This is a genomic window from Corticibacter populi (genome assembly GCF_004217315.1).
Lineage (GTDB): Bacteria > Pseudomonadota > Gammaproteobacteria > Burkholderiales > Burkholderiaceae_C > Lampropedia > Lampropedia populi.
The window spans coordinates 686,604-798,332 of the sequence record NZ_SGWR01000001.1; the positions used below are offsets into that span (position 1 = coordinate 686,604).

At 65.3% G+C, this 111,729-nt stretch carries 108 protein-coding genes, 3 tRNA genes and 1 other RNA gene (2 of these 112 running past the window's edge); 39 read left to right on the forward strand and 73 right to left on the reverse strand.

Annotated features, from left to right (window positions below; translation table 11 throughout):
• The 3 genes from EV687_RS03080 to cydX all read left to right on the forward strand — a co-directional run.
• Positions 1 to 501 carry the end of a cytochrome ubiquinol oxidase subunit I gene (locus EV687_RS03080; protein ID WP_122226389.1) on the forward strand. The gene continues 1,092 nt to the left of window position 1, outside the view, so 501 of the gene's 1,593 nt are visible here — the last part of the coding sequence; its start codon lies beyond the left edge, outside the window; the stop codon is at positions 499 to 501.
• Positions 502 to 542: 41 nt separating this feature from the next.
• On the forward strand, positions 543 to 1,700 hold the full coding sequence (gene cydB / locus EV687_RS03085; protein WP_122226390.1) for a cytochrome d ubiquinol oxidase subunit II: 1,158 nt from the start codon (positions 543 to 545) through the stop codon (positions 1,698 to 1,700).
• Positions 1,701 to 1,796: 96 nt separating this feature from the next.
• Positions 1,797 to 1,913, forward strand: a complete 117-nt coding sequence (gene cydX / locus EV687_RS03090) for a cytochrome bd-I oxidase subunit CydX (RefSeq protein ID WP_122226391.1) — start codon at positions 1,797 to 1,799, stop codon at positions 1,911 to 1,913.
• 99 nt (positions 1,914 to 2,012) lie between these two features.
• Here the strand turns inward: cydX and EV687_RS03095 are convergent, their stop codons facing one another.
• The 3 genes from EV687_RS03095 to EV687_RS03105 form a co-directional block, all read right to left on the reverse strand.
• A complete protein-coding gene (locus tag EV687_RS03095) occupies positions 2,013 to 2,657 on the reverse strand; it encodes an NYN domain-containing protein (protein ID WP_122226392.1) in 645 nt (214 codons plus the stop codon).
• Positions 2,658 to 2,924: 267 nt separating this feature from the next.
• Positions 2,925 to 3,926, reverse strand: coding sequence for a tRNA dihydrouridine(20/20a) synthase DusA (gene dusA, locus EV687_RS03100; protein WP_423201060.1), 1,002 nt, complete (start codon positions 3,924 to 3,926; stop codon positions 2,925 to 2,927).
• A 46-nt stretch (positions 3,927 to 3,972) separates the two neighbouring features.
• On the reverse strand, positions 3,973 to 5,496 hold the full coding sequence (locus EV687_RS03105) for a phospholipase D-like domain-containing protein (protein WP_122226394.1): 1,524 nt from the start codon (positions 5,494 to 5,496) through the stop codon (positions 3,973 to 3,975).
• 238 nt (positions 5,497 to 5,734) lie between these two features.
• Here EV687_RS03105 and EV687_RS03110 point away from each other — a divergent pair, with 238 nt between their 5' ends.
• Positions 5,735 to 7,120, forward strand: coding sequence for a TolC family outer membrane protein (locus EV687_RS03110; RefSeq protein ID WP_122226395.1), 1,386 nt, complete (start codon positions 5,735 to 5,737; stop codon positions 7,118 to 7,120).
• A 225-nt stretch (positions 7,121 to 7,345) separates the two neighbouring features.
• The gene (locus EV687_RS03115) at positions 7,346 to 8,308 is read left to right on the forward strand and encodes an aldo/keto reductase (protein WP_122226396.1); all 963 of its coding nucleotides are present in this window, start codon (positions 7,346 to 7,348) and stop codon (positions 8,306 to 8,308) included.
• 69 nt (positions 8,309 to 8,377) lie between these two features.
• Here the strand turns inward: EV687_RS03115 and EV687_RS19125 are convergent, their stop codons facing one another.
• From EV687_RS19125 to EV687_RS03165, 10 genes are all read right to left on the reverse strand, one after another.
• A complete protein-coding gene (locus tag EV687_RS19125; RefSeq protein ID WP_242612441.1) occupies positions 8,378 to 9,100 on the reverse strand; it encodes a hypothetical protein in 723 nt (240 codons plus the stop codon).
• Between the two features lie 6 nt (positions 9,101 to 9,106).
• Complete coding sequence (locus EV687_RS03125; RefSeq protein WP_122226397.1) at positions 9,107 to 9,553, reverse strand: DNA polymerase III subunit chi; 447 nt, start codon at positions 9,551 to 9,553, stop codon at positions 9,107 to 9,109.
• A 66-nt stretch (positions 9,554 to 9,619) separates the two neighbouring features.
• Positions 9,620 to 10,381: a 16S rRNA pseudouridine(516) synthase gene (locus EV687_RS03130; protein WP_122226398.1), complete on the reverse strand. Its 762-nt coding sequence runs from the start codon at positions 10,379 to 10,381 to the stop codon at positions 9,620 to 9,622.
• Positions 10,378 to 11,286, reverse strand: a complete 909-nt coding sequence (locus tag EV687_RS03135; protein ID WP_122226399.1) for an LOG family protein — start codon at positions 11,284 to 11,286, stop codon at positions 10,378 to 10,380. The genes EV687_RS03130 and EV687_RS03135 overlap by 4 nt, the downstream gene beginning before the upstream one ends.
• 79 nt (positions 11,287 to 11,365) lie before the next feature.
• Entirely contained in the window at positions 11,366 to 12,226 is an 861-nt protein-coding gene (gene asd / locus EV687_RS03140) for an archaetidylserine decarboxylase (RefSeq protein WP_122226400.1), read from the reverse strand.
• A gap of 187 nt (positions 12,227 to 12,413) precedes the next feature.
• Positions 12,414 to 13,199, reverse strand: a complete 786-nt coding sequence (locus tag EV687_RS03145) for a peptidylprolyl isomerase (protein ID WP_122226401.1) — start codon at positions 13,197 to 13,199, stop codon at positions 12,414 to 12,416.
• A gap of 75 nt (positions 13,200 to 13,274) precedes the next feature.
• Entirely contained in the window at positions 13,275 to 13,559 is a 285-nt protein-coding gene (locus EV687_RS03150) for a BolA family protein (protein WP_122226402.1), read from the reverse strand.
• Positions 13,556 to 14,137, reverse strand: coding sequence for a septation protein A (locus EV687_RS03155; RefSeq protein ID WP_162846534.1), 582 nt, complete (start codon positions 14,135 to 14,137; stop codon positions 13,556 to 13,558). The genes EV687_RS03150 and EV687_RS03155 overlap by 4 nt, the downstream gene beginning before the upstream one ends.
• 157 nt (positions 14,138 to 14,294) lie before the next feature.
• Positions 14,295 to 14,744, reverse strand: coding sequence for a peptide-methionine (R)-S-oxide reductase MsrB (gene msrB, locus EV687_RS03160; protein WP_122226404.1), 450 nt, complete (start codon positions 14,742 to 14,744; stop codon positions 14,295 to 14,297).
• Positions 14,741 to 16,246 (reverse strand): protein adenylyltransferase SelO, encoded by a 1,506-nt coding sequence (locus EV687_RS03165; RefSeq protein ID WP_122227148.1) that lies wholly within the window; start codon positions 16,244 to 16,246, stop codon positions 14,741 to 14,743. The genes msrB and EV687_RS03165 overlap by 4 nt, the downstream gene beginning before the upstream one ends.
• 314 nt (positions 16,247 to 16,560) lie before the next feature.
• On the opposite strand from EV687_RS03165, the gene EV687_RS03170 reads away from it, so the two are divergent.
• Positions 16,561 to 18,204, forward strand: a complete 1,644-nt coding sequence (locus EV687_RS03170; RefSeq protein ID WP_122226405.1) for a 3-(methylthio)propionyl-CoA ligase — start codon at positions 16,561 to 16,563, stop codon at positions 18,202 to 18,204.
• A 67-nt stretch (positions 18,205 to 18,271) separates the two neighbouring features.
• Here EV687_RS03170 and EV687_RS03175 read toward each other — a convergent pair whose 3' ends face one another.
• From EV687_RS03175 to dnaX, 4 genes are all read right to left on the reverse strand, one after another.
• Positions 18,272 to 19,894: a bifunctional aminoglycoside phosphotransferase/ATP-binding protein gene (locus EV687_RS03175; protein WP_130466432.1), complete on the reverse strand. Its 1,623-nt coding sequence runs from the start codon at positions 19,892 to 19,894 to the stop codon at positions 18,272 to 18,274.
• A gap of 144 nt (positions 19,895 to 20,038) precedes the next feature.
• Positions 20,039 to 20,644 carry a recombination mediator RecR gene (gene recR / locus EV687_RS03180; protein WP_122226407.1) on the reverse strand — a complete coding sequence of 202 codons (606 nt, stop codon included), beginning with the start codon at positions 20,642 to 20,644 and terminating at the stop codon, positions 20,039 to 20,041.
• Positions 20,645 to 20,719: 75 nt separating this feature from the next.
• Entirely contained in the window at positions 20,720 to 21,067 is a 348-nt protein-coding gene (locus EV687_RS03185; protein ID WP_122226408.1) for a YbaB/EbfC family nucleoid-associated protein, read from the reverse strand.
• A 144-nt stretch (positions 21,068 to 21,211) separates the two neighbouring features.
• Positions 21,212 to 23,356 (reverse strand): DNA polymerase III subunit gamma/tau, encoded by a 2,145-nt coding sequence (gene dnaX, locus EV687_RS03190; protein WP_122226409.1) that lies wholly within the window; start codon positions 23,354 to 23,356, stop codon positions 21,212 to 21,214.
• Positions 23,357 to 23,446: 90 nt separating this feature from the next.
• On the opposite strand from dnaX, the gene ffs reads away from it, so the two are divergent.
• The 6 genes from ffs (at position 23,447) to EV687_RS03220 (ending at position 27,615) form a co-directional block, all read left to right on the forward strand.
• Positions 23,447 to 23,542, forward strand: an RNA gene (ffs, locus tag EV687_RS03195) — signal recognition particle sRNA small type.
• Positions 23,543 to 23,569: 27 nt separating this feature from the next.
• Positions 23,570 to 24,550: a uroporphyrinogen-III synthase gene (locus EV687_RS03200; RefSeq protein WP_122226410.1), complete on the forward strand. Its 981-nt coding sequence runs from the start codon at positions 23,570 to 23,572 to the stop codon at positions 24,548 to 24,550.
• 23 nt (positions 24,551 to 24,573) lie between these two features.
• On the forward strand, positions 24,574 to 25,887 hold the full coding sequence (locus tag EV687_RS03205) for a uroporphyrinogen-III C-methyltransferase (protein ID WP_122226411.1): 1,314 nt from the start codon (positions 24,574 to 24,576) through the stop codon (positions 25,885 to 25,887).
• Complete coding sequence (locus EV687_RS03210; protein WP_122226412.1) at positions 25,887 to 26,384, forward strand: heme biosynthesis HemY N-terminal domain-containing protein; 498 nt, start codon at positions 25,887 to 25,889, stop codon at positions 26,382 to 26,384. Before EV687_RS03205 ends, EV687_RS03210 begins: the two co-directional genes overlap by 1 nt.
• 240 nt (positions 26,385 to 26,624) lie before the next feature.
• Complete coding sequence (locus EV687_RS03215; protein WP_130466433.1) at positions 26,625 to 27,083, forward strand: DUF6491 family protein; 459 nt, start codon at positions 26,625 to 26,627, stop codon at positions 27,081 to 27,083.
• A gap of 175 nt (positions 27,084 to 27,258) precedes the next feature.
• Positions 27,259 to 27,615 (forward strand): hypothetical protein, encoded by a 357-nt coding sequence (locus EV687_RS03220; RefSeq protein ID WP_207226369.1) that lies wholly within the window; start codon positions 27,259 to 27,261, stop codon positions 27,613 to 27,615.
• A 69-nt stretch (positions 27,616 to 27,684) separates the two neighbouring features.
• Here EV687_RS03220 and EV687_RS03225 read toward each other — a convergent pair whose 3' ends face one another.
• The 5 genes from EV687_RS03225 to rarD form a co-directional block, all read right to left on the reverse strand.
• Positions 27,685 to 28,860: a YncE family protein gene (locus tag EV687_RS03225; RefSeq protein WP_242612442.1), complete on the reverse strand. Its 1,176-nt coding sequence runs from the start codon at positions 28,858 to 28,860 to the stop codon at positions 27,685 to 27,687.
• A gap of 129 nt (positions 28,861 to 28,989) precedes the next feature.
• Positions 28,990 to 31,440, reverse strand: a complete 2,451-nt coding sequence (locus EV687_RS03230) for a TonB-dependent siderophore receptor (protein ID WP_242612443.1) — start codon at positions 31,438 to 31,440, stop codon at positions 28,990 to 28,992.
• 139 nt (positions 31,441 to 31,579) lie between these two features.
• Positions 31,580 to 32,506 (reverse strand): FecR family protein, encoded by a 927-nt coding sequence (locus tag EV687_RS03235; RefSeq protein WP_165392807.1) that lies wholly within the window; start codon positions 32,504 to 32,506, stop codon positions 31,580 to 31,582.
• A 14-nt stretch (positions 32,507 to 32,520) separates the two neighbouring features.
• Entirely contained in the window at positions 32,521 to 33,084 is a 564-nt protein-coding gene (locus EV687_RS03240; RefSeq protein ID WP_122226416.1) for an RNA polymerase sigma factor, read from the reverse strand.
• A 138-nt stretch (positions 33,085 to 33,222) separates the two neighbouring features.
• Positions 33,223 to 34,146 (reverse strand): EamA family transporter RarD, encoded by a 924-nt coding sequence (rarD, locus tag EV687_RS03245; protein ID WP_122226417.1) that lies wholly within the window; start codon positions 34,144 to 34,146, stop codon positions 33,223 to 33,225.
• A 333-nt stretch (positions 34,147 to 34,479) separates the two neighbouring features.
• Here rarD and EV687_RS03250 point away from each other — a divergent pair, with 333 nt between their 5' ends.
• Positions 34,480 to 37,425 (forward strand): aconitate hydratase, encoded by a 2,946-nt coding sequence (locus EV687_RS03250; RefSeq protein ID WP_122226418.1) that lies wholly within the window; start codon positions 34,480 to 34,482, stop codon positions 37,423 to 37,425.
• Between the two features lie 57 nt (positions 37,426 to 37,482).
• Here the strand turns inward: EV687_RS03250 and EV687_RS03255 are convergent, their stop codons facing one another.
• The 16 genes from EV687_RS03255 to EV687_RS03330 all read right to left on the reverse strand — a co-directional run bounded on the left by EV687_RS03255 (position 37,483) and on the right by EV687_RS03330 (position 54,274).
• Complete coding sequence (locus tag EV687_RS03255; protein ID WP_122226419.1) at positions 37,483 to 38,550, reverse strand: acyltransferase family protein; 1,068 nt, start codon at positions 38,548 to 38,550, stop codon at positions 37,483 to 37,485.
• A 112-nt stretch (positions 38,551 to 38,662) separates the two neighbouring features.
• The gene (locus tag EV687_RS03260) at positions 38,663 to 39,115 is read right to left on the reverse strand and encodes a hypothetical protein (protein ID WP_122226420.1); all 453 of its coding nucleotides are present in this window, start codon (positions 39,113 to 39,115) and stop codon (positions 38,663 to 38,665) included.
• A 167-nt stretch (positions 39,116 to 39,282) separates the two neighbouring features.
• Positions 39,283 to 40,056, reverse strand: a complete 774-nt coding sequence (phbB, locus tag EV687_RS03265) for an acetoacetyl-CoA reductase (RefSeq protein ID WP_122226421.1) — start codon at positions 40,054 to 40,056, stop codon at positions 39,283 to 39,285.
• 95 nt (positions 40,057 to 40,151) lie between these two features.
• Complete coding sequence (locus tag EV687_RS03270) at positions 40,152 to 41,918, reverse strand: PHA/PHB synthase family protein (RefSeq protein ID WP_122226422.1); 1,767 nt, start codon at positions 41,916 to 41,918, stop codon at positions 40,152 to 40,154.
• 323 nt (positions 41,919 to 42,241) lie between these two features.
• On the reverse strand, positions 42,242 to 43,342 hold the full coding sequence (gene nagZ, locus EV687_RS03275) for a beta-N-acetylhexosaminidase (RefSeq protein ID WP_122226423.1): 1,101 nt from the start codon (positions 43,340 to 43,342) through the stop codon (positions 42,242 to 42,244).
• A 29-nt stretch (positions 43,343 to 43,371) separates the two neighbouring features.
• Complete coding sequence (acpS, locus tag EV687_RS03280) at positions 43,372 to 43,782, reverse strand: holo-ACP synthase (RefSeq protein ID WP_122226424.1); 411 nt, start codon at positions 43,780 to 43,782, stop codon at positions 43,372 to 43,374.
• Between the two features lie 60 nt (positions 43,783 to 43,842).
• A complete protein-coding gene (recO, locus tag EV687_RS03285; protein WP_423201061.1) occupies positions 43,843 to 44,616 on the reverse strand; it encodes a DNA repair protein RecO in 774 nt (257 codons plus the stop codon).
• Positions 44,617 to 44,669: 53 nt separating this feature from the next.
• On the reverse strand, positions 44,670 to 45,617 hold the full coding sequence (gene era, locus EV687_RS03290; RefSeq protein WP_122227154.1) for a GTPase Era: 948 nt from the start codon (positions 45,615 to 45,617) through the stop codon (positions 44,670 to 44,672).
• A gap of 122 nt (positions 45,618 to 45,739) precedes the next feature.
• The gene (rnc, locus tag EV687_RS03295; protein WP_242612444.1) at positions 45,740 to 46,432 is read right to left on the reverse strand and encodes a ribonuclease III; all 693 of its coding nucleotides are present in this window, start codon (positions 46,430 to 46,432) and stop codon (positions 45,740 to 45,742) included.
• A gap of 44 nt (positions 46,433 to 46,476) precedes the next feature.
• Positions 46,477 to 46,854, reverse strand: coding sequence for a DUF4845 domain-containing protein (locus EV687_RS03300; RefSeq protein WP_122226425.1), 378 nt, complete (start codon positions 46,852 to 46,854; stop codon positions 46,477 to 46,479).
• Positions 46,855 to 46,903: 49 nt separating this feature from the next.
• Positions 46,904 to 47,878 carry a signal peptidase I gene (gene lepB, locus EV687_RS03305; RefSeq protein ID WP_122226426.1) on the reverse strand — a complete coding sequence of 325 codons (975 nt, stop codon included), beginning with the start codon at positions 47,876 to 47,878 and terminating at the stop codon, positions 46,904 to 46,906.
• A 4-nt stretch (positions 47,879 to 47,882) separates the two neighbouring features.
• Positions 47,883 to 49,691 carry a translation elongation factor 4 gene (gene lepA / locus EV687_RS03310; RefSeq protein ID WP_122226427.1) on the reverse strand — a complete coding sequence of 603 codons (1,809 nt, stop codon included), beginning with the start codon at positions 49,689 to 49,691 and terminating at the stop codon, positions 47,883 to 47,885.
• Between the two features lie 267 nt (positions 49,692 to 49,958).
• Positions 49,959 to 52,241 (reverse strand): RelA/SpoT family protein, encoded by a 2,283-nt coding sequence (locus EV687_RS03315; RefSeq protein WP_162846535.1) that lies wholly within the window; start codon positions 52,239 to 52,241, stop codon positions 49,959 to 49,961.
• A 132-nt stretch (positions 52,242 to 52,373) separates the two neighbouring features.
• Positions 52,374 to 52,577, reverse strand: a complete 204-nt coding sequence (rpoZ, locus tag EV687_RS03320; RefSeq protein WP_122226429.1) for a DNA-directed RNA polymerase subunit omega — start codon at positions 52,575 to 52,577, stop codon at positions 52,374 to 52,376.
• Between the two features lie 96 nt (positions 52,578 to 52,673).
• Positions 52,674 to 53,375: a guanylate kinase gene (gene gmk, locus EV687_RS03325; protein ID WP_242612445.1), complete on the reverse strand. Its 702-nt coding sequence runs from the start codon at positions 53,373 to 53,375 to the stop codon at positions 52,674 to 52,676.
• 11 nt (positions 53,376 to 53,386) lie between these two features.
• Positions 53,387 to 54,274, reverse strand: a complete 888-nt coding sequence (locus EV687_RS03330) for a YicC/YloC family endoribonuclease (protein WP_122226431.1) — start codon at positions 54,272 to 54,274, stop codon at positions 53,387 to 53,389.
• Between the two features lie 101 nt (positions 54,275 to 54,375).
• Between EV687_RS03330 and EV687_RS03335 the strand changes: the two genes are divergently transcribed.
• The 4 genes from EV687_RS03335 (at position 54,376) to rdgB (ending at position 57,792) form a co-directional block, all read left to right on the forward strand.
• On the forward strand, positions 54,376 to 55,398 hold the full coding sequence (locus EV687_RS03335; RefSeq protein WP_122226432.1) for a serine/threonine protein kinase: 1,023 nt from the start codon (positions 54,376 to 54,378) through the stop codon (positions 55,396 to 55,398).
• A 25-nt stretch (positions 55,399 to 55,423) separates the two neighbouring features.
• Positions 55,424 to 56,299 (forward strand): PP2C family protein-serine/threonine phosphatase, encoded by an 876-nt coding sequence (locus tag EV687_RS03340; protein ID WP_122226433.1) that lies wholly within the window; start codon positions 55,424 to 55,426, stop codon positions 56,297 to 56,299.
• Between the two features lie 112 nt (positions 56,300 to 56,411).
• Positions 56,412 to 57,164: a ribonuclease PH gene (rph, locus tag EV687_RS03345; RefSeq protein WP_122226434.1), complete on the forward strand. Its 753-nt coding sequence runs from the start codon at positions 56,412 to 56,414 to the stop codon at positions 57,162 to 57,164.
• A gap of 4 nt (positions 57,165 to 57,168) precedes the next feature.
• Entirely contained in the window at positions 57,169 to 57,792 is a 624-nt protein-coding gene (rdgB, locus tag EV687_RS03350) for an RdgB/HAM1 family non-canonical purine NTP pyrophosphatase (protein WP_122226435.1), read from the forward strand.
• Positions 57,793 to 57,841: 49 nt separating this feature from the next.
• Here rdgB and ptsP read toward each other — a convergent pair whose 3' ends face one another.
• The 7 genes from ptsP to EV687_RS03385 form a co-directional block, all read right to left on the reverse strand.
• Positions 57,842 to 59,632, reverse strand: coding sequence for a phosphoenolpyruvate--protein phosphotransferase (ptsP, locus tag EV687_RS03355; RefSeq protein ID WP_122226436.1), 1,791 nt, complete (start codon positions 59,630 to 59,632; stop codon positions 57,842 to 57,844).
• Positions 59,633 to 59,663: 31 nt separating this feature from the next.
• Positions 59,664 to 59,933, reverse strand: coding sequence for an HPr family phosphocarrier protein (locus EV687_RS03360; protein WP_122226437.1), 270 nt, complete (start codon positions 59,931 to 59,933; stop codon positions 59,664 to 59,666).
• Complete coding sequence (locus EV687_RS03365) at positions 59,902 to 60,375, reverse strand: PTS sugar transporter subunit IIA (protein ID WP_242612446.1); 474 nt, start codon at positions 60,373 to 60,375, stop codon at positions 59,902 to 59,904. Before EV687_RS03365 ends, EV687_RS03360 begins: the two co-directional genes overlap by 32 nt.
• Before the next feature lie 71 nt (positions 60,376 to 60,446).
• The gene (locus EV687_RS03370) at positions 60,447 to 61,739 is read right to left on the reverse strand and encodes an MFS transporter (RefSeq protein ID WP_242612447.1); all 1,293 of its coding nucleotides are present in this window, start codon (positions 61,737 to 61,739) and stop codon (positions 60,447 to 60,449) included.
• Positions 61,736 to 62,353 (reverse strand): hypothetical protein, encoded by a 618-nt coding sequence (locus EV687_RS03375; protein ID WP_130466434.1) that lies wholly within the window; start codon positions 62,351 to 62,353, stop codon positions 61,736 to 61,738. The genes EV687_RS03370 and EV687_RS03375 overlap by 4 nt, the downstream gene beginning before the upstream one ends.
• Positions 62,354 to 62,469: 116 nt before the next feature.
• Positions 62,470 to 63,228 (reverse strand): YggS family pyridoxal phosphate-dependent enzyme, encoded by a 759-nt coding sequence (locus EV687_RS03380; protein ID WP_122226441.1) that lies wholly within the window; start codon positions 63,226 to 63,228, stop codon positions 62,470 to 62,472.
• Positions 63,229 to 63,334: 106 nt separating this feature from the next.
• Positions 63,335 to 63,781, reverse strand: coding sequence for a CBS domain-containing protein (locus EV687_RS03385; RefSeq protein WP_122227158.1), 447 nt, complete (start codon positions 63,779 to 63,781; stop codon positions 63,335 to 63,337).
• 132 nt (positions 63,782 to 63,913) lie between these two features.
• Between EV687_RS03385 and EV687_RS03390 the strand changes: the two genes are divergently transcribed.
• Both EV687_RS03390 and EV687_RS03395 read left to right on the forward strand, forming a co-directional pair.
• Positions 63,914 to 65,227, forward strand: a complete 1,314-nt coding sequence (locus EV687_RS03390) for an O-acetylhomoserine aminocarboxypropyltransferase (protein WP_122226442.1) — start codon at positions 63,914 to 63,916, stop codon at positions 65,225 to 65,227.
• A complete protein-coding gene (locus EV687_RS03395) occupies positions 65,227 to 66,054 on the forward strand; it encodes an alpha/beta fold hydrolase (RefSeq protein ID WP_122226443.1) in 828 nt (275 codons plus the stop codon). Before EV687_RS03390 ends, EV687_RS03395 begins: the two co-directional genes overlap by 1 nt.
• Before the next feature lie 15 nt (positions 66,055 to 66,069).
• Here EV687_RS03395 and dprA read toward each other — a convergent pair whose 3' ends face one another.
• The 3 genes from dprA to EV687_RS18875 all read right to left on the reverse strand — a co-directional run bounded on the left by dprA (position 66,070) and on the right by EV687_RS18875 (position 68,828).
• Positions 66,070 to 67,353 carry a DNA-processing protein DprA gene (gene dprA / locus EV687_RS03400; protein ID WP_122226444.1) on the reverse strand — a complete coding sequence of 428 codons (1,284 nt, stop codon included), beginning with the start codon at positions 67,351 to 67,353 and terminating at the stop codon, positions 66,070 to 66,072.
• A gap of 73 nt (positions 67,354 to 67,426) precedes the next feature.
• A complete protein-coding gene (locus EV687_RS03405; RefSeq protein ID WP_423201069.1) occupies positions 67,427 to 68,611 on the reverse strand; it encodes a LysM peptidoglycan-binding domain-containing protein in 1,185 nt (394 codons plus the stop codon).
• Positions 68,612 to 68,669: 58 nt separating this feature from the next.
• Positions 68,670 to 68,828: a hypothetical protein gene (locus tag EV687_RS18875; protein WP_162846536.1), complete on the reverse strand. Its 159-nt coding sequence runs from the start codon at positions 68,826 to 68,828 to the stop codon at positions 68,670 to 68,672.
• A gap of 55 nt (positions 68,829 to 68,883) precedes the next feature.
• On the opposite strand from EV687_RS18875, the gene def reads away from it, so the two are divergent.
• The 6 genes from def (at position 68,884) to EV687_RS03435 (ending at position 73,610) form a co-directional block, all read left to right on the forward strand.
• Positions 68,884 to 69,384 (forward strand): peptide deformylase, encoded by a 501-nt coding sequence (def, locus tag EV687_RS03410; RefSeq protein WP_122226445.1) that lies wholly within the window; start codon positions 68,884 to 68,886, stop codon positions 69,382 to 69,384.
• 101 nt (positions 69,385 to 69,485) lie between these two features.
• Positions 69,486 to 70,067, forward strand: coding sequence for a hypothetical protein (locus EV687_RS03415; protein ID WP_122226446.1), 582 nt, complete (start codon positions 69,486 to 69,488; stop codon positions 70,065 to 70,067).
• Between the two features lie 74 nt (positions 70,068 to 70,141).
• Positions 70,142 to 71,122, forward strand: a complete 981-nt coding sequence (fmt, locus tag EV687_RS03420) for a methionyl-tRNA formyltransferase (RefSeq protein WP_122226447.1) — start codon at positions 70,142 to 70,144, stop codon at positions 71,120 to 71,122.
• A 7-nt stretch (positions 71,123 to 71,129) separates the two neighbouring features.
• Entirely contained in the window at positions 71,130 to 71,972 is an 843-nt protein-coding gene (locus tag EV687_RS03425; RefSeq protein ID WP_122227162.1) for an AzlC family ABC transporter permease, read from the forward strand.
• Positions 71,962 to 72,297 (forward strand): AzlD domain-containing protein, encoded by a 336-nt coding sequence (locus EV687_RS03430; protein WP_122226448.1) that lies wholly within the window; start codon positions 71,962 to 71,964, stop codon positions 72,295 to 72,297. The genes EV687_RS03425 and EV687_RS03430 overlap by 11 nt, the downstream gene beginning before the upstream one ends.
• Before the next feature lie 116 nt (positions 72,298 to 72,413).
• A complete protein-coding gene (locus EV687_RS03435) occupies positions 72,414 to 73,610 on the forward strand; it encodes a phosphoglycerate kinase (protein ID WP_122226449.1) in 1,197 nt (398 codons plus the stop codon).
• 110 nt (positions 73,611 to 73,720) lie between these two features.
• Here EV687_RS03435 and EV687_RS03440 read toward each other — a convergent pair whose 3' ends face one another.
• Together EV687_RS03440 and EV687_RS19265 are read right to left on the reverse strand one after the other, a co-directional pair.
• On the reverse strand, positions 73,721 to 75,406 hold the full coding sequence (locus EV687_RS03440) for a long-chain-fatty-acid--CoA ligase (protein WP_122226450.1): 1,686 nt from the start codon (positions 75,404 to 75,406) through the stop codon (positions 73,721 to 73,723).
• A gap of 51 nt (positions 75,407 to 75,457) precedes the next feature.
• Complete coding sequence (locus EV687_RS19265) at positions 75,458 to 75,583, reverse strand: hypothetical protein (RefSeq protein WP_278044252.1); 126 nt, start codon at positions 75,581 to 75,583, stop codon at positions 75,458 to 75,460.
• Between EV687_RS19265 and EV687_RS03445 the strand changes: the two genes are divergently transcribed.
• The 4 genes from EV687_RS03445 (at position 75,582) to EV687_RS19370 (ending at position 78,363) form a co-directional block, all read left to right on the forward strand.
• On the forward strand, positions 75,582 to 76,100 hold the full coding sequence (locus EV687_RS03445) for a phosphatidylglycerophosphatase A family protein (protein ID WP_122226451.1): 519 nt from the start codon (positions 75,582 to 75,584) through the stop codon (positions 76,098 to 76,100). The two genes, EV687_RS19265 and EV687_RS03445, sit on opposite strands and share 2 nt — an antisense overlap.
• Before the next feature lie 24 nt (positions 76,101 to 76,124).
• Positions 76,125 to 76,652: a CinA family protein gene (locus tag EV687_RS03450; protein WP_122226452.1), complete on the forward strand. Its 528-nt coding sequence runs from the start codon at positions 76,125 to 76,127 to the stop codon at positions 76,650 to 76,652.
• A 249-nt stretch (positions 76,653 to 76,901) separates the two neighbouring features.
• Entirely contained in the window at positions 76,902 to 77,450 is a 549-nt protein-coding gene (locus EV687_RS03455) for a phasin family protein (RefSeq protein WP_122227164.1), read from the forward strand.
• Between the two features lie 397 nt (positions 77,451 to 77,847).
• The gene (locus tag EV687_RS19370) at positions 77,848 to 78,363 is read left to right on the forward strand and encodes a DUF6228 family protein (protein WP_479723371.1); all 516 of its coding nucleotides are present in this window, start codon (positions 77,848 to 77,850) and stop codon (positions 78,361 to 78,363) included.
• Here EV687_RS19370 and EV687_RS03460 read toward each other — a convergent pair.
• Positions 78,251 to 79,495, reverse strand: coding sequence for an NAD(P)/FAD-dependent oxidoreductase (locus EV687_RS03460; RefSeq protein WP_122226453.1), 1,245 nt, complete (start codon positions 79,493 to 79,495; stop codon positions 78,251 to 78,253). The two genes, EV687_RS19370 and EV687_RS03460, sit on opposite strands and share 113 nt — an antisense overlap.
• A gap of 507 nt (positions 79,496 to 80,002) precedes the next feature.
• Here EV687_RS03460 and EV687_RS03465 point away from each other — a divergent pair.
• The 3 genes from EV687_RS03465 (at position 80,003) to EV687_RS03475 (ending at position 82,928) form a co-directional block, all read left to right on the forward strand.
• Entirely contained in the window at positions 80,003 to 80,479 is a 477-nt protein-coding gene (locus EV687_RS03465; protein ID WP_242612449.1) for a TRAP transporter small permease, read from the forward strand.
• Between the two features lie 13 nt (positions 80,480 to 80,492).
• Positions 80,493 to 81,797 (forward strand): TRAP transporter large permease, encoded by a 1,305-nt coding sequence (locus EV687_RS03470; RefSeq protein ID WP_122226454.1) that lies wholly within the window; start codon positions 80,493 to 80,495, stop codon positions 81,795 to 81,797.
• 99 nt (positions 81,798 to 81,896) lie between these two features.
• Positions 81,897 to 82,928: a DctP family TRAP transporter solute-binding subunit gene (locus EV687_RS03475; protein WP_122226455.1), complete on the forward strand. Its 1,032-nt coding sequence runs from the start codon at positions 81,897 to 81,899 to the stop codon at positions 82,926 to 82,928.
• A 93-nt stretch (positions 82,929 to 83,021) separates the two neighbouring features.
• Here EV687_RS03475 and cls read toward each other — a convergent pair whose 3' ends face one another.
• Both cls and tadA read right to left on the reverse strand, forming a co-directional pair.
• The gene (gene cls, locus EV687_RS03480) at positions 83,022 to 84,461 is read right to left on the reverse strand and encodes a cardiolipin synthase (protein ID WP_122226456.1); all 1,440 of its coding nucleotides are present in this window, start codon (positions 84,459 to 84,461) and stop codon (positions 83,022 to 83,024) included.
• Positions 84,462 to 84,474: 13 nt separating this feature from the next.
• On the reverse strand, positions 84,475 to 85,776 hold the full coding sequence (tadA, locus tag EV687_RS03485) for a tRNA adenosine(34) deaminase TadA (protein WP_122226457.1): 1,302 nt from the start codon (positions 85,774 to 85,776) through the stop codon (positions 84,475 to 84,477).
• Positions 85,777 to 85,976: 200 nt separating this feature from the next.
• On the opposite strand from tadA, the gene EV687_RS03490 reads away from it, so the two are divergent.
• Positions 85,977 to 87,299 (forward strand): mechanosensitive ion channel family protein, encoded by a 1,323-nt coding sequence (locus EV687_RS03490; RefSeq protein ID WP_242612450.1) that lies wholly within the window; start codon positions 85,977 to 85,979, stop codon positions 87,297 to 87,299.
• Between the two features lie 73 nt (positions 87,300 to 87,372).
• Here EV687_RS03490 and EV687_RS03495 read toward each other — a convergent pair whose 3' ends face one another.
• A complete protein-coding gene (locus tag EV687_RS03495; RefSeq protein ID WP_122226459.1) occupies positions 87,373 to 88,617 on the reverse strand; it encodes a branched-chain amino acid ABC transporter substrate-binding protein in 1,245 nt (414 codons plus the stop codon).
• A 185-nt stretch (positions 88,618 to 88,802) separates the two neighbouring features.
• Entirely contained in the window at positions 88,803 to 89,699 is an 897-nt protein-coding gene (locus tag EV687_RS03500) for a DMT family transporter (RefSeq protein WP_122226460.1), read from the reverse strand.
• Positions 89,700 to 89,779: 80 nt separating this feature from the next.
• Here EV687_RS03500 and hemW point away from each other — a divergent pair, with 80 nt between their 5' ends.
• A complete protein-coding gene (gene hemW / locus EV687_RS03505) occupies positions 89,780 to 91,000 on the forward strand; it encodes a radical SAM family heme chaperone HemW (protein ID WP_122227168.1) in 1,221 nt (406 codons plus the stop codon).
• Positions 91,001 to 91,031: 31 nt separating this feature from the next.
• On the opposite strand, the gene EV687_RS03510 is transcribed toward hemW, so the two are convergent.
• The 3 genes from EV687_RS03510 to EV687_RS03520 form a co-directional block, all read right to left on the reverse strand.
• Positions 91,032 to 92,423 carry a TRAP transporter large permease gene (locus tag EV687_RS03510; protein WP_122226461.1) on the reverse strand — a complete coding sequence of 464 codons (1,392 nt, stop codon included), beginning with the start codon at positions 92,421 to 92,423 and terminating at the stop codon, positions 91,032 to 91,034.
• Between the two features lie 5 nt (positions 92,424 to 92,428).
• Positions 92,429 to 92,977 carry a TRAP transporter small permease subunit gene (locus EV687_RS03515; RefSeq protein ID WP_242612452.1) on the reverse strand — a complete coding sequence of 183 codons (549 nt, stop codon included), beginning with the start codon at positions 92,975 to 92,977 and terminating at the stop codon, positions 92,429 to 92,431.
• Positions 92,978 to 93,143: 166 nt separating this feature from the next.
• Positions 93,144 to 94,289: a TRAP transporter substrate-binding protein gene (locus EV687_RS03520; RefSeq protein ID WP_122226463.1), complete on the reverse strand. Its 1,146-nt coding sequence runs from the start codon at positions 94,287 to 94,289 to the stop codon at positions 93,144 to 93,146.
• 245 nt (positions 94,290 to 94,534) lie between these two features.
• Between EV687_RS03520 and EV687_RS03525 the strand changes: the two genes are divergently transcribed.
• Complete coding sequence (locus EV687_RS03525; RefSeq protein WP_122226464.1) at positions 94,535 to 95,509, forward strand: purine nucleoside phosphorylase YfiH/LACC1 family protein; 975 nt, start codon at positions 94,535 to 94,537, stop codon at positions 95,507 to 95,509.
• Positions 95,510 to 95,514: 5 nt separating this feature from the next.
• Here the strand turns inward: EV687_RS03525 and EV687_RS03530 are convergent, their stop codons facing one another.
• Positions 95,515 to 95,799 (reverse strand): hypothetical protein, encoded by a 285-nt coding sequence (locus tag EV687_RS03530; protein WP_130466435.1) that lies wholly within the window; start codon positions 95,797 to 95,799, stop codon positions 95,515 to 95,517.
• A 190-nt stretch (positions 95,800 to 95,989) separates the two neighbouring features.
• Between EV687_RS03530 and EV687_RS03535 the strand changes: the two genes are divergently transcribed.
• Positions 95,990 to 97,819 (forward strand): PHA/PHB synthase family protein, encoded by a 1,830-nt coding sequence (locus EV687_RS03535; RefSeq protein ID WP_122226466.1) that lies wholly within the window; start codon positions 95,990 to 95,992, stop codon positions 97,817 to 97,819.
• A 158-nt stretch (positions 97,820 to 97,977) separates the two neighbouring features.
• Positions 97,978 to 98,715: an acetoacetyl-CoA reductase gene (gene phbB / locus EV687_RS03540; protein ID WP_122226467.1), complete on the forward strand. Its 738-nt coding sequence runs from the start codon at positions 97,978 to 97,980 to the stop codon at positions 98,713 to 98,715.
• 82 nt (positions 98,716 to 98,797) lie between these two features.
• Here phbB (EV687_RS03540) and EV687_RS03545 read toward each other — a convergent pair whose 3' ends face one another.
• The 10 genes from EV687_RS03545 to hisB form a co-directional block, all read right to left on the reverse strand.
• Entirely contained in the window at positions 98,798 to 99,751 is a 954-nt protein-coding gene (locus EV687_RS03545) for a M14 family metallopeptidase (protein WP_122226468.1), read from the reverse strand.
• Between the two features lie 80 nt (positions 99,752 to 99,831).
• Positions 99,832 to 100,818: a Bug family tripartite tricarboxylate transporter substrate binding protein gene (locus EV687_RS03550; RefSeq protein ID WP_122226469.1), complete on the reverse strand. Its 987-nt coding sequence runs from the start codon at positions 100,816 to 100,818 to the stop codon at positions 99,832 to 99,834.
• 171 nt (positions 100,819 to 100,989) lie between these two features.
• Entirely contained in the window at positions 100,990 to 101,925 is a 936-nt protein-coding gene (locus EV687_RS03555) for a LysR family transcriptional regulator (protein ID WP_122226470.1), read from the reverse strand.
• A gap of 110 nt (positions 101,926 to 102,035) precedes the next feature.
• Positions 102,036 to 102,419 carry a phosphoribosyl-ATP diphosphatase gene (locus tag EV687_RS03560; protein ID WP_122226471.1) on the reverse strand — a complete coding sequence of 128 codons (384 nt, stop codon included), beginning with the start codon at positions 102,417 to 102,419 and terminating at the stop codon, positions 102,036 to 102,038.
• A gap of 7 nt (positions 102,420 to 102,426) precedes the next feature.
• Entirely contained in the window at positions 102,427 to 102,846 is a 420-nt protein-coding gene (hisI, locus tag EV687_RS03565; protein ID WP_122226472.1) for a phosphoribosyl-AMP cyclohydrolase, read from the reverse strand.
• Between the two features lie 51 nt (positions 102,847 to 102,897).
• Positions 102,898 to 103,698, reverse strand: coding sequence for an imidazole glycerol phosphate synthase subunit HisF (gene hisF / locus EV687_RS03570; RefSeq protein ID WP_122226473.1), 801 nt, complete (start codon positions 103,696 to 103,698; stop codon positions 102,898 to 102,900).
• Positions 103,699 to 103,734: 36 nt separating this feature from the next.
• Positions 103,735 to 104,571: a D-hexose-6-phosphate mutarotase gene (locus EV687_RS03575; protein WP_122226474.1), complete on the reverse strand. Its 837-nt coding sequence runs from the start codon at positions 104,569 to 104,571 to the stop codon at positions 103,735 to 103,737.
• A gap of 14 nt (positions 104,572 to 104,585) precedes the next feature.
• A complete protein-coding gene (gene hisA, locus EV687_RS03580; protein ID WP_122226475.1) occupies positions 104,586 to 105,332 on the reverse strand; it encodes a 1-(5-phosphoribosyl)-5-[(5-phosphoribosylamino)methylideneamino]imidazole-4-carboxamide isomerase in 747 nt (248 codons plus the stop codon).
• Between the two features lie 62 nt (positions 105,333 to 105,394).
• Positions 105,395 to 106,057 carry an imidazole glycerol phosphate synthase subunit HisH gene (gene hisH, locus EV687_RS03585; protein ID WP_122226476.1) on the reverse strand — a complete coding sequence of 221 codons (663 nt, stop codon included), beginning with the start codon at positions 106,055 to 106,057 and terminating at the stop codon, positions 105,395 to 105,397.
• A gap of 119 nt (positions 106,058 to 106,176) precedes the next feature.
• Positions 106,177 to 106,809 carry an imidazoleglycerol-phosphate dehydratase HisB gene (gene hisB / locus EV687_RS03590; RefSeq protein WP_122226477.1) on the reverse strand — a complete coding sequence of 211 codons (633 nt, stop codon included), beginning with the start codon at positions 106,807 to 106,809 and terminating at the stop codon, positions 106,177 to 106,179.
• Between the two features lie 414 nt (positions 106,810 to 107,223).
• Here hisB and EV687_RS03595 point away from each other — a divergent pair, with 414 nt between their 5' ends.
• Both EV687_RS03595 and EV687_RS03600 read left to right on the forward strand, forming a co-directional pair.
• Positions 107,224 to 109,032 (forward strand): hypothetical protein, encoded by a 1,809-nt coding sequence (locus EV687_RS03595; RefSeq protein ID WP_122226478.1) that lies wholly within the window; start codon positions 107,224 to 107,226, stop codon positions 109,030 to 109,032.
• Between the two features lie 106 nt (positions 109,033 to 109,138).
• A complete protein-coding gene (locus tag EV687_RS03600; RefSeq protein ID WP_122226479.1) occupies positions 109,139 to 110,374 on the forward strand; it encodes a phospholipase A in 1,236 nt (411 codons plus the stop codon).
• A 155-nt stretch (positions 110,375 to 110,529) separates the two neighbouring features.
• Here EV687_RS03600 and EV687_RS03605 read toward each other — a convergent pair.
• The 4 genes from EV687_RS03605 to gltX form a co-directional block, all read right to left on the reverse strand.
• Positions 110,530 to 110,606, reverse strand: a tRNA-Asp gene (locus tag EV687_RS03605).
• Between the two features lie 48 nt (positions 110,607 to 110,654).
• Positions 110,655 to 110,730 (reverse strand) — tRNA-Glu (locus EV687_RS03610).
• A 57-nt stretch (positions 110,731 to 110,787) separates the two neighbouring features.
• A tRNA-Ala gene (locus EV687_RS03615) sits at positions 110,788 to 110,863 on the reverse strand.
• Between the two features lie 84 nt (positions 110,864 to 110,947).
• Positions 110,948 to 111,729 carry the 3' portion of a glutamate--tRNA ligase gene (gene gltX, locus EV687_RS03620; RefSeq protein WP_122226480.1) on the reverse strand. 643 nt of this gene lie beyond the right edge of the window, so the window shows 782 of its 1,425 coding nt (coding positions 644–1,425); its start codon lies beyond the right edge, outside the window; the stop codon is at positions 110,948 to 110,950.

The following is a 111,729-nucleotide window of genomic DNA, read 5'->3' on the forward strand; positions in this document are numbered from 1 at the left end:
GTGGACGATCCGCGCCAGGCCACGGCCGCACAGATCGAGCAGGCAGCCTGGGACACCGTGCCGCAGGTTGCCCCCCTGTTCTGGACCTTCCGCGTGATGGTCGGCCTCGGCTTCTTCTTCATCCTGCTGACCCTGGTGTTCTTCTGGCACACCGCGCGCCATCAAATCGACACCATGCCGCGCTGGCTGCTGCGCGTGGCGGTCTGGAGTATTCCACTACCCTGGATTGCCGCCGAGTGCGGCTGGTTCGTCGCCGAGTTCGGCCGCCAGCCCTGGGCCATCGAGGGCGTGCTGCCGGTGGCCGTGGCGGTCTCCAACCTCAGTGCCACAACGGTGCTGGGCACGCTGCTGGGCTTCGTGGCCATCTACACCGTGCTGCTGATCGTCGAGATGAAACTGATGCTCAAGGCGATCCGCAAGGGTCCGCAGCTCGACGAACAGGACCGCGCCGAGCTGCAGACATCACCGCACGCCCTGCCGCAGCAAAGCGCCGCCTTCTGAGCGGTCCGGTCCAGATTCATCGTATCCAACGGAGAAACACCATGATTCTTCACGAACTCCTCAGTTATGACGTGTTGCGCGTCATCTGGTGGCTGCTGCTGGGCATCCTGCTCGTCGGCTTTGCCTGTACCGATGGCTTCGACCTCGGCGTGGGCACGCTGGGCCCGTTCGTGGCCCGCAGCGACATCGAACGCCGCGTGGTGCTCAACACCACCGGCCCGATCTGGGAAGGCAACCAGGTCTGGCTGATTCTCGGCGGCGGCGCCATCTTCGCCGCCTGGCCGCAGCTTTATGCCGTCTCGTTCTCTGGTTTCTATCTGGCCATGTTCGCCATCCTGTTCGCGCTGATCCTGCGTCCGGTGGGCTTCAAGTACCGCAGCAAGATCGAGGACCCGCGCTGGCGCAGCACCTGGGATTGGTGCCTGTTCATCGGCGGCTTCGTGCCTTCGCTGATCTTCGGCGTGGCCATCGGCAACGTGCTGCAGGGCGTGCCGTTCCGCCTCGAGCCCGACATGCAGATCTACTACGACGGCAGCTTCTTCGGCCTGCTCAACCCCTTTGCCGTGCTGTGCGGGCTGGTCTCGGTGGCCATGCTGGTCGCCCATGGCGCCGCCTGGCTGCAGCTCAAGACCAGCGGCGCGGTGCAGGCGCGCAGCCGCCGCGCGGGTCTGGTTGCCGCCCTCGCCACCCCGCTGCTGTACGTGCTGGCCGGAGTGCTGATGTGGCTCTTCGTCGATGGCTATCGCATCACCAGCGAGGTCATCACCACCGGCCCTTCGAATCCGATGATGAAGACCGCCGAGGGTGGCATCGCGCACATGTGGTTCGCCAACTATGCCGCAGCGCCGGTGCTGTGGCTGGTGCCCGCGATCGGCATCCTCGGCTCGCTGGCGGCCGCCTGGGGTTTTGCACGCCGCCATGAACTCTTCACGCTGCTGGCCAATGGCGTGGCCATTGCCGGCATCATCCTCAGCGTGGGCGTCTCGATGTTCCCGTTCATCCTGCCCTCGTCGATCCAGCCGCAGGCCAGCCTGACGGTCTGGGATGCCTCGTCCAGCCACCTGATCCTCTTCATCATGCTGGTGTGCACCATCATCTTCCTGCCCATCATTCTGGCTTACACCAGCTGGGTGTACTCGGTGATGCGCGGCAAGGTCGATGGCAAGGAGATCGAGGAAGAGCGCGGCCATGCCTACTGATGGCTGACGCGATGCCGTTTAATGTCCCTGTAAACCCCATCGGCGCGCGGCGGGCCCATTCGTCCGCCGGCGTCGCCCAAGCCAAGGAGTTCTGATATGTGGTATTTCGCCTGGATTCTGGGCCTTCCGGTTGCCGCGCTGTTCGCGGTGCTCAATGCCATGTGGTTCGAGATGGTCGAGGAAGACCGCAAGCGCCACAGCCGCCAGCCTTGATGGAAAGCCCTTGAGCCAACGCAAAAAGCCAGTCAGGAACGACTGGCTTTTTGCATGGCTCGGCCACTATCGCCTGGAGGCGGCGTGGCGCCCCTTCTGTCAGCGGAACACGGCGTCGAGCAGGTCCTCGTACTTGTCGTCCACGGCCTTGTCGATGAGGTCGGAGAACGGCAGGCTGTAGGCCGCCTCTTCCAGCAGGCGCTGCGACGTCTTCGCATAGTTGGGCAGATCGAAGGCCGGTACCAGCACGCGCGTGCCCACGCTCTGGAGCTTGCGCACCAGTGGCGAGAAATCGGCCGCGCCGGTGAACAGCACCACCACGTCGAAGCCCTTGTGGACCACCAGGTCGTAGGTCTCCAGCGCCAGGTTGATGTCCACGCCCTTCTCTTCCGGCGGGTTGGCCGCCTCGTTCATGGGCTGGTAGTGGGCCACCACGCCGGCCCACATCAGCACCTGGTCCTGGAAGCGGTCGGTCTCGAGCTGCTTGAGCGGATCGCGCGTGGCCTGCACGGCCTTGAGCGAAAAGCGTCCGCGGAAGAAGTGCGCCTCGGTGATCTGGCACAGCGCCACGCGGCTGTCCGTCTCGATGGCCGCGATGTGGTGGCGCAGGTAGTCGTGCAGTGCGCTGAGGTTGAGATGGCTTTGCTTGTTGTGGGTGAAGCGGTAGTAATTGCTGATGCGCCAGAAGAAGCTGCCGTCATAGATCACGGCGATTCTGAGCAGGTTGTTTCGGTTCGGAGTCATCAATGATGATTGGCAATGAAATGGACGTGGATCTGATCGGAACGCGCACAAGAAGACGGGTGCAACACAGCGATGCAATGCGCCTGTGCATGCCCCCAACAGATTTGCGTGTGGATGAAGTAAGAACCTGCCGACGTTCTTTGTGAAGAATTCGTCAACAGGCCCTGGCGATCATTGTAGAGAAAAACACCGATGCTCACCGCCTGGCAGGCGGGCCGGCATGTAAACCGACCGCAAAGCTGGCGCTCTGCCGCAGGCAGCCGGTGTTCAAGCCTGTGCCAGGGTTTGGGGCACTGAGAGCACCTGGGCCTGGCGATGGATTTCCCTGGGTGGGAAGTGCTTGAGCCGGTGGTCGCTCCAGACCTGGCGCCAGGCCCGCGCGCCCGGCAGGCCGTTGCGCAGGCCCAGCATGTGGCGCGCCATGGCAAAGGTCGGCACGCCCTGCCGGTGCTGTGCCTGCATGTAGTCCACCATGGCCTCCTCGACCGCCTCGCGCGATGCCGGCGCGGCAGCCGGCAGATCACCAAAGAAGCGCGCATCCCACTCGGCCAGCCACCAGGGGTCGTGGTAGGCCTGGCGGCCGATCATCACGCCGTCGAGCCCGTCCAGCAGTTCTTCGGCCTGCGCGCTGTCCTTGATGCCGCCGTTGATGACGAAGCGAAACTGCGGGAAATCCTGCTTGAGCTGGCGCACCACCTCATAGCGCAATGGCGGAATGTCGCGGTTCTCCTTGGGACTGAGCCCCTTGAGCCAGGCATTACGGGCATGCACGATGAAGACACGGCAGCCGGCCTCGGCCACCTGGCCAACGAAATCACGCACCTGGGCATAGCTCTCGTCGCGGTCGAGGCCGATGCGGTGTTTGACCGTCACCTCCACGTTTGCGGCGTCGCGCATCGCCTTGACGCAATCGGCCACCAGCTGCGGCTCTCGCATCAAGCAGGCACCGAAGCTGCCACGCTGCACGCGCTCGCTCGGGCAGCCGCAGTTGAGGTTGACCTCGTCATAGCCCCACTCCTGCGCCAGGCGCGTGCAGCGCGCCAGATCGGCCGGATCGCTGCCGCCGAGTTGCAGTGCCAGCGGGTGTTCGGTGGCGTCGTATTGCAGGAAGCGCGCCGCATCGCCGTGCAGCAGCGCGCCGGTGTGGATCATCTCGGTATAGAGGCGAGCATGGCGGCTGAGCAGCCGGTGCAGGTAGCGGCAATGGCGGTCGGTCCAGTCGAGCATGGGCGCGACGCAGACCCGCCATGATGGGGAAGCGGCAGGCATGGAGGAAAAAAACGAAGATGGCATCCAGTGCCCTTTGAACAGGTGCTTACAGCTCGAAGGCGACGGCACGCACCAAGCCTTCGAGCACGTCGCGGGCAAAGCCAGGCGGCGTGAACTCGTAGCGGGTCGAGGCCGCTTGCAGCTGCCGGGCCCACTGCGTCAGCGAGGCGATCGCCTCGGGGCTGTAGAAGGCGGCCATCATCTCATAGTTGAGGAACATGCTGCGGGTGTCGAGATTGGCAGAGCCGCTCATGGCGATCTGCTCATCGATGATGAAGGCCTTGGCATGCGCCATATGCGCGATCCAGTACACCTCGCCGCCGGCCTGCGCGATCAGCCGCAGCGGGCGCATGCGGGCGATGTCGGCAAGGCGGTGGTTGGAGACCTTCGGGATCAGCAACTGCACCCGCACGCCGCGGCGCGCCGCCAGCGTCAGCGCGGCCGTCAGCGTATCGTCGGGCACGAAATAAGGTGTGACGATGGTGATCGAGTGGCGCGCCTGAAAGAAACCCGTCAGCAGCAGCGTGTAGATCGTGTCATCCTGGTAGTCCGGCCCGCTGGGGATGAGCTGCATGGTCTGTGCCTGCAGGGTCTGCGGTGCCATGTCGCCGGTCTGGGCCGAACCGGGCGTGAGGTAGCCGGGCATGCTGGCCTTGACCAGATCGGCCACGTGATGCCAGGTATCCTGCAGGCGGTAGAAAGCATCGATGGCGCCATGCGCCAGGCTCTGGCCGGTGGCCTTGCTCTGCCCCCACAGCAGCGGCTGCGAAGCCTGTGCCCAGTCGGATTCGAAGATCGCAAGGAACTGCTCGGCGATCGGCCCGGTGGCCTGGAAGCTCATGTCCAGCCAGGCCGGATGCATGGGCTGGTCCAGATAGTACTCGGCGGCCAGATTTCGCCCGCCGGTCCAGACGCGCCGACCATCGACGATGATGCATTTGCGGTGGTTGCGCAGATTGGTGCGGCCCCTGACCGGGTTGCGGAAGATCGGCATGAAGCGACGCAGTTCCACCCCATTGCGCAGCAGCAGCTGCATGCGTGCGCGCCGCAGCGCCAGGCTGCCAATGGCATCGATCAGCAGGCGCACCCGCACGCCGCGGTGCACGGCCACCACCAACGCATCGATGATGCGCGAAGCCACCTCGTCGTTGCCCAGCACGAAGGTGCATACGCACAGCTCATGTTCGGCCGCGTCGATGCAGTCGAGCACCCCCAGCAGCGCGATGCGGCCGTCGGCCTCGAAATGCAGCTCCGGCGCCAGCACCACCGGCGGCGCCTCAACCGCCACCAGCACTTCATGGGCCCAGCGCGGCTCGGCCTGCAGGCCCCTGTCCGGCTTGGGTGCAGACCAGTGCACCTGGTGGACCGGCAGCGCCTTGACGAGCTTGCGCGAACCGAACAGTAGGTAGAGCGGCAACCCCAGGTAGGGAAACGCGACGATCAGCAGCACCCAGGCCACCGCCGAGCCGGGTGGACGGCGCGAATGGTTGATGCGGTTGGTCAGCACATAGGTCAGCAGGCCAATGCAGACCAGGCTGATGTGCCCCAGTGAGAGCGGCAGTGCGTACAAGGGGACTGGTATCGGAAAACGTGAGGGAGAAAACCCCGTTGGGATGAAGAGAAATGACCGGCCGCCCGGGTGGCGGCGCGGTCGCTGTGTGCATTATCCCTGATCCCTCCACCCACCCCTGCCGGCGCATGCACATCACGTACACTTGGCCCTCGACGCCTGTTCATGACCCGTTCATGGGTGGAACAGGCGCTTGGCCATCCGCACCGCACTGTTTTCTTGTACCAACTGGATATCCATGCGTCCGATTCGACACCTCGCTGCCGCCATCGCCCTCGGTTTCGCTTGCTCGGCACAGGCGCAAAGCCTGCTGGAAATGGTGGAAAGCGCCACCGGCTATGACGCCCAGTGGCGCGCCGCCCTGGCCGAGCGCGACGCCGTGGCGCGCCGCAGCGACCAGGCCCGCGCCCCGCTGCTGCCGCAAGTGGGGGTGGGCGCCGAGCTCTCCCGCACGCAGACCCGCGTCAACCCGCAGGGCCTGCCTGCATCGCAGAGCGTGCGCTACACCGGCACCAATCGCACCGTGGCGCTGTCCGCCTCCCAGGCCCTTTACCGGCCCGCCGACCGCCTGCAATGGAGCCAGAGCAAGCTGGCCCTCGAACAGGCCAGTGCAGGCCTGGATGCCGCCGCGCAGGACCTGATCGTGCGCGTGGCGCAGGCCTACTTCGATGTGCTGGCCGCGCAGGACACCTTGATGTTCGTGCAGGCGCAAAAAGCCGCCGTGCAGGAGCAGTTGGCGGCGGCCCAGCGCAATTTCGAGGTCGGCAATGCCACCATCACCGACACCCGCGAGGCCCAGGCCCAGTTCGACCGCATCCGCGCCGAAGAAATCGCCAGCGAGAACGACCTGCTGGTCAAGCGTCTGGCGCTGGACCAGACCGTCGGCCTCATCCAGACCCAACCGTGGACGCTGCGTGTGCCGGCGGCCTTGCCCAGCGCCGAACCCGACAGTGTGCTTGACTGGGTGGCGCAGGCCGAAAGCACGCAGCCGCAAATCCGCCAGGCGCTGCTGGCACTGGACATCGCCAAGCTGGAGACCGACAAGGCCGAGACCGGTCACCTGCCCACGGTGGACCTGACAGCCAGCCTCGCGCATGTGCAGAACCCCGACGGCACGCTCAGCAGCCCGCTGCCGCCCACCCGCAGTAACCAGGGCAGCATCGGCGTGCAGCTCAATGTGCCGCTGTTCGCCGGCTTTGCCGTGCAGAACCGCGTCAGGGAAACCGTGGCGCTGGAAGAGCAGGCCCGCGCCCAGCTCGACGCGGTGCGCCGCCAGGTGACGCAAGCCACCCGCGAGGCCTTCTATGGCCTGCATTCCGGCTTGAGCCAGGTGCAGGCGCTCGAAGCGGCCGAGGCATCCAGCCAGAGCGCGCTCGAAGCCAACCAGCTGGGCTACCAGGTGGGTGTGCGCATCAACATCGACGTGCTCAATGCCCAAAGCCAGCTCTACCAGACCCGCCGTGAACTGGCCCAGGCCCGCTACGACGTGCTGATGACCCATCTGCGGCTGGCCCAGACCAGTGGCACGCTGGGCCTCGATCAAGTACACCGCATCAACAGCCTGCTGCAGGCCCCTGGGGCCGATGAGCCCGCACCGGCCCAGGCCGCGCCTGGCTCCAGTTGAGCCCGCCAGGGCGGCCGGCGAACCGGTGAACCGGCAGGATATGCCGGCTTGAGCCAGCAGATCCTGCCCGGCGCGTCTTCCTGGTAGTGCTGCGCTGACGCAAAACGGCAGTCTCGGCTACCATGGTCGTTCTTTGGTCCGCGCCGCCCCGCGGCGCACCAGCCTGCATGGACCCCGGCCCGCGCGATGGCGCACCGGCCTGGTCATCACTGGAAAGGAGCTTGCATGCCTGAACTCAGAGCATTAGGAAAAACCGGTCTTCAGGTCGCGCCGATCTGCTTTGGCGGCAATGTGTTCGGCTGGACTGCCGACGAGGCCACCTCGTTCGCGCTGCTCGATGCCTTGGTGGACAACGGCTTCAGTTTCATCGACACCGCCGATGTGTATTCCCGCTGGGCCGATGGCCACCAGGGCGGCGAATCCGAACGCATCATCGGCAAGTGGCTGCGTCAGGGCGGCGGCAGCCGGCGCGAACAGGTCGTGCTGGCCACCAAGGTCGGCATGGACATGGGAGATGGCAAAAACGGCCTGCGCCCCGATTACATCCGCGCCGCAGTCGATGCCTCGCTGCAGCGCCTGCAGACCGACTACATCGATCTGTACTACGCCCACCAGGATGATGTCGATACGCCGCTGGACGAGACGCTGGGCGCCTTCGACGCGCTGGTCAAGGCCGGCAAGGTCCGCCATATCGGTGCCTCCAATTACAGTGCGCCACGGCTGGAACAGGCGCTGCAGACCAGCGCACGCCTGGGACTGGCGCGCTACGATGTGCTGCAGCCGCTCTACAACCTGTACGACCGCGCGGACTTCGAGCAGAACCTTCTGCCGCTGGTGCAGGAGCATGAGCTGGCGGTGGCGCCCTACTTCTCGCTGGCCGCCGGTTTTCTGACCGGCAAGTACCGCAAGCCCGAGGATGCCGGCAAGAGCCCGCGCGGCAAGGGCGTGGTCGAAAAGTACCTCAACGACCGTGGGTTGGTGATTCTCAACAAGCTCGACGAAACGGCCGAGCGCTACCACGCCACGCCCTCGCAGGTGGCACTGTCGTGGCTGATACGCCAGCCAGGCGTCACTGCGGCGATTGCCAGCGTCAGCTCGCTCGACCAGCTCGATGAGTTGCTGTTTGCCGCCCGCCTGCGGCTGGACGTGGATGCGCTGGAAGAACTGAGCCTGGCCAGTTCCGGCTGAGCGCCATGAGCGCGCGCAGCCGGTCAGCCATCGCGGCCCGGCTATGCCAGCCCGGCGCCGCTTGGCGAATCAACTGGCGCCAGACCCTGGCGGCGTGGCTTGGTGCATGTCGGCCAGTTCGTCGGCCATGGCTTCGTACACCGTCTTGCGCACGGAAAATTCCAGCTCCTCGCGCAGGCTGGGCACCAGCGAGCGCGTTTGCTGTTCGACCACCACGGCAATCACCTCGGCCACCCGCACGCTCAGCAGTGCATCGACGCGCTGCATGATGCGGTGCACCAGCTGCTCCTCGAAATTCTCGGGCAGCAAGGCCTTGAAGTCGGTGGCCGTTTGCTCCGGCGTGAAGAAAGCGGGCGACGCGCCAGCCACGGCAGCGTGTGATGCCGGAGCAGTCCAGGCGGCGATCTCTTCCTCCGCGAGTCCCAGCGGTGTTTCGGTTCCTGCGGACGTGGTAGCGGCCTCGGATGCTTCTGATACCACCGATGTCGGACCGGCAACGTCTGTCCCCTGCGGCCACTGCAGCGCCTGTGCCAGTGATTCGAGCGGGTCGTTGATCACGGCCGCAAACCGTTCCGTCGGGGCGGGAGGCCGTGCGCCGTCCGCGCCAGTCGGCTGGCTGGCAGCCTCCACCGCCTCCACAGGCTCGGTAAGCACCGGAATCACCGCGGGAGGGAAAGTCGCGGACGCGGCCTGCAATTCGCCGAGCGGTACGGCATCGAGGGCCTCGGTCAGCGTGGGAATCGACTCAGGGGGAAAGGGACCCGCAGCCCGATCGCGTTCATCAGTCATCATGGGCCGTCATAGGGAGGTTTGCGCCAGATCATGCCCTTCGATGCGGTAGCCGCGCTGTTGGTAGTAGCGCCAGCGCTGCCGGCCCATTTGCCGGTCGGCATCGTCAGCGGCAGCCACCATCTCGTAGACCTGCTCGAAATGGCTGAAGCAGGATGGCACCTCGGGCCACAGGCTCAGCAGGGCCTGCGGCTTGGCCACCAGTGGCGCTGCCTCGGGGCTTTCGAGCAGCTGGATGGGGCCGGCTGCCGCCTGCAGGGCGGCATCGGCACGCAGCCAGTCGTGGGCGATGAAGTCGCTGGGAGCCATGTTCCACAGCAGGCCATCGATGTCCTGCAACTGCTCGACCGGAGCGGTGATCACCAGGCCGCTGCCCTGCGTGAAGGCCTTGCGCGCCAGACGGCAGGCGAAATGCAGCTTGCTCGGGACGTTGAAGTAGAAAAGCACATCCGTCATGCCCGCATTATCTGGCAAATCATCCGGCGCTCCCAATGAACCAATCGGCCTCCCCGCCTGATCTGTTCAACGCAGCAGCGCCAGCTCCTCGGGCTGCAGCCAGCGCCACTGCCCCGGCGCAAGGTCGGCCGGCAGCACCAGGCCGCCAATCTGGCTGCGGTGCAGTTGCTCGACACGGTTGCCCACCGCGGCGATCATGCGCTTGACTTGGTGGTACTTGCCCGCGTGCAGCGTCAGCACCAGATGGTGGGGAGACTTCAGCTCACAGGCATCGGCCTTGACCGGCTTGGGATCGTCGTTCAGGACCACACCCGCGAGCAACTGGCGCACCTGCCCGGGAGTCACCGGGTCTGCGGTGCGCGCCTCGTACACCTTGGCGACGCGATGCTTGGGCGAACTCATGCGATGGATGAAGATGCCATCGTCGGAGAGCAGCAGCAAGCCGGTGGTGTCCTGGTCGAGCCGGCCGATGGCCTGCACGCCCGGCTTGCCACCTTTGACGGGGCGCTGGCGCAGTGGCGCCGGCAGCAAGGTGTAGACACTGGGCCAGGCCGAGGGCTTTTGCGAGCATTCGGTGCCGGCCGGCTTGTTCATCATCAGCCAGGCCTTGTCGCGGAACGGCCAGACTTGCCCCTGCACCCGCAGCCACAGGCCCTGCGGCTCGGCCATGAATGCGGCAGGATCAGTCTCGGTGTGCCAGGCCTCTTCATCGGGCAATCCATCCCCGCACACCTGCACCTGAACCTGCACAAGCCCGGCCTGCGCCAGTCCTGCACAGACCCGGCGCGTGCCAAAGCCCTGCGAGAAAAGGATGTCGGCCAGGATCACAGGTCCACCGTATTGGGCTCGACCAGCTCGGCCGCGCGGCTGGGGGTGGCGTAGAAGGCGCGGATCACCTCCCAGGCCTGGCGCGGCTCGTCACAATAATGGAAGAGTTGCAGATCGGTCTCGTTGATGGTGCCCTGCTCGACCAGCGCGTCGAAGTTGAGCATCCTGCGCCAGAACTCGCTGCCGAACAGGACGATCGGTACACGCTTGGCCTTCTTGGTCTGCACCAGCGTCAGCACCTCGAAAAGCTCATCGAGCGTGCCAAAGCCGCCGGGGAAGACCACCAGCGCCTTGGCCCGTATCAGGAAGTGCATCTTGCGCAGCGCGAAATAGTGGAACTTGAAGCTCAGGCCCGGCGTGATGTAGGAGTTGCCGCTTTGCTCGTGCGGCAACGTGATGTTCAGGCCGATGTTGAGCGCGCCAGCCTCGTAGGCGCCGCGATTGGCCGCCTCCATGATGCCAGGCCCCCCGCCGGTGCAAACCACGAAGCGCTTCTCCACCGGCTCGGATTCGCATTCGGTCGCCACCAGATGGGCAAAGGCGCGCGCCTGCTCGTAATAGGCGGCGTTGCGCACGGCGCGCCTGGCCTGGGCGATGGCAGCATCGTCGCCGCTGGCCTCGGCGGCCTTGAGGCGTTCATTGGCGGTCTGCGCATCGACGAAGCGCGCGCTGCCGTAGATCACCACGGTGTTGTGGATGCCACGCGCCTCCTGTTCCAGCTCAGGCTTGAGCAGCTCCAGTTGGAAGCGGATACCGCGCGTCTCGCGGCGCGCCATGAACTCCGGGTCGTCGAAAGCCAGCCGGTACGATTCCGGCTGCAAGGCCTTCGGGTTGATGGCCTCGGCATCGACCTCGTCGATGCTGTGGGTGAGCGTCTGGGTGATTTGCGGCGGAGTCGATTTCATGCGTTGGCGTCGATAACGGGAATGGAATGCGTCGGAAGCGAAGGGTGGGAGGATCGCAGCGGCGAACAGCAGATGGGCATCAGGCCGGGGCCGTTGCAGCCATGGCCTCGCCCATGCGGATCGCGCCACCGGGATGCCAGGCCGGGTTCCATTGCAGCGGAACCCCGTCCGGCATCAGCAGAATGACCGTGGAGCCAAGCTGGAAGCGCCCCATCTCTTCGCCCTGCCGCAGCGTGATGGCGCTTTGACCGGCAGCGCCGTACTGCCAGTGACGGATCGCACCGGTGCGCGGGGGCGTCACCACACCATGCCAGCTGGTGGCGATGCTGCCGACGATGGTGGCCCCCACCAGCACCATGGTAAACGGCCCCTGCGGTCCTTCAAACCAGCAGACCAGCCGCTCATTGCGGGCGAACAGGCGGTCGAGCCCGCGCGCCGTGGCCTGGTTGACCGAATACAGGTCCCCGGGCACATGGCTCATGCGCAGCAGACGCCCGTCGCAAGGCATGTGGATGCGGTGGTAGTCACGCGGGCTCAGGTACAGCGTGGCGAAATGGCCATGGGCGTAAGCGGCAGCCGCCCCGGCATCAGCCAGCAGCTCGGCGGCGGTGTAGTCCCGCCCCTTGGCCTGGATGATGCGTCCGGCCTCGATGCGGCCGAGCTGGCTGACCGCGCCATCGACCGGGCTGATCCAGGCGCTGCCTGCCAGCGGCCGCGCGTCCGGTCGCAGCGCACGGGTGAAGAAGTCGTTGAAGCACGCATAGTCGGCCGGATCGGCATGCAGGGCTTCGCTCATGTCCACCCCATAGCGGCGTATGAACCAACGCATGAAGGGCTGGGCGATCCAGGGCTGGCGGGCCGCAGCCAGACGGCCGGCGGCGCGCGTGAGGGCCAGCCGGGGCGTCAGCTGCTGCAACAAAATGGCCAATCGATCGGACACGGCTTGGGAATTCCTCGCAAAACAGGCGATTCTATGCGGATCGGGCGCAGTGGCGCGGCTTCATCCCTGTGCACAGTAGCGGCTCTGCCGGCTGACCAAAGAAAAAGGGAGTGCATCACATGCCCTCCCTCGTTGCTGGCATCGGCTGGCGTGCCGCCAGCCGATGCCGGTGCTTCTGCTTCCGCGATCAGTCGATCTTGGCGGCCTTGTAGAGCTTTTCCTGGTACTCGACGAGCTGCTGCTCGGCCAGGGCCTGCTGGATCTGCGGCTTGACGGCGTCCAGCGCCGGCGGCTGCACCGGGCGAGTGTCCTTGAGCTGCAGCACGTGCCAGCCGAACTGGGTCTTGACCGGCGTGTCGGAGATCTCGCCCTTCTTCAGCTTGGCCAAGGCTTCACCGAATTCAGGCACATAGGCCTCGGGACGCGACCAGCCCAGGTCGCCGCCATTGCTGCCGGAGCCCGGATCCTTGGACTTTTCCTTGGCTAGGGCCTCGAACTTCTTGGCGTCCTTCTTCAGGTCGGCAATGATGGCCTTGGCCTCGTCTTCGGTCTCGACCAGGATGTGCGCGGAATGGTATTCGGTGCCCTTGTTGGCAGCAACGAACTTGTCGTATTCGGCCTTGACGGCGGCGTCGGTGATCGGGTGTTCCTGCTGCTCCTTCTGGAACAGCGCGCGGATCAGCAGCGTCTGGCGGGCCAGGTCCATCTCCTGCTGGAAGTCCTGGGTCTTGTCCAGGCCCAGCTTGGCGGCTTCCTGCTCGTAGACAGCGCGGCGAACCAGTTCCTCCTTGACATGCTGCTCCAGCTCCGGCGTCTTCTCGCGGCCAGCCTTGACGAACTGGTCGATGAAGTAGTCATAGCGCGCCTGCGGGATGGCCTGGCCATTGACGACGGCCAGGTTTTGCGCCATGGCCGGTACTGCGGCACCGAAGCAGACGCTCGCCAGCAAGGCGGAAAGAAGTTGTTTTTTCATGTTGTCAGATTCCCTTTTGGGGTGTTTGCAAAATATGGCCGGCACCGCTGCCCTTCGGGCATTGCGGCGGGGCCATCAGCCGGTCACTTCGATGGCCAGGGCGTGCAGCCCCGCGTCAAAGCAGTCGCGCAGCGCATCATACACAAGACGATGTGCCGCCACCCGGCTCTTGCCGAGAAACAATGGTGAAGCGATGTGAACCCTGAAATGGGTGCCAAAGCCGCTGCCATTGGCGCCTGCGTGGCCGGAATGCTGATGACTCTCGTCGATCACCACAAGTTCCGTCGGCAGGAGTTTTTCACGCAGGCGCGCCTCTATGGCACTGGCCGTCACGGCTTCCAGAGGCAGTGCATCGTTCATGGCTTGGCCTGCCCGTCCGGGCCGCCCTGGCCGCCCTCTTCGTCCTCGCCGATCAGCGTCATGTGGCGGCTGAGCAGGTACACCATCAAAAGGAAAAAGAGGAAGGTGATGACGGGGCTGCCAAAGGTCTTGTAGTTGACCCAGGTCGACTCGCTGAAGTTCTTGGCCACCAGGATGTTGAGCACGCCCATCACGGTGAAGAGCCCGATCATCCCCCAGGTCATGGCACGCCAGGCGAACTCGGGCATCTGGATCTGCGCACCCATCAGCATCTTGAGCAGGTACTTGCGCATGCCCAGCATGGACACCAGCAGCACCGCCGCAAGCAACCAGTTCACGATGGACGAGCGCCACATGATGAAGATGGGGTTGTTCAGCACCAGCGTCAGCCCGCCGAACACGCCGATCAGCCCGAGGCTGACCCACTGCATGGTCAGGATCTTGCGTCCGCTCAGGTACATGTAGGCGATCTGCGCCGCAGAGGCGGCCATGGCCACGGCGGTGGCAACGAAGATGTTCCATGTCTTGGCGGCGACGAAGAACAGAATGAACGGCAGGAGGTCGAAGAGAAACTTCATGGTGGGGAATTTCCGGCAGCCATGGGCCACCGTCATCAAAATCAAACGCGCCAGTGCGTGATAGGCAGCTGGCGATCAAAGATCGGGCATTTTAGATGCCAGTTGCTGACACCTGCTGTTGGCTCCTGCTGTTGGCTCCTGCTGTTGGAACAGGTTCTTACGGCCGGAAGCCGCCCGGCGGATTCTCCTGGCCGCCTTCGCCGCCCTCGAAGTCCATGGCAGCGGAATTCATGCAATAACGCAGGCCGGTGTCGGTGGGACCATCGGGGAAGACATGACCCAGGTGCGCGCCACACTGGGCGCAGAGGATTTCCACGCGCCGCATGCCATGGCTGTCATCGGGACGCTGGACGATAGCGCCAGGCAGCGCTTCGTCGAAGCTGGGCCAGCCGCAGCCGGCGTCGAACTTGGTGTGCGAATCGAACAGCGGCGCCTCACAGGCGATGCAGTGGTAACGTCCCTTCTCCCAGAACTGTTCGTAGCGACCGGTAAAAGGCCGCTCGGTCGCGGCATGGCGCGTGACCTGCCAGGCCAACGGCTCGGCCTGCGGCTTGTTGCGGAGAATCTCCTGCCACTGGGCGTCGGTTTTCTGGATGGGAAAGCTCATGATGAACAACTCACGTGGATCTGGTCGGCCCAGTCGGGCGGGAAGTCGGCATAGGCCGCATGTTCGGGCCGCTCATCATAGGGGCTCGAGAGCGCATCCATGAGCCGCACCAACTCGTCGAAATCGCCATTTTCCGCATCGGCGATGGCCTTTTCGGCCAGATGGTTGCGCAGCACGATGTGCGGACTGGCGCGCAGCATGCCGGCGATGCTGGCGGCGTCACCATGGACATCGAGCCAGCGGCGATAGTCATCCATCCAGGCGTCGATGCCGGGACGGTCGGCAAACAAATCCTGCACCGGCGCGAAATCGCCGCCGATTGCCGCATGCGCCAGACGGCGCCAGAAGATGGTGTGGTCGCAACGTTCGCGCGCCATCGCCTGCAGCAGCGGCGTCAGCACTGGATTGACGGCGTCCTCGGCCGTTCCTGGCAGGGCGCCCAGCTTGGCAGCCATCCGGGCATTGAACTGCGCAGGGAAGGCATCGCGATACCCATCGATGGCGGCCACGGCCGCATCCTCGCTGCCAATCAAGGGCAGCAGGGCCTGCGCCAGGCACAGCAGATTCCAGTAGCCGATGGCCGGCTGGCGCGAGAGCACGTAGCGGCCCTGCTGGTCGCTGTGATTGGTGATGCGCGCGGGCTCGAAGCGGTCGAGAAACTGGAACGGCCCGTAGTCGAGCGTCAGGCCCAGCATGCTCATGTTGTCGGTGTTCATCACGCCGTGCACAAAGCCCACGGCCTGCCATTGCGCGATCAGCGCGGCGGTGCGCCGGCTCACCTCACGCAGCAGTGCCTCGTAGGGCTTGCCGCCATCGTCGGCCTCCAAGAGTTCGGGGAAATGCCGCGCGATGAGAAAGTCGGCCAACTGCCGCAGCTCGGTCATGCGCCGGTTGGCCGAAAAATGCTCGAAATGGCCAAAGCGCAGAAGGGATGGCGCTATGCGCGCGACCACGGCCGCCGTCTCCTCGCGCTCGCGCAGCACCGGTGTGGTCGAGCCCACCAGTGTCAGCGCCCGGGTGGTCGGAATACCCAGCGCGTCCATGGCCGCGCTGCATAGATATTCGCGGATCGAGGAACGCAGCACGGCACGGCCATCGCCCATGCGCGAGTAGCGGGTGCGCCCCGCCCCCTTGAGCTGCAGTTCTTGCGGCCCCAGCGTCGAATCGAGTTCGCCCAGCAACAGCGCGCGGCCGTCACCGAGCTGACCGGCCCAGACACCGAACTGATGGCCGCTGTAGACCGTGGCCACCGGCGCGCTGCCCGGCAACACCGCATTGCCGGCGAAGGCCTGCAGCAGGTCTTCGCCAGGACTGGCTGGCAGCCAGTCCTGCCAGCCCAATTGCCGGACCAGTGACGCGTGCAAGCCCACCCAGAACGGCTGCTGCAATGGCTGCGGCGCCGTCTGCGTGACGAACGGCGCGCCAAGCCGCTGGTAGCCATCGCCCCGCCAGTGGGGGACAGGGGCGGCTAGCGGCGGCGCATGGGTCGGGAGATCGGGCATGCACCGACTGTGCCAGAAAACGTTGGCGGCCATTCCACACATGGGTATTGCCACTTGTTGCTGTTTATTGCCGCCTCTTGTTGTCTATTGCCGCCGCCCGATCGCCGGAGGCCCGCCAGGCGCCGGGATTGTCACCGATGCGACTCGATGACAGCGGGGATTCCCCTTGGAGGCTTGCAGCTTTGCCCTCGCCATGGTTCGAATGCCGCATCATATGACTGCCTCCCCGACGGGAAGCCGCTTTGTCGCCCGATCATCGAAGCCATGGCTTTGTGGGACATGCCAACGACGAGAACACACCAAGGAGACCATCTATGCTGGGCCTGATGCAGCACCAACCGCTTCTGATTTCCAACATGCTCGAACACGCCGAGCGCCACCATGGCGATGCCGAGATCGTCTCGCGCCGCGTCGAGGGGGACATCCACCGCTACACCTACCGGGATCTGGCGGCGCGTTCGCGGCAACTGGCCAATGCGCTGGATGTGGCCGGTCTGGAACAGGGCGATCGGGTGGCCACACTGGCCTGGAACGGCTACCGCCACATGGAGCTGTACTTTGGCGTGAGCGGCTCCGGCCGCGTGCTGCACACCATCAACCCGCGCCTGCATCCCGAGCAGATCGCCTGGATCGTCAACCATGCTGAAGACAAGGTGCTGTGCTTCGACACCACCTTCACACCCATCATCGAAGCCATCCATGCCAAGTGCCCCGACGTACGGCAATGGGTTGCGCTGTGCGATGCGGACCGCTTGCCCAAGGATACCGGCATCCCGAACCTGGTCAGCTATGAGGCCTGGATCGGCGCGCAACCGAGCACCTACGTCTGGCCCGAACTCGACGAGAACACCGCATCGAGCATGTGCTATACCAGCGGCACCACCGGCAACCCGAAAGCCGCGCTCTACAGCCACCGCTCGACCACGCTGCATGCCTATGGCGCGGCGCTGCCGGATGTGATGAATCTCTCGGCCAGCGACGCCATCTTGCCGGTGGTGCCGATGTTCCACGTCAATGCCTGGGGCGTGCCCTACACGGCGGCCATCACCGGCGCCAAGGTGGTGTTTCCGGGCCCGGCGCTCGATGGCAAATCGGTCTATGAGCTGATCGAAGCCGAGGGCGTTACCATGGCCGCCGGCGTGCCCACCGTCTGGCAGATGCTGCTCGGCCATGTGCTGCCGGGCGGGCTGCGCTTCAGCACCCTGCAGCGCACCGTGATCGGCGGCTCGGCCTGTCCGCCGGCGATGATTCACACCTTCGAGAAGCAGCTGGGCGTGCAGGTGCTGCACGCCTGGGGCATGACGGAGATGAGCCCGCTGGGCACGCTTGGCCGGCTCAAGAACAAGCATGCCAGCCTCTCCGAGGAGGAACGCTTCAAGATCCTGCAAAAACAGGGGCGCACGGTCTACGGCGTGGACATGAAGATCGTCGATGGCAATGGCGATGAGCTGCCCTGGGATGGCAAGAGCTACGGTGACCTGCTGGTGCGCGGCCCCTGGATCATTGCCAAGTACTACAAACAGGAAGGCAACGACCCGCTGGTCTACGACGCACAGGGACGCGGCTGGTTTCCGACCGGCGACGTGGCCACCATCGATGCCGATGGCTTCATGCAGATCACCGATCGCAGCAAGGACGTCATCAAGTCCGGTGGCGAATGGATCAGTTCCATCGACATCGAGAACATCGCCATGGCGCACCCGGCCGTGGCCATGGCCGCCTCGATCGGTATGCCGCATCCGAAGTGGGACGAACGCCCCATCGTGGTGGTCACCCTCAGGCCCGGCGCCGAAGTCAGCCGCGAGGAACTGCTGAAATTCTATGAGGGCAAGCTCGCCAAGTGGCAGATTCCGGACGACGTGGTGTTCGTCGAGGGCATCCCGCTTGGTGCCACCGGCAAGATGCTCAAGACGCGGCTGCGCGAACAGCTGGACGGCTACAAGCTGCCGACCGCCTGAGAACCTGTTCACGATCTTTCTCTTTCCGCGGGACAACGCGACCCGCGGAAAGATCGTGAATAGGTTCTCAGTGGCTGGTCTTGCCCAATCGCTGCAGCAAGGCCAGTTCGTCCTGCTGCAGTTGACCCATCACGTCCGGCCGCGTGGTATCGATAATGCGCACATCGGCCAGCTCCGCCGCATCGAAGGGCTCGCGCCAGACCTGCTGTTGCTCCAGCACCTCCAGCGTCGCCTCGGACGCATCACGGCCCGCCTGCTGGCGCGCGGCAATGCGCTGGCGCAGCACCTCCAGAGGTGCCTGGCAGTCGAGGATGATGAAGGGCACGCCCTCACGCCGGGCCAGCACGGCAAAGGCCTGACGCTGCGCGTGGCGCAGAAAGGCCGCATCGACCACCACCGCATAGCCCGCCCGCAGCGCAGCGCTGGCGTGGACCTGCAGTTGCGTGAAGGTCTGCTCAGTGGCCTGCGGCGTGTAGATGTCGAGCCCACGCTGGTGCGAATCAGCGAGACTGTCCAGCCCGAACAGGCGCTTGCGCTCCACGTCCGAGCGGATGCGCACCGCACCGGTGTGCCGCACCAGGGCCTGCGCCACGGTGGATTTACCCGAACCCGAGAATCCGCAGGTGATGTAGAGGCGCGCCGCGGGCACGCCAGCCGGCGCCGCCGCATTCTCGGCGCCGATCCAGCGTTCCAGCAGCTGCGCATACGGCCGGCCGGCCAGCGGATCCTTGCCCTCGCCCGGCAGCTGCGCCACCATGGCGCGCACCAGCGCACGGTAGACCTCGTAAAAGCGCCAGACAGCCAGGCCCGCGTAATCGCCGCTGTGCTGCAGGTATTCATCCATGAAGAGTGCCGCCAGGTCCGCGCGGCCGCGCGCCTGCAGGTCCATGGTCAGAAAGGCCACGTCATTGACCACGTCGATCCAACGCATGCCCGGCTGGAACTCGATGCAGTCGAACGGCAGGCTCCGCCCCTCGAAGCGCACCAGGTTGCCCAGATGCAGGTCGCCATGGCACTCGCGCACGAAGCCGCCATCGTGCCGGGTGGTCCAGACGCCCTCCAGTGAACCGGCCTGGCGCTCCACCCAGTCCCGCCAGCGCCCCTGCAGATCGGCAAAGGCGCTGCGTGAAAGGGGCTCGAAAAGGTCGAGCACATCGCCAAGCACGCGCGCCGGCGCGCCATAGCGCGCATCCGGCAGGGCTGCGCCGGCAATGCGGCCGTGGAAGGCCGCCATGGTGCCGGCCAGCTCCAGCACCTCCTGGTCCTGCAGAAGGCCATCTTCGAGCCGCTGCAGCAGCAAGGCATCATCCGGGAAGCGCCGCATCTCGACGGCATACTCGACCGGTTCGGCCTCGCCCTGCGCCGCCGATCGTGCCAGGCTGAACTGGCCTTGTGCATCGCGCCAGAGGCTGGCCAAGCCCAGATAGAGCTGGGGCGCCAGCCGCTGGTTCAGGCGCAGTTCCTCCTCGCAGAAGAAGCGGCGCAGCGCCAGCGTCGAGAAATCCAGGAACGGCCACTGGACCGGCTTTTTGAACTTCCAGACGCGCTGCTCGCCCAGCAACAACCAGGAGATGTGGGTTTCGCGCAGCTCGAATGTCTGCTGCAGCTCGGCCGACAGACGCTGGCGCAAGGCTTCGATGTCGGCGCGCATGCGCGCCATGGGATCAGGGTGCAACTCGGCGGATGCCATGCATGCTCCTTTTGTCGAGGCTTGGCCGGAGGCGTCCGGCCGGAAATGATCAAAGGCAACGGAACCAGTGTCACGCCAACCATCCGATGGCAGCGCACCGCCTGCGACATCGGATGGTTGACGCGACACCAGCAGGGTCGCGGCTCAGCGCCGGTCCGCCAGTGCGTGGGCGATGGTGCCCAGGTCGATGTATTCGAGCTCGCCGCCCACCGGCACGCCACGCGCCAGGCGCGTGACCTTGACGCCGCGCTTTTGCAGGCTTTGCGTGAGGATATGGGCGGTGGCCTCGCCCTCGGCGGTGAAGCTGGTGGCGATGATCACCTCCTCGGTCACGCCATCGGTGGCACGTTCGAGCAGGCGCGTCAGGCCCAAGTCGGCAATGCCGACGCTGTCGAGCGGACTCAGGCGTCCAAGCAGCACATAGTACAGCCCGTCATAGGCGCCTGTGCGCTCCATCACGGCCTGGTCGGACGGTGTCTCGACCACACACAGGCGGCTGCGGTCACGGCCCGGGTCGGCACAGGTCTGGCAGATCGGCTGCTCGGTGAAGGTGTTGCAACTCTCGCAATGGCGCACGTTCCGCACCGCCGCCTGCAACGAGGCGGCCAGCCGCTGCGCGCCCTCGCGATCATGCTGCAACAGATGGTAGGCCATGCGGGCGGCCGACTTGATGCCGACGCCCGGCAGAATGCGCAGCGCCTGCACCAGACCATCGACGCTTTGGGTATCAGAAGCCACGTGGATCGCCATGCGATAAAGATTGGCATGCCAAGGGCGCCGGCAAGCCACACTGGCTACGGCCCCCGGTGTGCGGACAATGGGGCATCAGAACGGCAGCTTCATGCCGCCCAAACCGCCCAGGCCACCAAGACCGCCCATGCCGGAGGTGAGCTTGCCCATTTTTTCCTGCTCGACCTCGGCGGCCTTGCGCACGGCCGCGTTGAAGGCAGCGGCGACCAGATCCTCCAGCATGTCCTTGTCATCCTCAAGCAGGCTGGGGTCGATGGTGACGCGCTTGACATCGTGCTTGGCGGTCATCAGCACCTTGACCAAGCCGGCGCCCGATTCGCCTTCGACCTCGATATTGGCCAACTCTTCCTGGGCCTTCTTCAGGTTGTCCTGCATGGCCTGCGCTTGCTTGAGCAGACCGGCCATTTGTCCTTTGTTGAACATGGGTGTTTCCTTCTTCTGAATGTTGGTAAAGCGTGATGCGGGGCCCGCCGGCGCCATGGTACTGGCGGGATCGCGGGCGGATGGGGATGGAACGCCACCGCGCCGGCATGCCGGTTTGTTGTCACAAGTCACATGGCCATAGGGTCACATGGCAGGCGGCAACTGGACGGCGACGGGCTGGATGCTGCCCGGCACGATTTCGGCCCCCAGGTTGTTACGCAGCCACTGCACGCTCGGGTCATTCTCCACGATCGTGCGGGCAATTTCATGGCTGAGGTTTTTCTGCGCCTCGAGCAATTGCGCCGGACTGCGCTCGACGGCACCCGGCTCCAGAGACAGGCTGCCGGACAGCGCGCCCGCAAGCTGCAGCACCTTCTGCAGCTTGCCACGCAACGATTCGTTGTTGAGCGTCTGGTTGGCCACGCGCAGCACCATGCCCTGGTCGCTGCGGCTTTGCAGTTCCGATTGCAAGGCCAGTTCGCGCACCAGGGCCACCAGCTGACCATCCGCATTGAGCTGCTGCACCAGCGCCAGCCACCAGTGGGCCAGCGGCTGGTCGGCCTGCGGCAGCACCGCGACGGAAACAGGTTGCGCGGCGGGTTGGGCAGTTTCGATGTCGGTTTCAGCGGCGAAATTCGGCACTGGCTGCACCGGCTGCGTGGGCTCCGCAGGCGTTGCAGGCGTTTCCTGGGCAGGAATCGCGGCGGGCCCATTGGCATGCGCCTCTGCCACAGGCGTTGCGGCCATGCGCTCGGGTCGAACCGGAACCGTTGGCGGCCGCACATCTTCCCAGGGCGGGGTATCTTCTGCCCCGGTCATCGCCGCAGGCATTGCCGGCGCCGCCGCGATGGGCCGCGGTCTTGTGGCGGCCCCGGCACCTCCGGCTGTGGTCGGCTGCTCGGCCTTGTCTGCGCTGCTTGCATGGCTTGCCGCATCGATGGTCTTGGCGACTGTGGCGACCGGCACCTCCGCGTCTGCCGCCGCCGATGGCCCGGGTCCAGTCGGCGACGCAGGCCGTGCTTCTTCTTCGCTGCCTTGCATGCGGGCTGGGGCCGCGGCGTTTGCCTCGGTCTCTCCAGCCATGCTCGCAACGCTTGCCGCATTGGCTGCATCACCGCCATGGCCTGCCGTCGCCGCAGCTGGTGCGGACGCCGCCGGTACAGCAGCCACCGAACCGGGCGGTGCCTTGAAGGCCAGCAGGCGCAGCAGCACCATCACCAGGCCGGCATGCTCGTCGGGGGCCAGGCCAAGTTCCTCGCGGCCTTTCAGACAGAAGCTGTAGAGCAACTGGGTCTCGTCAGGCGGCAACTGTCCCGCCAGCTCCAGGAGGCGGCGCACGTCGGCGTCCTGCTCGGCCTCGGCAGCGCTCGCCTGGGCAGGCACGTTCTGGTACAAGGCCATTTTCTGCAGCGACAAGGCCAGGTCTTCCAGCACGGAGGCGGCGGCGATACCTTCGCGGCGCAGGCCGTCACACAGTTCGACGACGCGCTGGCCGTCAGCGGCCGCCAATGCGGCGATAAGGTCAAGGATGTAGCGCTTGTCCACCACGCCCAGCATCTGGCGGATCACCGTTTCCTGCAAGGCGCCATTGCCAAATGCGATGGCCTGGTCGGTCAGCGAGAGCGCATCGCGCATGGAGCCGCGCGCAGCGCGTCCGAGCAGTTGCAGGCTGGCGCGGTCGTGTGTGACGGATTCCTTCTGCAGCACATGGCCCAGATGCTCGGCAATCGTGTCCGGCGCCATCGGGCGCAGGTTGAACTGCAGGCAGCGCGAGAGCACCGTCACCGGCACCTTCTGCGGATCGGTGGTGGCCAGCACGAATTTCAGATACTCGGGCGGCTCCTCCAGTGTCTTGAGCATGGCGTTGAAGGCGGTGTTCGAAAGCATGTGCACTTCGTCGATCATGAAGACCTTGAAGCGCCCTTGCACCGGCTTGTAGACCGCCTGCTCCATCAGGCTTTGCACTTCCTCGACGCCCCGGTTCGAGGCCGCGTCGAGCTCGGTGTAGTCGACAAAGCGGCCGGCATCAATGTCGCGGCAGGCCTGGCAGATGCCGCAGGGATGCGCGGTGATGCCACCCTGCCCGTCCGCGCCCTGGCAGTTGAGGGACTTGGCCAGAATGCGCGAGACGGTGGTCTTGCCCACCCCGCGCGTGCCGGTGAACAGGTAGGCGTGGTGCAGCCGCTGCTGCTCCAGCGCATTCGAGAGCGCCTTGACGACATGCTCCTGTCCCACCATTTCCTCGAAGTTGTGGGGGCGATATTTGCGCGCGAGTACCAGATAGGACATGCGCGGATTGTACCCACAGGCGGGTCTGCAGCCGCTCCTTCGGCGGGAGATTCGGCAGGAGCAAAGGCCACATGCACTACAATCGCCGGTGACGGGCCTCCCCGCATGGTGAAACAGCCAACCGGGTCAGGTGGGGAACCAAGCAGCCCTAACTGCGTAGTCAGTGCCGGGGTCAGGCTCGTCACCCTTCTTCCTTCCAGGTGCCTGTGCGGCATGGCTGTGACAGGCCGGCGCCAGGCCAAGCCAGTGCCCTTGCCGGCGGCAGATGCACGCTTCATGCCTCCCGCCATCCACGCAACTCCCCCTCAAGCCATTCTCACCCGTCCGGCACACCAGGCCGAAGCCTGGCTGGCTGCGCTCGGGCAGTTCGGCGTGCGCGCCGAGAACCTGCCGCTGATCGAGATCCAGCCCATGCAAGGGCCGGCTTTCAACGAGGCGCAGCAACGCATTGACGAGGGGATCGACCAATGGGATGCCATCATGCACGTCAGCGGCAGCGCCGTGCAGCACTTCTGGCAACCCGCGCGGCTGCGGCGCTGGCTGGCACTGTGGCAGGCGCACCCGGTTCCCGATGCCGGTTCGGCTGGCAGCGGCCCTGCCCGGCGCGTGCCTCGCCTGTGGGCCCCAGGGCCAGGCACCGCGCAAGCCCTGCTGGCCCTGGGCCTGCCAGCGGGCGCCATCGATCAGCCCCGTGTGGAAGCTGGCCAGTTCGATTCCGAAGCCCTGTGGCAGCAGGTTGAGGGCCAGATCGGCGAGGGAAGTCGCGTACTGATCGTGCGCGGGCTCGATGGCAACGCGGCCGATACGGCCAATGCCGCCGACACAGCCGCAACGCCCGCACTTGCCCAACCTCTGGCCGGACATGGGCGTGACTGGCTCAGCCAGGCGCTGCGCCAGCGCGGTGCCGAGGTCGAGCTGCTGGCCGTCTACCGTCGTATCTGCCCATCCTGGAGCGCGCATCAACGCGCGCTGGCCAGCGCGGCCGCGGCGCAGCGCAAGGTCTGGGTGTTCAGCAGTTCCGAGGCGCTGCACCACCTGGCGCTACTGCTGCCCGGGCATGACTGGGCGGCGCACCGCGCCATTGCCACGCATGCACGCATCGTGCAAAAAACCCGTGCGCTGGGCTTCGGTACTGCGCGCGAGAGCCGCCCCACACCGCAGGATGTGGCCCTGGCGATAAAATCCCTGCCCTGAACATTCCTGCCCCGACCGACACTGTGGACCAGCCCTCCAACGACCACGCCCCGCCGCTGCAACTGCATCAGCTCATCGACCGCTGGCGCAGGCCGGTGGTGCTGCCCGCCTGGGGCACCTGGCTGCTGATGGCCGGGGCCAGCATCGCACTGCTGCTGGCCTATTCGCAATGGAAGCGGCTCAACCACATCCAGGAGCAGCTGGCGACCCAGTCGGCAGTGACGCAGACCCAGGCCATCGAGGCTCGCACGCTGGCCCAGCAGGCGCAGGAACTGGCGCAGGATGCCGCCGCACGCGCCAAGCTCAGCGAAGTGCGCATCAATGAATACACGCTGCAGCGCTCGCACCTGGAGCAACTGGCCTTCGAGCTCTCGCGCAACCATGACGAGGCAATGCTGGTGGATATCGAGGCCTCGCTGCGGCTGGCTCAGCAACAGGCCCAGTTGACGGGCCTCGCCGACCCGCTGATTGCCGCGCTGCGCAATGCCAGCCAGCGCTTCGACCGGCTCGACCAACCGCGCCTGCTGCCAGTGCATGCGGCCATCGAACGCGATCTGGCGCGCCTGACCAGCACCGCCGTGACCGATACGGCGGGCCTGCTCGGACGCATCGACAGCCTGCTGCTGCAACTCGAGCAACTGCCGCTGAGCAATGCCGTGGGCACGCCCTCCAATCGCGCCACCGCCAGTCCGGAAGTGACCCCCGCCACCGCTGCCGGAGATACTGCAGCGAGCGACGCCGCAGCCGGTGCCACGGAATCCGCAGCCAGCACGGCCAGTGGCGATGGCGCTGTCCCCGTCCACCCCGGGTGGATGCACCGGATCTGGAGCAGCATGCGCGGCGGCGTCTCGGATCTGGTGCGCGTGCAGCGCATCGACCACCCCGACGCAGCGCTGCTGACGGTCGAACAGGCCTTCTTCCTGCGGGAGAACCTGCGCCTGCAGTTGATGAATGCCCGCATGGGCCTGCTGGCGCGCCAGACGGCCTCGGCCCGCGCAGACCTTGCCACCGTGCAGGCGCTGCTGCTCAAGTACTACGACACCGGCGCACCGCGCACCCGCCATGCGCTGCAGACCCTGCGGCAGCTGCAGGAGCACATCCAGGCGGTCGAGACTCCCGCCATCACGGACACCCTGGCGGCCATCGCCGCCGTGCACGCCAGTCGCCAGCCAGCTTTCGCTGCACCTGCCGGCGCCTCCATCAGCGATGGCGACACAACGGCTGAACCAGAGGCGGAAGACCTCAACGGCCCGCAAAGCCGCGCACCGGCACTGGTCCCTTGGCCGGAGCCTGGCCAGGCGCTGTATCGCCCCATGACCTGGGTGGAGGCCGGCTGATGCGCAGCGCCATCTGGCTTCTGATCCTGTTCTGCGGCGCCGTCGCAGCGGCGCTCTTCCTGGGCGACAACCGCGCCACTGTGACGCTGTTCTGGTACCCCTACCGCGTCGACCTGTCACTGAACCTGCTGTTGCTGGCCTGGCTGGCTTTGACGGTGCTGGTGTTTCTCGCCATGCACACGGCCAGCAAGATCTGGCAGATGCCGCTGGAAGCACGTGTGTGGCGCCGCCACCAACGCGAAGTGGCGTCCTACCAGGCGCTGGTGCGCGCCATGCAGCACTACACCCGGGGCGATTACGCCAGCGCGGCCAACGAGGCTCGCTCCTGCCTGGCGTTGGTGAGCAGCCGTTCGGCCCGCCGGCCCGGCCCGGGAGACCCGAGCGCGCAGGAAGCCTCGCGACTGGCCGCCCAGTGCGAGTGGCTGATCCATGCCTGTGAAGAAGCCATGGCGCGCCAAGGAAAACGCTCCCTGCCCGCAGCGAGTGAAACCCTTTGAATTGCGATCCCTCCGCAATGTCAAGGCGGTGCCGGGCCTGGCGGGCTTGGTGAACCTGGTGAACATGCGGCACGGCATGAAACGTTGATGGTTCAGGTCCGACGCAAAGCTGCGGAACGGAAGGGCTTTGTGTGCAACCACAGCTGCTTCGTCAAAAATTAAAATTGATTCGCATTCCATTCAGTGCCATCATCGAATGCCGATATCGACCAGCCGTTGGGCACGCCAGGAGAAAAAACCATGAAAGAGACAGCGATGACGGGGACAGCCATGGAACAGGCATCTGCCTCGACCCGCAATGCCCTGCTGCTGGGTTGCGTCGCGGCAGTGGCCACCATGCTGGCGGCCTGCGCCAGCACCGCTGGCAACGCACCCGAAGTCAGCATCGAGGAACGCCTGCAGAAGCAGCATCTGCAGATCGGTGAGAGCATCCAGCGCATTCCCTCGTTCGGCATCTCCGGCTGGAGCTATCTGGACAAGCGCCACGTCCTCATCGACAACGGCCCTGGCAAGCAATACCTGATCAGGACCGACATCGACTGCGATGAGCTGGCCTTTGCCAACCACCTCGGCTACACCAGCACCGCCGGCGCCCTCACCCGCTTCGACCGACTCAAGAGCCGCAGCGCCAGCGGCTGGCCGATCGACTGCAACATCGAAGCCATTCACCAGTTGGACAAACTGCCTGCCCTCCAGTGAGTTGATTAGTCAATCAACGCAGCACACCAGCAACGGGTGCAGGGCTCGCTGCGTAGGATCGTAGGAATATCCATCCCCTGCCTGACGGCAATGGCTGACAGCCTGACGCCCTGGGAGCGAGCACCATGGGTGAACTGGCTCCAAGCGAACGCTGCCGACAGAAGGGATCATATTCATGGTGACAATCGAAACCGGGCTTTATGTGCGCATCCAGCAGTTGCACGACGGCCCCAAGCCCTACCCGCTGCAAAGCGGCTTCAATGCACAAACCGCGTATCGGGTGCTGGGCCTGCACACGCCATCGGAAACTGCCGAGGCCTATCTGATCCTCTCGAACGACCGCGACGAGCTCTGGTTCATCAGCAACAAGCATGTGCGCACGGCAAGCCTGAACCCGACGCCGGCCGATTTTCGCCGTCCGCTGGAGCCGTTGACATCTCCCGTGGCACAGGCTGCGCAGACGCAAACAACAGTGAAGGAAGCGCGAAGGGGCCGCACGGCGCCACAGCCCGTGCCTCAGCCAGCCTTGTAGCCTGCGGCGACATCAATCCAGTCCGCATTCGAGCTGGCTTGGAACCTGCAAAGCGGCATTCAGAGCGCATCAGCGCAAGTCGATCCGCACCACGCTGTCAAGTCCGTCCTTGCGGAAAGCCGCGTGCTGCTCACCATGCGGGGCCTTGACCGTCACATACAGCGTCTGGCCATCGGGTGACAGGGCCAGGCTGTTGGGATGCACCGGCAGCTCGAAGCGCCGCTTCACCGCAAAGGTGCTGCCATCGAACACCGTGACCCCTCCCGTGCCATCGGGCTGGCCGTGCGTTGCGCCCCGGTGGCTTGCCACCACTTCATTGCGCCGGGCGTTGTAGATCACATCCAACGTGCCGACACCGCCCACCGGCACGGTCCGCACGAACTGCCCGCTGGCAATGTCGGCCACATAGAGCTGGTTGGTGTTGCCGTCGGCGGCAAACAGGCGCTGGCCTTTCACGTCGATGGCCAGGTTGATGAAGAAGTGCCTCGATGCCTCTGCCGTGTTGGCCTTGCTGTCACCGGTGCTCAAGGCCTGCACCACCTTGCCGCTGTCCGGATCGATGGCGAGGATCTCATGCACGCCGCCCTGGCTGACATACAGCCGATTGCCTAGCGGGTCATACGCCGCGCCGGCCGTCCAGATGCCATCGCTGGTGATGGTGTGGGTGAGCGTGTTCGTCGCACCATCGACGATCCACACCAGCCCTGGCTGGCCGGGGCTGGTGACGAACACGCGGTTGTGCGTCTCGTCGGCGATGACCTTGCGGGTGTGCGCGAAGGATTCCTCGCCCTGATCATTCTTCTGGGGCTGCGCCAGCTGGATCACGCCCTTGACGATGCCGCTCCCGGCATCCACCACCGAGAGCGAGCCTTCCATGGTGTTGCCAACGTAGAGCGTTTGCGTGGTGTTGTTCAGGCCCAGCGCAAAGGCACGACGCGGCACCTGGATGGTCTGCACGGTTTGCAGCGTGCGGGCGTCGAGGCGGTGGACGAAGCCGGCATTCTGGCGATCGAAGCCGTTGATGCTGGCCACGAACACCGAGGCGCCATCGGCGGTGCTCGTGATTTCGTAGATGCCCTTGAAGGCATCCTGACGCAGTTGCGGCGCAGTTGCCAGCACAGCCTGCGCACCGGATGCGGCAGCCTGGTGCGCCGGTGCCGCAGTCTGGCAGCCTGACAACAGCAGCACCGCAGCCAACATGCCCAATTGCAGCGGGCATTTCGTGGAGAAGGAAGAGACGGTCATGGCGATCCTTTGCATGCGAACAAAGATGAAAAAACAAAGATGAAAAAATGAACAGGTTTCAAAAGGCCCGGGCTCGGGCCGCTGCGCCAGCGAACCTGGGTTTCGCTCCAGTGCCCAACCCAGTCAAGCTCAGAACTGCACGTTCAGGCCGGCACGCACGCCCCGCGGCGCGCCGTAGTAGCTGTTGCCTGTACTGGTGTAGTAGTGCTTGTCGAACAAATTGCTGATGTTGATGGAGGCCACCACGTTCTTGCTGACGCTGTAGCGCGCCATCAAGTCCACCACCGCGTAGGACGGCTGCACGAAGCGCTGGTCCCGGTTGGGCCCCAGGCCGTCGGTGTAGATGGCGTTCTGCCAGCGCAGACCGCCGCCGATGGTCAGTCCATTGCCAATGCCCTGAAGGCGGTAGCTGGTAAAGAGCTTGGCGGTGTTCTGCGGAACATTGGTGTTGAGCCGTTCGCCATCGCGGTCCGTGGTGATGTTTCTGGAGAAACTGGCCGACATCTCCCAGCCCGGCCGCAGCAGCCCCGCCACCTCCAGCTCGATGCCACGGCTTTTCGCGCCGGCGACCGACTCATAGGCCTGCGAGCCGTCCGGCGCATACACGTCGGTGATGGCAATGCCCTTGTTGTCCTCGCGTGTCTGGTAGATGGCGGCGCCGATATTGAGCCGATCGTCATAGAAGGCGCCCTTGATCCCGGCCTCATAGGTATTGCCCATCAGCGGATCGAGGTAATCGCCCGTTGCGGTCTTGAGGCTTTGCGGCTCGAAAATCGTCGTGTAGCTGGCATAGGCGGACCAATGCGGACTGAAGTCGTAGACCAGGCCGGCGAACGGAATGACCTCGCCGGTCTCCTGCCGTTTGGTGACGGTGGTCAGGCCCGTCGCATAGCGGTGGCTGCTGGTCTCGCGCCTCCAGTCGGCCACGCGGGTGCCGAGAATCACCGAGAAGGCATCGCTCGGGCGCAGGCGCAGCGACGCAAATATGCCATTGCTGCGGTCCTTGGCACCGCCGTAGCCAACCGACGGGTTGTACGGCTCGGCCGGGTAGGTGCCATCCCAGTCGAAGATGTCGGGCACCGCGCCGCTCCAGCCGGCATGCGACCAGTTGGTGTAGGCGGGATCCGAATGCTCGCTGCGGGCCAGCGTGGCACCCAGGGCCAGGTCGTGCTGACGGCCCAGCAGGCTGAACTGGCCATTGGCGCTCACATCAAGCACATCCTGCCTGGGGGTGTAGACCCAGTGGGTGGCCCAGATCGACACCCCCGCGCCGGTGGCTCGGTCCGGATTGCCGCCGCTGGCGTAACCGACCAGTTCGTCGGAATCCGTCTTGGTGCGCGAGAGGCTGGCCTTGATCTGCCAGTCATTGCTGAAGACATGCTCAAGCTCCGCAAAGGCCGAGGTGCTGTGGCGCCTGGAATAGGCCCAGCTGGGCGCGGCCGAATCCGAGCGGCTCCAATGGGTGCGTGAGCCATCGCTGTAGTAGGCCGGCAGGCCGCCGCGCGCATGGCCCGTGGAGTCATGGCGCTGCTTGCTGGCACCGGCGCGCAGCACGGTGGCCGGTCCCAGATCGGTCTCGATCACGCCATAGAGCACCTTGCGGTCCTCCTCCAGCCGGTCAATGTACGAATCGGCATCCTGCACCGCGGCCACAAGGCGCCCGCGCACGCTGCCGGACTGGTTGAGCGGTGCGGAGATGTCGGCATCGAGCCGGCGGTAGCGCCACGATCCCAGCTCGACATTGGCCGACGCGGCAAAGTCCCGGAGCGGGCGCTTGCGCACCAGGTTGATCGTCGCGCCAGGCTTGCCGGCACCGTTCATCAGGCCGGAGGCGCCACGCACGATCTCGACACGGTCGTACAGCGCCATGTCCTGGCTCTGGAAGATGCTGGAGTAGGAATTGAGCAGCTTGACGCCGTCGACCATGTAGTTGTCGACCTGGAAACCACGCGAATAAATGGGCGAGCTGTCCGAGCCGACGTTGCCGCCCTGGCTCACCGTCAGGCCCGCTGTTTGCGCGGCCACGTCGGTCAACTGCGTCAGCCCCTGGTCCTGCATGCGCTGGCTGGTGATCACGCTCACCGATTGCGGCGTCTCCCGGATCGACAGGGCCAGGCCCGTGGCGGTGTTGGTGGAGCCACTGGTGTAGGAACCCGTGCCATAGGTTTCGGCCGACGCATAGCCGGCGGCAGTCACCGCCACCTCGGGCAAAGCCGCACTCGCTTCCGGCCGGGCTGGCGCCGCCGCCTTGCGCACCACCACTTCTGCCCCCTGCACATCGGCCACCAGACCGCTGCCCGCCAGCAACTGATCCAGCGCCTGCCTCACCGTCAGTGTTCCGGCAACCGCCGGCGCCGTCTTTTGCTCGGTCAGCTCGGTCGAATAAATGATGCGCGCACCGGTCTGCAGCGCCAGCGCATTGATGGCTTGCCCCAGCGGCTGGGGCGGGATGCTGATGGCCGAGACACCGCTTTGCGCATGGGCGGACAAGGCCAGAATGGCCGACGTAGCGAGCATGCCTGCACGCATGCGCAAAGGCACGGCCGACAGCGCACGCGGAAGATGGGCGGGAATGGGCACGGGGTATCTCCGGTTGGGTGAGATGCTGAGCTTGGGTGACTGCATACGGCCGCTGCATGCTGGCGATGACCAGTACTGCAAGGCCTCCATGACCCATGGCGTATGCGCCGTGCCGGATGTGAGGTCTGGTTACAAACTATTACCTGTTTTTTTTCAACCGCCGATCGCTCGTGGCTGGCCTGGAACGTGCCGCGGCTATCGTCACCCCGCCATCTGCCCTGCGGCTGACCTGCACCGGCAGCGCCTGCGGCAGTGCGTCGAGCAGGGCTTCGATGCGATCAATGTCATACACGCCCGAGACGCGCAGCTGCGCGACATCCCCTCCTTCGATGTGGACGGCTCCGCCACGGTAGCGCTGGACTTCCGCTGCGACTTCATCCAGCCGCGTGCCATTGAAAACCAGCCGCCCCTGCCGCCACGCACCTGCGGCAAGCGCATCCACGCGCTCCATGGCATAGGAGCCAGGCACGGATGAACCGGCCAGCAGGCCTTGCCCGGCATGCAAGCTCACAGTCCCTGCCTGCGCCAGCTGTCCGGCGCCCGGCCATGGCGAGACCTCCACCATCCCCTCGAGCACAACGACCCGCGTGTCGCCCTTGATCTGCCGAACCGTAAAGGCCGTGCCGATGTCGCGCACCCGGATGTCACCGCTGCGCACGATGAAGGGACGCCAGCCCGGCGCCACCGTGAACGCGGCCTCACCCCGCTGAAGCACCAAGCTGCGGGTGCGCAGGCGCTGCTCCAAGGTCAGCGCGCTGTCGGTATTGAGGACGATGGCGCTGCCATCATCCATGGTATGGCGAACCTGTGCCCCCAAGGCGGCACTCAATTCTTGGCGCTGCAAGACCGGATCTGCCCACCACAGGGCGGCCAGCGCAGCCACCGACAGCATGCCGCCGGCAGCCCTCTTGAGTTGCCGGTGCCGCCTCGCCTGCGCCTCGGTCTGGGCACGCGCCTCGGCCAGCAATTCATCCTTCGAAGGAAAGCGCTGGCGCAGCGCCTCGGCCAAATCCTCGACGCCCGGTACCGCATCGCGCTGTTTGCCCTGCGCGGGCGGCGGAGTCATCGACTTCGCGGGCATCACGTGCTGCCTGCGTTGGCGCGGGCAGCGCCGGCATCAAGCCGCCCGGAGGCCAGATGACGTGCCGGCGCCCAGTCGCGGCAGATGCGCTGCGTGGCGGTGCGCACATGCTGGGCCACGGCAGCGCGGCTGATGCCGGTCTGATTGGCGATGTCAGCCTGCTCCATGCCATGGATGCGGTGCAGCAGAAAACATTGCCGCGGCCGCGGCGGCAAGGCCTCGATGATGTCGACCAAGGCCTGCAGCTGCTGCTGGAAATCCAGCAGGCAGGCGCCATCCTCGTCATGGCTGCGGCTATCCGGCGGGGCCTCCACATAGTCCAGCCAGGCCTGGCTGCGGGTCCTGGCACGGCACCAGTCCAGCGCCCGGTGCAGCGACATCCGGCGCAGATAGGCCAGCGGCGCCCTTACCTCTTCGTCGGGTGGACTGTGCAGAAGCTGCAGACACACCTGATGAATGACATCGCGGGCGAAGTCATGTGCGGGGAAGCGCTTGTGCACATACGTCACCAACTCTTCATAGTGCGCCAGCAAAGCCGGCGTCAGCGAGGCGGGAGAGGACATGCCAGGGGAATGGATGAATCAACGATAGTGATTTTTATTCTATCCACTTCACCCCAAGCCAACCGCGTATCGAAAGGCAACAGCCATGCCATGCATCCGGCACGGCCATGCCCATCGTCCGCTGGCGGCGAGGGCGAATCACGGGCAGGTTCTGAGACGGTGGTTCTGCCGCACCGTGTACACGGTGTCGATCGAGTAAACCAGCAATGCGATCCAGATCAGGCCGAAGCTGATCAGGTGCTGCCGGGTGAAATCCTCGTGGTAGACGAAGACCCCCAGCATCAGTTGCAGGCTTGGCGCCAGGTACTGGAAAAAGCCCAGTGTCGACAAACGCAAGCGCTGCGCCGCATTGGCAAACCACAGCAGCGGCGCGGCGGTGATCACACCGGAGAGCATGACCAGCACGGCCCCACCCAAGCCGTGGCTGCCCAGTGGCACCGCTTCGGGCCGGCCGCTCACCCACAGCAGGTAGAGCAAGGCCACCGGAAAGATCAGCATGGTCTCGATGCCCAGTCCGACCATGCCCGAGACGGGCGTGAATTTGCGCAACAGGCCATAGACTGCGAAGGTGCCGCCCAGCAACAGTGCGATCCACGGCACCACACCCAATGCCCAGACCTGCCAGCACACTCCCAGCACTGCCAGTGCCACTGCCAGCCATTGCGCCGGCCGCAGGCGTTCGTGCAGCACGATGACGCCGAGCAGCACATTGAGCAGCGGATTGATGAAATAGCCCAGACTCGCCTGCACCACATGGGCATGCGTGACGGCCCAGACAAAGGTCAGCCAGTTGACCGAGATCAGCGCCGCCGTCAGGCTCAGCACCAGCATCACCCGGGGCTGGCGCAGCGCATGGCCCAGCTGACGCCAGCCCCGCAGCGCCGACAGCAGCGGCAGCATCAGCACGAATGTCCAGAGCACCCGATAGGCAATCAATTGGCCACTGGGCATCCAGGCCACCCATTTCCAGTAGATGGTCATGAAACCCCAGGCACTGAAGGCCAGCACAGCGTATAGAACGCCGAGCCGAACCTCATCGTCGGCGGCAATGGCAGATGGCATGGCGGTGCTCAGGCGGTGGGATGGTTGCAGGGCTGTAGCAAGGGCGAGGACGGGACAAAGGCCGCGATGATACGCCCGCCGCCACTTTCGCGCTGTCAAGCCTGTGAGGCCGGCGAAGACAGCGCGCCCCCGCATTCCAGGCGCAGCACCATCTTTGTAGGAGGTGTCCCCGAAATCGCCCCAATCGCCTCCCGTGGCTGCATTGGCAAAGCACAAACCAGAGGGTAACGGTAAGATACCGAGAAGGCCTGCCGGGTCCGGTTCCGTCCGCTCGTGGCGTGCCCTGTGCGAATCCAATGAACCATACACCACCATGATGACAAGGAGGTCGTGATGAACACCGCCACCAAACCAGCCGCCCGAGCCGCGACGCCGCGCAGCAGCGCCAAGCCTCCCCTGGCAACCACCCGCAAACGCTTCCGCACGGCCTCCGGACGCACCGGTCAGTTCTATTCGCTGCCGGAACTGGCCAAGATCTACCCGAATGTCGCCCGCCTGCCGGTCTCGATCCGCATCGTGCTCGAGTCCGTGCTGCGCAATCACGATGGCATCCGAATCACCGACGCGCATGTCAGGCAACTCGCCAACTGGAAGCCCAAGGCCAAGCGCACCGATGAAATTCCCTTCGTGCTCGCCCGCGTGGTGCTGCAGGATTTCACCGGCGTGCCGCTGCTGGCCGACCTGGCGGCAATGCGCAGCGTCGCCGCCAGCCTGGGCAAGAGTCCCGAGAAGATCGAGCCGCTGGTGCCGGTGGATCTGGTGGTCGACCACTCCATCATGGTCGACTATTACGGCACCAAGGACGCGCTGGACCTGAACATGAAGCTGGAATTCCAGCGCAATCAGGAGCGCTACGCCTTCATGAAATGGGGCATGCAGGCCTTCAAGACCTTCGGCGTGGTGCCTCCTGGCTTCGGCATCGTGCACCAGGTCAACCTCGAATTCTTTGCTCGTGGCGTTCACAAGACGGCCGAGGAGGTCTACTACCCCGATACGCTGGTGGGCACCGACAGTCATACCACCATGATCAATGGCATCGGCGTGGTCGGCTGGGGCGTGGGCGGCATCGAGGCCGAGGCGGCCATGCTGGGCCAGCCGCTCTACTTCCTCACGCCCGACGTGGTCGGCTTCGAGCTCAAGGGCCGGCTGCGCGAGGGCGTGACCGCTACCGACCTGGTGCTGACAGTGACCGAGATCCTGCGCCAGCAGAAGGTGGTGGGCAAGTTCGTCGAATTCTTCGGCGAGGGCACGGCCAGCCTCACGGTGCCCGACCGTGCCACCATCGCCAACATGGCGCCCGAGTATGGCGCTACCATGGGTTTCTTCCCGGTCGATGAGAAGACCCTCGGGTACTTCGAAGGCACCGGCCGCACCAAGGAGGAAATCGAAGCCTTCGAGGCCTACTTCAAGGCGCAGAAGCTCTTTGGCGTTCCCAAGGCCGGCAGCATCGACTACTCGCAGGTCGTCACGCTTGACCTGGGCGACGTCACTCCCAGCCTCGCCGGCCCCAAGCGACCGCAGGACCGCATCGAGCTGGGCAAGGTCAAGAGCACCTTCACCGAGCTCTTCAGCAAGCCGCCGACCGAGAGCGGCTTCAACCAGGACTCCGAGCGCCTGCATGCACGCTATTGGGCCAGCGGCGGTGATTGTGTGGACGGCCGCCCGGTCGGGCTGCCCACCGACCGGCCGGTGGCCGCCGGCGCCGAGCGCAACAAGGCCGAGATGGTGGCCAACAAGCCTTCCATAGACATCGCGGTGGAGGACAGTTGCAGCCTGCCGGCCCATCGCGAGAGCGACATCACGCTGGGCAATGGCGATGTGCTGATTGCCGCCATCACCAGCTGCACAAATACGTCCAACCCCAGCGTGCTGCTGGCCGCCGGCCTGCTGGCCAAGAAAGCCGTCAAGAAGGGTCTGCGCGTCAAGCCGCACATCAAGACCTCGCTGGCGCCGGGCTCGCGCATCGTCACCGAATACCTTGAGAAGGCAGGCCTGCTCAAGTACCTGGAAAAGCTCGGCTTCGACCTGGCCGGCTACGGCTGCACGACCTGCATCGGCAATGCCGGCGACCTGCGCCCGGAGTTCAACGAAACCATCGTCAAGGACGACCTGGTATGCGCCGCAGTGCTCTCGGGCAACCGCAACTTCGAAGCCCGCATCCACCCCAACATCAAAGCCAATTTCCTGGCCAGCCCCCCGCTGGTGGTGGCCTATGCGATTGCCGGCACCGTGCTCAAGGACTTGATGACCGAGCCGGTGGGCCAGGATGACAAGGGCCGCGACGTCTACCTGGGCGATATCTGGCCCAGCAGCGACGAGGTCTACAAGCTGCTCAAGTACGCGATGAACGCCAAGGCCTTCCGCAAGAACTACGCGAAAGTGCGCAAGGAACCTGGCAAGCTGTGGGAGAAGATCACCGGCGTGGCCGGCGAGACCTACTCCTGGCCGACCAGCACCTACATCGCCGAGCCGCCCTTCTTCAAGGACTTCTCCCTCGACGGCAGCGATACGCACAGCGCCGCGCATGGCGACCAGCCTGGCGCCGCGGTGGCAGGTGCGCGCATCATGGCACTGTTTGGCGACTCCATCACCACCGACCACATCTCGCCGGCCGGCTCCATCAAGGAAAGCTCGCCGGCGGGCATCTGGCTCAAGGCGCATGGCGTGATGAAGCAGGACTTCAACAGCTACGGCTCGCGGCGCGGCAACCACGAGGTGATGATGCGCGGCACCTTTGCCAACGTGCGCATCAAGAACCTGATGCTGCCACCCGCCGCGGACGGCTCGCGCGAGGAAGGCGGACTGACCCTCTACCAGGGCGATGGCGCGCACAAGGGCCAGAAGCTGGCTATCTACGACGCGGCCATGCAGTACATCGCCGATGGCCTGCCCACGGTGATCTTTGCCGGCGAGGAATACGGCACCGGTTCCAGCCGCGACTGGGCGGCCAAGGGCACGCAGCTGCTCGGCATCAAGGCCGTGGTGGCGCGCAGCTTCGAGCGCATCCACCGCTCCAACCTGGTCGGCATGGGCGTGATCCCGCTGCAGTTCAAGGGCAATGATTCATGGCAGAGCCTGCAGCTCGATGGCAGCGAAACCGTGGACATCCTGGTTCACCCCGAGCTCAAGCCGCAAAGCGATGCCATCGTGCGCATTACCCGCACCAATGGCAGCACCGAGGAGGTGACGGTGACACTGCGCGTGGACACGCCGATCGAAGTCGACTATTACCGCGCCGGCGGCATCCTGCCCTACGTGCTGCGGCAGCTGTTGTCCTGAGGCGGGGCGGACGCTCTTCCCACCCCGCTCGCAGCAACCTGGGAAAGGGAGTGCCTTTCAAGCAGCCAATGACCTCAACAGCGCGAAGCGCCGCATCCAGGCACCGACCAGACTGGCCAGCAGGCAGATGCCCAGCACCACGGCCAGTGCCAACAGCGCTGCCAGCGGCAGGGGCAGCGTTGCGGCCCAAACCTGCCGCACATCTGCCGGCCAGGCCTGCTGCAAGCCATGGACGAACAAAGGGTTGAGGCAGAACACCACCAGCGAATAGCGCCCGAGCCAGGCCAGCGGCGCCGCCACGCGCGAGCTCGCCATGCTTGCCAGGGCGCGCCGATGCAGCACGTACACCCCTGCGGCGACCAGGGGCACGGCTGGCAGCAGGTACGGCCCGGTGGGCCAGTCGATGTCATGGTTCAGTGACAGCCACAAAGGCACCAACAGCAGCAAGGCACCAGCCGCACCGGCGGGCAAACGCTCCGTCCAGGCCTGCCAACGTTCCTCGTTCTGGCGCAGATAAACCCCCAACAAGGCGTAGGGCAGCCAGTATGGCAGCAGCCGGTCGCCGCCCGCCCGCAGCCAGGGCCAGTGCTGCCACGCCAGCGGCAGCCATTGCAGCCCGGCACTGTAGAGCAGCAGAACCAGCCCCAGCAGCCAGCCACGAATGCGCCAGCGCGCCAGCCAGGGCAGCAGCACGATCAACTGCAGGAGGATGAGGAAGAAATACTGCCCGGCCCAGCCATCGCCGCGCAGATAGCGCAGCAGCGTGGCCTGCATGCCTTGCCAGTGGGGCTGACGCCAGTCGCCCAGCACCAGGAAATACAGCAGGCTGTAGCAGACCAGCGGCAATGCCAGTCGCCAGGCGCGCTGCCGCACACTGTCGCCATAGCCGCCGGGGGCCACCGGCCTGCTCCCGTAGAAAGCGTAGGCGCAAATGAAGATGGGCACCGCCCAGCGGAAGTAGTAGCTGACCGCGAAATAGGCCGCAGCCGGCAACACCAGGCCAGCGGCATGGATCGCCACCACGCCGATGATGGCCCAGCCGCGCAACAGGTCTGCGCGCACATCCCGCGCTGCGGCGGTGGGCAGACGAGAGTCGGCGCGCGGTGTCCCGGAACAGGCATGCATGGCCTGATCATGCCGCAATTTTCGGCACCGCCCTGTCAGCCAGCTGGCCGAGCTGCCGTGCAGTATGACGCATCAAGGCACGGACCTCGGGAGCGAGGCCCGGCCTCCGGTCTCAATCGCCCTTCTTGGCCTTGCTCTCGGCAGCCTTGGCAGCATCGGCGGCGGCCGTCAATGGCTGGAAGAACTTCTGCACCAGTTCCGGCTGCTGGAATGCGCCAAAAGCCTGGTTGAACGATTTCAACGCATCCTCCTGCCAGCCCGAGACGGTTTTCTGGATGCCGGTATTGAAGTCGGGCTGGTGCTGGGCAAGCTCCTGCACCACGGTCTGCCAGGCTGCCAGCTGGTGCGTATAGGTGCGCCAGGCCGCCTCCTGGGGCAGCCCCGCCAGCGCCACCCAGTTCTGGTCCTTGACCAGTTGCTGCAGCTGCTCATTGGTCTGCTTCATGTCCTCGTTGGCCAGCCTGGCGGCCTCTTCCAGCCATTGCTGGCTGCCCGCCTGCACGTCCTTGGATATCTTGCTCCATAGCTCGAGGCTGGCCTTGTAGAAATCGAATGGTGCGCTCATGTCTCTCGTCCTTCCAAATGGATGCTGCCGATGCTGATGACCAGCCTGCCCGCATCCATGTCCGGCAGGTGGCGGTGATGCGCCGCCATGCACCAAGCGGGCGGTGGCGACGGACGTGTTGACGCACCAGGCGCTGGCGCCCCGCGCGTCAAGTCAGGGATCCACGTTCAATACATGTGCAGCCCGCCATTGATGGCGACGTTGCTGCCGGTCATGTATTCGGCCAGGTCGCTGGCGACGAAGGCCACCAGCGCCGCAATGTGCTCGGGCCGGCCGAGCCGTCCAACCGGGATGCCCGGCAGAATCTGCCCTTCCAGCACTTCCTTGGGCACGGCCTCGACCATTTGCGTAGCCAGATAGCCCGGCGAAATGGCATTGACCGTCACGCCCTTGCGCGCCACTTCGAGCGCCAGTGACTTGGTGAAACCATAAATGCCCGACTTTGCGGAGGAATAATTGGTCTGGCCGAACTGGCCCTTGCTGCCATTGACCGAGGAGATGTTGATCACCCGGCCCCAGCCGCGCCCGACCATGCCATCGATAAAAGGCTTGGTGACGTTGAAGAGCGAGTCGAGGTTGGTGCGCAGCACCGCATCCCAAGCTTCCTTGCTGAGCTTGCGAAAGCTGGCATCGCGGGTGATACCGGCGTTGTTGATGAGGATGTCGACCTCATGGCCGTCGGCAAACACCTGATTGGCCATCGCCTGCGTGGAGTCGAACTCCGATACATCGGCGCCGTAGAAGGTGAACGCGTAGCCCTCCTGTGCCTGTTCCTTGAGCCAGGCCTCGGCCTTGTCCGGCTCGGGCAAGTCGCTGGCGAGCACCCGGTGGCCCGCGTCGTGCAAGGCCCTGGCAATGGCCGTGCCCAGCCCCCCCAGTGCGCCGGTGACCAGCGCCACGCGCTGGCGTTGTTGCGGCGCTGCAGTGTTGCCTGTCGTCATCTGATACCCTTTCCTCAAGGTCGATGGTTGAAAATCCGTGCAGTCCGGCCAGCGGCGATGGCGATGCTCCCCGGCCGGCCAGTGTGTGCAGGCCTCTATTTCTCGAGTACGTAGGAACCCGGCGCGTCCTGCAGCACCCGGTAGCCGCGGCGGGCCGCGCCCATGCGCGGCGGCTTGCCCGGTGCACCGGAGCGGGCCTGCAGCCAGGCTGCCCATTCGGGCCACCAGGAGCCTTGGCGGACCGGCACGGCGGCCTGCCAGTCATCAGCCGAGCGGTACCGACCACCGGCACGCCGGGTGTGGATCTGGTAGCTGCGGTGCGGATGGCCGATTTCGCTGACGATGCCGGCGTTGTGCCCACCGCTGGTGAGCACGAAGGTGATCTCCGCCGGCGTCAGGTTGTGCAGCTTGTAGACCGAGTGCCAGGGTGCCACGTGGTCGGTCAGCGTCCCCACGTTGAAGATCGGCAATGCGATGTCGGCCAGCGAGATCGGCTTGCCTCCGACCTCGTAGCGGCCGCTGCTGAGATCGTTGTCAAGAAACAGGCGGCGCAGGTATTGCGAGTGCATGCGCGCCGGCATGCGCGTGGCATCCGCATTCCAGGCCATCAGGTCGTTCATGCTGCCGCGCTCACCCAGCAGGTATTCGCGCACCATGCGCGACCAGATCATGTCGTAGGAGCGCAGCATCTGGAAGGCGCCGGCCATCTGGTCCGAGCGCAGGTAGCCGGTCCGTTTCATCTGCGCCTCCAGCAAGCTGACCTGGCTTTCGTCGATGAAGAGGGCCAGTTCGCCCGGCTCGGAAAAATCGGTCTGCGCAGTAAACAGGCTCAGGCTCGCCAGGCGCTCATCGCCATCGCGCACCAGCGCCGCCGCTCCAATGGCCAGCAGTGTGCCACCCAGGCAGTAGCCGGTGGCATGCACCTTGCGGCCAGGCACCACCGCCTGCACTGCATCAAGCGCCGCAAAAAGGCCTTGCTGCAGGTAATCCTCCATGCCCAGGCCTCCCTCGGCCTCGCCGGGGTTCTTCCAGGAGATGCAGAAAACCGTATACCCCTGGCCAACGAGATAGCGGACCAGCGAATTGCCCGGCGACAGGTCCAGGATGTAGTACTTCATGATCCAGGCAGGCACCACCAGCACCGGCTCCGGATGCACCTGCCCGGTGCTGGGGGCATATTGGATCAACTCCATCACGTCATTGCGCAGGATCACCTTGCCGGGCGTGGCGGCCACGTCGCGGCCAACCACGAAATCCTCGGCCCCCGGCGGGGGCAGATGCGCCAACTGGCGGGTGCTGGCATCGAGCCAGTTGGCCAAGCCCCGGCTGAGGTTGGCGCCGGCCTGCGCACGGGTTTGCGCAAGCACCACCGGGTTGCTCAGCCAATAATTGGCCGGCGATAACACCTGCAACAACTGATGCGCCCAGAAGTTCACCAGGTTTTCATGATGCTTTTCGACGCCCCAGACGCCCTGCCCGGCTTCCTGCCACCAGCGCTCGGCCATCAGATACGCCTGCAGCAAGAGATTGAAGGGCCACTGCCGCCACTCGGACTCGCGAAAGCGCTTGTCCGAGATTGGCGGCTCGATGTCGGCGCGCTGCGCCGGATCGGCCTGCCAATATTGGCGCAGGTAGAGCAGCAGATCCTCGCGCTGATCCTGCGCCAGTCGCAGCAACTCCAGGCGCTTGCCAGGGGAAATGGCCAGGTGCGAGGCCCAGTCGAACCAAGCCAGCCAGACCGATTGCGGCGATACCGAGGCATTCATGCGCGCCCAGGCGGCATGGGCCAGCGCATCGAGCTGCCAGGCGGCCTGGCTGGCATCGGAAGCCTGATCTCCTGGGGCGTGAGGGGGACGGGGCATCGCGAACACTCCACAGAGTCCGTGCTGCCACCTCAGGCCTTCAGCGCCAGGACCGGCTGCACGTCGGGAAATCGAAGCCTGCGCTCAGCGGCGCAGCGCAAGTTGCGCGGGTCGCGCATGGACACGCATCCACGTATGCCGATGCATGGTTGACAAGACGTTAACGTTTTTTACGAGCCTACCATTGACCCAGATCAAACGCGCAGGCAGGGTTGTCAGCAACCATTTCCAATGGTTTCATTCTGCGCGGCGACCATGACGGGAATGTGCAAAAGGTTGCAACTTGGATCGTGTTAACAGGTCCTAGTGGCAGATGGCTGGCATCAGGGCAGTTGTTCCAGCGCCTGCAGATAATCCGGGTGCTGCATCAGCTCATCCCAGGTCAACGGCCAGGCCTGCGGCAATAGCGCCAGGCGCCGGCGTTCACCCTGGAGCTGCTGGCTCCAGGTGCCACGTGCGAGTTGGCGCTCCATGCCATCGATCCACTCGTCGAGCGCGTGACCGCCATCCAGGCTCTGGTTGCACAGCAGCAGCAGGTCACAGCCGGCATTGAGAGCGGCCACGCCGGCCGTCACCGCATCGACCGGACGACCGTCGATGACGCGTCCGCCCGCCATGCTCAGGTCGTCGCTGAAGACCGCCCCGTCAAAGCCCAGCCGCTCGCGCAGCACCTCTTGCAGCCAACGCGACGAATAGCCAGCCGCGCGCCTGTCGACACGGTTGTAGACCACATGCGCGACCATCACCGAGCGCAGGCTGGCGCGCAGCCAGGCATAGGGCGCGGCATCGTCGCGCAGGATCTCGGCGAGGCTGCGCTCGTCGACGGGAATGTCCACATGCGAATCGGCCACCACGTGGCCGTGCCCTGGAAAATGTTTGGCGCAGTGCGCCATGCCCGCCTGCAACAGGCCATGCAGCAGGCCTTGCGCCAGCACGGTGACCACCCGGGCATCGGCATGGAAGGCGCGGTCACCGATGACGGTGCTGCCGCCCCAGTCCAGATCGACCACGGGCGAGAAGCTCAGGTCAACGCCACAGGCGCGCAGCTCGCTGGCCAGCACATAACCGGTGGCCACGGCAGCATTGAGCGCGCGCAGCGCGCCCGATCCCGGCAGACCTTTGTGCATGCCGGCTGAGTCGTCGCTCTGCCAGAGCAGGCCGAGGCTGCGCATGGGCGGCAGCACCGTGAAGCCGTCACTGCGAAAGCGCTGCACGCGCCCGCCTTCCTGGTCCACGCAGATCAGCAGGTCGCCGCGGATGGCCTTGATCTCGCTGCACAGCTGCACCAGTTGGCGGCGATTGACCCAGTTGCGGGCAAACAGCGTCACACCGCCGACCAGCGGATGCATCAGGCGGCGTTTGTCATCAGCCGTGAGGATGGTGCCGGCAACGTCGATGAACAAGGGTGCGTGGTGATCGGTCATGGCAGACGGCTCCATGGGAAAGGCTGGTCTCAGGCGCGGCCGGCAAGCGGCCGCACTTCTGCGATGCAGAACGCGACAGCGTACTCTTTCTCGTCCGAGAGTGTTACATGAAATTGCAACTGGCGCGCCTCGCACCAGTCTTTGAGCGCGCCATGGGTGATGATGCAGGGCTGTCCGCTGGAGAGGTTGCCGACCTCGCAGGCGCGCCAGTTCATCGGCATGTGCATGCCCAGGCCGATGGCCTTGCTGAAGGCCTCCTTGACGGCAAAGCGCGTGGCCACATAGGCGTTGCCGCGCGCCGGCCAGCGTACCGAGCGCCTCCGCCAGGTGGCCAGTTCGGCCTCGGCCAGCACCCGCTCGGCAAACCGTTCGCCATGCCGCTCCAGGGATTGCGCAATGCGCCGGATGTCGCAAATGTCGGTACCGATGCCGTAGATCATGCCAAGCCAGGTCCGTTTATCTTCTGAAGAGGGTACAAAAAGGGGCTGCCGCCGGCCGCTTCACAGGGCACGCAGGCCGCGCATCAGCCGCTGCGTCTGCAGTTCGCCGCCCAGGTAATGGGCCAGTGCCGCGCGCAATTGCTGTTTGAGACCAGTGGCATTCTCGCCGAGGATGCGCATGCAGCCTGCCAGCGCCTGTTCCGAAGCTAGCGCCTGCTGCAACGCCAGCCATTGGCTGCCGGGCAGCGCTCGACCATCAGCTGGAGCCTCGTGCAGCCCGACTTCAGGAACCAGCGCGTAACGGCGGCGCTCCTCGATGGGCGTCTGACTGAGCGTTTGAACCGACAGGTCCGGCAGCATGCCGAGCTGACGCAGCAGCACCAACTCGAACGAGCGCAGCAACGCCTCCAGGATCGGACCGGGGTCGCTGGCGAGCACGCGCACGGTCGCGGCAAAGGCATCGAAGATGGCCGCCTGCGGCTCGGCGCGCACCAGCATGCGCATCAGCAGCTCGTTGAGATAAAGCCCCGCGAGCAGCGCATCACCACTGGGCATGGCCGGACCACTGCTGCGCTCGATGGCGCGGATGCTGCAGATCTCGGCTCCCTCGTTCTCGACGAAGGAGTAATCGACCCGCACCGCCTGCAACGGCAGCAGCACGGCGCGGAAATTGGACGTGGGCTTCTTGGCCCCCTTGGCGATGGCCGAGATGCGGCCACGCTCGCGTGTGAGCAGCTCGACGATGGCGCTGGACTCGCTGTAGGGGTAATGGTGCAGCACAAAGGCCTGATGGCCGCTGGCGCGCTGCACGCGCCGGCTCGACGCGGTGGCCAATTCAGGCGCTCCGCGTCCGCCGCAGGCAGACTGGGCTGGCGTTGGCAGCCGCCTTACTCATAGCCGTAGCTGCGCAGCCGCGCGGCATCGTCCGACCAGCCCGAACGCACCTTGACCCACAGTTCCAGGAACACCTTGGCGTCGAACTGGCGCTCCAGTTCCTGACGCGCCTCTGTGCCGATGCGCTTGAGACGCTCGCCCTTGTCACCGATGACGATGGCCTTGTGGCCATCGCGCTCGACGACGATGGTGGCGGCAATGCGCACCATGCGCTTGGCCGTCCTGCCCGGCTCTTCCTTGAAGGCGTCGATCACCACCGTCGAGGTGTAGGGCAACTCGTCGCCGGTGAGGCGAAACAGCTTCTCGCGCACCGTCTCGGCGGCCAGAAAGCGCTCGCTGCGATCGGTCAGTTCATCGGCCTCGTACCACCAGGCCTGCTCGGGCAGATAGGGCTTGCAAATGTCGAGCAGACGCGCCACGTCCTTGGGATTCTTGGCCGACATGGGCACGAACTCAACGAAGGTGTGACGCTGCTGCATGCCTTTGAGCCAGGGCGCCAGCTCCGAGCGGCGGTGCACGGTATCGAGCTTGTTGGCGACCAGAATGGTCGGGATGCGTCCATCGAACAGCGACAGCACCTTGGCGTCCTTGAGCGAGAACGAGCCCGCCTCGACGACGAAGAGGATCAGGTCCACATCGGCAATGGCACCCGTCACCGCCTTGTTGAGCGACTTGTTGAGCGCCGTGCTGTGCTGGGTCTGGAAGCCCGGCGTATCGACGAACACGAACTGCGTATCACCTTCGGTGCGGATGCCGGTGATGCGGTGGCGCGTGGTCTGGGCCTTGCGCGAGGTGATGCTGATTTTCTGGCCGACGAGTGCATTCATCAACGTGGACTTGCCCACATTGGGCTTGCCGACGATGGCGATCAGCCCGCAGCGCTGCTGCTCGGGCGGAACCGCCTGGTCCGTACCGGCCGCGCGACCGGCAGCAGCAAGCATCGCGCCGATGGGATCATCGACCGCATTCTCCTGCGGCGCGTGCAGATCCTCTGACTCCTGCGGCAGCGCCGTGGATTCGGGTTGTGATTCAGGGCTTGGCGGTTTCGTTCGTTTGGGGGTATTCATTTCCTGCTTCCTCTGCGTGCGCCGGCATGGCCGGCGAGCTGCCCCAGCATCTGCGAGGCGGCCTGCTGCTCGGCGGCCTTGCGCGACTGGCCTTCGCCCCGGCTTTGCAACTGCAGGGCCTCGATGCGGCATTCGACCACAAACACCTGCTTGTGATCGGCGCCACGGATTTGCTCGACCTGGTACGCCGGCAAGGCCAGGTGCTGCGCCTGCAGCACTTCCTGCAGCCGTGTCTTCGCATCCTTTTCGGTGACCTGCGCCGAGCTGGAGATCTCCACACCCTCGAAGAGCTGCAACACCAGGCGCTGTGCGCTCTCGAATCCGGCATCGAGATAAACCGCACCGATCACGGCTTCCACCGCGTCGGCCAGGATGGAGGTGCGCAGGCGCCCTCCACTCTTTTGCTCGCCCTCGCCCAGGTACAGGGCTTCGGAGAGCTGCAAACGCTGGGCGATCTGGTGCAGCGATTCCTCCCGTACCAGATTCGCTCGGGTGCGCGAGAGCATGCCTTCGCTGGTACCGGGCAGGCGCTGCATCAGCCAGTGGGAGATACAGAGATTGAGCACCGCATCGCCGAGGAACTCCAGCCGTTCATTGTGCTGGGCGGCGAAACTGCGGTGGGTCAGCGCCTGCTTGAGCAGGTCCGGCTGTGAGAACGTGTGTCCCAGCCGGCCCGCCAGGGCGCTCAAAGTGTGTGAATCAGGCAATTCGGTCAGGACTGTCGGCGAAGCGCTCACTGCGACGAGGCATTGAGCCGATAAACAAGGTACGCGGGGCCGAACAATGGAACCTCGCGTTCGTATTCAACGTTGATGACCACCACGTCGTTCTGCTTGGTGATTTCCAGGTCGGCACCACGCACAGGGTTGGCATATTGGTCGAGATACTCGATGGAGGCCACGCGATCGAAGGCCGCACGCACCTGGGGCACCGTGCCCTCCTGCGCCGCCTGCTTGAGGGCGCGCTTGAGGCTCATGTACTCGGAGACGACGGGCACCGTCTTGACGCCCACATAGCCAAGAAAGACGATGACCACGGCCAGCAGTACCAGGCTGATGAAGGACATGCCGCGCTGGCGTGCAACGGATGCGGGCTGGATGAGCGATGACATGCGGGGCTCCCTCTTTCTTGAATCGTGAACTCGGTGGATGGATGCAGTGTTACTGAATTTTACCGATACGTTTGAGATCGGAGAAGTTCATCCACACCACCACCGCACGCCCAACGATGTTGTCCTCGGGCACGAAGCCCCAGCTGCGCGAGTCGAGCGAATTGTCGCGGTTGTCGCCCATCACGAAGTAATGGCCGGCCGGCACCGTGCAGCTCACACCCTCGATGTTGTACTCGCACTGGTCACGGAACGGGAAGTTGCCGGCTGCCGTCACCATGGCCGGCACCTGCGGAATGTTGAGCACCTGGTAAGTGTGGCTGCCCAGGCTCTCCTGCCACTGCTTGGCGTGGCGCATCGAATCCTGGTCGAAATAATCAGGCTGGGGCTGCGCGGCCACTGGCTGGCCGTTGATGCTCAACCGTTTGTTCTGGTAGCGCACGACGTCACCGGGCAGGCCGATCACACGCTTGATGTAGTCCATCTTCGGGTTGGGTGGGAAGCGGAACACCATGACCTCACCGCGCTCGGGCGCGCGCCCTTCGGTCAGTTTGCTGTTCCAGACCGGCATGCGCAATCCATAGGTGTACTTGTCCACCAGGATCAGGTCTCCCACCAGCAGCGTCGGGATCATCGAGCCGCTGGGGATGCGAAACGGCTCGTAGGCGAACGAGCGCAGCACGAACACGATGGCGATCACCGGGAACAGGCCGGCCGTCCAGTCCAGCCACCAGGGCTGGCGCAGCGCATGCGCGGCGAGCTTGTCCGCGTCCACCTCGTCCCAGGCAATGCCCTTGGCCTGCATCGCGGCCTTGCGCTCCTGCAGGTTCTCGGCCAGTGCCTGTGCCGCATTTTTGCGGCGCGGCTGGAAGAACAGCTTCTCGGCCAGCCAGTAGACGCCCGTGACCGCGGTGGCCAGCAGCAGCAGCAGCGGGAAGTTGCCTTCGACCTGGCCACTGAGCCACAGCAACAGGTACACGGCGGCGGCGGCCAGCAGGCCGCCCGTCAGGATGGGAATGGCTTTCACGTTTTCAATCCTCAACTTGCAGAATGGCCAGGAAGGCTTCCTGCGGAACTTCGACCGCGCCGATCTGCTTCATGCGCTTCTTGCCGGCCTTTTGTTTCTCGAGCAGCTTGCGCTTGCGGGTGATGTCGCCACCATAGCACTTGGCCAGCACGTTCTTGCGCATCGCCTTGACGGTCTCGCGCGCAATGATCTGTCCGCCAATGGCGGCCTGGATGGCCACGTCGAACATCTGCCGGCTGATGACCTCGCGCATCTTGCCCACCACTGCGCGGCCACGCATCTGCGCCTGACTGCGGTGCACGATGATCGAGAGCGCGTCGACCCGCTCGCCATTGAGCAGGATGTCGACCTTGACCACGTCCGACGGCCGGTATTCCTTGAACTCGTAGTCCATCGAGGCATAGCCGCGGCTGACCGACTTGAGCTTGTCGAAGAAGTCCAGCACGATCTCGCCGAGCGGCAGTTCGTAGGTCAGCTGCACCTGGCGGCCGTGGTAGCTCATGTTCATCTGGATGCCGCGCTTCTGGTTGCACAGCGTCATCACCGGCCCCACGTAGTCCTGCGGCATGAAGAGGTGCACGGTGACGATGGGCTCGCGGATCTCCTGGATCTTGGCCGGCTCGGGCATCTTGGAGGGGTTCTCGACCTTGGTGACCTCGCCATCGGACTTGACGACCTCATAAACGACGCTGGGTGCGGTGGTGATCAGGTCCTGGTCGAACTCACGTTCGAGGCGCTCCTGCACGATCTCCATGTGCAGGAGACCGAGGAAGCCGCAGCGGAAGCCGAAGCCCAGCGCCTGCGAGACTTCCGGCTCGAACTGCAGCGCCGCATCGTTGAGCTGCAGCTTCTCCATGGCGTCGCGCAGCGCATCGTATTCACTGGCCTCGGTCGGGTAGATACCGGCGAAGACCTGCGGCTGCACCTCCTTGAAGCCGGGCAAGGCCTTCTCGGCCGGTCCAGCGTTGTTGGGCAGTTTCTTCTCCAGCGTGATGGTATCGCCCACCTTGGCCGCCTTGAGCTCCTTGATGCCCGCAATGATGAAGCCCACCTCGCCGGCGCGCAGCGCCTCGCGCGGCGTCGAGGCCGGCGTGAACACACCCAGGTTGCCGGCTTCGTAGGCAGCGCCGGTGGCCATCATGCGGATGCGCTCGCCCTTTCTCAGCTGGCCATCGACCACACGCACCAGCATCACGACGCCCACATACGAGTCGAACCAGCTGTCGATGATCATGGCACGCAGCGGGCCATCCGGGTCACCCTTGGGCGGCGGCACCTTGGCGACGATCATCTCGAGAATATCCTCGATGCCCTCGCCCGTCTTGGCCGAGACCGGCAGCGCCTCGGAGGCATCGATGCCGATCACATCCTCGATCTCTTCCTTGGCGCGGTCCGGGTCGGCCTGTGGCAGGTCCATCTTGTTGAGCACCGGCAGCACCTCCACACCCAGGTCCAGCGCGGTGTAGCAGTTGGCCACGGTCTGGGCCTCAACCCCTTGCGAGGCATCGACCACCAGCAACGCGCCTTCGCAGGCAGACAGCGAGCGCGAGACTTCGTAGGAGAAGTCCACATGGCCCGGCGTGTCGATCAGGTTCAGGTTGTAGACCTGACCATCGCGGGCCTTGTAGTGCAGCGCGGCGGTCTGCGCCTTGATGGTGATGCCACGCTCCTTCTCAATGTCCATCGAATCGAGCACCTGCGCAGTCATTTCGCGCTTGCTCAAACCGCCGCTGAACTCGATCAGGCGGTCCGCCAGCGTGGACTTGCCGTGATCGATGTGGGCGATGATGGAAAAATTGCGGATATGGTTCATGTCGATGCGATGGAAAAGGACTGGCACGAAAAAGCGCGCCCGCATGGAGCGCGCTTGCCCGCTCGGCCGTGCCGCACAAGGCCCGGGCCGGATGCGCCGCCATCAGAGAAAATCACCTGCGGGCAGCTCTGGCCACCGGGCTCAAGAAGCACATTCGGGAGCCCCGGCCCATGCAGGCTACGCATTGTATTCAATGCCGGGGGTGACCAGCGCAATTAGGGGATGAGCACAAGCATTGTGGAGTGTTACACCGCACCGGCAGCGCCCTCAGCTGGCAGCCTCCGCCATGAAACGCGAGGCCCGCAGCACCGCACGTGCGCGCCGCAGGTTCTTCAGCAGCGCTTCCAAGTGCTCCAGGTTGCGCACCAGCACGTTCATGCGGATCTCGATGGTCTCGAGGCGCCCTTCCTCCGGCATGTCGATCCGCAGGATGTTCACCTCGGACTGCGCGATCACCACCGAGGCCTCGGCAAGCGCGCCCTTGGCATTGCGCAGGTGCAGCAAGATGGTGGTCTCGAACTCGCTGACCGGCTCCTCGGCCCACTCGACCGGCAGCATGATGCTCGGATTCTTGCCGTAGCGTTTCTGTGCCACCAGGCATTCGCTGCGATGCACTTCGAGCCCGCGGCCGCTGACCAGATAGCCGGTGATGGCATCCCCGGGCACCGGGCGGCAGCAATGGCCATAGCGCACCGGCGCGCTGTCGGCCCCGCCCACCGCCAGCACCGCCGCGGGCTGGCTGCCTCCGGTCAGACGCTGCCTGGAGAGCACCAGCGCATCGGGCTTGAGCCCGGCCTGCTGCAACAACTGGCCCAGTTGCGCCACCAGCTCGCCAGCAATCAAGCGGCCATGGCCAATGTCCTGCAGGATCTGCTCGCGCGTGCTGCCGTGATGCAGCACTGCCAGATGGGTCCAGATGGTCTCGGCCAGCGTCGAATCCGCCGGGATGTCACCGTAGCCGGCCACCCGCAGCGCCTGGATCAGCAAGCGCTCTCCCAGCTCGACGGTCTCGCGCTGGTCGGCGTTCTTGAGCTGGCTGCGGATCTTCGAGCGGGCCCGGCCGGTCTTGACGAATTCGAGCCAGCCCGGATGCGGGCGGGCATCCTCGGCGGTGAGGATTTCCACCGTATCGCTGTTCTTGAGTACCGTGCGCAGCGACACCGGCACGCCGTTGACCTGCGCCGCGGCGATGTGGTCACCCACGTTGCTGTGGATGGCATAGGCGAAATCGACCACCGTCGAGCCCTTGGGCAGTGTCAGTATCTGATTCTTGGGGGTGAACACGTAAACCGAGGTATCGGGGTGCAGATCGACCTTGACGTCATTGAGGAATTCCGACGCGTCATCCGTGTCGTTCTCGATTTCCAGCAGGGACTTGAGCCAGCGGCCATTGAGATTGTCGGCGAGCATGCCGTCGAGGCCGCCGGACTGGTAAAGCCAATGGGCCGCGATGCCTGTCTCTGCCACCACGTGCATGATCTCGGTGCGGATCTCGGCCTGGACATCGACGCCCGACGGACCAACCATGTCCGTGTGCAACGACTGGTAGCCGTTGGGCTTGGGATTGGCGATGAAGTCCTTGAACGTGCCCGGTGCAGGCCGGTAGGTCTGATGCAGTACACCGATCCCCGTGTAGCAGTCGATCACCTTCTCGCAGATGATCTGCAGGCCGAAGATGTCGCTGACCTTGGCAAAGCTCAGCTGCTTGTCGATCATCTGCCGGTAGATCTTGTAGAGGCTTTGCTCCCGCTCGATCAGTTGCACCTTCATCTGGAAGGTGGAAAAAGCCCGCCCCACCTCGGCCTGGATGCGCTCGCTCATGGTGCGGCGGCGCCCCTTGACGCGGGCGACGGCCTTGGATAGTGTCTCGTAGCGCCAGGGATAGAGGTGTGAAAATGCCAGTTCCTGCAGTTCGCGGAAGGTGGCATTGAGCCCCAGCCGATCGGCGATCGGCACGTAGATTTCCAGCGTCTCGCGTGAGATGCGCGACCACTTGCTGCGCGGCGCGCTCGAGAGTGTGCGCATGTTGTGCGTGCGATCGGCCAGCTTGATGAGGATGACCCGCACGTCCTTGGCCATCGCCAGCAGCATCTTGCGAAACGACTGCGCCTGGTTTTCCTCGCGCGAGTGGAACTGCAGTTTTTCCAGCTTGGTCAGCCCATCCACCAGTTCGGCCACATCCGCGCCAAAATCCTTCGCGATGTCCTGCTTGTTGACACCGCAGTCCTCCATGGCGTCGTGCATCAACGCAGCTATCAGGGCGGGCGCATCCAGGTGCCAGTGGGCACACAGTTCGGCCACGGCAATGGGGTGGGTGATGTAGGGCTCGCCGCTGTTGCGGTACTGGCCCTCGTGCGCGCGGCGCGCAAAGGCATAGGCGGCGGCGACTCGCTCGCGATCTGCCTCCTTGAGGTAGGCGAGCGCGCGAAAGAACTGATCGAAGGCGCGCTGCACCATGACCGCGTGTTCGGCCGTCTGTGCGGCGCGGTCGTCTGGCGAGGCGGCGGAGCCGGGGGGCGGCTCGGAAACAACGTGGCTTTCTGGTGTCATACCCATCCTGCCAATGTACCAAAAGCCATTTGTTCCGTCACAAAGTGTTGGTAAAAAACAAAAACACCCTTGCGGGTGTCTTCGCGGCCATGCCAGACGGGCCGATACGGCCAGTCCGGACTCAGAACCGATTCAGGTCGGCACCTTGCGCAACATCTCGAGACCGACCTTGCCATCTGCCACTTCGCGCAGGGCCGTCACCGCCGCCTTGTTGGTGGATTCGACCTTGGGCGTGTGGCCCTGATTGATCATGCGGGCGCGGTAGGTGGCCGCCAGCACCAGCTGAAAGCGATTGGGGATTTTCTGCAGGCTGTCTTCAACGGTAATGCGTGCCATGTCTAGGGAGTCCTTGTGCTTGGGGTCGGTGCCGGCACCCGGACGGGCGCCTGCTGGCGATATCTTGTGATCTCTTTTGGCTGCGGCTGAAGGGCATCAGTCCGCGATGCCCAGGGCGGCAAATGTCTCTGTCCGTGCGCGGCGCTGTGCACTGAAGCGCAGCCGCTGCGCATGCACGACGCTCTTGAGGTCGAAGAGCGCACGCTCGAACAATTCGTTGATTATAACGTAGTCGAAATTGGCGGCCTGCGCCATCTCGACGCTGGCATTGCGCATGCGCAGTTCGATGACCTCGGGATCATCCTCACCGCGCCGCTCCAGCCGCGCCCGCAGTTCCTCCAGGCTGGGCGGCAGGATGAAGATCAGCACCGCATTGGCGAACACCTTGCGGATCTGCATCGCACCCTGGAAATCGATCTCCAGTACCACATCGGAGCCCTGCTGGATACGGTCTTCCACGGCTTTCTTCGATGTCCCGTAGCAATTGCCATGCACCCTGGCCCATTCGATGAAGGCATTGCCCTGAATCATGGCATCGAACTCCGCCTGGGAGACGAAGAAATACTCCCGCCCGTGCTTTTCCTGGCCGCGCGGGGCCCGCGTGGTGTGCGAGACCGTGGGGAAGACACGGGTATCCAGCTCCAGCAAAGCCTTCACGAGGCTCGACTTGCCCGCGCCGCTGGGCGCGGCAACCACGAACAGGTTGCCCGGGTACTGGCTCTCGGCCGCCCGCGCCGGTACCGACTCCACCACGGCCGCAGCTGCGCGGGGCGCCTGCATGACTTGTCCTTCATTCATCACTGACACACTCATTCGATATTCTGTACCTGTTCACGCATCTGCTCGACCAGCACCTTCATGTCCATGCTGATGCGGCTGAGTTCCAGCGTGGCGGATTTGCTGCCCAGGGTGTTGGCCTCGCGGTGCAGCTCCTGCATCAGAAAGTCCAGCCGCTTGCCAATCGCCCCCCCTTTCTTGAAGAGACTCTCGATCTCATCGAGATGGGATGCCAGACGCCCCAACTCCTCGGCAATATCAATGCGCAGCGCATAGGCGGTGGCTTCCGCGATGGCGCGCTCCTGAATGCCATCGGAACTGGCGCCGGCATGTCCGGCCTGCGCCAGCGCATCCTGCCAGCGCTCCAGGAAGCGCTGGCGCTGCTGCTCCACCAGCTGCGGTACCAGCGGCCGGGCCTGCTCGGCCAATGCGCGCAGCTGCGACACCTTGTCCTGCAGCAGGCGCACCAGGCGCTCGCCCTCCTTTCTGCGCGCCGTCAGCAGGTCCTGCACCAGCGTCTGTGCAAGATTCTCCAGCGCATCGTCCCAGGACAGCTCGGCGGACTCCTCGCCGTGGCCACGCGGCAGCTGCAGCACCTCGGCGACCGAGAATGGGCGTGCCTGTGGCAACCAGGCCAGCACCTGCTCCTGCACATGCGAAAGCTGCTGCAGCAGCGCCGCGTCCGGCACCGCGACGGCCTGCGTCTGCTCCTGCAGCAGGAAACCGCGCAACTCGACCTTGCCTCGCTGGAGTCGGTCCGTCAGCAGCCGGCGCAGGCGAGGCTCGTGCGTACGCAAGGCTTCGGGCAGGCGAAACGCCAGGTCGAGGAATCGGCTGTTGACCGAGCGCAACTCCAGCCCGAGGCCCGCCTGTCCTGGCCGCGCCGATGCGGCCAACTGCACCGAGGCGAAGCCGGTCATGCTGTAAACTGCCATACGAGAGATACCCTTTTGTGATTGCAGTGTCAAACGGCTATTATCGCCGCTCACCGCAATCGCCTCGTCCAAACGGCATTGCAACGATGTCCAACAGTTCTGCCGCTCCAGCCGCCGCCCCTGCTCCCGCCAAGGCCAAGCCTGCTCCCCTGCCACCCGATACGCAGGTCGGTGGCTATCGGCTGTTGCACCGCATCTCTTCGGGGGGCTTCGGGGTCGTCTATTTCGCACTCGACCCCCAGGGACATCCGGTCGCCATCAAGGAGTACCTGCCGGCCTCGCTGGTCAGCCGCGAGGCCGGGCAGTTGGTGCCGCAGATCGCGCCCGAGAAGATGTCGCTGTACCGGCTCGGTCTCAAAAGCTTCTTCGAGGAAGGACGGTCGCTGGCACAGATCTCGCACGACTCGGTGGTCAGCGTGCTCAATTTCTTCCGCGAGAACGAGACCGTCTACATGGTGATGAACCATCTGGAGGGCTCGACCCTGCAGGAGTTCATCGTCACCGCACGCAACCCGGACAGCCGCAAGGTGTTTCGCGAATCGACCATCCGCTCGCTGTTCGACGAGATCCTGCGCGGCCTGCGCATCGTGCACCAGCACAAGATGCTGCACTTGGACATCAAGCCGGCCAACATCTTCATCACCGATGATGACAAGGCGGTGATGATCGACTTCGGCGCGGCGCGCGAGGTGCTCTCCAAGGAAGGTAACTTCGTGCGGCCGATGTACACCCCCGGCTTTGCCGCCCCGGAGATGTACAAGCGCGATGGCACGCTGGGCCCCTGGACCGATATTTACGCCATTGGCTCCTGCATCTATGCCTGCATGCTGGGCGTGCCTCCCAACGATGTGCCCCAGCGCACGGAGAAAGACCGCCTGGGCCTCGCGCTCAGCCGCGTTCGCAACATTTATTCTGACAATTTGATACAGGTTGTAGAATGGTGCATGGCGCTGGACCCGCTGGCGAGGCCTCAATCGGTCTTCTCCCTGCAGCGCGAACTGGCACGCGAGGGTGAACTGCGCTACTCGAAACTCTCCATGGCGGAAAAGATGCGCATGCAGCTGAGCTCCATGGTTTCTGGTGGCCGCAAGGAACGCGACAAGCCCTGACAAAAACAAGAATCGACGGTACATCATGAAATTCTCCGTGTTCCAGACCAGCCACCAGGGCGGCCGCGCCAAGAACGAGGACCGCATGGGCTATTGCCATACCCCGGATGCGGCGCTGTTCATCCTGGCCGACGGCATGGGCGGCCACCCCGAAGGCGAGATGGCCGCGCAGATCGCGTTGCAGACGCTCGCCGGCCTCTTCAAGAAGCAGGCCCAGCCGACGCTCGACGATGTGCCGCTATTTCTGGAATCGGCCCTGCTGACGGCCCACCGTCAGGTGCTGCGCTATGCCATCGACAAGGGCATGCCCGATTCGCCCCGCACCACGCTGGTGGCCGCCGTCGTGCAAAACGGCGAAATCCAGTGGGTGCACTGCGGCGATTCGCGTCTTTATGTCGTGCGCAATGGCGCATTGCTGACCCGCACCCGCGACCACTCCTATTCCGAGCTGCGCGAATCGGTGCTGACGAAGATCGGCGAAGTCAACCGCAACGTGCTGTTCACCTGCCTGGGTTCGCCCGCCCGCCCCATCTACGACATGAGCGCACCCATGGTGCTCGAGCGCGGCGACCGGATTCTGCTGTGTTCGGACGGCCTCTGGGGGCCGCTCGAGGATGATGCAATCATCACGGCCCTGGTCGAGGCCGACGTGGCCGACAGTGGACCCAAGCTGGTGAATCTGGCATACCAGACCGCGGGCAAGACCAGCGACAACATCACGGTGGTGGCATTCGAATGGCATGAGGATGCCGTCCACCATGCTTCGGCCGAAAAGGCGCTGTCGGAGGACTTTTCCGACGAGGAAGAATTCACCACCACCATCTCCGGCGGCCTGCTCGACGACATGGACATCGAACGCAGCCTGAGCGACATCAACAAGGCGCTCAAGAAGGAACGCTAGACGTTCTCGCCGTGCCGCCGCCTTGGCCAGGCCCTGAAGGGGGTTTGACCTGCTCACAGCCAGGCATCTTCTCAAGAGCCGCTTGGCGCCATAGCCCATATTGCCCAATTCCATGACCAACTTCACCCGTACCCAAGGCCGCGCCCATGATGCGCTGCGCCCCGTCGAAATCCACCGCCAATACACCCTGCATGCCGAAGGCTCGGTACTGATCGTGTTTGGCGACACCCGCGTGCTGTGCACCGCCTCGGTCGAGGAGAAGGTGCCGCCGCACAAGCGGGGCAGCGGCGAGGGCTGGGTCACGGCCGAGTACGGCATGCTGCCGCGCGCCACCCACACGCGCGGCGCGCGCGAAGCCGCCAAGGGCAAGCAGAGCGGCCGCACGCAGGAGATCCAGCGCCTGATCGGCCGTTCGCTGCGGGCGGTGTTCGATCTGAAGACGCTCGGCGAACGCAGCATCCTGATCGACTGCGACGTGCTGCAGGCCGATGGTGGCACGCGCACCGCAGCCATCACCGGCGCCTATGTGGCGGCGCATGACGCCGTGTCATGGCTGCTGGCGCAGGGGCTGATTGCGCAGTCGCCGATCCGCGAAGCCGTCGCCGCCGTCTCGGTAGGCATTGTCGACGGTACGCCACTGCTGGACCTCGAGTATGTCGAGGATTCGGCCTGTGACACCGACATGAATGTGGTGATGACCGCTGCCGGCGATTTCATCGAGGTCCAGGGCACGGCCGAGGGCCAGGCCTTCTCTCGCACCGAGATGAACCTGTTGCTGGACCTGGCCACCAAGGGTATTGCCGAGCTGACGGCCATGCAACGGCAGGCACTGGCGACGCTGAAGGCTCCGTCACAGGGGAACTGAAATCATGCGGATCGTGCTGGCATCAAACAACCAGGGCAAGCTCCACGAACTCAAGGCCTTGTTTGCGCCACTGGGCGTGGAGATCATCCCGCAAAGGCAGCTCATGCAGGGGGAAGCGCCCGAACCTTTCTGCACATTCGTCGAGAACGCGCTTTCCAAGGCCCGTTTTGCAGCCGAACACACGGGCCTGCCGGCGATTGCCGATGACGCGGGCCTGTGCGTGGATGCGTTCGGCGGTGAGCCCGGCGTGCAGACCGCCTTTTACTGCACACGCTTTGGCTACCCAAAGAGCGATGCCAACAACGTGCAGGCCCTGCTGGAGCAGTTGCAGGGCGAAACGAACCGCCAGGCCTGCATGGTCAGCACTCTGGTGGGCGTGCGCCACCCGCATGATCCGGAACCACTGATCGCTGTCGGCAAGGTGCGGGTGCAGATCGCCACCGAGCGGCGTGGCCACAACGGCTTCGGCTTCGACCCGGTGCTGCTGGTGCCGGAACTGGGCCAGACTTTTGCCGAACTGCCTGAGCAGGTGAAAAACCAGTACAGCCACCGCGGCCGCTCGTCGCGCGCCATGCTCGAGCAGGTGCGGCAATACTGGCTGGATGGCACCAGGCCGGACGCCGGCTGAAAATCGGCCGCACTGCCTCTACCGAATGGTGCCCGAGGCCGCGCGCCGCTCAGATAAGCTCGGCGCCTTCTCCCTCAATCAGCTGCAGTGGTTCCTCGCTTCGCAGCACACCCTCGGCCCAGTTGCGCAAGGCCTTGGCATCGGACTGCAGTATCTGTTCCTTGACTGCCAGCAGCTGCGCCGGGTGCATGGAGAAGCTGCGCAGGCCCAGGCCCAGCAGCAATCGGGTCAGCCGGGTGTCGCCGGCCATCTCGCCGCACAGGCACACCTTCTTGCCATGCGCCAGGCCCTGGCGGATCACCAGCGCAATCAGCTGCAGTACCGCTGGATGCGTGCCGTCGAAGAGATGCGCCACCGACTCGTCAGCCCGGTCGACTGCCAGCGTGTACTGCGTCAGATCGTTGGTGCCGATCGAGACGAAATCGAAATGGCGCAGGAACTGGTCGATCATCAGCGCCGCCGCCGGCACCTCGATCATCGCGCCGACCTGCAGATCGCCAAAGGCCAAGCCGGTTGCGCGCAATTCCGCACGGGCCATCTCCAGCTGCTCCAGGGCCTGCCGGATTTCCGAGAGCTGTGCCAGCATCGGAAACAGCACGTTGACCGGCCCATGCGCCGCGGCGCGCAGGATGCCGCGCAACTGCGCGCGAAACATCTGCGGCTCGGCAAGGCTCCAGCGGATCGCCCGCAACCCCAGCGCGGACTGCTCGTCGCCATGGCGCTGCTCGGTGCGCGAAAGCGGCTTGTCCGCGCCGATGTCGACGGTGCGAATCGTCACCGTGCGCCCCTGCATGGCCTCGACCGCTTGGCGGTAGGCCTGAAACTGCTCTTCCTCGTCGGGCAGTTGCCCGTGGCGGTCCATGAAAAGGAATTCGCTGCGGAACAGCCCGATGCCCTGCGCGCCCGCCGCCAGCGCAGCCGGGCAATCACTGGGCAGCTCCACGTTGGCCAACAGCTCGATGGTCTCGCCATCGCGGGTAACAGCCGGCGTGTGCAGCAGCAACTGCTGGCGCTGGCGGCGAACCTCCAGTGCCTGCTGCAGCCGGGTGTAATGCGCCAGAGTGGGCGCATCGGGGTTGACAATCACCAGGCCGGCGTCGGCATGCACGATCAGACAGTCGTCGCGCCGGATCCGCGCGCTCGCCTGCTTGGCGCCAACCACTGCCGGGATGTCCATGCTGCGCGCCACGATCGCCGTGTGCGAGGCGCTGCCGCCGGTATCGACCACGAAGCCGGCGAACACCTTCTGACGAAACTGCAGCATGTCGGTCGGCGCAAGGTCCCGAGCGACGATGATCAGCGGCAGATTCTGCAGTTCGCCGCCGGGGCCTTGCACCTCGGCAGCGCCGGTGGCGTCGGGCTGCGGCTGTGACAGGACATCGCCCATCGCGGCAGCTTCCCCCCGCATGCAGCGCAGCACGCGCTCGACCAGTTGCTCGATGTCCGACTTGCGCTCACGCAGGTAGCCATCGTCCATCGCATCGAACTCGCGCGAGAGCTGCTCAAGCTGCAGCACCAGCGCCCATTCTGCGTTGTAGCGGCGCTGTCGCACATTCTCGCTGGCAGCCGTGAGCAGGGAGGCGTCGTCGAGCAGCATCAGGTGCACGTCGAGCAATGCCGCCAGTTCCGACGACGCGTCATCACCGGTGAGCATCTGCTGGACCTGGCGCAGCTGCTGCACTGCCAGCGCAAAGCCCTGCTGCAGGCGCGCCACCTCCTGCTCGACCTGGGCCGGCGCCACCAGATAGTGGCGGACCCGGATCGGCTCGCGCCCCAGCGGCACGGCCCGGCCGATCGCAATGCCGCGCGAGACCGCAATGCCCTGGATGGTCTGCATCATTGGAACATCCTCCCTGGTCGCCATATCGCGTTCACTCGCCCTCGCCGAACCGATCGGCAATCAGCGCGAGCAAGGCCTCCATCGCCTCCTCCTCCTGCTCTCCGCTGGTCTCCAGCGTCACCTCGCTGCCCTTGCCCGCCGCCAGCATCATCACGCCCATGATGCTCTTGGCGTTGATGCGCCGCCCGTTGCGGCTCATCCAGACTTCACAGGGGTAGCTGCCGGCCAGCTTGGTGAGCTTGGCCGAGGCACGGGCATGCAGGCCCAGTTTATTGTTGATGGTCGTGTTGCGCTGGATCATGAGGAGTCTTGTGTCGATGCTGTTGAGCGCCCTGGCCGGAGACCGCCATCACGCCATTGACGCCACCGGAGAGGGCCCGCTCGGCCACATCGTCCAATGACAGCTTGCGGTACGTCAGCGCCCGCAGCAGCATGGGCACATTGGCGCCTGCCAGCAGCCGGGCCGGGATGCCCTGCGCGCCATACCACGCCAGTAGCTGCTGGGCCGCATTCGCGGGCGTCGCCCCAAACACGTCGGCAAGGATGAGCAGCGGACTGCGTGCCTGTTGCTGCCCCAGCTTCTCCGTCAGCTCGTTCTGCTGTTGCGCGGCTTGCCGCAGCACGGTCTGCACATCCTGCTCGGGCCGCACGTCCAACGCGGCCAGCGCGTCGCCGGCATCGGCGAATACGTGCAGGCCGCAACTGCGCAGGGCGCTGGCCAGCGGCGCGTGGGCAACAATCAAAATCCGGCACTCTTTCATACTTTATGCAGGGGCTTTTCAATCCAGATCAAACGGCGTCGAATCGGCCGCGATTATGGCGCAGCCTGGCGCACCCGGGTACGCAGAAACCAGCCATAGGCAGCCAAGTTGAAAGCCCAGAATGCCAGCATGGCGCTTTGGTAGGCCTGGACCTGCCCGAAACCGGCCAGGCGGAAGGCATCGATGGCGCCGCCGATGGCCCATTGCATCACGAAAGTGCCGGTGAAGACCGCCAGGTTGAAGGCCGTCAGCACCCTTCCGGCCACTTCAGGTGCAAAGCATTGCGCCAGTTTCGGCTGGAGCATCGAGAAAGGCGTGATGCTCAGACAATACAGCATCCAGTGCGGCCAGCCGGCATGGGCGCCCAGGCCAATCACCACCGGCAGGATCAGCAGGCTGGCCGGTGTGCCCCAGAGCACCAGCGATTCGAGCGTCATGCCTCGCCGCGCCAACTGCGTGCCAATGAGGCCGATGAAGAGAAACGCCAGCATCATGGCCGCGTTGATCCACAGCAGGCCGCTGGCGGAGCCTTCGGCATCCAGGCCCGCGACGTTGGTCATCCAGGGGCCCACCCACAGCGTCAGGATCGCAAACATGCCGCCATAGCTGAAAAATCCCAGCGGCACCACGCTGCGAAAGCGCCGGTCCCGCACGATCTGGCCGACACCCAGGGCCGGCTGACCTGACATGTCGCCCGCCTGCTGCGGCACCTGCGCTGGTGCTTCAGGGGCTGACGCGCGCGGACTGGCCGACCTGGCCGGCCTGGCCGGCACAACCCAGCGCGGCAACTTCAGCAGCAGACCGAGCAGCGCCAACACAGCCAGCACCGCCCATATCCAGAACACCGTGCGCCAGCCTTGCCACTCCACCAGGCGTTGCGTCGGCACCGTGGAGACCAGCATGCCCAGCGAGCCGATCATCAGCATCCAGGCATTGGCCCGCACCTGCACGGCAGGCGCGAACCATTGCCGATAGGCCGTCAGCGGCGCCATCAGGCCGGCCGCCAGTCCCACGCCCAGCAGCACCCGCCCTGCCAGCGCCATCCAGAAAGACTGGGCCAGCGCCAGCAGCACGCTGCCGCCAATGGCCACTACCAGAAAGGTGGCTGCCACACGTGGCGGGCCGAAACGGTCCAGGCAGTGCCCCAAGGGGATTTGCATCAGCGCCAGCCCGACAAAATAGCCACCGGCGAGCAGCCCGAGGCTGGCAGCCGAGAGATCGAAGGCCTCGGTCAACTCCGGTGCCAGGGTCGCGGTCACGGCGCGCGAGAGCGTCGAGAGGAAATAGACAAAGGCAAAAATGGCGAAGACGCGAATGGCGTTCCGGCGGGGCAGTTCCTGGTTCACGGCAATGCGATTCCATCCATGAAGGCCTTGGCCGCAGCAGGCTGGGGCTCGGCACTGTAGATCACCGCATAGTAAATGCGGGGCTGCTGCTGGCGTACTGCGGCAAACCATAGCGCCTCGACATGCAGGGCCTGGTCGGAGACGCGGTCGTGGCCCATGCCCTGCACCCGCAGCGAGCCTGGCACGGTCAGCGCGCCCGTGGGCACATGGGTGCGTCCGGCGGGCAGTGCGCCATCCTCTTCCATCAAGCCCATGGCCTGCAGATTGCTCTGGCGCCAATGCGTCAGGGCGTCATCCACCTGCGACAGGTCAGGCAGGGGCGCGCTGGCCACCGCATACATGGCGCCATCGGCATGGCAGGACTGCATCTGCATCGGTACGGTCAGTACCCCGAGCGTGATCGGCTTGTCGCTCTCCTTGGGCTTGCACGGCACCTGGAAGCGCAGGCCGGTCTCGTCCCATTGGACCTCGCGCCATTCACCCTTCTTCGGGCCACACCCGGCGAGCATCAGCAGCGCTGCCGCCAGCACTGCAACATGACCGGCACGGCCGGTGCCACTCAGACGGGATACGCGACGCTGGCCGTCGCCACCAACCACAGGAAATGAATGCATGAGAAGAATCCTGGCCCACAGGCCTTTGATGGCGCCTTGTTCAAGCGGCCACGGCGGGAGATGGTGCGCCACGAAGCCCTGGCGGGTCCGCCGGGACAGGTCCGTCGCTGCGGGCATCAGCCCGGCGCTGGCCAGTATTGGGAATCGGGCGTGGCGCGGGCACCGAAGATCGCCTGGCCGATGCGCACCACGGACGCGCCTTCCTCGATGGCCCACTCAAAGTCACCGGACATGCCCATCGAGAGTTCCGCGATTTCCGCGCCCTGTGGCGCTGCCTCGCGCAACTGCTCGCGCAGGCCACGCAGCATGGCAAAGCAGGACCGCACACGCGGCTCGTCATCGCTGTGCAGGGCCAGCGTCATCAGGCCGCGCACCCGCAGGGCCGAGAAGGCTGGCAGCTGCCGCATGAAATCCAGCGCCTGCGCGGGCTCCAGGCCGAACTTGCTGGCCTCTCCCGAGGTATTGACCTGCACCAGCACATCCAGCCCCCTCCCGAGCGCCTGCAGGCGCCGGTCCAGTTCCTCGGCCACCCGCAGGTTGTCGAGCGCGTGGAATTCACTGGCGAACTGCGCTACCTGGCGTGCCTTATTGGTCTGCAGATGACCGATGAGGCACCAGCGCAAGTCACTCAGATCGGACATGGCCTGCCACTTGGCATGGGCCTCCTGCACCTTGTTCTCCCCCAATGCGCGGCAACCGGCCGCATAGGCCAGGCGCAGGCGCGCCTCATCGACGGTCTTGCTCACCGGCAGCAGGCGCACCGTTTGCGGGGAGCGGCCGGCGCGCTCGCAGGCCGCATCGATGCGTGCCTGGATGCGCCCGATGTTGTGCTGCAGGTCCTGCAGCGTCAGCGCCGTCTCGAACGGGGTACTCATGCCAAAACACTCTCTTCCAACACTCTCTTCCAATGGGATCCCTCATGGGTCGGTCATGCGCCAGGAGTCAGGGCCGGAGCATGGCCTTGCAACCTTGGCTCAGGGCTCAGGCACTGCCCTCTTCCGGCCAGTCGCGGATGTAGGCCTTGAGCAGCTTGTTCTCGAGGTTCTGGCTGTCGACCACGGTCTTGGCGACATCGTAGAAGCTGATCACGCCCATCAGCATGCGGTTGTCGATGACCGGCATGTAGCGGGTATGGCGGTCGAGCATCATGCGGCGCACTTCGTCGAGCGAGGTCTCCAGCGTGCAACTCATGGGCGAGTCGTCCATGGCCGACTGCACGGTGAACTGGCCGAAATCACCGCCATGGCGCACCACCGCCTGGATCACCTCCCGGAAGGTCAGAATGCCGGCCACCTCGCCGTGCTCGACCACGATCAGCGAGCCGATGTCCTTTTCCGCCATGGTCTGCGCAGCCACGCTCAACAGCTCGTCGGCATGCACGGTGTACAAGGTGTTGCCCTTGACTCTGAGAATATCGCTGACTTTCATGGTCGTGGTCTCCTGCTTGTTGGTACCGGAACGCCCGGCGGCCATGCCGCGCGCGACATGGCCTGCGCCAAATATAGCCCACAATGGGTGCCACCCCCTGTCCAAGAAGAACGATTCAAGGAGATTTTTGCCATGCCCGGATACTCCGACCCCGGCTTCGATACGCTGGCGCTGCACGCTGGCGCCGCACCCGACCCGGCCACCGGCGCGCGCGCGGTGCCGATCCATCTGAGTACCTCGTTCGTGTTCGAGTCTTCCGAGCATGCGGCATCCCTCTTCAATCTCGAGCGCGCTGGTCATGTCTATTCGCGCATCAGCAACCCGACCACCGCCGTGTTCGAGCAGCGCATGGCCGCGCTCGAAGGGGGTGCTGGCGGCATCGCTACGGCCAGCGGGCAGGCCGCGCTGCACCTGGCCATTGCCACGCTGATGGGGGCAGGCAGCCACATTGTTGCCAGCGGCGCGATCTACGGCGGCTCGCAGAACCTGCTGCATTACACGCTGCGCCGGTTTGGCATCGAGACCAGCTTCGTGCAACCGGGCGACCTCGACGGCTGGCGCCATGCCATCCGCCCGAACACGCGCCTGCTGTTCGGCGAGACCGTGGGCAATCCCGGGCTGGATGTGCTCGACATTCCCGCCGTCGCCGAGATCGCCCACGCGGCGCGTGTGCCGCTGCTGGTCGACTCCACCTTCACCACCCCGTACCTGCTGCAGCCGCTGGCGCTGGGGGCGGACATGGTGCTGCATTCGGCCACCAAGTTTCTCAGCGGCCACGGCACGGTGATCGGCGGGGTCATCGTCGATGGCGGCGCCTTCGACTGGGAGGGCGCCGGCCATTTCGCCGAGCTGAGCGAGCCTTACGACGGCTTTCACGACATGATCTTCACCGACGAAGCCAGCGTGGGAGCCTTCCTGCTGCGGGCGCGCCGCGAGGGCCTGCGCGACTTCGGCGCCTGCATGAGCCCGCACACCGCCTGGCTAATCCTGCAGGGTATCGAGACCCTGCCGCTGCGCATGCAGCGGCACATTGCCAACACCGAGAAGGTGGTGGCATTCCTGGCCGGACAGCCACTGGTCGAGCGGGTCGGTCATCCGCTGCTGGAATCCCACCCCAGCCATCGTCTGGCCCGGCGCCTGCTGCCGCGCGGCGTGGCCTCGGTCTTCAGCTTCGATCTCAAGGGCAGCCGCCAGCAGGGCCAGGCCTTTGTCGAAGCCCTGAAGATCTTCAGCCATCTGGCCAATGTGGGCGATTGCCGCAGCCTGGTGATTCACCCGGCCAGCACCACGCACTTCCGCATGGACGACGCGGCGTTGCGCGCCGCCGGTATCGGCCAGGGCACGATCCGGCTCTCGATCGGGCTGGAAGACCCGGATGACCTGATCGACGACCTCAAGCGTGCCTTCAAAGCCGCAGAAAAGGCCGCAGGAAAGGCGGGTGCCTGATGCGCATCGAACTGCCCCATTCCTCGCTGTTCGCCTACACCGCCGGCAAGCCACTGCGGCCCGAGCAGCCCACCATGGTCTTCATCCATGGCGTGCTCAATGACCACAGTGTCTGGATTCTGCAAAGCCGCTACTTCGCGCATCACGGCTGGAACGTGCTGGCCATCGACCTGCCCGGCCATGGCAAGAGCAGCGGCACGGCCCCTGCCACGGTGGAGGACGCCGCGCAAGGCGTGATCGAACTGCTTGACGCGGCCGGCTGCCCGCGTGCGGCGCTGGTGGGCCACAGCATGGGCTCGCTCATTGCGCTGGAAACGGCGGCGCGCCTGGGCGCGCGCACCAGCCACTTGGCCTTGCTCGGCGGCGCCGCGCCCATGCGGGTCTCGCCCACGCTGCTGGACTGGTCTCTCAACGATCCGGAAAAGGCCTTGCACATGGTCAACGTGTTCTCCCGCAGCACCCTCTCCGCGCCGCCTTCGGCGCTGGGGCCCGGCACCTGGACCTATGGCATGGGCATGGCACTGGGCCGCCGCATCCTGCGCAGCAACCCGCATGAGAACATTTTCCACAAGGGCTTTGTCGCCTGCGACCGCTATGCCGGAGCCACGCAGGCCATCGCGCGGGTCCGTGCGCCAACGCTGATCCTCTCGGGTCGCCAGGACCAGATGACACCCGCGCGCGCCGTGCAGCCCCTGCTCGAGGCGGCCCGCATGGCCGGCGTGCCGGTCCACTTCGAGGACATTGCCTGCGGCCACAACATGATGACCGAGGCGCCGGAGCAGACCCTGGCCACATTGCGCGAGTTTCTGGCTACCCCATCGACATAGCCGGCAGCGTGGCGATCAGGCCTGGCCGATGCGCTGGAACCAACCGCCCGGCAGGCGCGCCACCATCTCCAGCATTTCCAGCTCCAGGAGTTGGGCCTGCAGCACGCGCGCATCCTCGCCGGTACGCGCGCACAGCGTATCAAGACTGACCGGATCGAAGCCCATTGCCTGCAGCAGCGGCGATTCCCCCGGTCGTGCGGATGGGGAGGCCTGCGCCGCCGGAGGGTTTGCGGCCGATGGCGCCTCCGAAGGCACCACCGGCGTATTGGCCATCGGGAGCCGGCGCAGCGGCAACTCCTCGAGCACATCCGACACCGTCTCGACCAGTTTGGCGCCTTGCTTGATCAGCGCATGACAGCCTCTGGACTGCGGTGCATGGATGGAGCCGGGAATCGCCATGACCTCGCGCCCCTGCTCGGCTGCGAGCCGTGCCGAAATCAGCGAGCCCGATTTTTCGGCCGCCTCGACCACCAGCGTGCCCTGGCTGATGCCGGTGATGATGCGGTTGCGCCGTGGAAAGTTTGCCGCCAGCGGTGCCGTGCCCAATGGCTGTTCGCTCAGGATCAAGCCCTGCCTGGCAATCTGCACCGCCAGTTCGGCATGCGCCGCAGGGTAGATGCGGTCGACCCCGGTCCCCAGCACGGCCACCGTCGCCGGGTGGGTGGCACCTGCGCAGCCGGCTGGGCTTGCCGTCTGCAGGGCGCCTCGGTGCGCGGCGGCATCGATGCCGCGTGCCAGCCCCGAGACGATGCAGATACGCATGGCCTGCAGTTGCGCGGCCATGTCCTGCGCGTTGCGCAGGCCTTGCGGCGTGGGGCTGCGGCTGCCGACGATGGCCAGCATGGCCCGGCTGCACTGGTGCCATGGCAGCAGTGCGGGCGCTGCGGGCGGCCGCTCATGCGAGGGCTCTGGCCCATGCAGCCAAGCCTCGGCTCCCAGCGCGTACAGCACCGGCGGTGGATCGTCGGTCTCGCGCAGCGCGGGTGGGTAGCGCACATCGTGCAGGCTCAGCACCGCATGCACGATGGCATCGTTCCGGCCAGCCGTCGCGGGTGGGGCATTCAGCCAGGCAAAAACCTGGTCCAGATAGCGGCCCAGGCTGGCAGGTTGTGCCAACAGCGCCTGGGCCTTGCGATGCGAGCCCAGCAGTTCGGCGAGCGCTGCTTCGCTCTGCCCGAACACGCACTGCGGCGTCTGCAGCACGGCGAGCAAACGGGCGGCACTCAGGGCGCCAATACCCGGCGCCTGCGCCAAACGCAGCCAGGGCGCGATCTCCGAATCAAAAGAATCCCGTCTCATGCGGCGATTGTCGGCGGCAGCGGCTGCATCGGCAAGCCGGCTTCATTCCCGCCGAACCGGCATCACAGCTGCATCACTGGGGCGCAACGAGTCGGTCGCCCACGGTGACCGGATCGCTGCTGTCCATGATCAGGCCGTAGGCGACCCGATCGAACACGCGGAACACCAGCAGCAGGCCATTGGGCTCGTCGGGCAGGCGCACGCGGGCGTTGCGGCCGCCTTCCGGATCGCGCACCAGCCGGCCGGCGCGCATGATCTGGAAGACATGGCCAGGCTCAACGGCAGCATCGCTGCCAAGATTGATCGCCACCACCTGGTTGGAAGAGGCGTTGGCGACGGCCTGATCGGCGTAGAGCGAGACCACGCGGCCTTCCAACCCTTCGGGCGGCACGCGCGGCACGAAATGCGCGTAATCGGTGGCCTCGTTCTGGCGTTCGAGCTGATCACCGATCTGCACTTCGGTGACGGCCTTGAGGATGTCCAGCGTGGCCGGGCGGTACTCCTCGACAGGCTTGCCGCGCTTGTCCAGTGCCTCAACGAAGAATTCGTCACGCACGATGCGGGCCTGACCGACATATTCCCCCTCGTAGCCGAGGATCTCGCCGGTCTGCGGGTCCTTCAGCGGCTTGGGCTTGCGGAAGATCGACAGGTCGCGCGCCGCGCCATCGTGGGTGGCCAGCGGCACGGCATCGGTGCCACGGGCATAGAGACGGTCCCCATTGCCCATGATCAGCCGCTCCTCGGCCGATGCAATGATGACCGGCAGTTGCGAGAGCGCATCCAGATCCTTAACCACCGGTCTCACCAGGAACGGCTCGATCAGGTCGCGGCGGATCGTCGGCAGAGCCACCTGTTCGAGCGTTTCCTCCCGCACCGAGGGCGAGAGCTTGATGGTCTCGTCATCGCCGAAGCGGCTCAGGCCCAGGCGGGCGTAGCCATCGCGGATGTCCAGATACAACACCTGGCCGGGATAGATGAGATGGGGGTTGCGGATGCTCTGCAGGTTCATGCCCCACAGCTGGGGCCAGTGCCAGGGCTTTTGCAGATAGAGGCTGGAGATGCCCCACAGCGTATCGCCGCGCTTGACCGTGTAGGTATCGGGCGCACCGGCGCGCAGCTCGCCCACCGGAACGCCCCGCTCGGCCGTCTGCTGGGCCACCGCGCGCTGCTGCGCGGTGATGGGATAGTTCTGCGCCTGCAGCAGCGCGGGCGCCGGCAGCAATACGGCCATGGCCACGAGGGCGGCACCGCGACGCATTGCGTGCTTCTTCACATGGGCGGTGGTCATGATGGTCTTGTCGGTCTTGTTGTTCAGATCAGTCATATGCAAATGGGATCCCCTCATGGCTGCCCGCGCCCTGCTGCTGTGCCGCATCGTGCCAGCGGCATTCGGCCCGGGCAAACATCTCAAAATGTGACAAATTGCTTGGATTCTGATTCCAAGCCCCTTGCAAATCAATGCTTTTCTGCCACATGGTCATGATCCATCACAAAAGTGGCGAAAATAACGACAGTTTACAAAGTTCCGTTATGGCAATTCTGAACATTCTTCAATATCCGGATCCGCGCCTGCACAAGATAGCAAAACCCGTCGACGAGGTGGACGAGCGCGTCCGCCAACTGGCTGCCGACATGCTCGAGACCATGTACGAGGCCAGCGGCGTCGGGCTGGCGGCCACGCAGATCGACGTGCACGAACGCCTGCTGGTGATGGACACTTCCGAGACGCGCGACCAACCCCTAGTGCTGATCAATCCGCAGCTGGTCTGGACCAGCGAGGAAACGCAGATCAACGAGGAAGGCTGCCTGTCGGTGCCCGGCATCTATGACGGTGTCGAGCGGCACACCGCCGTGCACGTCAAGGCGCAGGATGAACACGGCCAATGGCGCACCATCGAGGCAGATGGCCTGCAGGCCATCTGCGTGCAGCACGAGATGGATCACCTGGTGGGCAAGGTGTTCGTCGAATACCTCTCGCCGCTCAAGCGCAACCGCATCAAGGGCAAGATGCTCAAGCGCCAGCGCGACTGAAAACGCCTTGATGCCCGCCAGGACCGCCGCGCAGGCATTGTGCGGGTAGCCGGCCCGTTGGAGATCCCCGACAACAGGACTTTTACGGCACAATCCCCGCCATGAAGAACGCATTCACGCCCCGTCGTGGCGCACTCCTTGGCGCGTCGCTGCTGTCTTTGGTCCTGCTGACCGGTTGCGCCGGCACGGCCGCACCGTCAGTCAGCGGCGCCGGCTCCTTCTCGCAGGCCAGCCTTGGCAGCACCCGCGAGCAGGTGCTGGCCGAACGTGGCGAGCCACTGGCCGTCTACCAGGTGGGAGACGACTGGCACTGGTTCTACAACCGCGGCCAGCTGCATTTCGACCGCCAACTGCTGGTCTTCAATGCAGAGGGTGTGCTGACGCGAATCACTCCGGCTTGGCAGCGCGCCGCCTTTGAACGCATCGACCCGCAAAGCTGGAAGTCGCTGGAGTTGCTGCAGCAGTTCGGCCCTCCCCTCGCACAGAGACGTCCACAGACCTCGATTCTCGGCAACCGCGACGAGGATGCCCCCAACAGCCAGCCGGTCGATGAGGCTGCCCGCACCTGGCTTTATGGTTTTTACGAGTACGGGCGCTACTACCGGGTCGGCATTGCCGTCTCGGGCACGGGTGCCGTCGCCGCGCCGAGCATCGAGCGCGACGACCAGAACATCACGCAGTAAGTCATTCCCAGCAAGCCTTCGCCTCCGCAAGGCCCCTGCACAGACCACCAGGGGCCTGCCCCTTTCTTCCAGACATGCGCACAGCTTTTGCCGGCACGCCGGAATTCGCCAATGTGGCCTTGCAGGCCATGATCACGGCGGGCTTCACCCCCGCTGCCATCCTCACCCAGCCGGATCGGCCGGCCGGCCGCGGCATGCAGCTGCAGGCCTCGCCCGTCAAGCAAACTGCCCTCGCCCACGGCGTTCCGGTCCTGCAACCGGCCGGTCTGCGGCTCAATGGCCGCCATGCCGAGGCAGCGCGCGACACACAGGCAGGACTTGCCGCGCTGGAGCTGGATGTGCTGGTGGTTGCCGCCTATGGCCTGATCCTGCCCGAGTGGGTCCTGCAGTTGCCGCGCCTGGGCTGCCTCAACATCCACGCCAGCCTGTTGCCGCGCTGGCGCGGTGCGGCGCCCATCCATCGCGCCATCGAGGCAGGCGACACCCAGACCGGCATCACCATCATGCAGATGGACGCCGGACTGGATACCGGCGACATGCTGCTGACCACCAATCTCGCCATTGGTGCTGATGAAACCACCGGCGAACTGCATGATCGCCTGGCGGCACTGGGCGGCCAAAGCATCGTGCAGGTTCTGCAGCAGATGCAGGCGAGCGGGGCGGCGCTGCCGGCCACGCCGCAGCCGCAGGAAGGCGTCAATTACGCCCACAAGATCAGCAAGACCGAGAGCTGGCTCGACTGGGCGCTGCCCGCCAGGCTGCTGGCACAGCGAGTGCGGGCCTTCAACCCGTTTCCGGCGGCGCAGGCACGGCTGAACGATGACGCCATCAAGATCTGGCGGGCCCATGCCGAGGCCACGAGCCTGCCAGCCGGAGCCCTGCCCGGGACGGTGCTTGCAGCCGGTGCGGACGGCATCACCGTGGCCTGTGGCGAAGGTGTGCTGTGCCTGACCGAGCTCCAACGCGCCGGTGGCAAGCGCCTGCCCGTGGCACAGTTCCTCAACGGCTTCGTGATCCATGCCGGCGATCGGTTCAACGCCGCGCCTGCGCAGTGACGCCAGCATGTCCGGCCTCTCGCATTCGCTGCAGCGCTGGCGGCACCTGAGCCGCGACCCGCATTTTCGCCAGGGTGCGCGTGACCAGCTGCAGGTAGCGCTGGGCATCGGCGCCTGGGGCCTGGTCACCGGAGTGGCCATGGTCAAGGCCGGCCTGTCGATCCCGATGGCCGCGCTCATGAGCCTGCTGGTCTACGCCGGCAGCTCCCAGCTGGCCGTGCTGCCACTGCTGGCCAGCCATGCGCCGCTGTGGGTGATCTGGCTGACGGGCTTTTGCGTGAACCTGCGCTTCGTGATCTTCAGCAGCATGTGGCGCGAGCATTTTGGCCATCTGCCACTGGCCCGACGGCTGCGCATGATGTACTTCAGCACCGACATGATCTTCGTGCTGTTCTTCCAGCGCTTCACCACGCGGCGCTATGCGCCCGAGCAGGAACCGTACTTCTGGGGCAGCGCCGTGGTGACCTGGCTGGGCTGGCAACTGCCGTCCTTCGCCGGCATCTTCCTCGCGCAGTTCATCCCGCTTTCATGGGGCCTGGGTTTTGCCGGCATCCTGGCGCTGCTGGGCGTGACGCTCTCGCTGCTGATCGACCGCGCCACGCTGGCAGCAGGCCTGGCCGCTGGCGCCGTGGCGATTGCCGCCTATGCCATGCCGCTCAAACTCAACATCCTGGTCGCCATTGCTGCAGCCATTGTGCTGGGGCTGAGCTTCGAGGCCGCCGAACGCCGCCTGCGCCAGGCCCAGGCACGTCCGCGACAGGCCGCCACGACCGCCGCAGAACCACCGGAACCAATACAGGAACAAGCGCCGATACACGCTCAGGCACGGGAGAGCCACCATGAACTATGACCCGCTCTGGCTGCTGGCCGTGATCGCCGGGCTGACCGGCGTGACGCTGCTGACACGTGCCTTCTTCATGCTGCCGGAGCGTGAAATCCCGCTGCCGGGCTGGCTGCGCCGGGGCCTGCGGTACGCCCCCCTGGCCGCGCTGGCGGCCGTCATCGTGCCCGAGATGCTGATGACCAATGGCCAGTTGACCGGCACCTGGCAGGATGCAAGGCTGCTGGCCGTACCCTTTGCTTCGGCATACTACCTTTGGCGGCGCGGCATCCTGGGCACCATCGTGGTAGGCATGCTGGTCTACCTGCCTCTGCACATCGGGCTGGGCTGGTGAGCCAACGCTTTGGCATCGCCCACGCCCGCCTCTTCTACAATGCCGGCCACCGATGCCGTCGGCCAGACTTCGCAGCCGACTGCCCGCCTCATGCACACAACATCCAAGGAGCTGACATGCACTTCATCCGTTTTACCGATCTTTGTGAACAGGGCAAGGTCAAGGACCAGAAGGTGTTCATCCGCGCCGACCTGAACGTGCCGATGAACGCGCAGGGCGAGATCACCGAGGACACGCGCATCCGCGCCTCGCTGCCCTGCATCCGCGCAGCCCTCGATGCCGGCGCCGCCGTGATGGTGACCAGCCACCTGGGACGGCCACAGGAAGGCCAGTTGCAACCCGGCGATTCGCTGGCCCCCGTGGCGCTGCGCCTGGGCGAACTGCTGGAGCTGCCGGTGCCGCTGGCGCGCGACTGGGTCGATGGTGTGGCGGTCGAGCCGGGCCAGGTGGTGCTGCTGGAAAACTGCCGCGGCAATGTCGGCGAGAAGAAGAATGACCCCGCGCTGGCCAGGAAGATGGCGGCGCTGTGCGACATCTTCGTGCACGACGCCTTTGGCACCGCCCACCGTGCCGAGGCCTCCACCTACGGCATTGCCGAATATGCCCCCATCGCCGCGGCCGGCCCGTTGCTGGCCGCCGAGATCGATGCCATCAGCAAGGCCCTGGCCAACCCGCGCCGTCCGCTGGTGGCCATCGTGGCCGGCTCCAAGGTCTCGACCAAGCTGACCATCCTGCGCAGCCTGGCCGACAAGGTCGATGCGCTGATCGTCGGCGGCGGCATTGCCAACACCTTCATGCTGGCGGCCGGCCTGCCGATCGGCAAAAGCCTGGCCGAGCCGGACCTGCTGGACGAGGCCCGCGCCATCATCGAACTGATGAAGGCGCGCGGCGCCCAGGTGCCGATCCCGGTGGATGTGGTGGTGGCCAAGCGCTTCGCCGCCGATGCCGAGGCCAGCATCCGCCTGGCCGCCGACGTGGCCGATGACGACCTGATCCTCGACATTGGTCCACAGACCGCGGTGACCCTGGCCGAGCAACTGCAGGCGGCCGGCACCATCGTCTGGAACGGCCCGGTGGGCGTCTTCGAGATGGCCCCGTTCGAGAACGGCACCCGCACCATTGCCGAGGCCATCGCGCAATCGCCGGCCTTCAGCATTGCCGGCGGCGGCGATACGCTGGCGGCGATTGCCAAGTACGGCATCGAGGACAAGGTCGGCTACATCTCGACCGGTGGCGGCGCCTTCCTGGAAGTGCTTGAAGGCAAGCAGTTGCCGGCTTTCGAGATCCTGGAGCGCCGCGCCGACCAGGCTTGACCCGGCAGCGGCCTCACCGTCACGAAGTCATGCAAAAGGGACGGCCAAGCCGTCCCTTTTGCATGACTGCCGCAGCCTTGGACTCCGCTCGCACCACCCGCCTCTGACCTCTATTTATCCGCTTTGTCGCGCAGTTCGCGCCGCAGTATCTTGCCCACCGGCGTCTTGGGCAATTCGCTGCGGAACTCGATGTGACGCGGACGCTTGTAGGCGGTCAGGTGCTCGGCCGCATAGGCGCGCACGTCCTCCTCGCTGAGCGCTTCGTCCTTCCTGACGATCACCAGCTTGATCGCCTCGCCGCTCCTGTCGTCGGGCACGCCGACCGCCGCGCACTCGAGCACGCCGGGCATGGCCGCGACGACGTCCTCCAACTCATTGGGGAAAACGTTGAAGCCGCTGACGAGAATCATGTCCTTCTTGCGGTCGACGATGCGGAAGTAGCCGCGCTCGTCCATCACGCCGATATCGCCCGAGCGGAAGTAGCTATCGGCCGTCATGGCCCTGGCGGTCTCGTCCGGGCGCTGCCAGTAGCCGGCCATGACCTGCGGGCCTTTGATCAGGATCTCACCGGTCTCACCCACCGGCACTTCGTGGCCCTCGTCGTCGGCGCACTTCATCCAGGTGCTCGGCAACGGCAGGCCCACGGTGCCGGTGAACGCCTTGTTGGTGACCGGGTTGCAACTGGCCGAGGGGCTGGTCTCGGAGAGGCCGTAGCCCTCGCAGATCGGGCAACCGGTCTTGGCCAGCCAGCGCTCGGCCACGGCACTTTGCACGGCCATGCCGCCGCCGATCGAGACTTTCAGGTTGTGCCAGTTGACCTTGTCGAAATCCGGGTGGTTGAGCAGGCCATTGAACAGCGTGTTGACTGCGGGAAACGAGTGGAAGGTGTGCTTGGCAAGCTCCCCAAGCACGCCCTGCAGGTCGCGCGGATTGGGCAGCAGGATGTTCTTGGAGCCATTGCGCATGCCCAGCATCATGTTCACCGTGAAGGCAAAGATGTGGTAGAGCGGCAGCGCGCACACGCTGGTGGGCTGCTGCCCGGGCGGAATCTCCTTCATGGCCGGCTCGTTCCAGGCTTCCGACTGCAGCACATTGGCAATGACGTTGCCATGGGTGAGGATGGCCCCCTTGCTGACCCCGGTGGTACCGCCGGTGTACTGCAGCACGGCCACGTCCTCGCGCTCGAGCGCCGGCGTCGTCAGCGTCCTGCCCTCGCCTTTCTCGAGTGCCTCGTTGAAGCGCACGGCCCCGGGCAGTTCATAGTCGGGCACCAGCTTCTTGACGCTGCGCACCACGTAGTTGACCACCGAGCCCTTGATGAGACCCAGCCGGTCGCCCATCGAGGCCAGCACGATGTGCCGGATCGGCGTGTTCGCCAGGCACTTCTGCAGCGTCTGCGCGAAGTTCTCGATGATGACAATGGCCGTCGCACCCGAATCCTTGAGCTGGTGCTCGAGCTCGCGGGCCGTGTAGAGCGGATTGACGTTCACCAGAATCAGGCCGGCACGCAGAATGCCCGCGACGACGACCGGATACTGCACCACATTGGGCATCATCACCGCGACCCGCTCGTTTTTCTGGAGGCCGAGACTTTGCAGGTAGGCGCCGAAGGCACGGCTCATCACCTCCACCTCGGCAAACGTAAAATCCTTGCCCATGTAGCTGTAGGCGCTCTTGGTGGCATGCTTTCGGAAGGCTTCCTCCATCAGATGCACCAGCGATGGGTACTGGCTGGTGTCAATGTCCGCCGGAACCCCCTCTGGATAGGCACTCAGCCAGGGACGATGATTCGTCATGACGCTTGTCTCCTTTGTCATTTTGCCAATATTGTTGTTTACTGAATCGGGTCAGAATCCATTGTCGGCAGACAATGGCGTTTGTCCATCGTGAAGACCCGCATAAAAGCCTGCCGGCTGCGCCACCGGCGCGGCCAGCGCTGCCATTGGCCGCTTCTCCGTCACCATCACTGCCATGTCCCACCCCTCCTCCTCCGCACGCCCGACGGCGGCTTTCATGCTCTCGCGGCCGGCCCATTGCATCGCGCTCGGCTTTGGCTCCGGCCTCAGCCGCTTCGCACCCGGCACGGTCGGAACGCTCTGGGCCTGGGCCGTGTTCGCGCTGCTGTTGCGCCGGCTGCCCGATGTCGCCATGGCCGCCGTACTGGTGCTGGCGCTGCTGCTGGGCTGGTGGGCCTGCACCCGCACCGCACAGGCCATGCACACCAGCGACCCCGGCGCCATCGTCTGGGACGAAGTGGTGGCCTTCTGGCTGGTGCTGTGGCTGATTGCCCCGGCCGGCTTTGCCGCGCAAGCGGTGGCCTTTTCGCTGTTTCGCTTCTTCGATGCCGTCAAGCCGCAACCAGTGAAATGGGCCGACCAATGCTTCAAGGGCAGCGGCTGGCGAGGCGGCTGGGGCATCATCTGGGATGATCTGGTAGCTGCCTTCTGCACGCTGCTGGTGATCGCCCTGTGGCATCACTTCATCGCTTGAACGCCTGTCCGGAAACCATCTGCCATGAACGATACCGATACCACCTTCCAGCCTGCCCCGGGGGAGGTCGTGCTGCCCATCGTCCAAGAACTGGCCAACTGGCTGCTGGCGCACCGTCAGATGGTGGCCACGGCCGAGAGCTGCACCGGCGGCCTGGTGGCCGCTGCCTGCACTGCGCTGGCCGGCTCGAGCGCCTGGTTCGAGCGCGGCTTCGTCACCTACACCAACAGCGCCAAGCATGAGCTGCTGGGCGTGCCGGCCGAGCTGATCACCACGCATGGCGCCGTCAGCGAGCCGGTGGCGCGCGCCATGGCCAATGGCGCCATCCGCCACTCCAGAGCCCAACTCGCCATGGCCATCACTGGCATTGCCGGCCCGAGCGGCGGCAGTGTGGACAAGCCCGTCGGCACGGTCTGGTTTGGCTGGCGTGTTGCCGATCAGACTCATGCCGAAGTGCGGCATTTCCAGGGTGATCGCGGCGCGGTACGGCAGGCCGCCATGCAGCATGCGCTGCAGCGCATGCTGGCGCTGGCACGACTGTCGGGAGACTGAAAGCCAACCCGGCGCGGGTCCGGTTCCTCCCTCCGCACACTGTTTCGGTCTGCCTTTCTGGCATCGGTGGCATGCACCATAACGATGCAAATTGACACAATTCATTTTGTTGCATCGCAACAAAACACTTGCATCCGATCACCGCCAATCGCATAATCAGAACCATGCTGCAGTGCACAACAAATGCTTGCCCGGCGGCATAACCAGAGCAAGACATTGCACACCACCACACAGCACTTGGAGATCAAAATGGCACTGACACCCGAACAAATCCTGGCAGCCCACAAGGCGAACATCGAGCAGCTCTTCGGTCTGACCAACAAGGCCTTCGCAAGCGTCGAGAAGCTCATCGACCTGAACATCAAGGTCTCGCGTGAAGCACTGCAAGATGCCGCCAAGCACAGCCAGGCCGTGCTCTCCATCAAGGACGCGCAGGAACTCGCCGCACTACAATCGAGCATCCTGCAGCCGCTGGCCGAAAAGGCCGCTGACTACAGCCGCCAGCTCTATGAAATCGCCACCGAAAGCGCGGGCGAACTGAGCAAGGTGGTCGAGGAACGCACCACCGAGGCCCAGAAGGCCGTGACCAACCTGGTTGAAAGCGCCGCCAAGAACGCCCCGGCCGGCACCGAAGCCTCCGTTGCCGTGGTACGCAGCGCCATCTCCGCCGCCAACAACGCATTCGAATCGGTGCAAAAGACCGTCAAGCAAGCGTCCGACGTGGCCCAAGCCAACTTCAACGCTGTCACCGAGAGCGCCGCCAACGCCACCAAGACCACGACGCGCCGCCGCACCTGAGAAGGTCCTGCGTCAGGGCTTGGTGAATCACCCCGCCCATGCGCTAGAGTTTCGGAATTTCGCAGGCGCGACCGCCGCACCTGCAGCACAGTTGTCTCCTTGGATCCTTTCGAAATCCGTTTCATGGATCCCTTCAAGCCCGGCTCATGCCGGGCTTTTTTTGGTGCGTCCATTCCGGCACGATTCCATCATCTGGACCAGTGCCGTCTCGCATGGCCTCAAGTTGTCGAATCGCCCGCCGGGCTGCGCCATCTCGCCCCCAAACAGCCCTTCTATATGCCCCAACAAACCGTTTGATGGAGCATGCAGGCCTCGGCGACAATGCCGCCGAAGATACATTTGCTAACCTGATCGTAAAATTTTAGGCGGCCTGAAACACCGAAGACAACCCTTCACCATTGAGCTCAAAGGCTTTGCTGTTCAGGTGGCACATGCGGTTTGGGCATACACCGACGCAACGGGGCTTTCTGATCCGTTTGCTCGACTAGCTTCCTATGAGGGTCCATGGAATGGAGACGGGCGCCGGGAGCCGATAGAGGGTGAGTTTTCACTATCTGCCCGTTGCTCTCCGCTTGGAGAAGGTCTTTTTTCAATTCGCATTTGTGGTTTGCAGGGCGCCCCGGAGAAGTGGCAAGTATCCGCAGCACTTGCTACCGAACTCGGTCAGCTACCAAAAGTCCCTGTCGGAGCCCATCGATTCTTCGGTGACCTAACAACTCATTCAAGCCGACGCCGCTTGGCGGCGCGGTTTAACGCGGTTGAATTCAGGCGTCAAGCATTCACAGGAAATTCAATGCCCTTCAATGGGCGTGTCGCAAAAACCGCTCTGGTGAATACGGCTGCGGATCGATGCAGGGCGTCTCGCCATCGATCAGCTGCGCCAGCAGCTGAGCCGTTGCCGGGCCCAGCGTGAAGCCCTGGTGGGCATGGCCGAAGTGGAACCACAATCCCGGGTGGCGCGGTGCGGCGCCGATCACGGGCTTCATGTCCACGGTGCAGGGGCGTGCGCCCATCCAGGGCTGCGGCTCCACCGGCTCGCCCAGCTCGACGATCTGCCGCGCCACCTGCTCGGCCTTGGCCACCTGCACCGGCGTGGCCTTGTCGCCCAGCCGGGCGAACTCGGCGCCAGTGGTCAGGCGCAGGCCGCGCTCCATGGGCACCAGCATGTAGCCGTTGTCGGCATCGAGCAGCGGGTGCCGCAGCGGCTCGCACGCATAATGCAGGTGGTAGCCGCGCTTGATGAAAAGCGGCAGGCGGTAGCCCAGACTGCGCGTCATGCCGGCGGCCCAGGGACCGAGCGCAATCACGGCCTGGCCGGCCTCCAGCCAGCCATCATCGGTCTGCACGGCCCAGCCGGCGCCGCGTGTGCGCAGACTGGCGGCATCGCCCAGCACGAAGCGTCCCCCCAACGACGCAAAATAGCGTGCATAGTGCGCCACCAAGGCACCCGGGTCGCGCACGCTCCAGGGCTCGGTCCAGTGCATGCCGCCCTGCAGGCCGTGCAGCCCGGGCTCCAGCGCGGCCAGCGCCGCCTGGTCGAGGGCCTGGTAGGGCACGCCGAATTCCTGCTGCAGCCACTGCGCATGCTCGATGGCCTCGTCGATCTGCCGCTCGCCCCGAAAAGCCTTGATCCACCCGTCCTTGCGCACCAGCGCCTCGGCGCCCGAGAGCGCGATCAGCTCCGCGTGGGCAGGGATGGCCTGCCGGATCAGCCGGCTGAATTCATCGACGATGCGGGCATAACGCCTGGGCGTGGAGTTGAGCCAGTAGCGCTCGAGCATGCGGGTCAGGCCCGGCATGGCGCCCAGGTGATAGTTGACGTCGATGCCCTGCTTGCGGATGACCCTCAGCAGCGGGGCAAGGCCCTGCGGAAAGCCATAGGGCTCGACGGCCTCGCTCTGGATCAGTCCCGCATTGCCGTAGGAGGTTTCGCGTCCCGGCGAGCGCCGGTCCACCAGCACCACGTCATGGCCGCGCCGCGCCAGCTGCACGGCGGTGCTGGTGCCGACCATGCCGGCCCCCAGGACGATGACACTTTTTCCCATGTTGCTGCTCCGTACGGCGCGGCCCACTGCCCGGTGTGACCGTGCGGCCTGCGTGTTTTCCCTGAGTTGACGATGCACTTTCGCGCGCTGGCCGGTCCCTATAATCCAGAATCGCCGCGCGGGACCGCTGGCACACGTGTGGCTTGCACATGTTGCCAATCGGCACCGCACTGCGCGGCAACCATCGGGCAGCCGGGTGAATATTACCCCTCTTCGCCGCTGCCTCCGGCCATGTGGCTACCCGCCAGCGGCCATTCCCGCACCCCGAGTGCCTGCCACCGCAGGCCGTGCCCGAACGTTTTGCGCGGTTCGACCGCCCGACTGTGCCTGTCATGACCCCCGACCGGCGCGCCAGGCTGTGAAGGACCGCATGCTGAAATGCCGCCACCGTCCGCGTCCTCCGCCGGTGGCATCGGCCATGGCCTGGAGTTGTCATTGCATTCGTCCGTCCCAGAATCCCCAAATCCGCATTCATTCAGCGCCGAAGAGGTCCCCGTCCAGGCTGGCGTGCAAGAACCGCGCCCGCGCGTGCCGCTGGCCATCGAGGACTGGCTGTCGGTGCTCATTCTCGCGGCACTGAGCCTGATCACGCTGCTCAATGTGGTGCTGCGCTACTGGACACACTCGTCGATCGCCTGGACCGAGGAAATCTCCATCTTCCTGATGATGGTGCTGGCATTGGTGGCCGGCAGCGCCGCCGCGGCGCGCAATCGCCACATCCAGATCGACTTCCTGGCCGAGCGCTGCGGCCCGCGTGGCAAGCGCTGGCTGGCGCTGGCCTCGGCCCTGTCGGTGGTGCTGATGTTCGTGCTGATGGCCTGGCTGGGGGGCCAGCTGGCCTGGGACGAGTTCCGCTTCGAGGAGACCTCGCCGGGCCTAGGCCTGCCCAAGTGGATTTACACCATCTGGCTGCCTGTGCTCTCGCTGGCGATTGCCGGCCGTGCGCTGGGCGTGTGCTGGCGCGCCTGGCGCCAACGGCCATGAGGGGGCGACTGCCATGACCGAGATCGCACTCGTGCTGTTCGCCGTCTTCAGCGTGCTGATGGTGCTGGGCGTGCCGATTGGCGTGGCGCTGGGCTTCAGCGGCGCGGCGGCCATTGCCATGGCCAACCAGGATGCACCGCTGCTGGGCCTGATGGCCATTCCGCAGAACTTCTACGCCGGCATCGCCAAATACCCGCTGCTGGCGATCCCGATGTTCGTGCTGGTCGGCTCGATCTTCGACCGCTCGGGCGTGGCGGCGCGCCTGGTCAACCTGGCGGTGGCGATCTTCGGGCGCGGGCCGGGCGTGCTGCCGATGGTGGCCATTCTGGTGGCCATGTTCCTCGGCGGCATCTCCGGCTCCGGACCGGCCTGCGCAGCCGCCGTCGGCGGCGTGATGGTGGTGGCGATGCGCAATGCCGGCTACCCGCCGGCCTTCAATGCCACGGTGATCGGCGCGGCAGCAGCCACAGACATCCTGATTCCGCCTTCGGTGGCCTTCATCATCTACAGCGTGCTGGTGCCCGGCGCCTCGGTACCGGCGCTGTTCGCCGCCGGCATCGTGCCGGGCGTGATGGTGGGGCTGGCGCTGATCATTCCCGCCATCTGGCTCTCGCACCGCCACGGCATGGGCCGGAACGAGGCCAGCCTGCCCAGGCCGCCCTTCTGGCGCAGCCTGCGCCAGGCCGTCTGGGGCATTGCCGCGCCGATCCTGATCCTCGGCGGCATGCGCATGGGCTGGTTCACGCCCACCGAGGCGGCGGTGGTGGCGGTCTACTACGGTCTGTTCGTCGGCATGGTGGTCTACCGCACCATCCGGGTGCGTGACCTGTTCGGCATCTTTCGCGAGGCCGCCGAGCTCTCGGCCATCATCCTGCTGGTGGTGGCGCTGGCGAGCATCTTCGCCTACGCGCTCTCGACCATGAGCATCATCGATCCGCTGGCGCGCGCCATCTCCGCCAGCGGCATGAACGAGTACCTGGTGCTGGCGCTGGTGGTTTTGCTGCTGGTGGTGTTCGGCATGTTCCTCGACGGCATCTCGATCTTCCTGATCTTCGTGCCGCTGCTGCTGCCGATCGCCGAGGTGTTCGGCTGGGATCCGGTCTGGTTCGGCGTGCTGCTCACGCTCAACGTAGCGCTCGGCCAGTTCACGCCACCACTGGCCGTCAACCTGATGGTCTCATGCCGGCTGGCCGGCGTGCACATGCAGGCCACCATGCCGTGGGTCGGCTGGTTCCTCGCGGCGCTGTTCGCAGTGATGGCGATGGTGATCGCCTGGCCCCAGCTGGCGCTGTGGATGCCACAGCAGCTCGGCTACTAGCTCGGGCTGCCGATTGGCGCTACCGATCGATTGACCAAAGCCGGCATGTCACGCATGCCGCCCTGCCCACCCGTTCGTTTCAACCACAAGGAGACAAGCATGAAACTTCGCAAACTGCTCATCGGCCTGTGCGCCGCAGCCGGCCTGACGCTGGGCATGCAGCCCATGGCCCTGGCACAGGCCCAGTACAAGGCCGAGTACAAGATGTCGCTGGTACTTGGCACGCAGTTCCCCTGGGGCAAGGGCGGCGAGATCTGGGCCGACCTGGTGCGCGAGCGCACGCAGGGGCGCATCAACATGAAGCTCTATCCCGGCACCTCGCTGGTGGGCGGTGATCAGACGCGTGAATTCACCGCGCTGCGCCAGGGGGTGATCGACTTGGCGGTGGGCTCGACCATCAACTGGTCGCCGCAAGTCAAGGAGCTCAACCTGTTTGCCCTGCCCTTTCTGCTGCCGGACTACCGGGCCATCGATGCGCTGACGCAGGGCACGGTGGGCCAGGAATTGTTCGACCAGCTCTCGCGGCGCGGCGTGGTGCCGCTGGCCTGGGGCGAGAACGGTTTCCGGGAAATCTCCAACGCCAAGCACCCGATCCAGAGCCCCGCCGACCTCAAGGGCTTGAAGTTGCGCGTGGTCGGCTCGCCGCTGTTTCTCGATACGATGAGCGCGCTGGGCGCCAACCCGGTGCAGATGAGCTGGGCCGATGCGCAGCCGGCCATGGCCTCGGGTGCGGTGGACGGACAGGAGAACCCGGTCTCGGTGTTTGCCGCAGCCAAACTCGAGAGCGTCGGCCAGAAGTACCTGACCGCCTGGGGCTACGTGGCCGATCCGCTGATCTTCGTCGTCGCAGAGAACATCTGGAAGACCTGGACGCCCGAGGACCAGGCCATCGTGCGCCAGGCAGCCATCGACGCGGCACAGCAGCAACTGGCCATCGCGCGCAAAGGCATGACGGGCGATGACCTCAGCCAGTGGCAGGAACTCGAGGCCAAGGGCGTGCAGGTATTGCACCTCGATGAAGCCCAGCGCCAGCAGTTCGTCGATGCCACGCGCGAGGTTTATGCCAAGTGGAAGAAGCAGATCGGCGCGGAACTGGTCGAGCAGGCTGAAGCGGCCATCGCTAAACGTTGAACGTTGAACGTTGAACGTTGAACGCACGCCACCTTCACCTTCGTGCGCGAGGGTGACGGCGGCATGGTGCTGGCGCCGCGCGCATCAAGGGCATCAAAGCATGGGCGAGAACAGCCTGGCCGAAGCCTCGGCCAGGCGGCTGCCCAGCGGCAACTGGCGGCCGGCCGGTACCTTGCGCGCCTGGCGCAGGTCGAGCTCGAACTGCGCGGCCAGCGCGTGGGCGAACTCCGTGCTGTAGACGCCCACGCCCACCTCATAGTTGAGGCGGAAGCTGCGGATGTCGAAATTGGCGGTGCCGATGAAGCCGAAATGCGCATCCACCACCATGGTCTTCGAATGCAGCATGCGCGGGCCGTATTCCCAGACCGTCACGCCAGCTTCGATCAACTCGTCGAAGTACGAACGCGCCGCCAGCGTCACCAGCCTCGAATCCGACAAGCGTGGCACCAGCAGGTGCACCTCGACGCCGCGCATGGCCACATTCGTCAGCGCCATCATGGCCGCCTCGGTGGGCACGAAGTAAGGTGTGGTCAGCAGCACCCGCTCGCGGGCCGCGTGAATGGCCTCGACATAGCAGCGGTGGATCGGCTCGGCCGGGTTGTTCGGCCCGGACGTGAACACCTGCACGTCGTAGGGGCCGACCTCGCTCACCGGCAGGTAGTCGCGCAGGTGCGGCACGCTGTCGCCAATGCTGCGGCCGGTCGCATAGGCCCAGTCCTCGAGGAAGACGATCTGCAGCCAGAAGGCCGGGTTGCCCTGCAGGGCGATGTGCATGTCGTGGTAGGCGTCGGGGCGCACGCGCAGGTCTTCCTCGTCGGTGATGTTGACGCCGCCGGTGAAGGCCAGCTCTCCGTCACAGACGACGATCTTGCGGTGGGTGCGGTAGTTGATGACGGGCCGCCAGCGGCGTCCGAAGCGCGTGTCGTGAAAGCGTGCCACCTGCACGCCGGCATCGACGAGCGGCTGCAGAAAACGGCGGTGCAGGTTCTTCGAGCCCAGCGCATCGATGAGCAAGCGCACCTCCACGCCCTCGCGGGCCTTTTGCAGCAGCAGGTCGCGCAGACGCGTGCCGGTCTGGTCCGGCTCGAAGATGTAGTACTCCAGGTGCACGTGGCGGCGCGCGGCGCGGATGCCGTCCATGATGGCATCGAAGGCCTGCGCGCCACTGCTCAGCAGTTCGATGCGCTGCGCAGTGCAGGGATAAATACCGGTGCTGCCCACACCGAGCCTCGCCAGTTGCAGCAAGATCGCCGGGGTGTTGCGGGTGCGCTGCTTGAGGGCCTCCAGGTCATCGCTGACGTAGAACGCCATCTGGCTGTGCAGGCGCCGGCGGTACTGGCGGCGCAGGCGCTGCGGACCGAAAAAATAGAAGATCACGAAGCCGACATAAGGCAGCAGGGCCAGCGTGAGGATCCAGCCGACGGTTGCCTCCGGCGCACGCTTTTGCAGCACCACCCAGACCGTGAGCACGACCAGATACAAAAGCCACGCGGCGGACAGGATGGTGAACACGGGGCTGGACATCCAGTTCATGGCATGCCCTTGGTCATGCTGCGTCCCTGGGGCTGCGGCTGCCAACGTCGCTGACTTCACTGCTGCCAGTCTGCCCGAGCAAATGCGCGGCCAGCCATGATGCCGGCGGCTCGGCCCGCACATCGATGCGCTCGACCGCTTCGCCAGGCACTGCCGAGTCCGCATCAGCCAGCAGCGCGGCAGATGCCCAGGCCTTCCAGTGGCCGGCATCCGGGTATGGCGCGCAGGCTTGCTGCAACCCTGCAGCCGACAGTCCCGGCACATGCGCCTGCAAATGCTGGAGCATGTGCCAACTGCGCGCGCGTAGCCTGGCATCGGTCAGCGGCAGCAGGCCCGTGGCCAGTGGAGCCTGCAGCGTTACCAGGCGTACGAAGCGCTGCGGCGCCAGTTGCCGCAGGCGCAGGGCCAGGCCCCGCGCCTGGTCCTGCGCCACCAGCGTCAGGCGCGGTGCCTGCAACCGCTCGAGCAGCTCGAGCAGGCTGTGCGCGTGCACATCCAGCTGGTGCCAGCCCACCTTCTTGGGTTTGTCGCTGCGGCCCCAGCCGATCAGGTCGGGCGCCAACGCACTGGCACCCTGCCGCGCCAGCTCCTCGAGCAGCCCCTGCCAGTGGGCGCTCCAATGCCAGAGTGGATGCAGCAGCAGATAGGCCTGGCCCAAGCCGGCTGGCCAGGCCTGCGCACCGGGCCATGTCGATTGGAAGTGCATGCGCAGTCCCTGCAGGCTGGGCAGGTCCTGCACATACGCCCCTTGCGACGGGCAATCGGCAAAACAGATCGGCGGCGTGCGCAGCGCATCATCGCGCAAGGGCACGGCAGCGCCGGCCTGTTGCGCGCGCCGCAGCAGGAAGAAATCGGCCAGCAAACGGCTGGCCTCCCCGGCACGCACGCCGCGCACGATCTGCGTCTGGTGGTTGAGTACCGGGTTGGCAAACAGGTCCACCACCGAGCCGGCCGCACCGGTCTTGGGCTCGGCGGCACCGAACACGACTTCACGTAGACGGGCCTGGAAAATGGCACCGCTGCACATTGCGCAAGGTTCGAGCGTGACATAGAGGCTGCAGGCCTGCAGCCGGTGGTTGCCCAGCCGGTGCGCCGCGGCGCGCAGGGCCAGGACCTCGGCATGGGCCGTCGGATCCTGGTTCTGCAGGGTGCGGTTGTGGTCGCTGGCCAGCAATTCATCGTCGCACACCACCACGGCACCCACCGGCACCTCGCCCTCGGCTGCTGCCTGGCGCGCCTGTTGCAGGGCCACGTCCATCCAGCGGGCATGCCGGTCGGCGTACGGCGCAGGTATATGGTCTGTCGGCAAGTCCATGGCGAATGATCGATCGGAATGCGCCGTTCTGCGGTGGGCGCTGGCGCTCACCCGGCTGGCAAACGCGCCGGGCCGGTTTGTCCTGCCGACGCCTCGGGTACTGTCGGGTTCATACAATCGGGGGCCTTTGTGGCCGGGCAGTCCTGGCCACGAACACAGTTGCTCTTCCCTTGGGCCGCTACTGATGAAAAGGAGTCTGCGTGGAGTTTTTGAGTGAGCATTTCAATGACCAGACCGCTGTTGTGCAAATGGCCATCGGGCTGGTACTGCTGGCCTGTGCGGCATTCTTCGCACGTTTTGTCGTCGCCAGCGCCCTGCGCAAGGCGCTGGGCAGCCTGCGCGACAGAACCCAGACACGCCTGCTCAAAACCTTCCTCGACGAACGCATCCTCGCACGTGCAGCGCAGATTGTGCCATCCCTGGTGGTGCAGTTGGGCATCAATCTGGTGCCGCATCTGCCGGCCACGCCATACACGATCATCCGCAATGTCGCGTTCGCTCTGACGGCGCTGCATTTCGTGCGCACCATCACCATGGCGCTCAACGTGATCCAGGAGCGCAGCCTCCAGAACGATCCGTCGCACAAGTTCATGGCCATCAAGAGCACGGTGCAATTGATCAACATCGTGCTCTATGGCGCCTGCACCATCCTGATCATCGCGGTGCTGATCGACCGCTCACCGGTCATCGTGCTCTCGGGCATGGGGGCGATGTCAGCGGTGCTGATGCTGGTCTTCAAGGATACCATCCTCTCGTTCACGGCCGGCATCCTGATCGCCTCCAACGACATGCTGCGCGTGGGCGACTGGATCGAGATGCCACAGGCCGGCGCCGATGGCGACGTGGTGGACATCTCGCTGCACACCATCAAGGTGCAGAACTGGGACAAGACCATCACCACCATCCCGACCTGGAAGCTGGTCTCGGAGAGCTACAAGAACTGGCGGGGCATGCAGGCCTCGGGCGGGCGACGCATCAAGCGCTCGATCCGCATCGATGCGGGGACGGTGCGCTTCCTGACGAACGAGGAAATCGCCCGGCTCAGCAGCATCAACCTGATCCACGACTATCTCGAGGACAAGCGGCACGAGGTCCAGTCGAGCAACGAGGACCGGCGCCATGCACTGGGCGCGCTGGCGGAACTGCCCGCCAACCAGCGCCGCCTGACCAACATCGGCACCTTCCGCGCCTATGCGCTGGCCTACCTCAAGCACCATCCCGGCATCCACCAGGACATGACGCTGATGGTGCGGCAGATGGAGCCGACGCCCGAGGGCATTCCGATGGAGCTTTACTGCTTCACCAACAGCACCGCCTGGGTCGCCTACGAAGGCTACCAGAGCGACATCTTCGACCACCTGCTGGCCATCCTGCCCGAACTGGGGCTGCGCGCCTTCCAGAATCCGAGCGGCGCCGACATGCGCGCCATGCTCACCGGACTGGGCGAGGCCATTGCCCAACGGCCCGCTGGCGCTGGCGCCGACCCGGCCAAGCCGTGTGAAGGCCAGAGCGCCGCACAATGAAAATTGCCCCTTTCCCATCGCAAAGGCCAGGCAGAAAACGCCTGGCCTTTTTCCTTGCGAAGCCCGATGGTCCTCAGCCCGGCCGCTTCATCTCGCAGATGGTCGGCGTGCTGGTCTCCGCAATCTCATAGGTCCTGACCGGCTGGAAAGAGTAGCCGGTTTTCTCGAGCGAGTAGGGGTATTCGTCCGAGACCTTTTCCCAGCGGGTCACGAACAGCACCTGCTGCAGTTGGTGGTCGTCGCGCCGCATCTCGTTCTGGCCGTTGAAGCCCTGGAACTTCAGGCCCTCCATGGCTTCGGCCACCTTGGCCGGGTCGGTCGTCTTCGCCTCGGCCATCGCATTCGAGAGCAGCGCAAAGGCGTTGTAGGTCGCCGCGGTGAACATGTCGTCGTTCATCTTCTCCTGGAAACCCTTGGTGATCTCGCCGATCGGGCCCGGCAGATTCATGTGGTTGTAGGAGACCATGTACACATTGCCCGCCGCCTGCGGTCCCAGCGCCGTGGGGGTGCCCGTCACGCCACCGTAGTAGGTGAAGAATTTGACCTTGCCGAGTCCCGCGTCGTTGGCTGCCTTGATCAGCAGCGCCAGGTCCGAACCCCAGTTGCCGGTAATCACCGCGTCGGCGCCTGAGGCGCGGATCTTCGCGATGTACGGCGAGAAGTCGCGCACCTGTGCGAGCGGATGCAGATCCTCGCCGACGATCTCGATGTCCGGCCGCTTTTCCTGCAGGCCATCCTTGGCGTACTTGGCCACCTGGTGACCATGCGCATAGTTCTGGTTGATCAGGTAGACCTTCTTGACCTCCGGGAGATCCTTGATGTAGTCGGTCATGACCTTCATCTTCATCGAGGTGTCGGCGTCAAGACGGAAGTGCCAGTAGCTGCACTTGCTGTTGGTCAGGTCTGGATCGACCCCCGCGTGGTTGAGGTACACCACTTCCTTGCCCGGATTGCGCGCGTTGTGGCGCTCGAGCGCCTCGATGATGGCCAGCGAGGCACCCGAGCCATTGCCCTGCACCACGTAGCGGATGTTCTGGTCGATCACCCCGCGCAGCAGGCTGGCAGTCTCCTGCGGGCTGAGCTTGTTGTCGAAGCCCTGCACCTCGAACTTGACACCGGCGGGGTTGACCTCCGGGTGGGTATTGAAATACTCGGCCACATACTGGTAGCTCTTGAGCTGGTTCGAGCCCAGTGCCGCCATCAGGCCCGAGAGCGGATCGATCCAGGCGATCCGCACGGTCTCGCCCTGCTGGGCCAGTACGGCACCGCTCAATGCCAGCAGGCTGGCCAAAGTCGTGATGCGAAGCATTGGTCTCATGTCTTGTCTCCTGATTGGTGTTGTCGCTGGAATCTGTCCTCATCGTTGACGCCGATGCAGACCCACCGCAAGACTAACCACGGAATGTCCGGCAATGCATGGGACTAGCCCTAGTGCCGGACAACGACATGTCGCTCAGATGACTTTGAGTGAAGTCAAGAGCCTTCTCCAAACCCGCCAGGCCGTCAGGCCTGCCTGGACAGGCGCACCCGCAGGACCGTTGCGGTGATGCCGCTGAAGATGATCAGGCCCATGCCCAGCCAACCCACCCAACCGATGGAGTCCCTGAAGACGATCAGGCTGTAGAGACCTGCAAAGACGATGCCGGAGTATTGCAGACTGGCCACCACCAGGGTGTTGCGCGGCCCGGCCGCCTTGGCGTAGGCATGCGTCATGCACAGTTGCCCCAGCGCCGCCAGCAGGCCGATGGGGATCAGCCACAGCGACGCAATGGTCATCAGGCTTTGCAGGCCCGTGAAGAGCGTTGCCACCGCGCCGGCCAGGGTGCTGCCGACGGCGAAGTAGAACACCACCCGGGTCTCGGGCTCGCCGATGCGCGAGAGCACCACCACCTGCATGTAAGCCAGCGCCGCCGCCATGCCCGAGAGCAGGCCCACCGTGGCGGCAAAGCTCTGCTCGGCGGCAAAGCTCGGCCGCAGCATCAGCACCACCCCGACGAAGCCCACCAGGATGGTGAGCATCAGCGGCCACTGCAGCGGCGGGCTCGGCTGCGCGGGCGAAGGTTTCCACTGCAGCAAGGTGCTGGCGGTGATGAACACGGCGATCCAGACGCTGCTCATGTAGTTGAGCGTGGTGGCCGTCGCCAGCGGCAGCTTGCCGATGGCATAGAACCAGGCCCCCAGCGAGGCCACGCCGACAAAGCTGCGCCAGGCGTGCATTCCCGGGTGGCGGGTGGCCAGACTCACGCCCTGGTGACGCGCCAGCCCGGCGAGGAACAGCATGCCGATGATGCCGCGGTAGAGCACCAGTTCGGCCGCGCTGAAATGCCCCGAGGCGAACTTGACGCATACCGCCATCGAGGCGAACAGAAATGCGCCCAGTACCATCCACAATGCATGCATAGACCTTGCCTATCCGGAGCCTTTGAAGTCGGGGTAAGATTCTATGCTTTGTGCACAGCCTGCGCCCACGCATTCCCGCCATGCCCTCCCCTGTTGCGGATATCCAGCACTACATGCGTGCCGGCACCTTGCAACTCAAGGAGTTGCCGCCGCTCTCCCTTTACATCCACCTGCCCTGGTGCATCCGCAAGTGTCCCTATTGCGACTTCAACTCGCATGCACTGGCCGCTCCGCAGGCCGATGACGGCCAGCAGCGCATGGCGCACTACCTGCAGGCGCTCGAGGCGGACCTGGATGCCGCATTGCCGCTGATCTGGGGCCGCAGCGTCATCAGCATCTTCATTGGCGGGGGCACACCCAGCCTGTTCTCGGCCCGCCAGATCGACCAGCTGCTCGCCAGCGTGCGGGCGCGCCTGCGTCTCATGCCCGGCTGCGAAGTGACGCTCGAGGCCAACCCCGGCACCTTCGAGACCGACCGCTTTGCGGCTTACCGCGAGGCCGGTGTGACGCGGCTGTCGATCGGCGTGCAAAGCTTCAACGACGAACATTTGCAGAAGCTCGGGCGCGTGCACAGCCGCGCACAGGCGCTCGCCGCCGTCGAAGAGGCGCGCGGCGCCTTCGAGACCTTCAACCTCGACCTGATGTACGCCCTGCCCGGCCAGAGCCTGGCAATGCTTGACGAGGACCTCGCCACCGCGCTGGCGCTGGCGCCAGCGCATCTCTCCGTCTACCACCTGACCATCGAGCCCAATACCTTCTTCGCCAAGTACCCGCCGCCGCTGCCCGGCGACGACCTGGCGTACGAGATGCTCGACCACATCACCGCCGCCACCGCCCGGCATGGCCTGCAGCGCTACGAGGTTTCGGCCTATGCGCGCGCGGGCCACCAGTGCGTGCACAACCTCAACTACTGGCAGTTCGGTGATTATCTTGGCATTGGCGCCGGCGCCCACAGCAAGCTCAGTTTTGCCCACCGCATCATCCGCCAGGTGCGCGTGCGCGATCCGCAGCGCTATATGGCCGCGGCACTGCAGCAGCAGGCGGTGGCCCAGGAAACGGAAGTCCCGCGCCAGGACCTGCCGTTCGAGTTCATGCTCAACGCCCTGCGACTGCGCGAGGGCTTCGAACTGCCGGATTATCTGGCGCGCACCGGCATGCCGCTCTCGTCGATCGAGGCCGGCGTTCAGCAAGGCCTGGCGCTCGGCCTGCTGGAGCGCCCCGATGGCGACAACCAGCGTATCCGTCCCACCGAGCGTGGCTTCGACTTCCTCAGCGACCTGCAGGAAGTCTTCATCCCCTGAAAGCGCTTCTGCAACGGCAAAGACGCCGTGTTCAGCTGTAGATGTACTTGGGTAGCCAGGTTGCCAGCGCCGGAAACGCCAGCACAAAACCGATGGCCACCAGCTGCAGGCCGACGAACGGCAGCGAACCGCGGTACATCTCGGACGTGCGGATGTGACCGGGCGCGACGCCGCGCAGGTAGATCAGCGAAAAGCCGAAAGGTGGCGTCATGAAACTGGTCTGCAGGTTCACCCCTACCAGCACGCCCAGCCAGACCGGGTCGACGCCCATGTGCAGCAGGGTCGGCGCGGTGATCGGGATGATGATGAAGATCAGCTCGAAGGTGTCCAGGATGAAGCCCAGCACGAACATCACCAGCATCACGATGATGAGCGCGCCCATGGCCCCGCCCGGCAGGTTCGAGAGCATTTCGTGCACCAGATCATCGCCGCCGAGCATGCGGAACACCACCGAGAACACCGCTGCGCCCAGCAGCAGCACGAACACCATGGAGGTGATGGTGGCCGTCGAAATGCAGGTCTGGCGCAGCATCGTGAAGTTGAGTTTGCCCTTGACCAGCACCAGCAGGATGGCGCCGACTGCGCCGACCGAGGCCGCCTCGGTCGGCGTGGCGATGCCGCCGAGGATGGAGCCGAGCACTGCCACCATCAGCGCCAGCGGCGGAATCAGCGACGAGGTCACGTCCTTGAGCAGGCTGGCTTTCTCCTCGGCCGTGGGCGGCGTCGCCGGGCAGCTCCTGGGATCGAAGATCGCCTTGCAGACCATGTAGACCAAGTACAGCGCGATCAGCACCAGGCTTGGGAACACCGAGCCGGCAAACAGATCGCCCACCGAGACCGGCGTTGGCGAAAAGTTGCCCTTGGCCATTTGCACCTGTGCATTGATGCCCGCGAGCATGTCACCCATGAAGATCATCACCGTCGAAGGCGGAATGATCTGCCCGAGCGTCCCGGAGGCGCAGATCACGCCACAGGCCAGCCTGGGGTTGTAGCCGGCCTTGAGCATGGCCGGCAAGCTGATCAGGCCCATGGTCACCACCGTGGCACCAACCACACCCGTCGAGGCCGCCAGCAGCGCGCCGACCACGATGACCGAGATGCCCAGACCGCCGGGCATGGAGCCGAACACCTTGCCCATGGTCCGCAGCAATTGCTCGGCCACGCCCGAGCGCTCGAGCATCACGCCCATGAAGATGAAAAGCGGCACCGCCACCAGCACCTCGTTGGTCATGAAGCCGACGTAGCGCGAGGCCAGCGCACCGAAGTTGCTGGGGTCGAACACGCCCAGCAGCCAGCCGCCCAGCGCAAAGAACAGCGACACCCCCGCCAGGGAAAACGCCACCGGGAAACCCAGCAGCAGCACGCCGATCACGCCCACGAACATCAGGGCCGCGAGAATTTCGCCAATGAGTACGGGATCCATGCCGGTCAATCCTGCTGGTAGCGGTAGAGGGGAGGAAGAAGGTCCTGCCGGCCGGCCAGGACCAGCACGCTGCGCAATGCCATCGCCAGGCCCTGCAGCGCAATCAGCACGATGAACACCAGGATGAAGCCCTTGAGCACGAACAGGCCCGGCATGCCGCCGGGATTGGCCGAGCCCTCCATCAGCCGCCAGGACCGCTGCACATACGGCCAGGCGTAGATCCAGACGATGGTGCAGAACGGCGCCAGAAACAGCACCACGCCGATCAGGTCACGCCAGGCCTTGCCGCGCAGCGTGGCCGGGCGGTAATAGATATCCACGCGCACATGGTTGTCACGAAACAGCGCGTAGCCTGCCACGCCCATGAACATCAGGCCGTTGAGCCAGACATACAGGTCCTGCATCCACAGCTGCGTGGTCGCAAAGAAATAGCGTTGCACCACCACCGTGAAACACACCAGCACGGTGGCCAGGGCCAGCCATACCAGGATATTGCCCACCAGCCGGTTGAGCCGGCCGATGTTGATGATGATCGAAGCCAGAATTCTCATCATGGCCACTCTCCAGATCAGGGATGAAAGCCGTGCCGGGACGCGCCTGCGGCCGGCACGGCGACGGACACCGGAAGGTGGCACACACGGCACGCGCGAATGAAGCGGCCATTCGTGCGTCGAGCCGTGTCCATATTCCCTGTGGGGTCCTGCGGCACGCCCGGCCTGCTCAGCTCAGCGTGAAGTACTTCTCGCGAGCCCGCAGGAATGGTGACTCCGTGCCGTCGGTCTTGGTGCGCAGCACGTTGAACGAGGATACGAAGCCCTCGGCCACCTTCTTGGCCATCGCGTTGTCGCTGTCGCGGATCGACTGCAGCACCTCCAGCGAGGCCTTGGCACCAGCGGCCAGCAGTTCCTCGGGGAACTGCTTGACCTGCACGCCATGGTCGCGCACCAGCGAGGCCAGCGCGCGCGGATCATTGGCGGCCATGTCGCAGGCCACGTCGTCGTAGGCCGCCTGGCAGGCATAGCGCACGATGGCCTGCAAATCTGCGGGCAATGCCGAGAACTTGGACTTGTTGACCACCAGTTCGGTGGCCAGGCCCGGCTCGATGAAACTCGGGAAGTAGTAGTTCTTGCAGATCTGGTAGAAGCCGAGCGCCAGGTCGTTGTACGGGCCGACGAACTCGGCCGCATCCAGCGTCCCGCTTTGCAGCGCCTGGAAAATCTCGCCAGCGGCCATGTTGGTCACCGAGGCCCCGAGCTTCTGCCAGACCTGACCGCCCAGCCCCGGTGTGCGAAAGCGCAGGCCGCGGATGTCCGCGGGGCTGTTGATGTCCTTGCGGAACCAGCCCCCCGCCTGGGTTCCGGTGTCGCCCGAGAGAAAGCCCTGCACACCAAAGCCATCGTAGACCTCGTCCCACAGCGCCTGCCCCCCCATGAAGCGCACCCACGCGGCCAGTTCGCGTGAGGTCATGCCGAACGGCACGCCGGTGAAGAACGACAGGCCGGGGTTCTTGTTCTGCCAGTAATAGGCCGCGCCGTGGCTCATCTCGGCGGTACCCTCGATCACCGCATCCAGGGCCTGCAGCGGCGGCACCATCTCGCCTGCAGCAAACACCCGTACCGTCAGGCGTCCACCCGACATCTCGGTGATGCGCTTGGCCAAGTTCTCGGCCCCCACGCCAAGACCGGGGAAGTTCTTCGGCCAGGTGGTCACCATGCGCCATTCAATGCGCTGCTGAGTCACCGCCGGCGCCGCGGCACTGCCTGCGCCGGCGCCGGCCTCCTCCTTCTTGCCGCAGGCAGCCAGGGCGACGGTGCCCAGCGCGGCGCCAGCCGTCAAGCCTTTCTTCAGGATGGAACGACGATCCATGCGAGTCTCCTTTTCCTTTTGTTTCCGTTTGCATCACTGCCGGTAGGGCGCGATTGTAGGAATGGAAAAACGAAACGCCTCATGGGGATTCCCCGCAGCAGGGCCGGGCCCGCCCTGGATTCAAGGGTAATCGAGCAAGGGCAAGGCTGAACACGCGCCCGGCAACCACCTGCATGCGCTGCGCACGTCCGCTGGCACAATGGACGGGCCGTCCGTCCCGCCAACACCCGCCACCAGCACCCCTCATGCAAAACCCCTCATTCGCCCCGATGGCCCCCATCATCCCGGACTGGCCCGCGCCGCCCCATGTCAAGGCCTTTTTCAGCACCCGCCAGGGCGGCTGCAGCCAACCGCCCTGGGATACGCTGAACCTGGGCAGCCATGTCGGGGATGATCCCGCAGCCGTGGCGCGCAACCGCGAACGGCTGCAGCAGCAGATCCAGGCCATGTCGTCGGCCGTCGCCAGCGCTCCCAGTGCGGCAACGCCGCAGGCCGTGTTCCTCGAACAGGTGCACGGCTGCGAGACGGTGGTGCTGGACGCTCCTGCGGGGCAGCAGCACCAGTATCAGCAGATGCCGCCGCTGATGGCCGATGCCGCCGTCAGCCGCCGCGTGGGCACCGTCTGCACCATCATGGTCGCCGACTGCCTGCCCGTGCTGTTCGCGCACCGGTGCCTGCCGGTCGTGGCCGCGGCCCACGCCGGCTGGCGCGGCCTGGCCGGAACCAGCGGTACTGGTGTTCTGGAGCGCTGCCTGGCGCGCTATGCCCAGACGGTGGCCGCGCTCGCCCAGGCTGGCAGCGCCACCCGCGCCGGCACCGGCGCAAGCCCATCGGTGCTGGACGGGCTCGCCGAGGACACGCTGGTATGGCTGGGGCCCTGCATCGGCCCGACAGCTTTCGAAGTCGGCGCAGACGTCTACCAAGCCTTCGTGCAGCCCGGTGGCCTGGACACGGCAGTCGATGCACAGGCGGCCGGGCTATTCACGGCCAGCGCCGGCGCAGCAGATGACCGGTGGCTGGCCGATCTCGCCGGCCTGGCACGCCTGCGGCTGCAGCGCCTGGGCCTCGAACAGCTTCACGGCAACGATGGCACGCTGCCCTGGTGCACCTTCAGCCAACCATCGCGCTTTTTCTCCCATCGCCGCGATGCGGCGCGGCTGGGCGCGAGCGGCCGCATGGCCGCGTGCATCTGGCTGGATGCGCCGGCGGCAGCACACTGACGCGCTCAGCTTTGTTGGGGCGGATCGGCGGCGGCGCGCTCGGGGCCCGGTAATACCTTGGGCGCCTGCGTCTCGGCCTGGACGGCCTGCTCGGCCATCTGCTTTTGCCGCAGGCGCCGCTTGCGCTGCGGTGTGCCTGCAATGTAGAGCACGATGGCCAGCGGCAGCAGCCCATAGAACAGCACGATCATCACGGCAGCCAGCACCGAGCCCTGCGGGCTGAAGGCCTCGGCGAGCGCCATCATCACGGTCACGTACATCCAGCCTACGGCTATCAAGATCAGGATCATGCTCTGGATCCGGCAGTGGGGTGCGCCAGGGGCGCCATGAAAAAGGGGTCAACGGCCCGCTGCCGCGCATGCCCGGTGAAATCCCTGTGAAGGGCTTTTGCCAGGGCGGCCTCGGAGTGTTTCAGTGTACAGTGTGCGACAGCAGAGCGGCCGCCCTGTCCCTAGGCGTCCACATGCAGGAGACACCGCAATGAGTGAGAGCAAGACCCATGCAAACGGCGGCAGCGGCCGCGCCCGAAACGACTACTGGGCGCAGTTCCAGCAGATCCAGCGCGCGGCCTTGCAGAACTGGACCACGCTGCTGCAGCAAGGTCTGGCACCGGCCGCTGGCGGCACCGGCACCGGCACTAACAATGCCCAGACCCAGCCACCGCTGTCCAACCCCTTCGAGGCCTTTGCCAAGGCGGCCAGGGAACACGGCGGCTCCGGCGGCCAGGCCCTTGTCTACATCCCGCCCGAAAAGCTGCAGCAGCTGCAGCAGGAGTATCTGGACCAGGTCGGCCAGCTGCTGCGGCGCGAGGGCAGCGAAATTGGCGAAGTGCTGCGCAGCGACAAGCGTTTTGCCAGCGCCGGCTGGCTGGACAACGGCCCGGCCGCGATGACCGCGGCGCTCTACAAGATCAACGCCAGCGCGCTGCAGAAAATGGTGGAGATCACCGAGACCGACGACAAGACGCGCGCGCGGCTGCAATTCGCCGTCGACCAGTGGCTGGCGGCAGCGGCGCCGACCAACTTCCTCGCGCTCAACCCGGACGCCCAGCTCAAGGCCATCACATCCAAGGGCGAGAGCATCTCCCGGGGCCTGATGAACATGTGGCAGGACATGCAGCGCGGCCACATCTCGATGACCGACGAGGCGCAGTTCGAAGTCGGGCGCAACCTGGCCATCACGCCTGGAGCAGTGGTTTTCGAGAACGAATTCTTCCAACTCATCGAGTACACGCCCAGCACCACCACCGTGCATCAGCGTCCCTTCCTGCTGATTCCGCCCTGCATCAACAAGTACTACATCCTCGATCTGCAGCCGGGCAACTCGTTCATCGAATACATCGTCGCCCAGGGGCACCGCACCTTCGTCGTGAGCTGGCGCAATCCAGACCAGTCCATGGACACCAGGACCTGGGACGACTACATCGAGCATGGCGCCATCCGCGCCATCGAAGCGGTGCAGGACATCGGCGCGGCCGACACCATCAACGCGCTGGGCTTCTGCGTGGGCGGCACCATCCTGGCGACCGCGCTGGCGGTGCTGGCCGCGCGCGACCAGCACCCGGTGGAAAGCGCCACGCTGCTGACCACCCTGGTCGACTTCAGCGACACCGGCATTCTCGACATCTTCATCGACGAGAACACGGTGCGCTTCCGCGAGCTGCAAATGGGCCAGAAGGGCCTCATGCGCGGCCAGGACCTGGCCACCACCTTCAGCTTTCTGCGCCCCAACGAACTGGTCTGGAACTACGTGGTCGGCAACTACCTCAAGGGCGAGACGCCGCCGCCTTTCGACCTGCTTTACTGGAACAGCGATGGCACCAACCTGCCCGGCCCGTTCTATGCCTGGTACCTGCGCAACACCTACCTGGAAAACAATCTGGTTCAGCCCGGCAAGACCACGGTGTGTGGCGCCAGGATCGACTTCGGTCAGGTCCGCACACCGCTTTACATATACGGCTCACGCGACGACCACATCGTGCCGATCCGCGCGGCCTATGCCAGCACGCAGGTCTTTCCCGGTCCCAAGCGCTTCGTCACCGGTGCCTCGGGCCACATCGCTGGCGTCATCAACCCGCCCGCCCGTGGCAAGCGCAACTATTGGGTCAGCGATGCCAACGCATTTCCTCCGGACTGGAACGACTGGATGGCCGGCGCGCGCCTGGTGCCGGGCAGTTGGTGGCCGGACTGGATCGACTGGCTGGCTGGCCACGCCGGTGGGTCCATGGCGGCCCCGACGAATCCCGGCGACGAACAGACCTACAAAGTCATCGAGCCGGCGCCGGGCCGCTACGTCAAGCAAGGAGCCTGAGAGCATGCACATAGTCTCGGAGCGCGTGCCGTTGTGCCTGAAAAACCGCGTCTGCGGCAGCAGGCCCTTCGCAGGGTTTGCGCCGATGCTGACAGCCCCTGTCTTTGGTTAAAGTATTCCAATCCGTTTACGATACGCGCATCACAGGAGATGAGAAGATGAGTCAGAAAGTTGCATACGTCACCGGCGGCATGGGGGGCATTGGCACCGGTATCTGCCAGCGCCTGCACAGGGATGGTTTCAAGGTCATCGCCGGCTGCGGCCCCAAGCGTGACTTCCAGGCCTGGCTGGATGAACAGAAGGCGCTGGGCTTCACCTTCTACGCCTCGGTCGGCAATGTCGCGCACTGGGATTCCACCGTCGACGCCTTCAGCAAGGCCAAGGCGGAGCACGGCAGCATCGACGTGCTGGTCAACAACGCCGGCATCACCCGCGACCGGATGTTCATCAAGATGACGCCCGACGACTGGAACGCCGTGATCGAGACGAACCTGAACTCGATGTTCAACGTCACCAAGCAGGTGGTGGGCGACATGGTCGAGAAGGGCTGGGGCCGCATCATCAACATCAGTTCGGTCAATGGCGCCAAGGGTCAGGCTGGCCAGACCAATTACTCGGCCGCCAAGGCTGGCATGCATGGTTTCACGATGGCGCTGGCCCAGGAACTGGCCAGCAAGGGCGTCACCGTCAACACCGTCAGCCCCGGCTACATCGGCACCGACATGGTCAAGGCCATCCGCGAGGACGTGCTCGAGAAGATCGTCTCGACCATCCCCGTCAAGCGCCTGGGCGAGCCCAGCGAAATCGCCTCGATCATTTCCTGGCTGGCCTCGGACGATGGCAGCTACTCCACCGGTGCCGACTTCTCGGTCAACGGCGGCCTGCACATGCATTGAGCGGACGGGGCGGCTTGCGCCCATCCAATCAAAATCAAAAGGAGCCGTCACCGGCTCCTTTTTCGTGCGCAGAATCCCACGCTTACTGGGCTGGCGCGACGTAGTCGCGTGCCAGCCGCACCACCGTCACGCCCGGCACCAGCTGGCGCAGCGAAGGCATGATGAGCGTGCAGTTGTCGTAAGGCGTGACGATCGGCTGGCCATCGGCCCAGCCGATCAGCGTGCCGGCCTTGGCCAGACGCTCCAGGCCCTGCCAGTTCTCGGCAAAGCGCACCTCCATTGACGGCGCCACCACCGGCTGCGTCACTTCCAGCACGCGCTGCGCCGCAGGCGCCGTCTGCAGCCAGCCGGCCGGCACATCGGCAGTGTCGACCACGCCGGATTCGGCCAGCATGCGGGCGATCTGGTCCTTGGCCACCGTGATGGAGGCCGGGTCGCCGTGGTAGCCGCATTCGGTCAGCAGCGCGCAGGCATCGACCTGGGCCGCATCGCCGAAACGGCCGAAGTCGCGCATGCGCACACCATCCTTGTGGCCGGCATCGACGATCACGTATTCAGGGGCCTGCAGGCGCCGGGCCAGCGCGATGTTGCGCGGCTGGGTGCCGGTGAGCTGCAGCGGCTTGCCGGGCTCGTGCATCGAATGCAAGTCCAGCAGCCAGTCGGCACGCTCCACCCAGGGCCGCAGTTCGACGGCACGACGGCGCTCGCGCGAGTTGGGCTCGGCCAGGCGCGCTTCGCTCCAGACGCGGTTGAGGTCTTCATCGAGATAGCGGCTGGCATCGTGCCGGCTGGCATCGAAGGTGTCGAAGGCGTCCAGGTTGCAGAACGCCAGGATCAACGCCCCGCGGCGCGGCGTGAGACCACTGGCCAGCAGTTCCTTGATGGCCCAGGCGCCGCACAGCTCGTTGCCGTGCACCAGCGACGAGATCATCAGCGTGCGCCCGGCCACGCCGGAGTCGAAGTGCCAGACGCCGGGCGTGCCGGTGTTGCCGATGCGTTCGCTGGTCAGGTCAGGAACGGGAATGTCGAAACTCATAGATCCATCCGTGTGTGTCAAAACTCAAATCGATGCGGTCCAGAGGACCAGCGGAACACTCAGACTACTCCGCACCCGCCTCAGTGCTTTTCGATGCCGGCCATCTTCACCAGGCGCTCGTACTTCTCGGTCTCGGCGGCCTGGAAGGCTGCGGCGTCCAGGCCGGGTTCGTAGACCGTGGCGCCGCTTTCGGCCATCTTCTTTCGGAAGCTCTCCGATTGCAGCGTCTCGTCGAGCGCGGTGCGCAGCCGCTGCACCACCGGCTCGGGCAGGCCTGCCGGGCCATAGAGACCAAACCAGACGTTGATGTCCACCTTCTCGAAGCCCGGCGTCTCGGCCAGCGCGGGGATGTCCGGCGCCACCGCCGAACGCTGGGGCTCGGTCACGCCCAGCGCGACGATCTTGCCGCCCTTGACCTGTGGCAGGCCCGAGGACATGACCAGCACGCCAAAGTCCAACTGGCCGTTGATGAGGTCCGTCACCAGCGGGCCGACGCCGCGATACGGAATGTGCTCGGCCTTGGTGCCGGTCGATTCATTGATCATCTCACCGGCCAGGTGCAGACTGGTGCCGATGCCCGAGGATCCATAGTTGTACTGCCCCGGTGCGGCGGCCTTGAGCTTGTCGAGGTATTCCTGCGCAGTCTTGACGCCGGATTTCGCCGAGGCCGTCAGCAGCAGCGGCTGCGCCGCAATCATGCCCACCGGCGTGAAGTCCTTGGCACCGTCGTAGCGCACTGCGTTGTTGATCATGCCGGCAATCACCATTTCATTGGCCGAGCCCACCAGCAGCGTGTAGCCGTCCGCCGCGGCGCGTGCCACGCGCTGCGCGCCGATGGTGCCTCCGGCGCCCCCCAGATTCTCGACCACCACGCTCTGGTTCAGGCGCTCGGAGAGCTCCTCGCCCAGCACCCGCGCCGTCAGATCGACACTGCCGCCCGCCGGATAGCCGACCACCAGATTGATTGCGCGCGACGGGTAATCCTGAGCCAGGGCCGGGGCAGCAGCGCCCAGGGCGGCGGCAGCCAGGGCCAGCGCCAGACGGTGGAACGGGAGGGAGGTCTTCATGCGGGAATCCTTTCTTGCTTGGGTGACAGATACGAGAGGCTCAATGGCGGTAACGTATTCATTCTGAAAAGGAATGCACGCCCGGATGTGCCGATATCGCACATGAAGGTGCTGTTTCGGCACCGCCTCGAACAGCGCTCGCCCCCCGTCCCTGCGAACCCTCAGGATGGCTCAGGAAAAGCCGCCAAACTGCTCCGGATACAGTGTCTGCGCGGCCGACCAGACGGCCTCCGCCAGGGCCGGCAGGCGCGCATTGGCACGGTAGAGCCGCACCTCGAAGGCAATTTGCTCGCTGCGCCCGCCCAGCACCTGCAGACTGCCACGGCGGCACTCGCCCGCCACCATCGACCACGGCAGCCAGGCGATGCCCAGACCGCGCGAGACAGTGCCCAGCGCCGCATCGAGCGAATCGCAATGCACCAGTGGCACCAGCGGATACGGCAGGTTCTGCAGGCGGTCGCCGACGATGCGCGCCATTGCCAGCCCGCCCGAGTAGGAGATCAGCGGCAGGCTCCCCTGCCCCTGTTCCAGCGCAAACCGCGGCTGGCCGTTGCCCACGCTCTGGCACACCGGCACCAGCCGATCGACCGCCAGCGTCATGTGCAGGTATTGGCCCGGGCGCAGCTGCGTCGAGAGGGCCGGATGCTCATAACAGCACAGCAGGTCGGTCTTGTTCTGTTCCAGCAGCGCGGCCATGTCGGCCATCATGCCGGTGACGATCTCGACCCGCGTGTGGAGCCCCAGCGCCGGCCTGGGCCCCTTGTGCAGCAGCGCGATCCAGTCGGCCACCAGCGAGCCGGCCAGGCTGCGTCCGGTGGCGATGCGCAACACCGGGCTGACCTCGGCGTCGACCTGCTGCAGTTGCTGCCGCACCCGCTCGAGCTGCTCGACCACCTGCCCGGCCGTGCCCAGCAGCAACTGGCCCTGCGGCGTCAGCACCACCGGAGAGGCATCGCGCATCACCAGCGGTGCGCCGGCCCAGGCCTCGAGCGCGCGGATGCGCCGACCAAACGCGGGGTGGGTGACATGGCGTGCCTCGGCGGCGCGCACAAAGCTGCCCGTGCGGGCCAAGGCAATGAGGTCTTCCAGCAGTTTCAATGGTGGCATGACGACAGACCGCGCAGGACGCGGCCTCCAATCAGAGGAGGCAGATACCATGCCGGCATGCGCCAGCGCGGCGAAGCCCCCGGCAAGCAAGATCGGGAACGGCGGCGCTGTCAGTCGAGCGGACGCGCTGCCTTCTCGGCCAGGCCGCTGACGCCCTCGCGCCTGGCCAGCTCACGCACCACGTCATCGGCGCCCAGGTTGAAGTGCGTCAAGGCGACCAGCGTGTGGAACCACAGGTCCGCCACTTCATAAACCAGTGCCTCGCGCTCCTTGCGGCCATCCTGCAGATCCTTGGCGGCCATGATCACCTCTGCGGCTTCTTCACCGATTTTCTTGAGAAAGGCATCGGGTGCCTTGCCGTCGGCCAGCAGCTTCGCCACATAACTGCTGGCGGGATCGCCGCCCCGGGCCGGCTTGCGGCTTTCGAGCACGCGCGTGAGATGCGCGAAAAGCGCATCGGCGGAGATCGTAGAATCCTGGGGCTGGCTGGTCATGGCCGTGTCAATCCTTGTAGATGCGGGCCGGATCCTTGAGCACCGGCTCGACGGCCTGCCACTGGCCGTCCTCGAATTTCTGGAAGAAGCAGCTGTGGCGGCCCGTGTGGCAGGCAATGCCGGGCTCGTGGCCATGCTGCGTCACCTTCAGCAGCACCACGTCATTGTCGCAGTCGAGGCGGATCTCGTGCACCGATTGGAAGTGCCCCGACTCCTCGCCCTTGTGCCAAAGCTTGCCGCGCGAGCGGCTGTAGTAGACCGCCTGCCCTTTCTCGGCCGTTTGTGCCAGTGCTTCACGGTTCATCCACGCGAACATCAGCACGTCGCCACTGCCCTGCTCCTGCGCAATCACGGGCACCAGGCCCTTGTCGTCCCAGCGCACCGCGTCAAGCCAGTCGCTGCCGGTGGGGGTATGGGCTTCTGCCATGCTTGAAGAATCCTCTCTCGTCTTGCCTGTTGCTGCTGAGGACCGTCGGCCTCACAAGCGCACGGTGATGCCGCGCGCGGCCATGTACTGCTTGGTCTCGGCCACCGTGAAAGTACCGAAATGGAAGATGCTGGCCGCCAGCACCGCATCCGCTCCGCCAATGGTAATGCCATCGGCCATGTGCTGCAGGGTGCCGACGCCGCCCGAGGCGATCACCGGCACCGGCACGGCGTCGCTGACGGCACGCGTGAGTTCGAGGTCGAAGCCGCTTTTGGTTCCATCCTTGTCCATGCTGGTCAGCAACAGTTCGCCGGCGCCGCGCCGCGCCATCTCGCGCGCCCACTGCAGCGCGTCCAGTCCGGTGTCCTTGCGGCCGCCGTGGCTGAAGACGTTCCAACCCGGCCCAAGCAGCTCGCCGTCAGGGCCCTGCTGCCGCTCGGCCTCGGCACTGCGGCGCTTGGCGTCGATGGCGACGACAATGCACTGCGAGCCATACTTGTCCGATGCTTCGCTGATGACATCCGGGTTGGCGATGGCGGCAGAATTGAAGCTGGTCTTGTCGGCACCGGCGTTGAGCAGGCGCCGCACATCGGCCACGGTGCGCACGCCACCACCGACGGTGAGGGGGATGAAGACCTGCGAGGCCACCGCCTCGATGATCGGCAGGATCAGGTCGCGCCCATCGCTGGTGGCGGTGATGTCGAGGAAGGTGAGTTCGTCTGCGCCCTGCTCGTTGTAGCGCGCGGCGATCTCCACCGGGTCGCCGGCATCGCGCAGTTCGACGAAGTTCACGCCCTTGACGACACGGCCGCCCGTCACGTCCAGGCAGGGGATGATGCGTTTGGCCAGCATGGTGTTTGGTGCAATTTGCGGTGAATCGTTGAAAAATCAGGCGGTCCAAGCCAGTTGCTGCCAGCCTTCCCACACGGCAGCGGGCGGCAGCACGACGGCTTCGTCGATGCAGCCGGCCTCGATGCACAGCATCTGCTGCCAGCCATCGGCAGGCAGATCGGCCAGCCGGCCGCACAGCGTGGCGCCAGGGTTCCAGACCACGGTTTGCGGGCAGGACGCGCTTTGGCTGATCGCCAGGCGCCCTGGCTGCCCAGCCTCCGAGAGGGTCAGGGGCCCGCCAGGTGCCTGGTACACGCGGTCGAACTCGGCGCCGAAACGCGGCGCCCCTTGCGACACGCCGTGCACGTCGAGCACCGCATCCCACTGGCTGGCGCCTTCGAGGCCCGTCAGCTCCGCCTGACGCACATCGGCCATGCGCAGGTAGGTGTGCAAGGCAGTCGTGAAGGGCCAGGGCACGTCACCTTTGTTCTCGGCGCGCAGGCTCGCGCGCACGGCGTTGGGCGTCAATTGCACCGTCAGCTGCGCGTCGAATGCATGCGGCCAGAAGGCCGCAGTCACAGGGCCATGAGCCAACCCCAGCGTGACGGCGTCATCCCGCACGGCGCGCAGCCGCCACGGCAGGTGGCGGGCAAAGCCATGCTTGAGCAGCGGACCGCGCTGGTTGAATTGCGGAAAGCACACGGGCACGCCGCCGCGAACGGCACTCTGGCCATCGAGCATGGCCCGTGGGCTGACGTAGAGGTGCTCGACGCCATCGGCGCTGCACCACGAGACCAACTGAGCGCCATGCTGCAGCACCACGGCCCGGTCGCCGTGAGGCAGGCGCAGCGCCATGGCCGGTTGGCCGTGAAAGTCAATCCAGCGAACGGACATGGCGCGACCGTGGCTCAATCGGCATCGGAGAGCTCGTCGGCGCGGGCCTGGGCCTCGGCGAAGTTGAGCGCGCCGGTGTAGATCGAGCGGCCGCAGATGACGCCTTCGACGCCCTCGAATTCGACCTCGACGAGCTTCTCGATGTCCTCGATGTCCTTGAGGCCGCCGCTGGCGATCACCGGGATGTCGATGGCGCGCGCCAGCCGCACGGTGGCTTCGATGTTGATGCCGCTGAGCATGCCGTCGCGACCGATGTCGGTGTAGATGATGGATTCGACGCCATAGTCCTCGAACTTGCGCGCCAGGTCGACCACGTCCACGCCGGTGATCTTGCTCCAGCCATCGGTGGCAACCTTGCCGTCCTTGGCATCGATGCCGACGATGATGTGGCCGCCGAAGGCCGTGCAGGCGTCGCGCAGAAAACCGGGATTCTTGACCGCAGCGGTGCCGATGATGACGTAGCGCAACCCGTTGTCCAGGTATTGCTCGATGGTGTCGAGATCGCGGATGCCGCCGCCGAGCTGCACCGGAATCTCGTCATCCACCTCTTTCAGGATGGCCTTGATCGCCGCCAGGTTCTTGGGCTTGCCGGCAAAGGCGCCGTTGAGATCCACCAGGTGCAGGCGCCGCGCGCCCTCATCGAGCCAGCGACGCGCCACCAGTGCGGGCTCTTCACCAAAAGTGGTCGATTGGTCCATGTCGCCCTGCACGAGGCGCACGCAGTGGCCGTCTTTGAGGTCAATGGCTGGAATCAATTGCATGGTGGTTCAACGGTTCGAAGGCGGCGCAGCATGCGCACGGGATTGGCGAAACGGCAGCCCTGTCAAGGTTGCCAGTGGAGGAAATTGCGGTAGAGCGCAATGCCTTGCGCGGCGCTCTTCTCCGGATGGAATTGTGTCGCGAACAGGTTGTCGCGCGCAATGACCGAGGCGAACGCGCTACCGTAGTCGGTCTGGCCCGCGCAGTGCGCCGGATCATCCAGCTCGGCGTAATAGCTGTGCACGAAGTAATACCAGCTGCCGTCATCGATGCCCTGCCACATCGGATGCTGGACATGGTCCACGGGACGGTGCACACGGTTCCAGCCCATCTGCGGAATCTTGTAGCGGCTGCCGTCCGGCTGGTGCCGCCCTTCGAGGCAAAAGCGCCGCACCCGGCCAGGAATCAAGCCGAGCGAGGGCGTATCACCCTCCTCGCTGTGCTCGAGCAACATCTGCATGCCCACGCAAACGCCGAACAGTGGCTTGTGCTCGGCGGCGCGCAGCACCGGCTCGAGCAGGCCCGAGGCGCGCAACTCACGCATGCAGTCGGCCATGGCACCCTGCCCCGGCAGGATCAGGCGGTCAGCCGCCGTGACCTGGCCGGCGTCGCTGGAGAGCTGCACGTTCCAGCCGCTGTCCTGCGCGGCATGCACGGCGGCCTGCCAGACCGAGCGCAGATTGCCCGAACCGTAATCAACGACGACGAGGGTGTGGCTTGGCTTCATGGCGTGGATGTCAGCGGTGCGGGACGGGGCGGCAGCAGGCCACCCGGTTCGGAATCATTCGGCGGAAAGTCGGTCTCGGCTCATCACCTTGCAGGCGTGGCGCCCGGCGGCCTCATGCGTCAGAGGACCCCTTTGGTCGAGGGAATCACGCCGGCCATGCGCGGATCGTGCTCCAGCGCCATGCGCAGCGCCCGGCCAAAGGCCTTGAAGGCAGTTTCGGCCTGGTGGTGGGCGTTGATACCCTTGATGTTGTCCACGTGCAGGGTCGCCAGCGCATGGTTGGCAAAGCCCTGGAAGAATTCGTAGGCCAGCTGGGTGTCGAACTGCCCGATCATGCCGCTGGTGAACGGGATGTGGAAATGCAGGCCGGGGCGCCCCGAGAGGTCGATCACCACGCGGCTGAGCGCTTCATCGAGCGGCACATAGGCATGGCCATAGCGGCGCAGGCCGCGCTTGTCGCCCACCGCGCGGGCGATGGCCTGGCCGATGGTGATGCCCACGTCCTCGACGGTGTGGTGGCCGTCGATGTGCAGGTCGCCCTCGCAATGCACGTCCAGGTCGATCAGGCCGTGGCGGGCAATCTGATCGAGCATATGGTCGAAGAAGCCAATGCCGGTATGGAGATTGCTCACCCCCGCGCCATCGAGATTGACACGCACGTGGATGCGGGTTTCGGCCGTGTTGCGGTTGACTTCGGCAATGCGGTCAGCACAGTCGCTGCCTTGGGTCGGGACAAGAGCGGAGGACGTCATTGCGGGGTCGGATTGACTGGTCGAAGCAGGTCAGTCGGATGGGGAAAGGCCCATTGTATAGGAGCGGCCCGGGCGCCACCGGCAGTCCGCGCAGAATCGCCGGCTTTTTGCCCCGCCCGCGCAGGCAGGCCGCCAAGCACCCAGGGCACGTGCGGCATGCAGTATCATGGCGGGCGCTTTGCGGGCTCCGGCCGCTCCTGGAGATGGGCATGCCGGAGGCGAACGTCCCAAGAGGGCGGCGCCATCGCCCGCGCAGCTGTCAGCGCAGATCTCAAGATCTCAGGCTGCATTCAGCCAATGCCGGATGGCGCCATCCAGGCGCATCCAGCACCAGCCGGGCAGCCATTCCCTGGACCTTTCACTCATTCATTGCACACATTGCAGGGCCCAGGCCCGCTCAACACCGGAGGAATAATGAAAAAAACCGCAGTATTTGCCGCTCTGGCACTGGCGCTTGGCGCATGCTCGAAAAAGGAGGATGCCGCCCAGGTCAAGGCAGATATTCCACTGGCCTTCGCACCAGCCGACACCGCCTTCGTGTTCGGCAATCTGGAGCCGGCTCCTTCGGATTACGTCAAGCTGCAGGAACGCATGCTGGACACCTTCAAGACCGGCCTGATCCAGAGCATCCAGCGTGCCAGCGAAACGGGTGCGGAACTCATTGACGATGCGCAAGAGCAGCAGCGCCTGCAATCGGTGCTCAACCTTCTCCAGGAAAAGCTCGGCGAAAAGGACGGTCTGCAAAGCATCGGCGTCAGCCTCAGCGGTCATGCGGCCGGCTATGAAGTGCTGTCGCTGCCAGTGCTGCGCATCGAGCTCGCCGATGTGGACAAGTTCAAGGCCTTCATCGCCGACATCGAAACCCGTGCCGGCCAAAAACTGCCGACGGCCGAAGTCGACGGCCAGGCCTACTGGTTCGTGGCATCGCCGGCCGGCTCTGGCCGCTCCTCTGAAACGACGGAACCTGCGGAGGCCGCTGCAGCCGGCGCAACTGCCGAATCAAGCACCCCGGCGGCCGGCAGCAGTGCCGCCAAGCCGCGCCTGCGCGGTGTGGCGGCCATCGTTGGCAAGCACCTCGTGATGACGCTCGACCCGCAGCGTGCCGATGTGCCGCTAGCCACCCTGCTGGGGCTGAACAAGCCGGCGCAATCCGTGCTCGATGCCGGCACACTGCAGGCCATCAACAAGCAATATGGCTTCAAGCCCTACGGTGGCACGGTGTTGATCGACACCCAGCGCCTGCTCGCCCGGTTCATTGGCACCGAGGGCCAGGAAACCTGGATTTCCAAGGAAGCCGCCGCTCAGGGGCTGGACACCACCAGCGTCATCTGCCGCACCGAACTGCAGGCCATCGCCAGCAAGGCACCGCGCCTGGTGGCCGGCGCGACCGAGCTGTCGGACAACAAGATGCACGTTGCCGGCGCGCTTGAGCTCGAAGGCGGACTGGCCAAGTCGCTGACCGCGCTGACCTCTCCGGTGCCGGGCCTGGGCAAGGACCATGGCAACCTCGAGTTCGGCCTGGGCATCAAGCTCGACCAGCTCGCGAGCTTCCTGCAAGGCCAGGCCGCCGCCATCCAGGCCGCGCCCTACCAGTGCGAAAGCCTGCAAGCCCTCAATGAAGGTGCCGGCGAGCTGCAGCAGAACCTGGCGGGCCTCTATGCCGTGGCAGGCTGGGTCTCGGGCTTTCGCGCGAACCTGAGCGAGTTCGATCCAAGCAGCCAGAAAGTGACCGGCACGCTGCTGGTGGCCTCGCCCAATCCGGTGGGCCTGATCGGCATGGTGCAGGGTTTTGTGCCGGAGATCGCGCAACTGGGCCTGACGCCCAATGGCCAGGCCAAGGAACTGAATTCGCCGATGGCGGCCATGGCCACCAACAGCGAAGAGCCCATCTGGGTTGCCATGGGCGAGGCCGCCGTCGGCATTGGCCTGGGCGCCAATGCCAAGGACCAGTTGGAGAAGGATCTGAAGGCCAGCGCCGCCTCGCCAGCCCCCTTCCTCTACTATGCGATCGACGGGCAGACCTACGTCAAGCTGCTCAGCTCCTTCGACGAGGACGACTTCGTCGGCTCCGCATCCAGCGAGGCAGAAGAAACCGCCAACTACATCGCCTGGCCGCTGATCAACAGCGCCGCCGAGTTCTACAAAAACACCGACTTCGTGGATATCTCCTATGTATTCACCGAGCGTGGCGTGGAGTTCACCCAGCAGCTGAAAATGAAGTGATGCCGCCCTGCCGCCAGCCAGTGCCCCGGCATTGGCTGGCAGGCCCGGACATGGCAACAGTTGGAGTATCATTTTCGACTTCATGTAACGACATTTCCGGGCCTGCATGACATTGGCACGCTTTGCTTTCCCCCCCCTGATGGCCGCCGGCTCGTATGGGCTGTCGGCCTTTTTTTGCGCGCCCGGCATCGCGCAGGAACTCACCACGCAGGTGAACTGGCAGCAGTGCCTGCAACTCAGCGACGATGCCGGCGCCAGGCTGGCCTGCTACGACCAATGGGCGGCCAATCAGCAATGGCAGGCACCCACCACCGCTGATGCCGCCTCCCGCCAGGATGCAGCCGCAGGCAGCCTGGCTGGTACGGGTGATGCAGGTGATGCGCGCCCCCTCGCTGCCGGCCATGCGCAGGCTCGTGGAGCAAGCGATGCCCCGGCCCATGCGACCACCGAGGTCCCCATCGTCATTGCCGGTGCCGATGGCTGCCGCAATCCGGCCTTCAACCAGACCTCGCGGCACTGGGAACTCGACAGCAACACCGATTGCGGCAACTTCCGCCTGCGCGGCTACCGTCCGATCAACCTGGCGCTTGCCACCAGCGACCGCGTCAACCAGCAGCCCTATTCGCCAGGCCCGCTCAATGGCCTGGCCGAATGGCGCGACTACCAGCGCACCGAGGCGCGCATCCAGGTCTCGGTGCGCACCAAGCTGGCCAGCAACATCCTCACGCAGGCGCATGACAGCAAGCGCGACTCGCTGTGGTTTGGCTACACTTTCCAGTCCTACTGGCAGATCTTCAACCACGAGCTCTCGCGCCCCTTCCGCAACACCGACCACGAGCCGGAACTCGTCTATGTGTACCCGTTGGAATGGAAGCTGCCCGGCGGCGCCCGACTGCGCTATGCCGGCCTGGGCCTGAGCCACCAGTCCAATGGCCAGAGCAATCCGCTCTCACGCAGCTGGAACCGCAGCTACATCATGGCAGGGCTGGATGTCACGCCGGACCTGAGCTTCACCGCACGGTTGTGGCACCGCCTGAGCGAAAAGGCCGAGGATGACGACAACCCCCGCATCAGCGACTACATCGGCCGCGCCGAGCTGGGCGCGATCTGGGACGTATCGCCGGCCAATACGCTGGCGCTCACGGTACGTCATTCGCTGCGCAGCCAGCCGCGCGGCTCGGCGCGCCTGGAGTGGTACCACACGCTGGGCAGCGGCTTTGCCGGTGGCAAGAGCAATCTGCGCCTGCACACCTCCCTCTTCAGCGGCTATGGCGACAGCCTGCTCGACTACAACTACCGCCGCACGGTGCTGACGATCGGTTTCAGCCTGCTGGACTTCTGATTTCTGATTTCCGAATCACGGTTCCCGGCAGCGCACCTGAAGGCAGAAATAGGCGGTGGGCGGAAGCAGGCAACGCCCCACCCTGCCGGCAGCAAGCAGCCCCAAAAGGAAACGGGGCCATGCAACAACTGCATGGCCCCGTTTGCAAAGACATCTGGCGGAGTGGACGGGACTCGAACCCGCGACCCCCGGCGTGACAGGCCGGTATTCTAACCAACTGAACTACCACTCCTGGCAGGCAGCGTTTGCCGGTTTTCATACCAGCCAAGTGCCACGAACTTGGCGACCCTACGGGGATTCGAACCCCGGTAACCACCGTGAAAGGGTGGTGTCCTAGGCCTCTAGACGATAGGGTCAAAGCCTTGGGACCTTGCCCGTTGCAACCCTGGCTGCAACCGGCAAAAACCTCGAATTGGTGGAGGTAAGCGGGATCGAACCGCTGACCTCTTGCATGCCATGCAAGCGCTCTCCCAGCTGAGCTATACCCCCAATTTCTTCAATCTCCGCAGCAACTTACGCGATCTTTCGATTTCGCTTCGTCATTTGCGAAGACCGAGATTATGGCACAGAAAATCAGCGCATCGACAAAAATTCCAGCACTTTTTCCTTGCCCAGCAATTCCAGCACGGCGTCGACGGACGGCGTGTGCGCCACACCCACGGTGAGCACGCGTACCGGCATGGCCAGTTGCGGCATCTTCAGGCCTTGCGCCTTGAGCACGGTCTTGAAGGTCGCGCTGATCTGCTCACGGCTCCACTCGGTATCGGCCAGGGCTTCGCGCAGCGCGGCCACGGCCGGACGGACTGCCTCGGTGACGTGCTGGCGATAGTCGTCCTCGTTGATGCTGGGTGCGGCTGCATAGAACACCGCGGCCCAGTCGGCCAGCGCCTCCAGGGTTTCGCAACGGTCCTTGAAGAGCGCGACGATGGCCGTCAGCCGGCCTTCGTCCAGCGGCACCTCGGCGAAGCCGCGTGCAGCCAGGCGCGGCACGATCTGCCCGGCCAGCCAGGCATCGTCGGCGCGCTTGATGTGCTGGGCATTGACCCAGCGCAGCTTGGCCTCGTCGAACTGTGCGGCGCTGCGGCCGAGGTGATCGAGGTCGAACCACTGCAGGAACTGCTCGCGCGTGAAGATCTCGTCGTCGCCATGGCTCCAGCCCAGGCGCGCGAGGTAGTTGATCATCGCGTCGGCAAGGAAGCCTTCGTCGCGGTACTGCGTCACCGCCTTGGCGCCGTGGCGCTTGCTGAGCTTCTCGCCCTGCTCGTTGAGCACGGTGGGCAGGTGGGCGAACACCGGCGGCTCCTTGCCCAGCGCCTTGAAGATGTTGATCTGGCGCGGCGTGTTGTTGACGTGGT

What these genes read in the sequence shown, in the direction of transcription:
- cydB (WP_122226390.1), top strand. Translation starts at nt 543, where the DNA reads ATGATTCTTCACGAACTCCTCAGTTATGACGTGTTGCGCGTCATCTGG.
- cydX (WP_122226391.1), top strand. Translation starts at nt 1,797, where the DNA reads ATGTGGTATTTCGCCTGGATTCTGGGCCTTCCGGTTGCCGCGCTGTTC.
- EV687_RS03095 (WP_122226392.1), bottom strand. Translation starts at nt 2,657, where the DNA reads ATGACTCCGAACCGAAACAACCTGCTCAGAATCGCCGTGATCTATGAC.
- dusA (WP_423201060.1), bottom strand. Translation starts at nt 3,926, where the DNA reads ATGCCTGCCGCTTCCCCATCATGGCGGGTCTGCGTCGCGCCCATGCTC.
- EV687_RS03110 (WP_122226395.1), top strand. Translation starts at nt 5,735, where the DNA reads ATGCGTCCGATTCGACACCTCGCTGCCGCCATCGCCCTCGGTTTCGCT.
- EV687_RS03115 (WP_122226396.1), top strand. Translation starts at nt 7,346, where the DNA reads ATGCCTGAACTCAGAGCATTAGGAAAAACCGGTCTTCAGGTCGCGCCG.
- EV687_RS19125 (WP_242612441.1), bottom strand. Translation starts at nt 9,100, where the DNA reads ATGATGACTGATGAACGCGATCGGGCTGCGGGTCCCTTTCCCCCTGAG.
- EV687_RS03125 (WP_122226397.1), bottom strand. Translation starts at nt 9,553, where the DNA reads ATGACGGATGTGCTTTTCTACTTCAACGTCCCGAGCAAGCTGCATTTC.
- EV687_RS03135 (WP_122226399.1), bottom strand. Translation starts at nt 11,286, where the DNA reads ATGAAATCGACTCCGCCGCAAATCACCCAGACGCTCACCCACAGCATC.
- EV687_RS03145 (WP_122226401.1), bottom strand. Translation starts at nt 13,199, where the DNA reads ATGAAAAAACAACTTCTTTCCGCCTTGCTGGCGAGCGTCTGCTTCGGT.
- EV687_RS03150 (WP_122226402.1), bottom strand. Translation starts at nt 13,559, where the DNA reads ATGAACGATGCACTGCCTCTGGAAGCCGTGACGGCCAGTGCCATAGAG.
- EV687_RS03155 (WP_162846534.1), bottom strand. Translation starts at nt 14,137, where the DNA reads ATGAAGTTTCTCTTCGACCTCCTGCCGTTCATTCTGTTCTTCGTCGCC.
- msrB (WP_122226404.1), bottom strand. Translation starts at nt 14,744, where the DNA reads ATGAGCTTTCCCATCCAGAAAACCGACGCCCAGTGGCAGGAGATTCTC.
- EV687_RS03165 (WP_122227148.1), bottom strand. Translation starts at nt 16,246, where the DNA reads ATGCCCGATCTCCCGACCCATGCGCCGCCGCTAGCCGCCCCTGTCCCC.
- EV687_RS03170 (WP_122226405.1), top strand. Translation starts at nt 16,561, where the DNA reads ATGCTGGGCCTGATGCAGCACCAACCGCTTCTGATTTCCAACATGCTC.
- EV687_RS03175 (WP_130466432.1), bottom strand. Translation starts at nt 19,894, where the DNA reads ATGGCATCCGCCGAGTTGCACCCTGATCCCATGGCGCGCATGCGCGCC.
- recR (WP_122226407.1), bottom strand. Translation starts at nt 20,644, where the DNA reads ATGGCGATCCACGTGGCTTCTGATACCCAAAGCGTCGATGGTCTGGTG.
- EV687_RS03185 (WP_122226408.1), bottom strand. Translation starts at nt 21,067, where the DNA reads ATGTTCAACAAAGGACAAATGGCCGGTCTGCTCAAGCAAGCGCAGGCC.
- dnaX (WP_122226409.1), bottom strand. Translation starts at nt 23,356, where the DNA reads ATGTCCTATCTGGTACTCGCGCGCAAATATCGCCCCCACAACTTCGAG.
- EV687_RS03200 (WP_122226410.1), top strand. Translation starts at nt 23,570, where the DNA reads ATGGCTGTGACAGGCCGGCGCCAGGCCAAGCCAGTGCCCTTGCCGGCG.
- EV687_RS03210 (WP_122226412.1), top strand. Translation starts at nt 25,887, where the DNA reads ATGCGCAGCGCCATCTGGCTTCTGATCCTGTTCTGCGGCGCCGTCGCA.
- EV687_RS03215 (WP_130466433.1), top strand. Translation starts at nt 26,625, where the DNA reads ATGAAAGAGACAGCGATGACGGGGACAGCCATGGAACAGGCATCTGCC.
- EV687_RS03220 (WP_207226369.1), top strand. Translation starts at nt 27,259, where the DNA reads ATGGTGACAATCGAAACCGGGCTTTATGTGCGCATCCAGCAGTTGCAC.
- EV687_RS03225 (WP_242612442.1), bottom strand. Translation starts at nt 28,860, where the DNA reads ATGACCGTCTCTTCCTTCTCCACGAAATGCCCGCTGCAATTGGGCATG.
- EV687_RS03235 (WP_165392807.1), bottom strand. Translation starts at nt 32,506, where the DNA reads ATGACTCCGCCGCCCGCGCAGGGCAAACAGCGCGATGCGGTACCGGGC.
- EV687_RS03240 (WP_122226416.1), bottom strand. Translation starts at nt 33,084, where the DNA reads ATGTCCTCTCCCGCCTCGCTGACGCCGGCTTTGCTGGCGCACTATGAA.
- rarD (WP_122226417.1), bottom strand. Translation starts at nt 34,146, where the DNA reads ATGCCATCTGCCATTGCCGCCGACGATGAGGTTCGGCTCGGCGTTCTA.
- EV687_RS03250 (WP_122226418.1), top strand. Translation starts at nt 34,480, where the DNA reads ATGAACACCGCCACCAAACCAGCCGCCCGAGCCGCGACGCCGCGCAGC.
- EV687_RS03255 (WP_122226419.1), bottom strand. Translation starts at nt 38,550, where the DNA reads ATGCATGCCTGTTCCGGGACACCGCGCGCCGACTCTCGTCTGCCCACC.
- EV687_RS03260 (WP_122226420.1), bottom strand. Translation starts at nt 39,115, where the DNA reads ATGAGCGCACCATTCGATTTCTACAAGGCCAGCCTCGAGCTATGGAGC.
- phbB (WP_122226421.1), bottom strand. Translation starts at nt 40,056, where the DNA reads ATGACGACAGGCAACACTGCAGCGCCGCAACAACGCCAGCGCGTGGCG.
- EV687_RS03270 (WP_122226422.1), bottom strand. Translation starts at nt 41,918, where the DNA reads ATGCCCCGTCCCCCTCACGCCCCAGGAGATCAGGCTTCCGATGCCAGC.
- nagZ (WP_122226423.1), bottom strand. Translation starts at nt 43,342, where the DNA reads ATGACCGATCACCACGCACCCTTGTTCATCGACGTTGCCGGCACCATC.
- acpS (WP_122226424.1), bottom strand. Translation starts at nt 43,782, where the DNA reads ATGATCTACGGCATCGGTACCGACATTTGCGACATCCGGCGCATTGCG.
- era (WP_122227154.1), bottom strand. Translation starts at nt 45,617, where the DNA reads ATGCTTGCTGCTGCCGGTCGCGCGGCCGGTACGGACCAGGCGGTTCCG.
- EV687_RS03300 (WP_122226425.1), bottom strand. Translation starts at nt 46,854, where the DNA reads ATGTCATCGCTCATCCAGCCCGCATCCGTTGCACGCCAGCGCGGCATG.
- lepA (WP_122226427.1), bottom strand. Translation starts at nt 49,691, where the DNA reads ATGAACCATATCCGCAATTTTTCCATCATCGCCCACATCGATCACGGC.
- EV687_RS03315 (WP_162846535.1), bottom strand. Translation starts at nt 52,241, where the DNA reads ATGACACCAGAAAGCCACGTTGTTTCCGAGCCGCCCCCCGGCTCCGCC.
- rpoZ (WP_122226429.1), bottom strand. Translation starts at nt 52,577, where the DNA reads ATGGCACGCATTACCGTTGAAGACAGCCTGCAGAAAATCCCCAATCGC.
- gmk (WP_242612445.1), bottom strand. Translation starts at nt 53,375, where the DNA reads ATGAATGAAGGACAAGTCATGCAGGCGCCCCGCGCAGCTGCGGCCGTG.
- EV687_RS03330 (WP_122226431.1), bottom strand. Translation starts at nt 54,274, where the DNA reads ATGACCGGCTTCGCCTCGGTGCAGTTGGCCGCATCGGCGCGGCCAGGA.
- EV687_RS03335 (WP_122226432.1), top strand. Translation starts at nt 54,376, where the DNA reads ATGTCCAACAGTTCTGCCGCTCCAGCCGCCGCCCCTGCTCCCGCCAAG.
- EV687_RS03340 (WP_122226433.1), top strand. Translation starts at nt 55,424, where the DNA reads ATGAAATTCTCCGTGTTCCAGACCAGCCACCAGGGCGGCCGCGCCAAG.
- rph (WP_122226434.1), top strand. Translation starts at nt 56,412, where the DNA reads ATGACCAACTTCACCCGTACCCAAGGCCGCGCCCATGATGCGCTGCGC.
- rdgB (WP_122226435.1), top strand. Translation starts at nt 57,169, where the DNA reads ATGCGGATCGTGCTGGCATCAAACAACCAGGGCAAGCTCCACGAACTC.
- ptsP (WP_122226436.1), bottom strand. Translation starts at nt 59,632, where the DNA reads ATGATGCAGACCATCCAGGGCATTGCGGTCTCGCGCGGCATTGCGATC.
- EV687_RS03360 (WP_122226437.1), bottom strand. Translation starts at nt 59,933, where the DNA reads ATGATCCAGCGCAACACGACCATCAACAATAAACTGGGCCTGCATGCC.
- EV687_RS03375 (WP_130466434.1), bottom strand. Translation starts at nt 62,353, where the DNA reads ATGCATTCATTTCCTGTGGTTGGTGGCGACGGCCAGCGTCGCGTATCC.
- EV687_RS03380 (WP_122226441.1), bottom strand. Translation starts at nt 63,228, where the DNA reads ATGAGTACCCCGTTCGAGACGGCGCTGACGCTGCAGGACCTGCAGCAC.
- EV687_RS03385 (WP_122227158.1), bottom strand. Translation starts at nt 63,781, where the DNA reads ATGAAAGTCAGCGATATTCTCAGAGTCAAGGGCAACACCTTGTACACC.
- EV687_RS03390 (WP_122226442.1), top strand. Translation starts at nt 63,914, where the DNA reads ATGCCCGGATACTCCGACCCCGGCTTCGATACGCTGGCGCTGCACGCT.
- EV687_RS03395 (WP_122226443.1), top strand. Translation starts at nt 65,227, where the DNA reads ATGCGCATCGAACTGCCCCATTCCTCGCTGTTCGCCTACACCGCCGGC.
- dprA (WP_122226444.1), bottom strand. Translation starts at nt 67,353, where the DNA reads ATGAGACGGGATTCTTTTGATTCGGAGATCGCGCCCTGGCTGCGTTTG.
- EV687_RS03405 (WP_423201069.1), bottom strand. Translation starts at nt 68,611, where the DNA reads ATGCGTCGCGGTGCCGCCCTCGTGGCCATGGCCGTATTGCTGCCGGCG.
- EV687_RS18875 (WP_162846536.1), bottom strand. Translation starts at nt 68,828, where the DNA reads ATGTGGCAGAAAAGCATTGATTTGCAAGGGGCTTGGAATCAGAATCCA.
- def (WP_122226445.1), top strand. Translation starts at nt 68,884, where the DNA reads ATGGCAATTCTGAACATTCTTCAATATCCGGATCCGCGCCTGCACAAG.
- EV687_RS03415 (WP_122226446.1), top strand. Translation starts at nt 69,486, where the DNA reads ATGAAGAACGCATTCACGCCCCGTCGTGGCGCACTCCTTGGCGCGTCG.
- fmt (WP_122226447.1), top strand. Translation starts at nt 70,142, where the DNA reads ATGCGCACAGCTTTTGCCGGCACGCCGGAATTCGCCAATGTGGCCTTG.
- EV687_RS03425 (WP_122227162.1), top strand. Translation starts at nt 71,130, where the DNA reads ATGTCCGGCCTCTCGCATTCGCTGCAGCGCTGGCGGCACCTGAGCCGC.
- EV687_RS03430 (WP_122226448.1), top strand. Translation starts at nt 71,962, where the DNA reads ATGAACTATGACCCGCTCTGGCTGCTGGCCGTGATCGCCGGGCTGACC.
- EV687_RS03435 (WP_122226449.1), top strand. Translation starts at nt 72,414, where the DNA reads ATGCACTTCATCCGTTTTACCGATCTTTGTGAACAGGGCAAGGTCAAG.
- EV687_RS03440 (WP_122226450.1), bottom strand. Translation starts at nt 75,406, where the DNA reads ATGACGAATCATCGTCCCTGGCTGAGTGCCTATCCAGAGGGGGTTCCG.
- EV687_RS03445 (WP_122226451.1), top strand. Translation starts at nt 75,582, where the DNA reads ATGTCCCACCCCTCCTCCTCCGCACGCCCGACGGCGGCTTTCATGCTC.
- EV687_RS19265 (WP_278044252.1), bottom strand. Translation starts at nt 75,583, where the DNA reads ATGGCAGTGATGGTGACGGAGAAGCGGCCAATGGCAGCGCTGGCCGCG.
- EV687_RS03450 (WP_122226452.1), top strand. Translation starts at nt 76,125, where the DNA reads ATGAACGATACCGATACCACCTTCCAGCCTGCCCCGGGGGAGGTCGTG.
- EV687_RS03455 (WP_122227164.1), top strand. Translation starts at nt 76,902, where the DNA reads ATGGCACTGACACCCGAACAAATCCTGGCAGCCCACAAGGCGAACATC.
- EV687_RS03460 (WP_122226453.1), bottom strand. Translation starts at nt 79,495, where the DNA reads ATGGGAAAAAGTGTCATCGTCCTGGGGGCCGGCATGGTCGGCACCAGC.
- EV687_RS03470 (WP_122226454.1), top strand. Translation starts at nt 80,493, where the DNA reads ATGACCGAGATCGCACTCGTGCTGTTCGCCGTCTTCAGCGTGCTGATG.
- EV687_RS03475 (WP_122226455.1), top strand. Translation starts at nt 81,897, where the DNA reads ATGAAACTTCGCAAACTGCTCATCGGCCTGTGCGCCGCAGCCGGCCTG.
- cls (WP_122226456.1), bottom strand. Translation starts at nt 84,461, where the DNA reads ATGAACTGGATGTCCAGCCCCGTGTTCACCATCCTGTCCGCCGCGTGG.
- tadA (WP_122226457.1), bottom strand. Translation starts at nt 85,776, where the DNA reads ATGGACTTGCCGACAGACCATATACCTGCGCCGTACGCCGACCGGCAT.
- EV687_RS03495 (WP_122226459.1), bottom strand. Translation starts at nt 88,617, where the DNA reads ATGAGACCAATGCTTCGCATCACGACTTTGGCCAGCCTGCTGGCATTG.
- EV687_RS03500 (WP_122226460.1), bottom strand. Translation starts at nt 89,699, where the DNA reads ATGCATGCATTGTGGATGGTACTGGGCGCATTTCTGTTCGCCTCGATG.
- hemW (WP_122227168.1), top strand. Translation starts at nt 89,780, where the DNA reads ATGCCCTCCCCTGTTGCGGATATCCAGCACTACATGCGTGCCGGCACC.
- EV687_RS03510 (WP_122226461.1), bottom strand. Translation starts at nt 92,423, where the DNA reads ATGGATCCCGTACTCATTGGCGAAATTCTCGCGGCCCTGATGTTCGTG.
- EV687_RS03515 (WP_242612452.1), bottom strand. Translation starts at nt 92,977, where the DNA reads ATGATGAGAATTCTGGCTTCGATCATCATCAACATCGGCCGGCTCAAC.
- EV687_RS03520 (WP_122226463.1), bottom strand. Translation starts at nt 94,289, where the DNA reads ATGGATCGTCGTTCCATCCTGAAGAAAGGCTTGACGGCTGGCGCCGCG.
- EV687_RS03525 (WP_122226464.1), top strand. Translation starts at nt 94,535, where the DNA reads ATGCAAAACCCCTCATTCGCCCCGATGGCCCCCATCATCCCGGACTGG.
- EV687_RS03530 (WP_130466435.1), bottom strand. Translation starts at nt 95,799, where the DNA reads ATGATCCTGATCTTGATAGCCGTAGGCTGGATGTACGTGACCGTGATG.
- EV687_RS03535 (WP_122226466.1), top strand. Translation starts at nt 95,990, where the DNA reads ATGAGTGAGAGCAAGACCCATGCAAACGGCGGCAGCGGCCGCGCCCGA.
- phbB (WP_122226467.1), top strand. Translation starts at nt 97,978, where the DNA reads ATGAGTCAGAAAGTTGCATACGTCACCGGCGGCATGGGGGGCATTGGC.
- EV687_RS03545 (WP_122226468.1), bottom strand. Translation starts at nt 99,751, where the DNA reads ATGAGTTTCGACATTCCCGTTCCTGACCTGACCAGCGAACGCATCGGC.
- EV687_RS03550 (WP_122226469.1), bottom strand. Translation starts at nt 100,818, where the DNA reads ATGAAGACCTCCCTCCCGTTCCACCGTCTGGCGCTGGCCCTGGCTGCC.
- EV687_RS03555 (WP_122226470.1), bottom strand. Translation starts at nt 101,925, where the DNA reads ATGCCACCATTGAAACTGCTGGAAGACCTCATTGCCTTGGCCCGCACG.
- EV687_RS03560 (WP_122226471.1), bottom strand. Translation starts at nt 102,419, where the DNA reads ATGACCAGCCAGCCCCAGGATTCTACGATCTCCGCCGATGCGCTTTTC.
- hisI (WP_122226472.1), bottom strand. Translation starts at nt 102,846, where the DNA reads ATGGCAGAAGCCCATACCCCCACCGGCAGCGACTGGCTTGACGCGGTG.
- hisF (WP_122226473.1), bottom strand. Translation starts at nt 103,698, where the DNA reads ATGCTGGCCAAACGCATCATCCCCTGCCTGGACGTGACGGGCGGCCGT.
- EV687_RS03575 (WP_122226474.1), bottom strand. Translation starts at nt 104,571, where the DNA reads ATGTCCGTTCGCTGGATTGACTTTCACGGCCAACCGGCCATGGCGCTG.
- hisA (WP_122226475.1), bottom strand. Translation starts at nt 105,332, where the DNA reads ATGCAATTGATTCCAGCCATTGACCTCAAAGACGGCCACTGCGTGCGC.
- hisH (WP_122226476.1), bottom strand. Translation starts at nt 106,057, where the DNA reads ATGAAGCCAAGCCACACCCTCGTCGTCGTTGATTACGGTTCGGGCAAT.
- hisB (WP_122226477.1), bottom strand. Translation starts at nt 106,809, where the DNA reads ATGACGTCCTCCGCTCTTGTCCCGACCCAAGGCAGCGACTGTGCTGAC.
- EV687_RS03595 (WP_122226478.1), top strand. Translation starts at nt 107,224, where the DNA reads ATGAAAAAAACCGCAGTATTTGCCGCTCTGGCACTGGCGCTTGGCGCA.
- EV687_RS03600 (WP_122226479.1), top strand. Translation starts at nt 109,139, where the DNA reads ATGACATTGGCACGCTTTGCTTTCCCCCCCCTGATGGCCGCCGGCTCG.